Source organism: Massilia sp. X63 (assembly GCF_041023745.1).
In the GTDB taxonomy this organism is placed as follows: domain Bacteria; phylum Pseudomonadota; class Gammaproteobacteria; order Burkholderiales; family Burkholderiaceae_D; genus Telluria.
This window is the reverse complement of record NZ_JBFTEF010000001.1, coordinates 343,329-455,544: the sequence shown is the minus strand read 5'-3', so window position 1 is coordinate 455,544 and position 112,216 is coordinate 343,329. Positions and strand designations below refer to the sequence as shown.

General features: G+C 67.4%; 104 protein-coding genes, 2 tRNA genes and 1 pseudogene (2 of these 107 only partly in view). 45 read left to right on the top strand and 62 right to left on the bottom strand.

Annotated elements, in window-relative coordinates; all coding sequences use genetic code 11:
* Positions 1–801 carry the 5' portion of a M15 family metallopeptidase gene (locus AB3347_RS02035; protein ID WP_369090098.1) on the bottom strand. The gene continues 42 nt to the left of window position 1, outside the view, so 801 of the gene's 843 nt are visible here — the first part of the coding sequence; the start codon lies at positions 799–801; the stop codon falls past the left edge of the window.
* Positions 802–893: 92 nt separating this feature from the next.
* On the opposite strand from AB3347_RS02035, the gene AB3347_RS02030 reads away from it, so the two are divergent.
* The 3 genes from AB3347_RS02030 to AB3347_RS02020 all read left to right on the top strand — a co-directional run bounded on the left by AB3347_RS02030 (position 894) and on the right by AB3347_RS02020 (position 5,746).
* On the top strand, positions 894–1,700 hold the full coding sequence (locus AB3347_RS02030; RefSeq protein ID WP_369090097.1) for a hypothetical protein: 807 nt from the start codon (positions 894–896) through the stop codon (positions 1,698–1,700).
* Positions 1,701–1,802: 102 nt separating this feature from the next.
* Entirely contained in the window at positions 1,803–3,449 is a 1,647-nt protein-coding gene (locus AB3347_RS02025) for a VRR-NUC domain-containing protein (protein WP_369090096.1), read from the top strand.
* A 2-nt stretch (positions 3,450–3,451) separates the two neighbouring features.
* Positions 3,452–5,746 carry an ATP-dependent DNA helicase gene (locus AB3347_RS02020; protein WP_369090514.1) on the top strand — a complete coding sequence of 765 codons (2,295 nt, stop codon included), beginning with the start codon at positions 3,452–3,454 and terminating at the stop codon, positions 5,744–5,746.
* Here the strand turns inward: AB3347_RS02020 and AB3347_RS02015 are convergent.
* The 7 genes from AB3347_RS02015 to AB3347_RS01985 all read right to left on the bottom strand — a co-directional run bounded on the left by AB3347_RS02015 (position 5,743) and on the right by AB3347_RS01985 (position 12,572).
* Positions 5,743–6,492 (bottom strand): LytR/AlgR family response regulator transcription factor, encoded by a 750-nt coding sequence (locus AB3347_RS02015; protein WP_369090095.1) that lies wholly within the window; start codon positions 6,490–6,492, stop codon positions 5,743–5,745. The genes AB3347_RS02020 and AB3347_RS02015 overlap by 4 nt on opposite strands.
* A 17-nt stretch (positions 6,493–6,509) precedes the next feature.
* Positions 6,510–7,580 carry a sensor histidine kinase gene (locus tag AB3347_RS02010; RefSeq protein ID WP_369090094.1) on the bottom strand — a complete coding sequence of 357 codons (1,071 nt, stop codon included), beginning with the start codon at positions 7,578–7,580 and terminating at the stop codon, positions 6,510–6,512.
* 25 nt (positions 7,581–7,605) lie between these two features.
* Positions 7,606–8,355, bottom strand: coding sequence for a DUF5668 domain-containing protein (locus tag AB3347_RS02005; RefSeq protein WP_369090093.1), 750 nt, complete (start codon positions 8,353–8,355; stop codon positions 7,606–7,608).
* On the bottom strand, positions 8,345–8,734 hold the full coding sequence (locus tag AB3347_RS02000; RefSeq protein ID WP_369090092.1) for a DUF5668 domain-containing protein: 390 nt from the start codon (positions 8,732–8,734) through the stop codon (positions 8,345–8,347). The genes AB3347_RS02005 and AB3347_RS02000 overlap by 11 nt, the downstream gene beginning before the upstream one ends.
* A 186-nt stretch (positions 8,735–8,920) precedes the next feature.
* Positions 8,921–9,094 (bottom strand): hypothetical protein, encoded by a 174-nt coding sequence (locus AB3347_RS01995; protein ID WP_369090091.1) that lies wholly within the window; start codon positions 9,092–9,094, stop codon positions 8,921–8,923.
* A 61-nt stretch (positions 9,095–9,155) separates the two neighbouring features.
* Positions 9,156–9,317 carry a hypothetical protein gene (locus AB3347_RS01990; protein ID WP_369090090.1) on the bottom strand — a complete coding sequence of 54 codons (162 nt, stop codon included), beginning with the start codon at positions 9,315–9,317 and terminating at the stop codon, positions 9,156–9,158.
* Positions 9,318–9,608: 291 nt separating this feature from the next.
* Positions 9,609–12,572 (bottom strand): TonB-dependent receptor, encoded by a 2,964-nt coding sequence (locus tag AB3347_RS01985; protein ID WP_369090089.1) that lies wholly within the window; start codon positions 12,570–12,572, stop codon positions 9,609–9,611.
* A 210-nt stretch (positions 12,573–12,782) separates the two neighbouring features.
* Between AB3347_RS01985 and AB3347_RS01980 the strand changes: the two genes are divergently transcribed.
* The 16 genes from AB3347_RS01980 (at position 12,783) to AB3347_RS01905 (ending at position 30,499) form a co-directional block, all read left to right on the top strand.
* A complete protein-coding gene (locus tag AB3347_RS01980) occupies positions 12,783–13,778 on the top strand; it encodes an N-acetylmuramoyl-L-alanine amidase-like domain-containing protein (RefSeq protein ID WP_369090088.1) in 996 nt (331 codons plus the stop codon).
* Positions 13,779–14,247: 469 nt separating this feature from the next.
* Positions 14,248–16,158 (top strand): polysaccharide biosynthesis protein, encoded by a 1,911-nt coding sequence (locus AB3347_RS01975; protein ID WP_369090087.1) that lies wholly within the window; start codon positions 14,248–14,250, stop codon positions 16,156–16,158.
* Between the two features lie 52 nt (positions 16,159–16,210).
* The gene (locus tag AB3347_RS01970) at positions 16,211–17,539 is read left to right on the top strand and encodes a nucleotide sugar dehydrogenase (protein WP_369090086.1); all 1,329 of its coding nucleotides are present in this window, start codon (positions 16,211–16,213) and stop codon (positions 17,537–17,539) included.
* Positions 17,540–17,604: 65 nt separating this feature from the next.
* Entirely contained in the window at positions 17,605–18,666 is a 1,062-nt protein-coding gene (locus tag AB3347_RS01965) for a Gfo/Idh/MocA family protein (RefSeq protein WP_369090085.1), read from the top strand.
* Positions 18,667–18,668: 2 nt separating this feature from the next.
* Positions 18,669–19,277 carry an acyltransferase gene (locus AB3347_RS01960; RefSeq protein ID WP_369090084.1) on the top strand — a complete coding sequence of 203 codons (609 nt, stop codon included), beginning with the start codon at positions 18,669–18,671 and terminating at the stop codon, positions 19,275–19,277.
* Positions 19,278–19,293: 16 nt separating this feature from the next.
* Positions 19,294–20,424 (top strand): DegT/DnrJ/EryC1/StrS family aminotransferase, encoded by a 1,131-nt coding sequence (locus AB3347_RS01955; protein ID WP_369090083.1) that lies wholly within the window; start codon positions 19,294–19,296, stop codon positions 20,422–20,424.
* A gap of 10 nt (positions 20,425–20,434) precedes the next feature.
* Complete coding sequence (locus tag AB3347_RS01950) at positions 20,435–21,694, top strand: lipopolysaccharide biosynthesis protein (protein ID WP_369090082.1); 1,260 nt, start codon at positions 20,435–20,437, stop codon at positions 21,692–21,694.
* Positions 21,691–22,977, top strand: a complete 1,287-nt coding sequence (locus tag AB3347_RS01945; protein ID WP_369090081.1) for a hypothetical protein — start codon at positions 21,691–21,693, stop codon at positions 22,975–22,977. The genes AB3347_RS01950 and AB3347_RS01945 overlap by 4 nt, the downstream gene beginning before the upstream one ends.
* The gene (locus tag AB3347_RS01940) at positions 22,940–24,058 is read left to right on the top strand and encodes a glycosyltransferase family 4 protein (RefSeq protein ID WP_369090080.1); all 1,119 of its coding nucleotides are present in this window, start codon (positions 22,940–22,942) and stop codon (positions 24,056–24,058) included. The genes AB3347_RS01945 and AB3347_RS01940 overlap by 38 nt, the downstream gene beginning before the upstream one ends.
* An 87-nt stretch (positions 24,059–24,145) precedes the next feature.
* Entirely contained in the window at positions 24,146–24,832 is a 687-nt protein-coding gene (locus AB3347_RS01935; RefSeq protein ID WP_369090079.1) for a hypothetical protein, read from the top strand.
* Positions 24,833–24,837: 5 nt separating this feature from the next.
* Positions 24,838–25,614 (top strand): hypothetical protein, encoded by a 777-nt coding sequence (locus AB3347_RS01930; protein ID WP_369090078.1) that lies wholly within the window; start codon positions 24,838–24,840, stop codon positions 25,612–25,614.
* Positions 25,615–25,627: 13 nt separating this feature from the next.
* Positions 25,628–26,887 carry a glycosyltransferase family 4 protein gene (locus AB3347_RS01925; protein WP_369090077.1) on the top strand — a complete coding sequence of 420 codons (1,260 nt, stop codon included), beginning with the start codon at positions 25,628–25,630 and terminating at the stop codon, positions 26,885–26,887.
* Positions 26,880–28,088 carry a DegT/DnrJ/EryC1/StrS family aminotransferase gene (locus AB3347_RS01920; RefSeq protein ID WP_369090076.1) on the top strand — a complete coding sequence of 403 codons (1,209 nt, stop codon included), beginning with the start codon at positions 26,880–26,882 and terminating at the stop codon, positions 28,086–28,088. The genes AB3347_RS01925 and AB3347_RS01920 overlap by 8 nt, the downstream gene beginning before the upstream one ends.
* Complete coding sequence (locus AB3347_RS01915) at positions 28,085–28,675, top strand: sugar transferase (protein WP_369090075.1); 591 nt, start codon at positions 28,085–28,087, stop codon at positions 28,673–28,675. The genes AB3347_RS01920 and AB3347_RS01915 overlap by 4 nt, the downstream gene beginning before the upstream one ends.
* 14 nt (positions 28,676–28,689) lie before the next feature.
* On the top strand, positions 28,690–29,283 hold the full coding sequence (locus AB3347_RS01910) for a hypothetical protein (protein ID WP_369090074.1): 594 nt from the start codon (positions 28,690–28,692) through the stop codon (positions 29,281–29,283).
* Positions 29,284–29,308: 25 nt separating this feature from the next.
* The gene (locus tag AB3347_RS01905; protein ID WP_369090073.1) at positions 29,309–30,499 is read left to right on the top strand and encodes an acyltransferase family protein; all 1,191 of its coding nucleotides are present in this window, start codon (positions 29,309–29,311) and stop codon (positions 30,497–30,499) included.
* Positions 30,500–30,934: 435 nt separating this feature from the next.
* On the opposite strand, the gene AB3347_RS01900 is transcribed toward AB3347_RS01905, so the two are convergent.
* The 11 genes from AB3347_RS01900 to AB3347_RS01850 form a co-directional block, all read right to left on the bottom strand.
* Entirely contained in the window at positions 30,935–33,208 is a 2,274-nt protein-coding gene (locus AB3347_RS01900) for a polysaccharide biosynthesis tyrosine autokinase (RefSeq protein ID WP_369090072.1), read from the bottom strand.
* A 42-nt stretch (positions 33,209–33,250) separates the two neighbouring features.
* Entirely contained in the window at positions 33,251–34,357 is a 1,107-nt protein-coding gene (locus tag AB3347_RS01895) for a polysaccharide biosynthesis/export family protein (RefSeq protein WP_369090071.1), read from the bottom strand.
* Positions 34,358–34,488: 131 nt separating this feature from the next.
* Positions 34,489–36,261 (bottom strand): TonB family protein, encoded by a 1,773-nt coding sequence (locus AB3347_RS01890; protein WP_369090070.1) that lies wholly within the window; start codon positions 36,259–36,261, stop codon positions 34,489–34,491.
* Between the two features lie 122 nt (positions 36,262–36,383).
* Positions 36,384–37,364, bottom strand: a complete 981-nt coding sequence (locus AB3347_RS01885; RefSeq protein ID WP_369090069.1) for an MBL fold metallo-hydrolase — start codon at positions 37,362–37,364, stop codon at positions 36,384–36,386.
* A 115-nt stretch (positions 37,365–37,479) separates the two neighbouring features.
* Entirely contained in the window at positions 37,480–37,827 is a 348-nt protein-coding gene (locus tag AB3347_RS01880; RefSeq protein ID WP_369090068.1) for a DUF5710 domain-containing protein, read from the bottom strand.
* Positions 37,828–37,929: 102 nt separating this feature from the next.
* Positions 37,930–38,006, bottom strand: a tRNA-Arg gene (locus AB3347_RS01875).
* An 84-nt stretch (positions 38,007–38,090) separates the two neighbouring features.
* A tRNA-Pro gene (locus tag AB3347_RS01870) sits at positions 38,091–38,167 on the bottom strand.
* Positions 38,168–38,229: 62 nt separating this feature from the next.
* Entirely contained in the window at positions 38,230–39,570 is a 1,341-nt protein-coding gene (glmM, locus tag AB3347_RS01865; RefSeq protein WP_369090067.1) for a phosphoglucosamine mutase, read from the bottom strand.
* 67 nt (positions 39,571–39,637) lie between these two features.
* Positions 39,638–40,486: a dihydropteroate synthase gene (folP, locus tag AB3347_RS01860; protein ID WP_369090066.1), complete on the bottom strand. Its 849-nt coding sequence runs from the start codon at positions 40,484–40,486 to the stop codon at positions 39,638–39,640.
* A 95-nt stretch (positions 40,487–40,581) separates the two neighbouring features.
* Positions 40,582–42,468 carry an ATP-dependent zinc metalloprotease FtsH gene (ftsH, locus tag AB3347_RS01855; protein WP_369090065.1) on the bottom strand — a complete coding sequence of 629 codons (1,887 nt, stop codon included), beginning with the start codon at positions 42,466–42,468 and terminating at the stop codon, positions 40,582–40,584.
* A 218-nt stretch (positions 42,469–42,686) separates the two neighbouring features.
* Positions 42,687–43,334, bottom strand: coding sequence for an RlmE family RNA methyltransferase (locus AB3347_RS01850; protein WP_369090064.1), 648 nt, complete (start codon positions 43,332–43,334; stop codon positions 42,687–42,689).
* Positions 43,335–43,377: 43 nt separating this feature from the next.
* On the opposite strand from AB3347_RS01850, the gene yhbY reads away from it, so the two are divergent.
* Positions 43,378–43,848: a ribosome assembly RNA-binding protein YhbY gene (gene yhbY / locus AB3347_RS01845; RefSeq protein ID WP_369090063.1), complete on the top strand. Its 471-nt coding sequence runs from the start codon at positions 43,378–43,380 to the stop codon at positions 43,846–43,848.
* A 91-nt stretch (positions 43,849–43,939) separates the two neighbouring features.
* Here the strand turns inward: yhbY and AB3347_RS01840 are convergent, their stop codons facing one another.
* From AB3347_RS01840 to alr, 16 genes are all read right to left on the bottom strand, one after another.
* Positions 43,940–44,422: a DUF4149 domain-containing protein gene (locus AB3347_RS01840; RefSeq protein ID WP_369090062.1), complete on the bottom strand. Its 483-nt coding sequence runs from the start codon at positions 44,420–44,422 to the stop codon at positions 43,940–43,942.
* Complete coding sequence (gene greA, locus AB3347_RS01835; RefSeq protein ID WP_224945633.1) at positions 44,422–44,901, bottom strand: transcription elongation factor GreA; 480 nt, start codon at positions 44,899–44,901, stop codon at positions 44,422–44,424. Before greA ends, AB3347_RS01840 begins: the two co-directional genes overlap by 1 nt.
* Before the next feature lie 101 nt (positions 44,902–45,002).
* A complete protein-coding gene (gene carB / locus AB3347_RS01830) occupies positions 45,003–48,233 on the bottom strand; it encodes a carbamoyl-phosphate synthase large subunit (RefSeq protein WP_369090061.1) in 3,231 nt (1,076 codons plus the stop codon).
* Entirely contained in the window at positions 48,226–49,416 is a 1,191-nt protein-coding gene (carA, locus tag AB3347_RS01825; RefSeq protein ID WP_369090060.1) for a glutamine-hydrolyzing carbamoyl-phosphate synthase small subunit, read from the bottom strand. Before carA ends, carB begins: the two co-directional genes overlap by 8 nt.
* A 340-nt stretch (positions 49,417–49,756) precedes the next feature.
* Entirely contained in the window at positions 49,757–50,167 is a 411-nt protein-coding gene (locus tag AB3347_RS01820) for a heme-binding protein (RefSeq protein ID WP_369090059.1), read from the bottom strand.
* A 9-nt stretch (positions 50,168–50,176) separates the two neighbouring features.
* Complete coding sequence (locus tag AB3347_RS01815) at positions 50,177–51,091, bottom strand: patatin-like phospholipase family protein (RefSeq protein WP_369090058.1); 915 nt, start codon at positions 51,089–51,091, stop codon at positions 50,177–50,179.
* 64 nt (positions 51,092–51,155) lie between these two features.
* Positions 51,156–52,448, bottom strand: a complete 1,293-nt coding sequence (gene phoR / locus AB3347_RS01810) for a phosphate regulon sensor histidine kinase PhoR (RefSeq protein ID WP_369090513.1) — start codon at positions 52,446–52,448, stop codon at positions 51,156–51,158.
* Positions 52,449–52,479: 31 nt separating this feature from the next.
* On the bottom strand, positions 52,480–53,166 hold the full coding sequence (locus AB3347_RS01805; RefSeq protein ID WP_369090057.1) for a response regulator: 687 nt from the start codon (positions 53,164–53,166) through the stop codon (positions 52,480–52,482).
* Between the two features lie 2 nt (positions 53,167–53,168).
* Complete coding sequence (gene phoU, locus AB3347_RS01800; protein ID WP_369090056.1) at positions 53,169–53,870, bottom strand: phosphate signaling complex protein PhoU; 702 nt, start codon at positions 53,868–53,870, stop codon at positions 53,169–53,171.
* A 33-nt stretch (positions 53,871–53,903) separates the two neighbouring features.
* On the bottom strand, positions 53,904–54,698 hold the full coding sequence (gene pstB, locus AB3347_RS01795; protein WP_369090512.1) for a phosphate ABC transporter ATP-binding protein PstB: 795 nt from the start codon (positions 54,696–54,698) through the stop codon (positions 53,904–53,906).
* Between the two features lie 37 nt (positions 54,699–54,735).
* Entirely contained in the window at positions 54,736–55,596 is an 861-nt protein-coding gene (gene pstA / locus AB3347_RS01790; RefSeq protein ID WP_369090055.1) for a phosphate ABC transporter permease PstA, read from the bottom strand.
* On the bottom strand, positions 55,596–56,528 hold the full coding sequence (gene pstC / locus AB3347_RS01785) for a phosphate ABC transporter permease subunit PstC (RefSeq protein ID WP_369090511.1): 933 nt from the start codon (positions 56,526–56,528) through the stop codon (positions 55,596–55,598). Before pstC ends, pstA begins: the two co-directional genes overlap by 1 nt.
* A 175-nt stretch (positions 56,529–56,703) precedes the next feature.
* On the bottom strand, positions 56,704–57,741 hold the full coding sequence (gene pstS, locus AB3347_RS01780; RefSeq protein WP_369090054.1) for a phosphate ABC transporter substrate-binding protein PstS: 1,038 nt from the start codon (positions 57,739–57,741) through the stop codon (positions 56,704–56,706).
* A gap of 533 nt (positions 57,742–58,274) precedes the next feature.
* The gene (locus tag AB3347_RS01775) at positions 58,275–58,595 is read right to left on the bottom strand and encodes a PilZ domain-containing protein (RefSeq protein ID WP_369090053.1); all 321 of its coding nucleotides are present in this window, start codon (positions 58,593–58,595) and stop codon (positions 58,275–58,277) included.
* Between the two features lie 66 nt (positions 58,596–58,661).
* The gene (gene radA, locus AB3347_RS01770; RefSeq protein WP_369090052.1) at positions 58,662–60,038 is read right to left on the bottom strand and encodes a DNA repair protein RadA; all 1,377 of its coding nucleotides are present in this window, start codon (positions 60,036–60,038) and stop codon (positions 58,662–58,664) included.
* A 17-nt stretch (positions 60,039–60,055) separates the two neighbouring features.
* Positions 60,056–61,147, bottom strand: a complete 1,092-nt coding sequence (gene alr / locus AB3347_RS01765) for an alanine racemase (protein WP_369090051.1) — start codon at positions 61,145–61,147, stop codon at positions 60,056–60,058.
* Positions 61,148–61,284: 137 nt separating this feature from the next.
* On the opposite strand from alr, the gene lplT reads away from it, so the two are divergent.
* Positions 61,285–62,535: a lysophospholipid transporter LplT gene (lplT, locus tag AB3347_RS01760; RefSeq protein ID WP_369090050.1), complete on the top strand. Its 1,251-nt coding sequence runs from the start codon at positions 61,285–61,287 to the stop codon at positions 62,533–62,535.
* Between the two features lie 52 nt (positions 62,536–62,587).
* Here the strand turns inward: lplT and AB3347_RS01755 are convergent, their stop codons facing one another.
* The 4 genes from AB3347_RS01755 to tsaB are packed head-to-tail and all read right to left on the bottom strand — an operon-like array spanning position 62,588 to position 65,613.
* Positions 62,588–63,571 (bottom strand): DUF1853 family protein, encoded by a 984-nt coding sequence (locus AB3347_RS01755; RefSeq protein ID WP_369090049.1) that lies wholly within the window; start codon positions 63,569–63,571, stop codon positions 62,588–62,590.
* Positions 63,555–64,433: a uracil-DNA glycosylase family protein gene (locus tag AB3347_RS01750; RefSeq protein ID WP_369090048.1), complete on the bottom strand. Its 879-nt coding sequence runs from the start codon at positions 64,431–64,433 to the stop codon at positions 63,555–63,557. The genes AB3347_RS01755 and AB3347_RS01750 overlap by 17 nt, the downstream gene beginning before the upstream one ends.
* On the bottom strand, positions 64,430–64,900 hold the full coding sequence (rimI, locus tag AB3347_RS01745) for a ribosomal protein S18-alanine N-acetyltransferase (RefSeq protein ID WP_369090047.1): 471 nt from the start codon (positions 64,898–64,900) through the stop codon (positions 64,430–64,432). The genes AB3347_RS01750 and rimI overlap by 4 nt, the downstream gene beginning before the upstream one ends.
* Complete coding sequence (gene tsaB, locus AB3347_RS01740) at positions 64,897–65,613, bottom strand: tRNA (adenosine(37)-N6)-threonylcarbamoyltransferase complex dimerization subunit type 1 TsaB (RefSeq protein WP_369090046.1); 717 nt, start codon at positions 65,611–65,613, stop codon at positions 64,897–64,899. Before tsaB ends, rimI begins: the two co-directional genes overlap by 4 nt.
* Positions 65,614–65,721: 108 nt before the next feature.
* On the opposite strand from tsaB, the gene AB3347_RS01735 reads away from it, so the two are divergent.
* The gene (locus tag AB3347_RS01735) at positions 65,722–66,141 is read left to right on the top strand and encodes a thioredoxin family protein (RefSeq protein WP_369090045.1); all 420 of its coding nucleotides are present in this window, start codon (positions 65,722–65,724) and stop codon (positions 66,139–66,141) included.
* Between the two features lie 139 nt (positions 66,142–66,280).
* On the opposite strand, the gene AB3347_RS01730 is transcribed toward AB3347_RS01735, so the two are convergent.
* The gene (locus tag AB3347_RS01730; protein ID WP_369090510.1) at positions 66,281–68,614 is read right to left on the bottom strand and encodes a molybdopterin cofactor-binding domain-containing protein; all 2,334 of its coding nucleotides are present in this window, start codon (positions 68,612–68,614) and stop codon (positions 66,281–66,283) included.
* The gene (locus AB3347_RS01725) at positions 68,571–71,765 is read right to left on the bottom strand and encodes an EAL domain-containing protein (RefSeq protein ID WP_369090044.1); all 3,195 of its coding nucleotides are present in this window, start codon (positions 71,763–71,765) and stop codon (positions 68,571–68,573) included. The genes AB3347_RS01730 and AB3347_RS01725 overlap by 44 nt, the downstream gene beginning before the upstream one ends.
* A 178-nt stretch (positions 71,766–71,943) precedes the next feature.
* Here AB3347_RS01725 and AB3347_RS01720 point away from each other — a divergent pair, with 178 nt between their 5' ends.
* Positions 71,944–72,450 (top strand): DUF1993 family protein, encoded by a 507-nt coding sequence (locus tag AB3347_RS01720; protein ID WP_369090043.1) that lies wholly within the window; start codon positions 71,944–71,946, stop codon positions 72,448–72,450.
* A 40-nt stretch (positions 72,451–72,490) separates the two neighbouring features.
* Here the strand turns inward: AB3347_RS01720 and AB3347_RS01715 are convergent, their stop codons facing one another.
* Both AB3347_RS01715 and AB3347_RS01710 read right to left on the bottom strand, forming a co-directional pair.
* Entirely contained in the window at positions 72,491–72,709 is a 219-nt protein-coding gene (locus tag AB3347_RS01715; protein ID WP_369090042.1) for a DUF1289 domain-containing protein, read from the bottom strand.
* Positions 72,690–73,259, bottom strand: coding sequence for a DUF1415 domain-containing protein (locus AB3347_RS01710; protein ID WP_369090041.1), 570 nt, complete (start codon positions 73,257–73,259; stop codon positions 72,690–72,692). The genes AB3347_RS01715 and AB3347_RS01710 overlap by 20 nt, the downstream gene beginning before the upstream one ends.
* Before the next feature lie 331 nt (positions 73,260–73,590).
* Between AB3347_RS01710 and AB3347_RS01705 the strand changes: the two genes are divergently transcribed.
* The 5 genes from AB3347_RS01705 to selD all read left to right on the top strand — a co-directional run bounded on the left by AB3347_RS01705 (position 73,591) and on the right by selD (position 80,280).
* Positions 73,591–74,922, top strand: coding sequence for a transglycosylase SLT domain-containing protein (locus AB3347_RS01705; RefSeq protein ID WP_369090040.1), 1,332 nt, complete (start codon positions 73,591–73,593; stop codon positions 74,920–74,922).
* A gap of 384 nt (positions 74,923–75,306) precedes the next feature.
* On the top strand, positions 75,307–76,995 hold the full coding sequence (locus AB3347_RS01700; protein WP_369090039.1) for a DEAD/DEAH box helicase: 1,689 nt from the start codon (positions 75,307–75,309) through the stop codon (positions 76,993–76,995).
* A gap of 154 nt (positions 76,996–77,149) precedes the next feature.
* Positions 77,150–78,124 carry an IS1595 family transposase gene (locus tag AB3347_RS01695; protein ID WP_369090038.1) on the top strand — a complete coding sequence of 325 codons (975 nt, stop codon included), beginning with the start codon at positions 77,150–77,152 and terminating at the stop codon, positions 78,122–78,124.
* Between the two features lie 99 nt (positions 78,125–78,223).
* Positions 78,224–79,228, top strand: coding sequence for a selenoneine biosynthesis selenosugar synthase SenB (gene senB / locus AB3347_RS01690; protein WP_369090037.1), 1,005 nt, complete (start codon positions 78,224–78,226; stop codon positions 79,226–79,228).
* Positions 79,225–80,280, top strand: a complete 1,056-nt coding sequence (selD, locus tag AB3347_RS01685; protein WP_369090036.1) for a selenide, water dikinase SelD — start codon at positions 79,225–79,227, stop codon at positions 80,278–80,280. Before senB ends, selD begins: the two co-directional genes overlap by 4 nt.
* Positions 80,281–80,315: 35 nt before the next feature.
* Here the strand turns inward: selD and AB3347_RS01680 are convergent, their stop codons facing one another.
* The 6 genes and pseudogenes from AB3347_RS01680 to egtD form a co-directional block, all read right to left on the bottom strand.
* Positions 80,316–80,849, bottom strand: coding sequence for a glycoside hydrolase domain-containing protein (locus AB3347_RS01680; protein ID WP_369090035.1), 534 nt, complete (start codon positions 80,847–80,849; stop codon positions 80,316–80,318).
* Positions 80,801–81,001: pseudogene (locus tag AB3347_RS01675) on the bottom strand (DUF2589 domain-containing protein); the annotation flags it as partial. The pseudogene AB3347_RS01675 and the gene AB3347_RS01680, both read right to left, overlap by 49 nt.
* 18 nt (positions 81,002–81,019) lie before the next feature.
* The gene (locus AB3347_RS01670; RefSeq protein WP_369090034.1) at positions 81,020–81,277 is read right to left on the bottom strand and encodes a hypothetical protein; all 258 of its coding nucleotides are present in this window, start codon (positions 81,275–81,277) and stop codon (positions 81,020–81,022) included.
* Positions 81,278–81,416: 139 nt separating this feature from the next.
* Positions 81,417–82,352, bottom strand: a complete 936-nt coding sequence (locus tag AB3347_RS01665; RefSeq protein WP_369090033.1) for a YihY/virulence factor BrkB family protein — start codon at positions 82,350–82,352, stop codon at positions 81,417–81,419.
* Positions 82,349–83,599: an ergothioneine biosynthesis protein EgtB gene (gene egtB / locus AB3347_RS01660; protein WP_369090032.1), complete on the bottom strand. Its 1,251-nt coding sequence runs from the start codon at positions 83,597–83,599 to the stop codon at positions 82,349–82,351. The genes AB3347_RS01665 and egtB overlap by 4 nt, the downstream gene beginning before the upstream one ends.
* Entirely contained in the window at positions 83,599–84,570 is a 972-nt protein-coding gene (gene egtD, locus AB3347_RS01655; protein WP_369090031.1) for an L-histidine N(alpha)-methyltransferase, read from the bottom strand. The genes egtB and egtD overlap by 1 nt, the downstream gene beginning before the upstream one ends.
* Positions 84,571–84,770: 200 nt before the next feature.
* Between egtD and AB3347_RS01650 the strand changes: the two genes are divergently transcribed.
* The 6 genes from AB3347_RS01650 (at position 84,771) to AB3347_RS01625 (ending at position 89,249) form a co-directional block, all read left to right on the top strand.
* The gene (locus AB3347_RS01650; RefSeq protein ID WP_369090509.1) at positions 84,771–85,658 is read left to right on the top strand and encodes a putative selenate ABC transporter substrate-binding protein; all 888 of its coding nucleotides are present in this window, start codon (positions 84,771–84,773) and stop codon (positions 85,656–85,658) included.
* 20 nt (positions 85,659–85,678) lie between these two features.
* Complete coding sequence (locus AB3347_RS01645; protein ID WP_369090030.1) at positions 85,679–86,497, top strand: phosphonate ABC transporter ATP-binding protein; 819 nt, start codon at positions 85,679–85,681, stop codon at positions 86,495–86,497.
* Positions 86,497–87,321 carry a PhnE/PtxC family ABC transporter permease gene (locus tag AB3347_RS01640; protein WP_369090029.1) on the top strand — a complete coding sequence of 275 codons (825 nt, stop codon included), beginning with the start codon at positions 86,497–86,499 and terminating at the stop codon, positions 87,319–87,321. Before AB3347_RS01645 ends, AB3347_RS01640 begins: the two co-directional genes overlap by 1 nt.
* The gene (gene phnE, locus AB3347_RS01635) at positions 87,318–88,106 is read left to right on the top strand and encodes a phosphonate ABC transporter, permease protein PhnE (protein WP_369090028.1); all 789 of its coding nucleotides are present in this window, start codon (positions 87,318–87,320) and stop codon (positions 88,104–88,106) included. The genes AB3347_RS01640 and phnE overlap by 4 nt, the downstream gene beginning before the upstream one ends.
* 33 nt (positions 88,107–88,139) lie before the next feature.
* Positions 88,140–88,784: an ABC transporter ATP-binding protein gene (locus tag AB3347_RS01630; protein WP_369090027.1), complete on the top strand. Its 645-nt coding sequence runs from the start codon at positions 88,140–88,142 to the stop codon at positions 88,782–88,784.
* Between the two features lie 177 nt (positions 88,785–88,961).
* Positions 88,962–89,249 carry a hypothetical protein gene (locus tag AB3347_RS01625; RefSeq protein ID WP_036211798.1) on the top strand — a complete coding sequence of 96 codons (288 nt, stop codon included), beginning with the start codon at positions 88,962–88,964 and terminating at the stop codon, positions 89,247–89,249.
* Between the two features lie 56 nt (positions 89,250–89,305).
* Here the strand turns inward: AB3347_RS01625 and AB3347_RS01620 are convergent, their stop codons facing one another.
* The 5 genes from AB3347_RS01620 to AB3347_RS01600 form a co-directional block, all read right to left on the bottom strand.
* Positions 89,306–89,677: a hypothetical protein gene (locus AB3347_RS01620; protein ID WP_369090026.1), complete on the bottom strand. Its 372-nt coding sequence runs from the start codon at positions 89,675–89,677 to the stop codon at positions 89,306–89,308.
* A 281-nt stretch (positions 89,678–89,958) separates the two neighbouring features.
* Positions 89,959–91,128, bottom strand: coding sequence for a two-component system response regulator (locus AB3347_RS01615; RefSeq protein WP_369090025.1), 1,170 nt, complete (start codon positions 91,126–91,128; stop codon positions 89,959–89,961).
* The gene (locus tag AB3347_RS01610) at positions 91,125–94,241 is read right to left on the bottom strand and encodes a response regulator (RefSeq protein WP_369090024.1); all 3,117 of its coding nucleotides are present in this window, start codon (positions 94,239–94,241) and stop codon (positions 91,125–91,127) included. The genes AB3347_RS01615 and AB3347_RS01610 overlap by 4 nt, the downstream gene beginning before the upstream one ends.
* Entirely contained in the window at positions 94,225–95,103 is an 879-nt protein-coding gene (locus AB3347_RS01605) for a transporter substrate-binding domain-containing protein (RefSeq protein WP_369090023.1), read from the bottom strand. Before AB3347_RS01605 ends, AB3347_RS01610 begins: the two co-directional genes overlap by 17 nt.
* A gap of 151 nt (positions 95,104–95,254) precedes the next feature.
* Positions 95,255–96,193, bottom strand: coding sequence for a hypothetical protein (locus tag AB3347_RS01600; protein WP_369090022.1), 939 nt, complete (start codon positions 96,191–96,193; stop codon positions 95,255–95,257).
* 160 nt (positions 96,194–96,353) lie between these two features.
* Between AB3347_RS01600 and AB3347_RS01595 the strand changes: the two genes are divergently transcribed.
* The 4 genes from AB3347_RS01595 (at position 96,354) to AB3347_RS01580 (ending at position 99,982) form a co-directional block, all read left to right on the top strand.
* Positions 96,354–96,917 (top strand): hypothetical protein, encoded by a 564-nt coding sequence (locus tag AB3347_RS01595; RefSeq protein WP_369090021.1) that lies wholly within the window; start codon positions 96,354–96,356, stop codon positions 96,915–96,917.
* A gap of 282 nt (positions 96,918–97,199) precedes the next feature.
* Positions 97,200–97,952 carry a glutathione S-transferase family protein gene (locus AB3347_RS01590; protein WP_369090020.1) on the top strand — a complete coding sequence of 251 codons (753 nt, stop codon included), beginning with the start codon at positions 97,200–97,202 and terminating at the stop codon, positions 97,950–97,952.
* A gap of 15 nt (positions 97,953–97,967) precedes the next feature.
* Positions 97,968–98,885, top strand: coding sequence for an alpha/beta hydrolase (locus AB3347_RS01585; RefSeq protein ID WP_369090019.1), 918 nt, complete (start codon positions 97,968–97,970; stop codon positions 98,883–98,885).
* Positions 98,886–99,094: 209 nt separating this feature from the next.
* Positions 99,095–99,982: an alpha/beta hydrolase gene (locus AB3347_RS01580; RefSeq protein ID WP_369090018.1), complete on the top strand. Its 888-nt coding sequence runs from the start codon at positions 99,095–99,097 to the stop codon at positions 99,980–99,982.
* Between the two features lie 116 nt (positions 99,983–100,098).
* Here the strand turns inward: AB3347_RS01580 and AB3347_RS01575 are convergent, their stop codons facing one another.
* Positions 100,099–101,271 (bottom strand): diguanylate cyclase, encoded by a 1,173-nt coding sequence (locus AB3347_RS01575; protein ID WP_369090017.1) that lies wholly within the window; start codon positions 101,269–101,271, stop codon positions 100,099–100,101.
* A 15-nt stretch (positions 101,272–101,286) separates the two neighbouring features.
* Positions 101,287–101,562, bottom strand: a complete 276-nt coding sequence (locus tag AB3347_RS01570) for a hypothetical protein (RefSeq protein WP_369090016.1) — start codon at positions 101,560–101,562, stop codon at positions 101,287–101,289.
* 115 nt (positions 101,563–101,677) lie between these two features.
* Between AB3347_RS01570 and AB3347_RS01565 the strand changes: the two genes are divergently transcribed.
* The 3 genes from AB3347_RS01565 to AB3347_RS01555 all read left to right on the top strand — a co-directional run bounded on the left by AB3347_RS01565 (position 101,678) and on the right by AB3347_RS01555 (position 105,844).
* Positions 101,678–102,460, top strand: coding sequence for a fused MFS/spermidine synthase (locus AB3347_RS01565; RefSeq protein WP_369090015.1), 783 nt, complete (start codon positions 101,678–101,680; stop codon positions 102,458–102,460).
* Between the two features lie 136 nt (positions 102,461–102,596).
* Positions 102,597–105,485 carry an EAL domain-containing protein gene (locus tag AB3347_RS01560; RefSeq protein ID WP_369090014.1) on the top strand — a complete coding sequence of 963 codons (2,889 nt, stop codon included), beginning with the start codon at positions 102,597–102,599 and terminating at the stop codon, positions 105,483–105,485.
* 128 nt (positions 105,486–105,613) lie between these two features.
* Positions 105,614–105,844: a hypothetical protein gene (locus AB3347_RS01555; RefSeq protein ID WP_369090013.1), complete on the top strand. Its 231-nt coding sequence runs from the start codon at positions 105,614–105,616 to the stop codon at positions 105,842–105,844.
* A 46-nt stretch (positions 105,845–105,890) separates the two neighbouring features.
* Here AB3347_RS01555 and AB3347_RS01550 read toward each other — a convergent pair whose 3' ends face one another.
* From AB3347_RS01550 to AB3347_RS01540, 3 genes are all read right to left on the bottom strand, one after another.
* Entirely contained in the window at positions 105,891–106,268 is a 378-nt protein-coding gene (locus tag AB3347_RS01550; RefSeq protein ID WP_369090012.1) for a hypothetical protein, read from the bottom strand.
* Positions 106,269–106,328: 60 nt separating this feature from the next.
* Positions 106,329–106,460, bottom strand: coding sequence for a hypothetical protein (locus AB3347_RS01545; protein ID WP_369090011.1), 132 nt, complete (start codon positions 106,458–106,460; stop codon positions 106,329–106,331).
* 75 nt (positions 106,461–106,535) lie between these two features.
* Entirely contained in the window at positions 106,536–108,311 is a 1,776-nt protein-coding gene (locus AB3347_RS01540) for a polysaccharide deacetylase family protein (RefSeq protein ID WP_369090010.1), read from the bottom strand.
* 235 nt (positions 108,312–108,546) lie between these two features.
* On the opposite strand from AB3347_RS01540, the gene AB3347_RS01535 reads away from it, so the two are divergent.
* Entirely contained in the window at positions 108,547–108,747 is a 201-nt protein-coding gene (locus tag AB3347_RS01535; protein ID WP_369090009.1) for a hypothetical protein, read from the top strand.
* Between the two features lie 67 nt (positions 108,748–108,814).
* Here AB3347_RS01535 and AB3347_RS01530 read toward each other — a convergent pair whose 3' ends face one another.
* A complete protein-coding gene (locus AB3347_RS01530; RefSeq protein WP_369090008.1) occupies positions 108,815–109,009 on the bottom strand; it encodes a hypothetical protein in 195 nt (64 codons plus the stop codon).
* A 69-nt stretch (positions 109,010–109,078) separates the two neighbouring features.
* Positions 109,079–109,264: a hypothetical protein gene (locus tag AB3347_RS01525; RefSeq protein WP_369090007.1), complete on the bottom strand. Its 186-nt coding sequence runs from the start codon at positions 109,262–109,264 to the stop codon at positions 109,079–109,081.
* 152 nt (positions 109,265–109,416) lie between these two features.
* On the opposite strand from AB3347_RS01525, the gene AB3347_RS01520 reads away from it, so the two are divergent.
* Positions 109,417–110,340, top strand: coding sequence for an alpha/beta hydrolase (locus AB3347_RS01520; RefSeq protein ID WP_369090006.1), 924 nt, complete (start codon positions 109,417–109,419; stop codon positions 110,338–110,340).
* Here AB3347_RS01520 and AB3347_RS01515 read toward each other — a convergent pair.
* Positions 110,337–110,639: a 2Fe-2S iron-sulfur cluster-binding protein gene (locus tag AB3347_RS01515; RefSeq protein WP_369090005.1), complete on the bottom strand. Its 303-nt coding sequence runs from the start codon at positions 110,637–110,639 to the stop codon at positions 110,337–110,339. The genes AB3347_RS01520 and AB3347_RS01515 overlap by 4 nt on opposite strands.
* Positions 110,640–110,765: 126 nt before the next feature.
* On the opposite strand from AB3347_RS01515, the gene AB3347_RS01510 reads away from it, so the two are divergent.
* Positions 110,766–111,755, top strand: coding sequence for a L,D-transpeptidase family protein (locus AB3347_RS01510; RefSeq protein ID WP_369090004.1), 990 nt, complete (start codon positions 110,766–110,768; stop codon positions 111,753–111,755).
* 30 nt (positions 111,756–111,785) lie between these two features.
* On the top strand, positions 111,786–112,216 hold the 5' portion of the coding sequence (locus tag AB3347_RS01505) for a M23 family metallopeptidase (protein ID WP_369090003.1). It continues 307 nt past the right edge of the window; only the first 431 of its 738 coding nucleotides appear in the window; the start codon lies at positions 111,786–111,788; its stop codon lies off the right edge, out of view.

Genomic DNA, 112,216 nt, shown 5'->3' with positions numbered 1-112,216 from the left:
GAAATTCATCATCTTCCAGCGTCCGCCCCAGGTCAGCCCCAGCGACTCGGCCACCTCGCCATACAGCTGGTAGCCGCGCATCGCCCACGGGTCCTTTTCCGAGATCACCAGCTTGCCGTCGCGCCAGAAGGCGCAATCGGCGGCCAGGCCGTACTGGTGCCAGCTCTGGAAGGCGCGTGCATTGGTGACGTGGCTGCCGGCCATGGCCAGTTCGTCCTGGCGCGCCGGGCTGCGGTAGCCTTCCAGCAGCGCCATTTCGTAGCCATGCTTTTCCTTCATGATCTTGAAGGCCAGCAGCAGGCGCTGGCTGAAGTCCGGATGCAGCAGGCCCCAGTTGCGGCTGGCGTTGACCAGCATCGGCCGCACCAGCTCGACTTCCGCGGTGGTGAAGGCCATCGGCGGCAGCGCCACCGGCGGCACCAGGCGCTCGCCCTGCAGCAGGGCCGCGACCTGGGCGTCGGGGGTGATGTTCTCGCCTTCGTAGACCGGCAGCATGGCCGGGCTGCTCAGGGCCAGCGCCAGCAGCGAGGGAATCAGGACGGCCGGCACCCCGATCGCGCAGGCAATGCGGTGGCGCTGCACGAAGCGCAGGAGACTGCCGCGGAGATCGCGCGGCATCTCGCCACGCACCGCGCTCGAATAACGGCTGCCGGCAATCTGCCAGCCGACCGCGCGCTGGGACAGGCGCCGGCGCAGGGTGAACAGCCCGCGCACCACGAATGCCCTGCCCGACGGAAACAAAGCCAGCCAGATCGCCGCGGTCGCCAGACAAAAGTACAGAAGGGCGAGAAAAATCAGCATCGCTTCCCCCAAGATTGTTTCTAATCAGAACTGCGAGAACCAATCTTAGGAGTAATGCCGTGCGGCCTACAGACGAAAATCAACCCACGTCCATGCGTCCGAACCTGATGTCGCCGCGGCGCGTCAGCACCAGCGGCGAGGACAGCATTCTGGCGCTGCTCGAGCGCGAGCCCGCGCGCAAGCGCGGCAGCAACGCATCCGCCGCCCGGCGTGCGTGGTACGGCGTTGGCGCCGGCCTGGCGGTGGCGCTGACCGGAACGCTGGTCTGGCTGGCGGCCGGCAACGACGGCGTGCGGCGCCCCCCGCCGGACGCCGTGCTGGCCGAAGCGGCGAGCGCCGAGCGCGTGCCGACTGCGGCCCCCGGCGCCGGCGCGGCGCTGCGCCAGGTCGCCATGGCGCCCGCCGCGCCGGACGTCCGGCCCGGCAGCGCCGCCCTCATCGTGGACGCAGCGCCCGCCGAGGCCGTGCCGGCGCTGCGCCTGCTCAAACCGGCGCCGGGCAAGGCGACCGAAAGACCGGTAGCCGCGGCGCGCGCGCCCGTGCCCGTGCCTGCGCCGGCGCCAGCCGCGACGGCGCCTGCACGGCCGCTGGCCAAGGCCACGCCTGCGCCTCGCCAGGCTGCGGCCGCCCAGGCCGAGGCGAAACCGGCTGCGCGGCCCGCTGCTACGCCGGCCAGGCCCAGGCCGGCGCTGGTGGCACAGAATGCCGCCCGCCCCGCTCCGCCGAAGACCGCAAGCGGCGCCGGCCCGGCCAGGAATGCGGACGGCCCGGTGGATGCCGACGTGGCCCTCATCTCCGCCGTGATCGTGCACGCCAATGGACACGCACCCGAGGGGGCGCAGATGACCGAGCTGCTGTGCCCGAACGATTCCTGCAAGGCCAAGCCGGCGCGCCAGTAACGTGGCGAAAAGCCCGCAATACCGGCGAAAAAACCGCTTACTGCTGGGCTATTGCCGCTAACTAGGGTTATACTGTACATAAGCACAGTATGACCCTACGACATGATCAAGGTTCTGGAAAACGAGTTTTATTATCTGGACAATTTCCAGCGCGTCCTTGACTGGATTAGCGAGCGCTACCGCGACCTGCTGGTCGACGAGGAGCTCGCCTTCCTGGCCGCCTTTCCCGCGCTGCCGCGGAATGCACGCGCCCTGTTCGTGCGCATGGTCATGCGCAAGGGGGCGCTGTTCCGCGCCAGCAAGCTGAGCTATGCGGAAATCGGCTGTCCGCGCGAGGCCTGCGCCCACCTGCTGGCCACCGGCTGGGTCGAAGCCGACCCGGTGCTCTCGCTGGACGAGCTGTTCGACCTGCTGTCCAAGCCCGAGATCGCCGCCGCCTTCGGCGCGCTGCTACCCCACAAGAACGCGCGCAAGGCCGAGCAGCTGGAAGCGCTGCGCGCGGCATGCGCCGACGACCGTCCGTATTCAAGCTGGCACCCCGACTGCACCGACCTCGCCCTGCGCATCCTGGTCAAGCCGCTGTGCGACCGCCTGCGCCTGATCTTCTTCGGCAACCTGCACCAGGACTGGACCGAATTCGTGCTGTCCGACCTCGGCATGTTCCGTTTCGAGCCGGTCGAAATCTCGCAGGCCTCGCGCGGCTTTCGCTCGCGCGCGGACGTCGACCACTACCTCCGGCTGCACGATTGCAAGGAACGCTTCTACGCGGGCGAATCGCTCGACGAGGTGCTGCGCGACCTGCCCTCGCACGTGTTCGACAACGACTGGCTGGTCGGCCGGCGCGAAAAGCTGTTGTTCCAGATCGGCCAGGGCTACGAGAAACTCAAGGACTGGGACAATGCCCACGCCGTCTACGCGCGCTGCCGCTTTCCCGGGGCGCGCGGGCGCGCCATCCGGGTGCTGGAAAAGCACGAGCGCTTCGACGAAGCCCATGCGCTCCTGCGGCTGGCTCAGGCCGCCCCGGAAAGCGAGGCCGAACGCCAGCACCTGATGCGCATCGCACCGCGCCTGGCGCGCCGCCTCGGCCACGCCCGCCTGCCGGCTCAGCGCGCCGCGCCGGTCGAGCGGCTCGACCTGTGCCTGCCGATGCCGGCGGGCGACTGGTGGGTCGAAGGCGTGGTGCGCGAACACCTGGCCTGCGAAGCCGCGCCGGTGTTCTACGTCGAGAACGCGCTGGCCAATTCCCTGTTCGGCCTGCTGTGCTGGCGCGCCGTGTTCGCGGCCATTCCGGGCGCCTTCTTCCACCCCTTCCACCGCGGCCCCGCCGATTTGAACAGCCCGGACTTCCACCAGCGGCGCCAGGCCGAGTTCGCGGCCTGCCTGGCGCAACTGGAGGACGGCAGCTACCGCGACACCATCCGCGCGAATTATCGCGACAAGGCGGGCATCGCCTCGCCTTTCGTGTACTGGGGCGCCCTGAGCGATGAACTGCTGGAACTGGCCCTGGCCTGCATTCCACCGGCCCACCTGCGCAAGTGGTGCGAGCGCATCCTGGCCGACGTCAAGGCCAACCACACCGGCTTTCCCGACCTGATCCAGTTCTGGCCGCTCGAGGGCCGCTACACCATGATCGAAGTGAAGGGCCCGGGCGACCGCCTGCAGGACAACCAGCTGCGCTGGATCGACTATTGCGCCGCGCACGGCATGCCGGTGTCGGTGTGCTACCTGCAGTGGGAACAGGCCGCTTGAGCGTGGGCCCGACCTACACCGTCGCGGTGCGCGCGCTGTGCGAGTTCACCGCCAAGCAGGGCGACCTCGACCTGCGCTTCACGCCCTCGCCCAGCGCCCAGGAGGGCATCGCCGGCCACGCGGTCGTCACCAGCCGGCGCGGCGCCAGCTACCGCACCGAGCTGGCACTGGAGGGCAGCTGGGGCGCGCTGCAGGTGCGCGGGCGCGCCGACGGCTACGACCCCGACCAAAACCTGATCGAAGAGATCAAGACCCACCGCGGCAAGTTTTCCGCGATCCCCGACAACCATCGCCACCTGCACTGGGCCCAGGTCCGCGTCTACGGTCACCTGTTGTGCCTCCAGCTCGGGCTCGAGCAAGTCAACCTGGCGCTGGTCTACTACGACATCGGCAGCGGCCAGGAAACCGTGCTGCGCGAGACCCGCGCTGCGGCGGACTTGTCCCAGCTGTTCGCCGACCTGTGCGAGCGTTTTTCGGCCTGGGCCGCGAGCGAAGCGGCGCACCGCGCGGCGCGCGATGCGGCGCTGGCGGCCTTGCGCTTCCCGCACCCGGACTTCCGCCCGGGACAGCGCCAGCTGGCGGAAAACGTCTACCGCGCCAACACCAGCGGGCGCTGCCTGCTGGCGCAGGCCCCGACCGGCATCGGCAAGACGGTGGGCAGCCTGTTCCCCGTGCTGCGCGCGCTGCCCCAGGAGAAGCTCGACAAGCTGTTCTTCCTGGCGGCCAAGACGCCGGGCCGGCGCCTGGCGCTCGATGCCGCCGCCAGCCTGGGCGCCGGCAAGACCATCCCGCTGCGCGTGCTCGAACTGACCGCGCGCGACAAGGCCTGCGAACACCCGGACAAGGCCTGCCACGGCGACGCCTGTCCGCTCGCGAAAGGCTTCTACGATCGGTTGCCCACCGCGCGCGCCGCCGCCGCGGCAGCGGCGGAATCGGCCCTGCTGGACCGCGAGACCCTGCGCGAGGTCGGCCTGGCCCACGACGTCTGCCCCTACTACCTCGGCAGCGAGATGGCGCGCTGGGCCGACATGGTGGTGGGCGACTACAACTATTATTTCGACGGCGGCGCCATGCTGTACGCGCTGGCGCTGGAACGGGGCTGGAAGGCCAGCGTGCTGGTCGACGAGGCCCATAACATGGTCTCGCGGGCGCGCTCGATGTACAGCGCGCAGCTGGCGCGTGCCGACCTGCGCGTGGCGCGCGCCAACGCGCCGGAAGTAGTGAAGAAGGCGCTGGAACGGGTCGGCCGGGCCTGGACCGGGGTCGACAAGGACGCGCCCGCGCCCTACCAGCTGCTGGCCGAGGTGCCGGGCAAGCTGCTCGACGCCCTGCAGAACGCCACCAGCACCGTCAACGACTTCCTGGCCGAGTTCCCCGGCCCGCTCGACCCGGACCTGCAGCGTTTCCATTTCGACGCCCTGGCATTCCTGCGCCTGGCCGAATCCTTCGGCGAGCATTCCCTGTGCGACCTGGGCCGGTCGGGGCTGCGCGACTCGACCATCAGCATCCGCAACGTGGTGCCGGCGCCCTTCCTGGCGCCGCGTTTCGCGCTGGCGCGCTCGGTGACGCTGTTCTCGGCCACGCTCAGTCCCTGGCATTACTTCTGCGACCTGCTCGGCATGCCGGCGGACACCGCCTGGGCCGACGTGGCCTCGCCGTTCAGCGCCAGCCAGCTCGCGGTCCACGTCGCGGGCGGCATTTCGACGCGCTACCAGCAGCGCGCGGCTTCCCTGGGACCGATCGCCGACCTGGTTGCGCGCCAGTACCTGGAACGTCCCGGCAACTACCTGGCCTTCTTCAGCAGCTTCGATTACCTGGAGCAGGTGCTGGCGCAGCTCGAACAGCGCCACCCGGAGGTCCCGGCCTGGCGCCAGGAGCGCCGCATGAGCGAGCCGGAGCGCGCCGCCTTCCTGGAGCGCTTCGTGCCCGGCGGCCAGGGCGTGGGCTTCGCGGTGCTGGGCGGCTCCTTCGGCGAAGGCATCGACCTGCCGGGCGAGCGCCTGATCGGCGCCTTCGTCGCCACGCTCGGCCTGCCGCAGGTGAATCCGGTGAACGAACAGCTGCGCGAGCGCATGGGAGCGATGTTCGGGGCCGGCTACGACTACACCTACCTGTATCCCGGCATGCAGAAAGTGGTGCAGGCCGCCGGCCGCGTGATCCGGACCGAAACCGACCGCGGCGTGGTCTGGCTGATCGACGACCGCTTCGCGCGGCCCGAAGTGCGCGCCCTGCTGCCGGCCTGGTGGGAGGTGGACCAGCAGGTGGTCCGGAAAGCGGACCAAGCCGCCACCGGCTAGCGCATCAGCTCGCGCACCTTCTGGTAGCCGCTGCGGCTGATCGGCAGCCGCGTGCCGTCCTTCAGCACGGCGCAGTAATTGTCCTTGCTGCTGGGTTCGATGCGCGCGATCGCGCCGACATTCACGATGTAGGAGCGGTGAATGCGGATGAACACCTGCGGGTCGAGCTGGGCCTCGAGCTCGGACAGGCGCTGGTGCTTGAGCCAGGCCTTGCCGCCTGCCGTTACCTGCACGTAATCGTCCTGGGCTTCGATGTAATCGATGCCGCCGCTCGCCACCACGTGGACGCGGGCGCCGTCCTTGATCAAGACCCGCTCGAGGTAGCCGCGCCGTTGCGCGGCGTCGCTGACCACGGCGGCCAGCTGCGCCGCCTGGGCGTCCGCCGGGCGCCGGCTGCGCGCATGCTCGAGCGCCTGCGCCAGCCGCTCGCGGCTGAAGGGCTTGAGCAGGTAGTCGATCGCATGCACCTCGAAGGCCTTGAGCGCGAACTGGTCGTAGGCGGTGGCGAAGATGTAATGCGGCGCCGTCGGCGCGCCGGCGCCGGCCAGCTCGACCACCTCGAAGCCGTCCAGCTTGGGCATCTGGATGTCGAGGAAGACCAGCTCGGGCGCGAGCTCGCCGATGGCCTTGACGGCCTCGAAGCCGTTCGCGCATTCGCCCACCACCTCGACGTCGGGGTGGCCGGACAGGTACTCGCGCAGCAGCGCGCGCGCCAGGTGTTCGTCGTCGACGATCAATACCCGCATTGGACTGCTCCCATGGACTATTCCTCTTCCGTCTCCGCGGGCAGCACCAGCTCCACCCGGAATGTATTGTCTTCGCGTGCCCAGTGCACGCTGCCTTCCCTGCCGTACGCGGCCGCCAGGCGCTGGCGCACGTTCACCAGGCCGATGCCCTTGCCGGCGCGCGGCGCCGCGCCGTCCGGGTCGGCATCGTTCTCGACCCGGATGCGCAACAGCGAGCCGGCGCGTTCGGCGGCAAGCGTAATGCTACCGCCTTCCAGCAGGCCGCCGATCCCGTGCTTGACCGCGTTCTCCACCAGCGGCTGCAGGATCATCGGCGGCAGCAGGCAGTCGGCGGCGTCCGCGCCCACGCTGTGGCGGAAGGCCAGGCGCGGACCGAAGCGCACCTGCTCGATCGCCAGGAAGCGCTCGACCAGCGCCACTTCGTCCTGCAGCCGCACCTTGCGGTGCGCTTCCAGTCCGAGCGTGTGGCGGAAGAAGCCAGCCAGCTGCAGGCTCATGTCGCGCGCGCGGCCGGGATCGATGGCGGTCAGCGCGCTGATCGAGTTCAGGCTGTTGAACAGGAAGTGCGGATCGACCTGGGTGCGCAGCATGCGCAGCTCGGCGTCCCGGGCCAGCAGGCGCGACTCCAGTTCGCGGGTCTCGGCGCGCCGCGCCCGCTCGAATTCGAGCGCCAGGTAATGCGCCACCGCGGTCATCCAGTACAGCAGCACCCCGATCCCGAACATCACCGCCACGAAGGGGCGCGTCACCGCCAGGGCGTCGCCTTGCGCCAGCAACAGACCGCACAGGGCCGCCCAGGCGCTGGCGGCCGCGCACCACAGCAGCGCCGCGCTCGCGCCGCTGAAGGCGAACACCGCCAGCACCGCGCCCAGGCCTTGTTCCCCCAGCGGATAGGCGCGGCACAGGTAATAGGCGGAGAAGCCGCAGGCGCTGGCGTAGAACAGCGTCAGCGGCAGCGCGAACAACAGGCTGGCGCCGGGTCCGGCGCCGGTGGTGGCCACGATCAGCCCCGCCAGCAGCAGGCCCAGCATCAGCCAGGCGAGCAGGTAGAGCGCGACGCCGTGCCGGGTCTGGATGCCGCCGCTCATCGCGCCGCTGCCATCGCCCGGGCCATCAGTTGCGCACCTCGACGCCACCCATGATCGCGTAGCCGCGCACGATCAGGCGCTTGCTGTTGTCCGGCGGCGCGATGGTCTTTTCCTCGAAGCCGCCCATGATCGGCGTGCCGTTCAGGACCACGGTCCAGTCGGGCGGCACCTTCAGGGTGACCCCGCCCCAGAAGGCGAACACGCTGACCACCGCCTCGCCCTGGATCGAGGAGTTGCGCAGGTCGAGGCTGCAGCCTCCCATTACCGCCGTGATCTCGCCGCCGCGGAAGTTCGGGGTGAACACGCGGCGCTCGAAGCCGCCCAGGATCGCGGTGATGTCCACCACGCCCTCGCCGCCCAGGTCGTTCTCGCCCTTGACGCCGTCGACCGCGATCATGCGGCGCCCGGTGCGCGCCTTGTACAGCGTGTAGACGCCGAAACCGATGAAGAACAGCGGCCACAGGGTGCGCCAGTTGAAGTCGATGATGTCGAGGCGGTCCAGCGTCATCAGGACGCCGATGCCGACGAACACCGCGCCGACGATCTGGCCGCCGCGGGTCTGGGTGTCGCACAGCTTGACCACGCCGACGACGATGAAGACCATCGGCCAGAAGGCCAGCACGCGACGGGTCTCGATGATGTCGAGGTTATCGAGCAGGAACAGCAGGCCCATCAGGATCACGAGCAGGCCGAGCACGACCTGGCTGCTGACGGCCCTGGCCTGCACCTGCCCCTTCGGATGGACGGCGTCCTTGGACGGGAATTCATTGTTCATGCTTGTTCTCCGGCTGGGTGAGTACGGGCTGCTGGCCGAGGCGGCGGGCGATCAGGGGCTGGCAGACCAGCTTGACGCCCCAGGCCAGGATGAACAGCGGCCAGCTGTTGCGGAAGGTCAGTCCGAACACGTTCTCGAAACAGGCGAACAGCCACAGGCCGATGAAGACGGTCCACAGGCCGTTGCCGAATTCGCGCGGGCTCGGGTAGCCGATGGTCTGGTTGATGCCGACCACGACCAGCAGCAGCGGCCAGTAATGCCAGTAGGCGCCGGCGTCGAGGTAGTCGAGGCGATCCAGGAGGATGATCGTGCCGACCACGATCAGCATCAGGCCCCAGACCACCTGTTTGCGCCAGCGGTAAGCTTCTTCGGTATGCATTTGCGTGACTCCATATGAGTGGTATATGGACGCACGATACCGAAGCCCGGGCTGCGGCGAAAGCGTCTTTCGGCGAACGGCGGGGCGCAGGCGGTGAATGGCGAAGATTTCGGCGGATGGCGGACGAAAAAAAGCCCGCCGTGGAGGCGGGCCGGATGGGCAGCGTTACCTGGATCGAATCGATGCTCAGGCCGAAGCCAACAGGTCCATCGGCGGACGGCCCTTGACCTGGTTGCGGTACTTGGCGCGGGCCTCGGCCATCTTGACCGCTTCGCGCGCGATGTTGGTGCGGCGGATCTCGAGTCGTTCCTTCTTGCCGCGGTGTTGTGCCTCGTGTTTGTTGCCGATACTCTTGGTCATGAACGTCTCCTGGGTGGACACCGTATGCACGGTGGGGACCGCGCCTTCCTGGCGCAGCGCGTTAGGAACGGTTGGTGGCCATCTTGAGATCGGACGGCATCAGCATGCCCCAGCCGAGCTGGCGGCGAATCTCCTCCGGCGTCGGCGGCGGCGCGCTTTCCCGCGCGCGGCGCTCGAGGTATTCGCGTACCAGGTGCTTGGGTGGCTGCTTGATCTCGGACATGGCGACCTCCACTTCCGTTGGGGCCGTCGCGCAGTGCGCCGGCCCGAATTGGTGCCGGTCCTCGAGGCGACCGGCTAACCTGTTGAGCTGTTGGTGCCGTGCGTTTGTCGCGCAGCTCCCTCACTCAGACGGTTCCCATGATAACGATGGGCTCCCCAGGTCACCGTTAGGTGCCGCACATTTTTCGATAGGCGGTCTCCTACAAGGCCACGGGCGGCGCTGGAAGCGGCTGAGTCCGGGCACGAAAAAAGGGGAGCCGAAGCTCCCCTTGTTGACCAGCTTACGTGAAGATCAGAACTTGTATTTCAGGTTCACGTAGTACTGGCGGCCACCGACGTCCAGCTTCTGCTGCTCTTCTTCGCTGTAGCGATAGTAGGCGCGCTTGACGTTGGTCAGGTTGGTCGCGTCGAACGACAGCACCAGGGTCGGCGTCAGGTTGTAGCTGGCGTTGAAGGCCAGCGTGGTGACCGGCGCGGCGAAGGTCGGCGCCACCGGCATCAGGATGCCGTTGACGGTCGACAGGCCCTGGCTGTTGGCGGTCGGCGCCGGAGCGGTCGAGGTATTCACGTACTCGCTGCGGTAGTTGGCCACCAGGCGTGCCGACAGCTTGTCGTCCTCGTAGTAAGTGCCCAGGTTGGCGGAGTACTCCGAAGCGCCGACCATCGGACGACCGTCGTCGACCTTGGTCTTGGCCTTGCTGACGTTCGAAGTGAAGCCGAAGCCGGTGTTGCCGAACGGCTGCTCGTACATCAGCTCGATGCCGGCGATGCGCGCACCCTGCTGCGAAGCGGTGTTCACGGCGAAGGTCTTGATCTGCGAATCACGCGGATCGAGCAGCTCGACCGTGGTCCTGCCGGCGGTACCGGTCTTCGGATAGCCATTGATATCCGAGTAGTACAGGTTCACGCCCACCATCGAGCGGCGTGCGAAGTACCAGGCCCAGGACAGGTCCAGGTTCTTGGCGATCAGCGGTTCCATTTCCGGATTCGGGCCAGTGACCTGACACACGCCGTCGGTACATGCCGGCGAGCCGTAACCGGCGCCCAGGATGTTGTAGTTCTGGCGCGAGATGGTCTTGCTGGCGCCGAAGCGCAGGATCTGGTCCTTGCTCAGCTCGTAGCGCAGGTTCAGGCTCGGCAGCAGGTTGTTGAAGGTGGTTTCACGTTCCTTCTTGTAGTACATCACGCCGGCCAGCGGGTTGAACGGCACGCCGTCGTAGTACTGGACGCCGTCGCTGGCGGTGGTGATCGCGCCCGGCACGGCGGCGCAGGTGGTGGCCGGCTTGCCCGGCTCGGTGCGCGCGCAGGTACCGACCGGCAGCGGGACCGGGATCATCGCATTGACCTGGGTGCGGACGAAGCGCAGGCCGAAGTTGCCCGACCAGCGTTCCGCTTCCAGGTTACCCTGGATATAGGCCGCGCTCTGGCGTTCGCGCATGTCGAGTTCGGTCGACACGCGACGCTCCCACTCCGCGGTGGTCGGCTTGTAGTTGGCCGCGAAGTAAGCCTTGAGCGCCTCCGGGGTCAGGGTCCAGCTGGTATTGTCCCAGCCGGCCGGGCCGTCCAGGCCGCTGCCGAAGTCGGCCGGAATCGGCTGGAAGTTGAACGCGCCGGTCGGTGCGTTGTCGTTCAGGTTGCCGGTGCGCAGTTGCGGGAAGCGGCGCGCGCTGTCGCGGCGGTGGTCGGCATGGCGCACGCCGAAATCGACCGAGCGCAGCGCGCCCAGCTCGGTGCGGTACTCGGCATCCAGGTTGAGGCTGTTTTCGCGGTCGTTGGTGGTGACGCCGGAAGCGGCGCGGCCGGTCAGCACGTAGCCGCTGCCGTCCGGGTTCATGCCCGGGACGTTCGGGCCGGTGCCGTAGTACTTGACGAAGGGAGCGTCGTACAGGCTGCCCAGCTTGTAGGACACGCCGGTGCCGTAGCGGGTGTAGGTCAGGCCCTGGTCGAGCGCGGTCTCGCCGACGCCCTTGGTGGACGACAGCAGCGCCTTGACGGTCAGGTCCGGGGTGACGCGGTACTTGACGTCCAGGTCGAGGAAGGCGCTGGTGGCGCGCGCGCCGTCGCGGTAGGCGCCCTCGGTCTCGCCGATGTACTGCGGGGTGGTGCCGGCCGGGTAGACGATGTCGGCGGCCTTCAGCACCTTCAGCTCGTGGCCGTAGACGGTACGCTCGGTGGTGATGATCGGGTTCTTGATCTGGGCGTATACGCGCTGACCCTTCGAGTCGGTCGGCGTGGCGGCGCCCTGCGCGCCGCCCAGGCCCTTCAGCATGCTGAACATCGCGCCGGCGTTCAGGCGGCCGAAGTTGTTCGCCTTCATCTCCGAATGGAAGCCGGTCAGGGTCATGTCCAGGTCCTGGTTCGGCTTGAACTGCATCGAGAACATGCCGCCCTTGCGGTCACGCACGCTTTCGACGTATTCCGTGCTCATCGAGCCCGGCAGGCGCACGCCGTTCAGGTCCGAGGCCTTGTAGCCGGTGCCGGCCAGCGATTCGTCGGTGATGCCCAGCATGGTCTTGGTGTCGATCACGTCCCAGCCGCTGCCGCCGACGTAGGCGAAGCGCGAGGCCGAGTCGCGGCGCACGTGGCGCTTCTGGGCGAAGCCCTGGACGATGAAGCCGAAGGTGTTCGATTCGTTCTTCCAGTTGAGCGAGGCGTTGGTGTCGTGCGCGGCCTTGCTCGGCAGGTCCGCGTACACGGCGCCCAGGTTGACGATGCCGCTCAGGCGCTCCTTCTGCTGCAGCGGCTTGCGGGTGCTGACGTTGATGGTGCCTGCCATGCCGCCGTCGACCAGCTTGGCCTCGGATGTCTTGTACACCACGGCCTGGTTCAGGACCGAGGACGGCATCAGCGACAGGCTGGTCGAGCGGCTGCTCGAGAGCTGGTCGCCGAAATACCAGTCGCCGCCCGAGACGGTGTGGCCGTTGAACAGGATCAGGGTGTGGTCGGGGTTGGTGCCGCGCATCGCGACTTTTTCGGCTTCGTCGTAGTCGGTACGCACGGCCACGCCGGACAGGCGCTGCAGCGAGTCGGCCAGGTTACGGTCCGGCATCTTGCCGACGTCTTCGGCGGTGATCACCTCGACGTTGGCGCTGGCGTTCTTCTTGACGGCCAGCGACTGCGCCATCGAGGCACGGATACCGGTCACCTCGACGGTCTGGATCGGGCCTGCGGGGGCGTCCTGCGCCATGGCCGACATGCTGGCCAGGCTCCACACCGCCATCGAAACGGCCGCTGCGAGCGGCTTCTGCTTGAACATAACAGTCTCTCCTGAGTTTTCTAGCTATTGGTATGCAATTGGTAGGCACCATTACTGCCATGGGCGGAGTATTGATGATGTCAAGCTTGCTGAATAATCACTTGTTTTCGACGCTATATAACTTTGAGGAATGTACATATGGGGACATTGCAAAAGTTATACCAAATAAACAAATTTTCATTACCCGTTTGCGCGCGCGCAGGAGTAGCGTTGGCCTACCCTCCACAGCCCGTTCTTGCCATGATCCCTGCCCTGCGCCTCAGCTGCCTGCTGTTCGCCGGCGCCGCCCTCGCCGGCTGCGCCAGCGCTCCTCCACAGAACCAGAACCCGGCCGCGCCGGCTGCGGAGATCCCGCTGGCCGCGCTGCTGCAGAAGCCGCTCTACCAGATGACGCCGCAGGAAGCGGGCCGCTACATCGCCCACATCCATACGGCCGAACCCGACCTGCGCAAGCGCATCGCCGCGATCGGCCGCAAGAACCTGGGCCAGCCCTATTCGCTGCACCTGCTGGGCGAATTTCCGTATGAAATCCACGACAACCTGCCGCTGTTCAGCCTGAAGGAAAGCGATTGCGTCGTGTTCGCGGAACATACCTATGCGATGGCGCTGTCGCAGTCCTGGGAAGAATTCTTCTGGATGCTGCAGCGGATCCGCTACCGCGACGGCGTGATCGGCGTGGCCACCCGCAACCACTACACCGAGATGGACTGGAACGTGGCCAACCGCTGGCTGGTGACCGATGTCAGCGCCGAACTGGCCGGCCCGGCCGGGCCCGCGTATGCGATGACGGTGGACCGCGCGCGCTTCCTGCGCACCCGCCACCACACGGCGCGCGACATTCCGGTGGAGAGCAGCCGCCAGGCCTACGTGCCGAAGGAGCAGGTCGCGGCCATCGCCGGGCGGCTGCAGGAAGGCGACTTCGTGAACGTGATCTCGACCCGCGACGGCGAGTACTGGGCCTCGCACGTCGGCTTGGTGGTGCTCGGCCCGGACGGCGAACGGCGCCTGCTGCACTCGCAGGCGCCGCAGGTGCGCGAAGAAAGCTTCGACTCCTTCATCGCGCGCGCGCTCGAACGCGAGGCGCGCAATGCAAGCGCCGGCAAGCCGGGGCAGGTGCTGGCCGGCTTCAAGTTCCTGCGCCTGAACGAGCAGATCACGGTGCCGCCGATGGCGCCGCAACCGCGCCCGGGCCGCCCGGCCGCCTGAGCACCCGCGCCGCCCCAGCGGCGGCGCCGCATCCCCTCCCCGCGCGCCGCGCTGCCGGCGCGCTCTTCCCTCCCCCGTCCCAGGCATCCCCGGCCGATGCACCCGCACGCGCCGGCCGCGACTGCTCATCCGTTCCGCTCATCAATTAAATAATCAATGGAAATTAAATCATCGATTTATTTCCTAATTTCATTTCCTATTCCTATTTTTTTCGCCTTTCGAATTAATTCACTTGCTGCCGTTGAGTGAGGTCAAACTCCGTTAGTAGTGGTCGCCAGATAATAATTTTACAAAACCACTTCCTTCATTTACCTAATAACGACAAGCCATTTCCAAGTATTCCTTCTTATGCATTACCGCGCTCGCATTTGCCATCAAGGCTTCCTCACCCATTCCTAACCAGCAGCGGATTGCCATGCCCAAATTCAGCTCCAGTCTTTTCAGCCAGCTTTGCGCACGAATGGTGTCGATGAGCCGCACCAGCAAGATCGCCCTGATGGTCGGGACCGACCTGCTGGCATTACCGGCCTGTTTTCTCATCGCGATGATATTGCGCGGCGGCGATCTGCAGCTCGCAAGGAATTTCGGCCCCGCTTCCTACGCCCTGGTGGCGGTCGTCACGATCGCGGCATTTTCCATCTCTGATTTATACCGCGCGGTTATCCGCTTTATCGACCAGCGCCTATTGAGTTTCACCGGCGCGGCACTCGCATTCGCCATATTATGCGTCTATGTCGTATTAATCATCATGAACGAGCCGCGTTTCCCGCGCAGCGCGCTCGCCATTTACTGGTTCGTGGTGTTTTCGTATGTCGTCATTTCCCGCATCGGCCTGCGCAACCTGCTGCGCGCCCATGGCGGGCGGCGCGCGGGGAGTTCCGATGCAGTCGCCGTCTACGGCGCCGGCGAGGCCGGGGCGCGCCTGGTACAGGCCATGCGCCACAGCGATGAATACCGCCCGGTCTGCTTTTTCGACGACAAGCGCATTCTCAACGAGCGCACCATCGCCGGCCTGCGCGTGTTCAATACCACCCGCCTGGCCGAACTGGTGGCGGCCCAGGGCATCCGCACCATCGTGATCGCCCTGCCCTCGGTCTCCCCGGAGCGCCTGCGCGACATCATGCAGCGCCTGGGCCAGGCCGGCGTGCCGGTCAAGCTCCTGAGCCGCCTGGTCGACCTGGCCGACGACCGGCCGCCGGCGCGCGACTCGATCCGCGAACTCAAGTTCGAAGACCTGCTGGGCCGCCCGCCGGTGCCGCCGCGGCTCGACCTGTTCGCCCGTTGCGTGCGCGGCAAGAGCGTGCTGGTCACCGGCGCCGGCGGCTCGATCGGCAGCGAACTGTGCCGCCAGATCGTCACCCTCACGCCGACCGAACTGCACCTGCTCGACCACTCCGAATACGCGCTCTATACGGTGCGCCAGGAACTGATGGCGCGCTTCCCCGGGCTGGCCATCCACGCCCACCTGGGCTCGGTCTGCAACAACGACCTGGTCGACCGCATCCTGCGCGAAGGCAAGGTCGGCACCATCTACCACGCCGCCGCCTACAAGCACGTGCCGCTGGTCGAGGCCAACATCGTCGAAGGGCTGCGCAACAACGTGCTGGGCGCCCAGGTGATGGCCAGCGCCGCCGCCCGCCACCAGGTCGAGACCTGCGTGCTGATCTCGAGCGACAAGGCGGTGCGCCCGACCAACATCATGGGCGCCAGCAAGCGCATCGCCGAGCTGATCTTCCAGGCCGCGGCGGTGCGCCACGGCGCCCACACGACCTTCTGCATGGTCCGCTTCGGCAACGTGCTGGGCTCCTCGGGCTCGGTGATCCCCCTGTTCCAGCGCCAGATCGCGCGCGGCGGCCCGCTGACCATCACCCATCCCGAAGTGTCGCGCTACTTCATGCTGATCGCCGAAGCCGCGCAGCTGGTGATCCAGGCCGGCGCCATGGCCAAGGGCGGCGATGTGTTCGTGCTCGACATGGGCGAGCCGGTCAAGATCGTCGACCTGGCGCGCACCATGATCGCCATGTCGGGCCTGACCGAACGCACGCCGCAGAATCCGCGCGGCGACATCGAGATCCAGTTCGTCGGCCTGTTCCCCGGCGAAAAGCTGCACGAGGAACTGCTGACCGAAGGCACCGTCTTCCCCAGCGAGCATCCGCGCATCATGCGCATGAAGGAAAGCGCGCTGCGCCCCAGCGTGCTGGAGACCTGCATCACCTGCCTGATGATGGCCTGCGAGACACACGAACGCGGCACCATCGAATCGATGGTCAAGGCCATCGTCGCCGAGTACGTGCCGACCTCGCCGGTGGCGCCGCCGCCCCTGGTAGCCGACATCCAGACCCCGAGCCTGATCAAGAAGTTCGTGCCGTTCCGGATCTAGACCCCTGTATGTAGAACGCATATTCAATAGCCACTGACCGACGAGGAAACACATGCGCGACGAGAACACCTCCCCACACCTGGAGCAGCTGCTGGCCAAGCTGCAGGACCGCACCGCCGTCATCGGCATTGTCGGCCTCGGCTACGTCGGCCTGCCGCTGACGCTCTGCTATGCGGCACAGGGCTTCAAGGTGCTCGGCATCGACATCGATACCGACAAGGTCGAGCGCCTGAACCGCGGGGAAAGCTACATCAGGCACATCGACGCGCAAGCCATCGGCTCGGCGCGCGAACTCGGCTTCGAGGCCACCGCCGACTTCACCCGCGCCGGCGAAGCGGACGCCCTGATCATCTGCGTGCCGACCCCGCTGAACGCCTTCCGCGAGCCGGACCTGTCCTATGTGCTGGGCACCGTCGGCGCCCTGCTCCCCTATGTGCGCGAAGGCCAGGTGGTGTCGCTGGAAAGCACCACCTACCCCGGCACCACCGAGGAAGAACTGCGCCCGCGGCTGGAGTCGCGCGGCTTCAGCGTCGGACGCGACCTGTTCCTGGTGTTCTCGCCGGAGCGCGAAGACCCGGGCAATCCCCACTTCCAGACCCGCACCATTCCCAAGGTCTGCGGCGGCACCACCCCCGCCTGCCTCGAGGCCGGCCTGGCCCTGTACCGTGCCGCGGTGGACCGCGTGGTGCCGGTCAGCTCCACCCGCGCCGCCGAGCTCACCAAGCTGCTCGAAAACATCCACCGCGCGGTCAACATCGGCCTGGTCAACGAAATGAAGATCATCGCCGACAAGATGGGCATCGACATCCACGAGGTGATCCGTGCGGCCGCCACCAAGCCCTTCGGTTTCACGCCCTACTACCCGGGGCCGGGCCTGGGCGGCCACTGCATCCCGATCGATCCCTTCTACCTCACCTGGAAGGCGCGCGAGTACGGGGTGCACACTCGCTTCATCGAACTGGCCGGCGAAATCAACAGCGACATGCCGCACTGGGTGATCAGCAAGGTGGCCGACGCGCTGAACGAACGGGGACGGTCGATCATGGGCAGCCGGGTGCTGGTGCTCGGCATCGCCTACAAGAAAGACGTCGAGGACATGCGCGAATCGCCTTCGGTGGCGCTGATGGAGATCCTGCGCCGCAAGGGCGCCACGGTCGACTACGCCGACCCGCACGTGCCGGTCTTCCCGCGCATGCGCGAGCATCGCTTCGAGCTGTCCAGCGTGCCGCTGACCCCGAACGCGATCGCGTCCTATGACGTGGTCCTGCTGGCCACCGCCCACAGCGCCTTCGACTACGAGCTGGTGCGCCAGTACGCCAACCTGATCGTCGACACCCGCGGCGTGTATATCGAACGCCTGCCGAACGTCGTCAAGGCCTGACGAAAACCAGCCGCAGCAGCCCGCCATCACAACGCCATAACAGTCCGAACCCACCGGAGAACACGATGCGTTCCTACCCCCCTGCCATCACCGACCGCAAGATCCGCTTCGCACTGGTCGGCTGCGGCCGTATTGCAAAGAACCACATGAATGCCATCCGCGAGCACCGCGACCGTTGCGAGCTGGTCGGGGTCTGCGACATCGACCCGCGCGCGCTCGACGCCGCCGCCGGCGCCACCGGCGCCCGCACCTGGCGCAGCCTCGACCGCATGCTGGCCGAATGCGAGGCCGACGCCCTCGTGCTGTGCACCCCGTCCGGCCTGCACCCGCAGCAGGCGATCCAGGTGGCGCGCGCCGGCCGCCACGTGATCACCGAGAAGCCGATGGCCACCCGCTGGGAAGACGGCAAGGCCATGGTGGCGGCCGCCGACGCGGCCGGGGTGCGCCTGTTCGTGGTCAAGCAGAACCGCCGCAACGCCACCCTGCAGCTGCTCAAGAGCGCGGTCGAGAAGAAACGCTTCGGACGCATCTACATGGTCAACCTCAACGTGTTCTGGACCAGGCCAAGCGAGTACTACAACAGCGCCAAATGGCGCGGCACCTGGGAATTCGACGGCGGCGCCTTCATGAACCAGGCCAGCCACTACGTCGACCTGATCGACTGGATCGTCGGCCCGGTCGAAAGCCTGCAGGCCTACACCGCCACCCTGGCGCGCGACATCGAGGTCGAAGATACCGGCGTCATCAGCCTGCGCTGGCGCAACGGCGCGCTCGGCTCGATGAACGTCACCATGCTGACCTACCCGCGCAACATGGAAGGCTCGATCACCATCCTGGGCGAGCACGGCACCGCACGCATCGGCGGCGTCGCCGTCAACGAAGTGCAGCAGTGGGAATTCGCCACGCCGGATCCGGACGACGAGCGCATCAAGGACGCCAGCTACCAGACCACCTCGGTCTACGGCTTCGGCCACCCGCTCTACTACGACAACGTCATCAAGGTGCTGCGCGGCGAGGCCGAGCCGGAAACCGACGGGCGCGAAGGCCTGAAGTCGCTCGAGGTGCTGGTCGCCGCCTACCGCTCGGCGCGCGACGGCAAGCGCATCGCCCTGCCGCTGGAGTATTGAACATGGCCATCGTCATCCACTCCAGCGCCATCGTCGACCACGGCGCCGCTCTCGGCGACGGCACCCGGGTCTGGCACTTCGCCCACGTCTGCGCCGGCGCCCGCATCGGCAACGACTGCTCGCTGGGCCAGAACGTGTATGTCGGCAACGACGTCGTGCTGGGCAAACAGGTGAAGGTCCAGAACAATGTCTCGATCTACGACGCCGTCACCCTCGAGGACGAGGTGTTCTGCGGGCCGAGCATGGTGTTCACCAACGTCTACAACCCGCGCGCGGCGGTCACCCGCAAGCACGAGTACCGGCGCACGCTGGTGCGGCGCGGCGCCACCATCGGCGCCAACGCCACCATCGTGTGCGGCGTGACGGTCGGCGAATTTGCCTTTGTCGCGGCCGGCGCCGTGGTCAATCGCGACGTGCCCGCCTTTGCCCTGGTGGCCGGCGTGCCGGCGCGCCAGATCGGCTGGATGAGCCGGTTCGGCGAGCGCCTCGACCTTCCCCTGCCCGCCGCGAACAGCGAGGGCAATGCCCAGGGAGAAGCCCGCTGCCCGCATACCGGCGACCTGTACGTGCTGCACGAGGGCGTTTGCCGCCTCGAGCGCGCCGCCACCTAACCTGACGAGGATCTCCATGGATTTCATCGACCTCAAGTCGCAGTACCTCGCTTCCCGTGAACTGATCAACGCACGCATCCAGACGGTCCTCGATCATGGCCAGTACATCATGGGGCCGGAAGTTGCCGAACTCGAAGGCAGGCTGGCTGCCTACACCGGTGCACGCCACTGCGTCACGGTGTCTTCCGGCACCGAGGCGCTGGTGATCGCGCTGATGGCGCTCGGCGTCAAGCCCGGCGACGAAGTCATCACCACGCCCTTTTCCTTCATCGCCACCGCCGAAGCCATCGTGCTGCTGGGCGCCACCCCGGTCTTCGTCGACGTCGAGGCCGGCACCTGCAACCTCGACCATCGCCTGATCGAGGCCCGGATCACCCCGCGCACCCGCGCCATCATCCCGGTGTCGCTGTACGGCCAGCCGGCCGACATGGACGAGATCAACGCCGTCGCCGAACGCCACGGCCTGGCCGTGATCGAAGATGCCGCCCAGAGCTTCGGCGCCACCTATCGCGGACGCAAGAGCTGCAACCTGTCGACCGTCGGCTGCACCAGCTTCTTCCCGAGCAAGCCGCTCGGCTGCTACGGCGACGGCGGCGCGCTCTTCACCAGCGACGACGCCCTGGCCAGTGCGATGCGCGAGATCCGCGTGCACGGCCAGTCGCGCCGCTACGTGCATACCCGTATCGGTGTCGGCGGCCGCATGGACACCCTGCAATGCGCAGTCGTGCTGGCCAAGCTCGAGCGCTTCGAGTGGGAAGTCGAGCAGCGCCAGCGCGCCGCCGCCTGCTACCACGACCTGCTCGGCGGCACGCTCGCCGATCTGGTGGAGCCGGTCGGCTGCCGCCCCGACCGCACCAGCGTCTACGCCCAGTACACGGTCCGCGTGCCGCAGCGCGAGCGGCTGCAGGAAGCCCTGCGTGTGGCAGGCATCCCGACCGCAGTCCACTATCCGGTCCCGATCGACCAGCAGCCGGCCTACCGGCAATGGGCCGACCCGGCAGGCTGCCCGGTGGCCGCCAGTCTCGCCCACGAAGTGCTGAGCCTGCCGATGGGGCCTTACCTCGACCGCCCCAGTACGCACCGCGTGGCACAGGCCCTGGCCCAGGCGCTGCAGGGCGCGGGGCTGGCCGGGGACAAGGCGGCATGAGGCTGGCCGCATGAGGCTGCGTTCGATGCCGGTGGCGCCGTATTGGCGCAACGTGGCCACGGTGCTGGGCGGCGCCATGGGCGCCCAGGCCCTGCCGCTGCTGGCGGCGCCGCTGCTCACCCGCATGTGCAGTCCCGGCGAGCTGGGCGCCTACAGCGTCTGGCTCGGCATCGTCGCGGTCGCGGCGATCGGCTCCACCCTGCGCATGGAAGCGGCGATGATCCTCGACCACGAAGCGGAACGCCAGCGCGCCTGCTTTCGCCTGGTGTTCTACAGCACCACCGTCACCGCCCTCGCGCTGACGCTGCTGGCGGCCGGAGCACGGCTGGCCGGCATCGAGGCCGCCGCCAGGCTGTCCTGGACCGCACTGCTCACCCTCGGCGTCGGCACCTGGCTGACCGGCTGCATGCAGACCACGCTGGCCTTCGCCACCTCGCACAATGCATTTGGCAAGGCGGCGCGCGCCAAGGTCACCACCGCCGCCATCATCGTCGCTTCGCAGCTGGCCCTGCTGTATGCGGGGCTGGGCGGGATCGGCCTGGTGCTGGGCCACCTGATCGGCACCGCCGCCGGCTTCGCCACCGCGCGCCTGCTGTTGCATCCGCCCAGGGCACCGATCGGCTGGCGCCTCGACGCCGAGCAGCGCGAACACCTGTGGCGGCACCAGAAATTCTGGCGCTACTCGCTGCCGTCGAACCTGCTCAACGGCGCCGTCAGCCAGCTGCCGCTGTTCCTGATCGGCATGCGCCACGGCGCACTGGCGGCGGGCCTGTTCGCGCTCACCCAGCGTGTCCTGTCGGCCCCGATATCGCTGATCGCCGCCTCCGTGCTGGAAGTGTTCAAGCGCGAATCCGTGCGCGAGTTCCTGGAGCACGGCAACTGCACCCGCGCCTACCGCCACACCTTCAAGGCCCTGGCGCTGCTCGGCGTTGGTCCGGCCCTGGTCCTGCTGCTGTTCGCGCCGCAGCTGTTCGCCCTCGTGTTCGGCGCGCACTGGCGCAACGCCGGCGAGCTCGCGCAGCTGATGGCGCCGCTGTTCCTGCTGAATTTCATCGCCAGCCCGCTCAGCTATGTGTTCTTCGTGGCCGGGCGCCAGCAGGCCGACCTGTGGTGGCAGGTCGCGCTGTTCACGATGACGCTCGGGGCCTTCCTGGCGCCGGGCAGCGTGGCCCAGAACGTGCTGTGGTACGTGATCGGGTATTCCTGCCTGTACCTGGTCTACCTGCACATGTCCTGGCAGTGTTCGCGCAACGTGCTGGCGGCCGCATGAACAGATCGCGCACCAACGACAGGGGGGAACGTGGCTGGGAGCGGCGCGACCAGATGGTGCTGGTCGCCTGCTTCTTCATGCTCTTTCCCGGCTTCTTCTTCTACCACACGCTGCTCGGCACCGGCACCACCGGCGCCTTCCTGGGCGGCTATTTTGCGCCGGTGGCGCTGGCCTTTGCCGCTCCGATGTGCCTGATCTACCTGTCGCGCATGCGGCGCGACCCGCGGCGCCTGACGATGGTCGACCTCCATTACGGCCTGTTCTTCGCCTATTTCCTGACCGTGGTGGTGGTCAACGGCGCGGCCGGCGCCAACCGCGTCATCGTGAGCAACCACATCCTCGGCGTGCTGTTCATGGTGCTGGTCTTCATCCAGTTCAGCTTCATCGATTTCGAGAGCCGCCGCTTCCGCGTCGTCGGGCTGCTCAGCCTGGCCGCGATGTCCGCGATCGCCTTCTCGAATTCGGTCGACGGCGTGTTCTACCTGGGCGCGCTGGGCATTGCCAAGGACGCCGATGCGCTCGCCACCTACCAGGGATTTTCGCGTTCCTACCTGTTCACCTACCTGGCGGTGGTCGCGTTCACCCGCTCGTTGCCGCTGCGCCTGGTCCTGCATGCGCTGGGGGCCGCCACCCTGTTCGTCAACACCGCCCGCAGCGAGTTCGCCGCCCTGCTGTTCGCCATCCCGCTGATCGAGTTCTACTACTCGCGCCACAAGCTGTACTTCCTGCTGGCCGCCGCCATGCTTGCGGTGCTGTTGGGCATGTACTTCGACCAGATCCTGGCGGCCCTGCCCTCCAACCGCATCCTCGAGCTGCTCGACCTGTCGCACTCGACCTCGGCCAACAAGCGCCACCAGCTGACCGTGCATGCGTGGCAAACCGTCGTAGCCTACCCGCTGTTCGGCGACTACGCCAGCTACAAGCCGGGCTACTACTCGCACAACGTGCTGTCCGCCTGGGTCGACCTCGGCCTGTTCGGCATGGCCTACCTGGCGGCGCTGGCGGTGCTGCCGATCACGCCGATGTTCTTTCACGAGTACTTCGCCGCCCGCGAGCGCGGACTATTCATGTGCGCCTTCGCCTTTGCCTGCGTCACCATCCTGCTGCTGCTGACGTCCCACTATTTCACCGACATGCTGCTCAGCGCCACCCTCGGCGCCTGCGCACGTTATTCGTACGAGAGGAAACATGGCCCGCATCGTGCATCTGAGCTCGGCACATCCGCGATTCGATACGCGGATTTTCGTGAAGCAGTGCCGCAGCCTCGCCGGCCACGGACATGAAGTGGCCCTGGTGGTGGCCGACGGCCTCGGCGACGCCTGCCGCGACGGCATCCGGATTGTCGACGTCGGCCGTCCGGCCGGCCGGCGCGAACGCATGCTGCACAGCACGCGCCGGGTCGTCCGCGCCGCCCTGGCGCTGGGCGCCGACGTCTACCAGTTGCACGACCCCGAGCTGATTCCCCTGGGGCTGCGGCTCGCGCTCGCCGGGCACAGGGTGGTATTCGACGCCCACGAGGACGTCCCGTCCCAGTTGCTCGACAAACCCTACCTGATGCCGCGCAGCGCCCGCCTGCTGTCGCGCGCCTACGCACGTTTCGAGCGGGCCGCCCTGCGCCGCCTCGACGGCGTGCTGGCGGCCACGCCCCTGATCCGCAACCGGCTGGCCGACTACAATCCCCTGAGCGTGGACGTCAACAATTATCCGCGCGCCGAGGAGTTCGACGCTGCCCCGTCCACGACGGAGGCGCGCACCAGCTTCTGTTACGTCGGCAGCATCTCGGCGATCCGCGGGGTGCGCGAACTGGTCGAGGCCTGCGCGCTGCTGCGCACACCGGCACGGCTGGCGCTGGCAGGCAGCTTCGCCGAGGCGGAACTCGAGGCCGAGGTGAGCCGGCAACACGGCTGGGGCCGCGTCGACGCGCTCGGCCACCTCGACCGCGGCGGCGTCGCCGAGGTGATGGCGCGCGCCTTCGCCGGCCTGGTGACCCTGTTGCCGACCGCCAGCTACCGCGAGGCGCTGCCGGTCAAGATGTTCGAATACATGGCCGCCGGCATTCCAGTGATCGCCTCGAACTTCCCGCTCTGGCGCGACATCGTCGAAGGCAGCCGCTGCGGGCTGTGCGTCGACCCGTGCGACCCGGCGGCGATCGCCGCCGCCATCGACCACCTGGCCACCCATCCGCGCCTGGCGCACGAGATGGGCGCCAACGGCCGCCGCGCCGTGATGGAACGCTACAACTGGGAAAACGAAGCGGACAAGCTGATTGCGTTCTATGCCGACCTGCTGGCAGCGCGGCCGCATCGGAACCGGATCGCGGGCACACGCGGATTGGCGACGCCTTCAATAAGGTCAATTGATTGAATTCGCAGGCGCGCATTTACGTTAGTTCAAAAAGCGCCGATCCCATCGGCCGTATTGTCTAGTTATTAAAGAAATACGAGACCAATCATGTTCTTGCAACACTACAATACGTTTCTGGAAGTAATCAAATTGCCGCGTGCCCAGCTGACTTTCTCTCAGCAAATCGATCCGGACGATATCAGGGCAACCTATCGCATCTACACCAAACCGCATCCCCGTTACAAGATCATCCGCCATAAAACCATTGGCGCCGCCCTGATCGACCTGTCGGCGTTCCCGGACCGCGCAGCCTATCTCGAACATGTCAAGGGAAAGAACCAGGGCGCCTATCACGCCAGGCGGGCCCGCAATCGCGGATATGTGGTGCGCGATATCGACCGGAACGATTACGTCGACGATATCCACGACATTCATACCAGCCTCGACGTCCGCCAGGGCCGCAGGATGGACCAGAAATACCTGGAAAGGCAGGACCGTTTCGATAACCGGAAACATTTTCGTTATTGGGGCGTATGCAGTCCACAAGGCAAACTCGTCGCTTATGCCACGCTGGGCATTTATGGAAATTTTGCTTCCTTTTCCCAAATGATGGGAATCCGCAATAACGACGGCATCATGCATCTGCTGCTGAGCGAGGCGGTCTGCCATCTGATCGACGAGGGCCGGGTCCGCTACGTCATGTACGACACCTTTTTCGGCGCCCAACCGGGGCTTCGCAACTTCAAGACCATTCTGGGCTTCCGCCCGTATCGCGCCAGCTATACGCTGCAATGAACGCCATGCTCAACCGTGTATATGCCGATTACCTGATGCCGAGCCGGCTCGGTGAATACGAAGCCCTGGTACGCAAGGCGGCGGCGGCCGGCTACGCCCAGCTGTCGGTACGCGATTTCTTCCGCCAGGTGCACGGCGGCGATCCGCCCCCCGGCAAGACCTTCGTGCACCGGCACGATATCGACAGCGACCTGCGCACCGCCAGGAAGATGTTCGACATCGAGTCGCGCCACGGGGTCCGCGCCAGCTATTACTTCCGGCTTTGCACGCTCGATTTCGGCTTCATGCGCGAGATCGAAGCCGCCGGCAGCGAAGCCAGCTACCACTACGAAGAAGTGGCCGATTTCGCCAAGCGCCACCGCCTGCGCAGCGCCGACGCGGTACGCCAGCGCTTCCCCGAGATCCGCGAACTGTTTGCCCGTAACGTGAGCCGAATCGTCGAAGGCCTCGGACTGCCGCTCACGACGGTGGCCAGCCACGGCGATTTCGCCAACCGACGGCTGAAGGTGATCAACCACGAACTGCTGCGCGACGATGCCCTGCGCCGGCGCTGCGGCATCGAATGCGAATCCTACGATGCGGAGCTGCTGCGCTGCTTCGACATCTACATCAGCGACCGCAAGCACCCGGTCTACTACTATCCGCTGTCCCCTTTCGACGCGCTCGGCGCCTACCGGCACATCTGCCTGCTGACCCATCCGGTGCAGTGGGAAACCAACTGGGTCGAGAGCACGCGCTGCAATGTGCGGCGCCTGGTCGAAGAAATGGCATGGCGTACATGAGGCGCCGACCCCGATGAACATCCTCCTGATCAATCACTACGCCGGCTCGGTCCATCACGGCATGGAATACCGGCCCTACTACCTCGCTCGCGAATGGGTGCGGCTCGGGCACCGGGTCCGCATCGTCGCCGCCAGCGAGGCGCATGTGCGCGCCCGTGCGCCCGACATGGCCGGACGCAGCCGCCGCGACGAGACCATCGACGGCATCGAGTACACGTGGTATGCCACGCCGCCCTACCGCGGCAACGGATTGGCGCGGGTGCGCAATATGGCTGCCTTCGTGCTGCGCCTGTGGCGCGAAGCGCGTACCCTGGTGCGCGAAGTCGCGCCGCAGGTGGTTATCGCCTCCAGCACCTACCCGCTCGACATCTGGCCGGCGCACCGGATCGCGCGCCTGGCGGGCGCCCGCCTGCTGCACGAAGTACACGACCTGTGGCCCTTGTCGCCGATGGAGCTGGGGGGCTTCTCGCGCCACCACCCGTTCATCCGGCTGCTGCAGGCGGGCGAGGACTATGCCTGTCGCCATGCCGACACCATCGTGTCGATCCTGCCCAAGGTGCGCGAACACCTCGAGGCGCGCGGCATGGCGCCGCACAAGCTGCACTTGATCCCGAACGGCACCGATCCGGCCGAATGGCTGGTGGCGCCGCCGATGCTGCCCGAATCGCTCGACACCCTGCTGGCGGGCTTGCGCGCCCAGGGCCTCGCGGTGGTCGGCTATGCCGGCAGCCACGGCCTGGCGAATGCGCTCGACACCCTGCTCGACGCCGCCAATCTCATGAAAGGCAAGCCGGTGGCCTTCGTGCTGGTCGGGGACGGTCCCGAGAAGGCCCGCCTCGAGCGGCGCGCGCGCTTGCTCGGGCTCGATCGCGGCCTCGCGCAGGTGTACTTCGCGCCGCCGATCCCGAAGGCGCAGATCCCGGCCCTGATGGCGCGGCTCGACATCGCCTACCTTGGCTGGCAGCGCCAGCCCCTTTACCGTTTCGGCATCTCGCCCAACAAGCTGCTCGACTACATGATGGGCGGCTGCCCGGTGCTGCACGCGGTGGAAGCCGGCAACGACCCGGTACTGGAAGCCGGCTGCGGCCTGACCGTGGCGCCGGAAGATCCCGCCGCCATCGCGCGCGGCCTCGACACCTTGCTGGCCATGTCCAGGAGCGAGCGACGCGTGCTGGGCGAGCGTGGACGCGCCCATGCCCTGGCCAACCTGACCTATCCCGTCCTGGGACAACGATTCCTGACCACTTTCGCACACGAGGTTTCCCATGGCTGAACAGGCACAGACCGGCGCGCCCTTGCACACTGATCCGCTGGACAATATTCCGCGGACATTCCTGCCCTTCGCACTGCCCGACATCGGCGACGAAGAGATTCGCGCCGTCGAGACCTGCCTGCGTTCGGGCTGGGTGACCACCGGGCCGACCACCCGCCGATTCGAACAGGAATTCCGCGCCTACCTGGGCGACGACGTCGAGGCGATCTCGGTCAACTCGGCCACCGCCGGCCTGCACCTGGCGCTGGAAAGCGTGGGCGTCGGTCCCGGCGACGAAGTGATCGTCCCGACCCTGACCTTCACCGCCACCGCCGAGGTGGTGCGCTACCTCGGCGCACGGCCGGTGTTCGTCGACGTCGACCCCGTCACGCTCAACCTCTCGCCCGCGGCCATCGCGGCGGCAATCACGCCGCGCACCCGCGCCGTGATGCCGGTGCACTACGCCGGCCTGGCCTGCGACATGGACGCCATCCTGGCCCTGGCGGCGCGCCACGGCCTGCGCGTCATCGAAGACGCCGCGCACGCCTTCCCCACCCGGCTCGACGGCAAGCTGGTCGGCACGCTCGGCAGCGACATCACCGTGTTCAGCTTCTACGCGAACAAGACCATGACCACCGGCGAAGGCGGGATGATCGTCACGCGCGACGCCGCGCTGGCGGCGCGGATGCGCTGCATGCGCCTGCACGGCATCAGCCGCGATGCCTTCGACCGCTATACCTCGCGCGTGCCGGCCTGGTTCTACGAAGTGGTCGCGGCCGGCTTCAAGTACAACCTGACCGACATCGCCTCGGCCATCGGCATCGAGCAGCTGCGCAAGATCGACCGCTTCCAGCAGCGCCGTTGCTGGCTGGCCCAGCGCTACGACGAGGGCCTGGCCGGGCTGCCGCTGCAGCTGCCGGCGCATCCCGCATTCGGCAGCACCCATGCCTGGCACCTGTACGTGGTGCGCCTGCACGACGGCGCGCTGATCGGCCGCGACGAGCTGATCAACGCGCTGGCGGAACGCGGCATCGGCACCAGCGTGCACTTCATTCCGCTGCATCGCCAGCCCTACTGGCGCGAAAGCTGTGGCCTCGACCCCGATGCCTTCCCGGTGGCAGAGGCGAGCTTCGCGACCATGCTGTCGCTGCCGCTGTACACCCGTATGCTCGACGCCGACCAGGACCGCGTGATCACGGCGCTGCACGAGCTGCTGTCATGAGCAAGCGCGCCTTCGACCTGCTGGGTGGCGTTGCGGGGCTGGTCGTGCTGGCGCCGGTCCTTCTGCTGATCGCGCTCTGGATCCGGCTCGACTCGGCGGGGCCGGTGCTGTATCGCCAGCAGCGGGTCGGGCGCGGCGGCCGATTGTTCACGATCTACAAGTTCCGCACCATGCAGCTGCGGCAAGTAGATGGCCCCCAGCTGACCGTCGGCGCCGATCCGCGCGTGACCCGCGCCGGGCGCTTCCTGCGCCACTACAAGCTCGACGAGTTGCCGCAGCTGTGGAACGTCGTGCAAGGCAGCATGAGCCTGGTCGGCCCGCGCCCCGAGGTGCCGCGCTACGTCGACTGCTATCCGCCCGAGCAGCGGCGCGTGGTGCTGTCGGTCGCGCCCGGCATTACCGATTGGGCCGCGATCCGCTACAAGGACGAGAACGCCATCCTGGCCCGCGCGGCCGACCCGGAGCGGGCCTACGTCGAAGCCGTGCTGCCGGTCAAGCTCGACTACTACGTACGCTACGTCAAGGAACGCAGTTTCTGGGGCGACCTGCGCATCCTGGCGCACACGCTCGCCGCCATCGTACGTTGACGGGCGAGCATGCGATGCAGTTGGTGCACCTTGGCGACCTCGAGCTGACCCTGCCCCTGGCGGCCGCCGCGGGCGCCTGGCTGCTGGCGGCGCGCGCCTGGCGCGCGGCAAGCGCCTGGGCGCTCTTGTACGCCGGCACCATTGCGCTGGTGGGAGGCAGCAAGATCGCCCATCTCGGCTGGGGCACCGACATCGGGCCGCTCGACTTCAAGGCCTTCAGCGGCCATGCGGCCGGCGTCACGGCGGTGTACCCGGTACTCGGCTACCTGCTGTGCCGGCCGATCGGGCGCGGGTGGGCCCTGGCGACCACGGGCGCCGGCCTGGCGCTCGGGCTCCTGATGGCCGTCGTGCTGGTCGGCGAAGGCGAGCATGCGGTGGCGGAAGCGGCCACCGGCTGGCTGCTCGGCGCCTGTGCCAGCCTCGGCACCCTGTACCATGCCGAGCCGCGCGGCATCGCGCCGGGTCCGGCATCCGCTGCCTGCGCAGTAGCGGTGTTCCTCGCATCGGCCTCATTGATGCAGTCCGCGCATGTGGGTTACTGGATGGTCAGGCTGGCGCTGGCGCTATCCGGCAACGCGCATCCCTATTCCTGGGACACATGCCGCTAGCGATTTTCTATCAATGGAGAGACACATGGTTTCCTTCCCCTCGATACATTGGCAAGCACGAGCGCCCCTGGACGAGAACGCGGTGCAGTCGCTGTTGATCTCTGCGCTGCGCGGCCTGGCGGCCCTGCAGGTGGCGGCATCGCACCTGCGCGCCGAAATCTACCCCGGCCTGCGCACGCTCGAGGAGCCGAGCCTGGCCTACCTGGGCCTGGCCTTCTTCACCGGCTTCGCGCACCAGGCGGTGGTCGTGTTCTTCCTGATCAGCGGCTGGCTGGTGGGCGGCAGCCTGATGAACCGCTTCGGCAAGCCGCAGGCGCTGGCCCATTATGCGATCGACCGTTTCACCAGGCTGTGGACGGTGCTGGTCCCGACCCTGCTGCTGACCCTGGCCGTCGGCCTGATCGTCGGCGCCGTAGCAGGCGGGCCGATGGACTTCGATCCGGCCAACGAGTTCTCGGCGGCGTCCTTCGTCGGCAACCTGTTCGGCCTGCAGACGGTCACCGTGCCCGACTTCGGCGGCAACTATCCGCTGTGGAGCCTGGCGCACGAAACCTGGTACTACATCCAGTTTCCCCTGCTCCTGCTGGTGATCGCCGGCGGCGGGCTGCTGCGCCGCGCCGCCGCTGCCGCTGCGCTGATCCTGCTGCTGTCGACGCTGCGCGACATGATCTCGCTGTATTTCATCATCTGGCTGCTCGGCGCCGCCTTTTCGCGGATCCGCATCGATTGCGGCAACATCGTCCGCAGCCTGCTGCTGCTCCTCAGCCTGGCGCTGTTCGTCTACTGCCGCCTGCGCGGCAACAACGACGACCTCGTCCCCGGATCCTTTGTGCAGGACATCATCTGCAGCATCCCCTTCCTGTTCCTGCTGGCCTCGCTCCAGCAACAGGCCGACCCGAAGGCGCCGGGCTATGCGCGGGCCAACCGGGTCGCCGTGTTCTTCTCCGAGTTCTCGTTCTCGCTCTACGTGCTGCACATCCCCGTCATCGAGTTCATGCGCTACCTGGGCCGCCAGTTCCTAGGCCGCGACCGCCTCGACCCGAATGTGGCCACGGACTTCCTGTGGTATTTCACGGTGCTCGCCAGCATCGTGGCGCTTGCGTATGTCTTCTACCTGCTGTTCGAGCGCCACACCGTCCGGATCAGGAATGCGCTGAAGGGATGGCTGCTGACGCCGCGTGCCAAGCCGGTACGGGTTGCCCTGTCGCCGGACTGACGCGACCAGTGAACGACTGCCTGCCTGCGGACCGGGGGCGGCTCATTCGAGAGCCGCTGCCGGTCCGCGTTGTTTTGTGCTCGCAATCCGCAGCAACGCGCCGGCAAGCTCGTCCCAGGCATTTCCTCGACGGCTGCCGCAGGAACGCCGGTCTCTTGCCGGCTGCAGTGCCGGCAAGGGCTGCCCCTGGAGCCTCGCGCAAGGACTTGCCGCGCTGCCGGCGATGGCGCCACACGCTTCCCGGGTGCCTGCCGGGGCGCGCAGCTAATGAAGCAGGTGGGGCGCACGATCGCCAGCCTGTCAGCGGGGACTTCCTTCGTCCCAGCACCTGAGGCAAGCCGTCGCTTCGTCGTCCACCGAGCGCTGAGGAGCAGGCCTGGACCCAAGCTTGGACTCAAGCCCGGGCCAGTGCTCAGGCCTGGCCCCGGCCCCGGTTCAGGCCACGTAGGCCAGTTGCGGCCCGCCGCCGTATTGCGACCGGTAGTCGCCCAGCCGCAGGGCCATGTCGTTGAACAATACCCCACGCGGCGCGATGCCGGCGTGGTTCAGGCGCTTGATCGACTCATTGATCTGGCCTTCGGTGGTGATCGCGGAGCGGGTCACCAGGAACACGGCGCCCGCGTGGGCACCGATGATCAGGGCGTCGGCCACCGCCAGCAACGGCGGCGGATCGATCAGCACGAGGTCGTAGAGCGGACTGACGGTCTCGAGCAGGGTGCCGAAGTTCAGGTGCAGGAGGAATTCGGCACGGTTAGTCGGCAATTCGCCGGTCGGGATGAAGTCGAGCCGCTCCAGCACGTTGCGATGGATGACTTCGTCGATGGCGGCGCCGCCGGCGATCGCGCGCGACAAGCCCTTGCCCCGGTCCACGCCGAAGTAGCGGTGCAGGTGTCCGTTGCGCATGTCGGCGTCGATCAGCAGCACGCGCTTGCCGCTGGCCGCCATGACGGCCGCGAAATTGGCGGCGATGAAGGACTTGCCGAGGTCGCGGGTGGGCCCAGCCATCATGACCACGTTGTTCTTGAAATGCGGCATCGAGAACTGCAAGGCGGCGCGGAAGCTGCGTAGGCTCTCGACGGCCGGATCTTCCGGCAGGATCTGGGCCAGCAGCGGCAGCACGCCGTCGGGCTTGGATTTGCGCATCAGCTTGTCCTGGTTGCTGCTGTGCGGGATGGACGCGTACACGACCCGGGCGCGCAGCATGCGTTCGATCTTCTGCGGATCGTCGATCCCGCCGCGCATGGCCTTGCGGGTAAAGGCGATCAGCGTGCCGAGGAACAGGCCGGTGACGACCGCCATCGCTACGATCAGCGGCCGGTTCGGCTTGATCGGTTTTTCCGGCGCGATCGGCGCATCGACCAGACGCACGTTGCTGACCCGCCCGACGGAGATCAGGCGCAGCTGCTGCGCGGTGTTCGACAGCGCCGTATACAGGTCGGTATTCACCTTGATGTCGCGCGTCAGGCGCGCCTCGTCCTGCTCCATCACCGGCAGCGTCCGGATGCGGCTGGCGATCGCTTCGATTTCCTCGTCGACCTCCTTGCGCTGGCGGTTGATGGCCACGACTACCGGATGGTCTTCGGTGAAACGGGCCAGCAGCTCGGTCTTTTTCTGGATCAGCTCCATGCGGCGGGTGCGCGCCGCCGCGGCCTGCGCCAGGCTCATGCGCGCTTCCTCGCGCAGGTCGACGGTGCCGTGGGCATTGCGGAACTGGTTGTAGCGGTCTTCGGACTGCTCCAGCTGGCGCTTGAGGATCGGCAGCTGCTGGTTCAGGAAGGCCAGCGACTTCTCGGCTTCCTCGGTCTTGCGCGCCAGGTTCTGGCGCATGTACTCGCGTCCGATCTCGCTCAGCAGGCTGTTGATGCGCGCCGAGCTCTCGCCCTGCAGCTTGACCTCGATGACGCCCGACTGCTTGCCCTGCTCGGTGATCACCATCGAGCTCTGGATGGCCTGGATGGTGCCCAGGCGCGACTTGCGCTTGATGCGGAAGCGCGCGCCCGGATTCGCATACAGGCGGTCGACCTTGATCTCGAGCAGGCCGTCCGGCAGCGGCACCCGGTAGCGCTGGCCGACGGTGCCGTCGAAGGCCAGGCGCTGGCCGCCGCCGGAGAAGCGGTAGCGGTTGCCGGCACGCGCGGTCAGGACGAACTCGCGGTTGAGCCAGGATTCGGGCACCTCGAACACCGACACGTCGGCCTTTTCGCCGCCCCATACATAACCGCCGTAACCGAACAGGCCGGGATTCGACAGGTTGCCGGCGTTCTGGGTGGCGAACCAGAAGCCCGCCACCGGAAAGTATTTCGGCTGCACTTCGATGTAGAGCTGCAGGTTGTCGACCGCGCGCGAGACCACCATGCGCGAACGCAGCAGCTCCATCTCGGCGATGGCCGCCTTCTTGGTTTCGAACAGCGAGGAGGCTTCGCTTAGGATGTTCTTGGACGCATTCGGGCTCTCCTCTTCGACGTGGATCATGAGGTTGGCCTCGTACACCGGCTTGGCCACCAGCGCGTACAGCACCGCGACCACGGTGATGAAGGCGGTGATGCTGCCGATCAGCCAGCGGCTGTCGTACAGCGTGTTGAAGTAGCTTTTCAGGTCGACGGTGGGCTCTTCGGGCAGCGGCTCGGGCGGCCGCGGGTCGAAGGGCACGGATAGCACGGGTGGACTATGCGAAACATGGGTCAGCGGATGGTCGGCTGGGTTGCTCATGGTGGCGGACCTCGTCGTGGGAGGGATGCTCGGGACAGGTGTTCAGGGACGGGTGGTGACGCCGACCGCGGACGTCAGCGCGCCCGGGAACAGCAGGCTCAGCTGGCGGTTCCAGTTGGCCAGCGGCGAAGCGGCGACGTACACCACGTCCTTCGGCCGCAGCTCGAAGGATTCGGCCATCGCCAGCGCACCGCTGACGCGCGCGTCGAGCTGGAACACGCGGGTGCGTTCGGGCGTCTTGCGCACCACGTAGATCTGGCGCGCATCGCCACTCAGCGGGCTGACGCCGCCGCTCTCGCCCAGCGCCTCGTTCAGGGTGAGACGGCCGTTGTGCATGGTGAGGGCGCGCGGGGTGACCACCTCGCCGGACACGAACACCTTGCTTTCGTCGCGCGAATGCACGCGCACCACGTCGCCGTGCTTCAGCATCACGCTGCCCGGGTTGACGCCCTTCTGCACCAGCTCGCGCAGGTTGATCATGTAGCGGCCCGGGCCCCGTTCGATCACGATGCGGCTCTGGTCCGCGCTGGGCAGCATGCCGCCGGCGCGGTTCAGCGCCTCGACCAGGGTCATGGGAATGTCGTTGATGGCCTGCAGGCCGGGCGCCTTGACTTCGCCGTCGATGTAGACCCGCTTGCTGCGGTAGGACTGGACCCGCAGCGTGAGGCTGGGCTGTGCGATGTAGCGCGCCAGCTTCTTGGTGAGCAGCGCCCTGGCCTGCTCTTCGGTCTGGCCCTCGACCTGCAGCAGGCCGATCAGCGGGAACTGGATGCGCCCCAGGTGGTCGACGGCAAAGCCCGGCTGGACCGCGTTCGGCGGCGCCGTGCCGCTGTCGAGGGCGGCGGTGGCCATGCCGCTGCCGGCCAGCTCGGGATGGTCCCAGACGACGATCGACAGCACGTCGCCCTGGCCGATGGTGTAGGGGGCGGGATTGGCGACGATGAGCGGCGACAGGTCTTGCCGGGACTGCTCGGCCAGCACGCGCCGTTCGGCCTCGATCAGCTGCTCGGTGATGATCTCGGTAGGCGGGGCGTCGCCGTCGTCCTTGCCGCCGCCGGCGAACTGGATGCCGCTGGCACAGCCTGCCAGCAGCCCCGACAGGGAAAGAGAGAGGGACAAGGCCAGCAGGAGCGGCCGGCAAACAGACATTGCAACTGAACAAAACCAAGCCATGATTGTTGCCTATCAAAAATAGACGTCTTAGTGGAACGGTTCAGTCCAGCGTAAGGCGTCCATCAGGCTTGGCTTTGCAGCTGATCAAACAGCGGCTCTGGTACTGCTCAGCGCATTTCCTCCAGTAACTTCAGGCCGTCGGCAAAGCGCCACACGCGGCGGATTTCGATGACGTCGAAGCGTGCCGCGACGTTCGGCGGGAACGCGGCGTAGCGGGCATTGAGCCGGATGAAGCGGCGCACCGCATCGTCCATCTCGGCGCGCCCGCTCGATCGCACGATGGTCACGTCGTCGACGCTGCCGTCGCTCCGAAGCGACAGGCTGACCAGGGGATCGATGCGCACGTCGCGCAAGCTGAACTGGGCGCCGCCCAGCACGGCCGTGCGTTCCAGCTTCTGGCGCACGCTGTCGACGTACAGGCGCAGCGGCACGTCGCGCTCGGCGCCGTCGGACAGCGCCCGGCGCCCGCCGGCGGCCTGGTCGGCCGGGCGCGCCGGCGGCGGCGCCACGCTCGGGATCGTGATCCCGCGCAATAGTTCGCGCGCCCGGGACGCCATGGCGCCGCCCGGGACGTTGCCGCCCGCCCGGGCGCCGTCGCCGCTGCCGCTGCCGCTGCCCGATGCACCGGTTCCGGGTCCGCCCGCGGCCGGTCCGCCGGCTCCCGGAGTGCCGCTTCCCGCCAAGGCCCGGGCCTGCAGGCGCTCGGCCGCGGCGTGGCGTCCCGCCTCTTCCGCGCGCTCCTGGGCCAGGCGGCGCGCCTGCTCCCCGGCGGCCTGGCGCTGCGCCAGCTCCTCGGCCCGCTGGCGAGCCACAGTCTCTGCCTGTGCCTGCGCCCGGCGGCGCTCGTCCTGGTCGGCGGCCAGGCGCTCGGCGGCACGCAGCTGCTCCGCCTGGCGCGCCTGGGCTTCTTCGCTGTCGCGCAGGCGCGCCAGGCGCTGCTGCTCGGCGTCGATCCGGCGCTGTTCCAGCCGTTGCTGGGCGATCCGCGCCTGCTCGGCCGCCAGTTGCTCGGCCAGGCGCTGTTCGGCCGCGCGCTGCTCTTCTTGCTGGCGCTCGCGCTCGACCAGCTGCTGCTGCGCGAGCTGGCGTGCCGCCAGCTCCTGTTCGGCAAATTTCTGCTCCGCCTGCTGGCGTTCGAGGCGCTGCTGCTCTTCCGCCTGCAAGGCGGCCTCGCGCTGGGCGAGCGCTTCGCGCTCACGTCGCATCACGAGTTCCTGTTCCTCGCGCAACAGGCGCGCGGTCTCGGCTTCGCGGCGCTGCTGCGCTTCGGCAGCGGCAATCCGGTCGGCTTCTTCGCGGCGCTGGCGCTCGGCCTCCATGGCCTGCTCGTCGGCACGCGCGGCGATCGCGGCCTCGTCCGGTCTGGGCTCGCTGTCGGCGTCGCTGACGACCGCGCTGGGAACGATGTCGGGTTCGATCTCGGCCGGCGGCGGCGCGACCGCGAACGGCGCATCGGACTGGGCGATCGAGGCGATGACGGGGGCCGCCGGTAGCGGGCGCCGCTTCGGTTTCGGACGGCGCACCGGCCTGGCCGCGGGCTTCGGCTGCACCGCCTGCGCCAGCTCGATCTGCTGCGGGCGCGGATCGACCAGCCGCAAGCCGCGCGCGGGCGCCGCGGACGGCGCCGGCACTGGGAGGGGCGGCAAGGGCAAGGCGGGCGCGTCCACCGGAGACGGCTGGGCTACCGGAGCGGGAATCGGTGCCGGCGGGGCCAGCCTGAACTGGATCGGCCCGCCCTGCCCTGCATCGACGCCCGGAATCCCGAACTGCAGCGACAACAACAGGCCATGCAGCAGTGCCGATACCGCGATGCCGGCCACGAGACGCCGGTCGCGCTGGACCAGGGTATCGGTCGGACTGGGGTGGTGCGCTCGGGACATGCCTTGGGCCTGGAAGCAATTATTGTCAGGCTGGCATCATAGCGTTTACTCGGCAGTATTGCGAGTGCGCACGATTGAGCCAGCCGCGCAGGTCGCCCGCGTCGGCGCGCCGCCTTGTCCCGTCAGCGCTGTATCCGGCTAAACGAATAGGTCTCGCCGTGCGCAAGATAGACCACGTCCTTCTCGAGTCCGGCCGCCTTGACCTCGCGCGCGAAATCCTCGAGCGGCGACTTGAACACGTCGTAGTCGTTGTAGTGGATCGGTACGGTTTTCTTCGGCCGCACGATCTGCATCATGCGCACGCCGTCCTTGCCGTCCATGGTCACCTTGAGCACGCCCAGGATGCGGGTGCCGCCGAGGTGCAGTAGCGCCAGGTCGATGTCGGGGAAGCGCTGCGGGATGGCGCGGATGTCGTCGTACACCAGCGTGTCGCCACTGATGTACATGCGGTAGTCGGGCGCGGCCGGATCGGTGCCGAAATCGAGCACCGAGCCCATCACCGTGGGCAGCAGCACCGCCACCCCGGCCGGGCCATGCCGGCCCGGGGCGGCCGTCAGGCGCAGGCGCGACGCGCCCTTGCTGACCTCGAGCCGATCCCAGCTGCTCAGGCCGATGGTGCGGGTGAATCCAAAACGCTTGAGGCGCTCGCTGGCCTCCTTGGTGGTGACGATCGGCGTGGCGCGGTTGAGCTTTTCCTGCACCAGCTGGTCGAAATGGTCGCCATGGTAGTGCGAGAGCACCACCAGGTCGATCGGCGGCAACTGGTCGAAGTCGATCGCCGGATTGGTCTTGCGTTCGGCCGTTAGCCCATAGCCCAGGTGGACGTGCTCGCCCTTGTGCAGGAAATTCGGGTCGGTCAGGATGGTGAAACCCTGGAAGCGGATGATCACCGTGGCCGTACCGATGAACTGCACGGTGCCGCTATCCGCATCCGCGGCCTGGGCGCCCTGCGCGGCATCGCCCGCCAGTTGCAGCGTGAAAGTCTCGCCCGGCGCCGGCGCGGCGGGCGCGTCGGCGGCACCGGCACCGGGCACCAGGGCGCACAGCAGCGCGGCCAGGCAGGCGAGACGGATACAGGGCTGGAACAGGCGTGCGACATGCATGGGCGGTCTCCGAAAGCGCGCCTCCGGGGACGGTGCGCGGTGCCGGAACGTTAACACAGCAACGCCACCCACGCCGTTCGCTTGCCTGAGCGAACCTGAGCGAACCTGAGCCGGCTTACAACCTCGACACGATCCCCGCCAGGTGCTGGCGCGCCTTTTGCCATTCGGTACCGGCCAGGGCCGCGCCGCATGCCGGGCAAGGCTCGAAGGGGTTGCAGTCATGGCCGAGCGCCAGGTAGTTGGCGCCCGTCACCGTCTTGCCCTGGTAGCTGTCGACGCGGCCGCCGGCAGCCGCCGGTGCGGCGGCGCCGCCCCCGGCATCGGCGCCCTGCCCGGCCCATTTGGCGAAGGCGGCGGTGGCGACGCCGTCCGGCACGTACCAGCGGCGTTTGGTGGGATTCCAGCGGGCGCCGAGCGCCTTCGCTTCGTCCTTCTCGGCGTAGGGAACTGTCAGGAAAAGCATGGGGTCCGAAAGTGTTGGTCAGGGACGGCCGCGGCGGGCCGGTCCGGGAACGTGATCTTACTGCAGCGGACGGCAAACGCGAAACTGCGACGATGCCAGGGATGGCCTGCCCAGCTGGGTTCGAACCAGCGACCCTCAGCTTAGAAGGCTGATGCTCTATCCAACTGAGCTATGGGCAGATGAAGATGGCGCGCGCAAGAACCGGATTGCCGGGCCACCAGAAATGAAACGGGCTGTCGATCGACAGCCCGCGGAGGAAGCGGTGGTCGGAGTACAAGGATTCGAACCTTGGACCCCCTGGTCCCAAACCAGGTGCGCTACCGGGCTGCGCCACACTCCGATATGGGGCCGATCATACTCCCGCAACGGGTGCGCGTCAAATCACGCACCCTTGCCGCCAGGTCAGGCGGCCAGCTTGTCCGCAATGCGGCGCGCCATGCTTTCGGCCAGCTCCGCTTCCTTGGCCTCGACCATGACCCGGATCAGGGGCTCGGTGCCCGAGGCGCGGATCAGGACGCGGCCCGAATCGCCCAGCTCGCGCTCGACCGCTTCCTTCTCGGCCACCAGGGCCTGGTGGCTGGTCCAGTCGAAGCCCGGGGTGACCCGCTTGTTGATCAGGGTCTGCGGATAGAGCTTGAGTTCGCTGCAGCATTCGGCCAGCGACTTGTTGCTGCGCTTGAGCGCCGACAGCACCTGCAGGGCCGAGACGATGCCGTCGCCGGTGCTGTGCTTGTCCAGCGCCAGCAGGTGGCCGGAGCTCTCGCCGCCGAACAGCCAGCCGCGCTCCTGCATCACTTCGAGCACGTAGCGGTCGCCGACCTTGGCGCGCGCGAAACCCACGCCCATCTGCTTGAACGCCACTTCCAGCGCCATGTTGGTCATCAGGGTGCCGACCGCGCCGGCGACCGGGCCGGTGGCCATGCGGTCGCGCACCATCAGGTACAGCAGTTCGTCGCCGTTGTAGACGCGGCCGCTGGCGTCGACCATGATCAGGCGGTCGGCATCGCCGTCCAGCGCGATGCCGAGGTCGGCCTTGTTGGCCACCACGGCTTCCGACAGCGCCTTCGGCGCGGTCGCGCCGACGCCGGCGTTGATGTTGAAACCGTCCGGCGATGCGCCGATCGAGACCACTTCGGCGCCGAGCTCGTGGAACACGTGCGGCGCGATGTTGTAGGCGGCGCCGTGGGCGCTGTCGACCACGATCTTCAGGCCACGCAGGTCCAGTTCGTTCGGGAAGGTGCTCTTGCAGAATTCAATGTAGCGGCCCTGGGCGTCGCGCAGGCGGGTCGCGCGGCCCAGCTTGTCCGACGGCACGCAGCCCATCGGCTGGTCGATCGCATCTTCGATTTCCTGTTCCACCGCGTCCGGCAGCTTGGTGCCGTGTTCGGAGAAGAACTTGATGCCGTTGTCCTGGAAGGGATTGTGCGAGGCCGAGATCACCACGCCGGCCTGCAGGCGTAGCGCCCGGGTCAGGTAGGCGATGGCGGGGGTCGGCATCGGACCGGCCAGCATCACGTCCACGCCGGCGGCGGAGAAGCCCGCTTCCAGCGCGGCTTCGAGCATATAGCCGGAGATACGGGTGTCCTTGCCGATCAGGACGACCGGACGGCCGCTGCTCGACTTCCCGCCCTTGGCCAGCACCGTGCCGGCGGCATAGCCGAGGCGCATGACGAAGTCAGGCGTAATCGGTGCTTCCCCGACCAGGCCACGAACACCATCTGTACCAAAATATTTGCGTGCCATTGTTGTTCTCTTTTCTATCCGTGATTAAACGCCGTGCGTATTTTATCTGAGTAATTATTTCACGCCGTCACGATTCATGCGCCGCGTGCCAGACCTTGAGGGCGTCGGCGGTCTCCGCCACATCGTGCACGCGCACGATTCTAGCGCCATGCGCTACCGCAGCCAATGCGCCGGCAATGCTGCCGGCCACGCGCTGCTCCACCGGACGCCCGGTCACGGCGCCGATCATCGACTTGCGCGACAGCCCGGCCAGCAGCGGCAGGCCGACTTCGTCGCGGATGCGCGCCAGGTGACGCAGCAGCGCGTAGTTGTGCTCGACCGTCTTGCCGAAGCCGAAGCCCGGGTCGATGCAGATGCGTTCGCGCTCGATGCCGGCGCGCACCAGGAAGTCCACGCGCTCGTTCAGGAAGTCGATCACCTCGCGCACCACGTCGGCGTATACGGGCTCCTGCTGCATGGTCTGGGGCGTGGCCTGCATGTGCATCACGCACAGCCCGCAATCGCTGTCGCGCACCGCCTCCACGGCGCCCGGGGCCCGGAAGCCGTTGATGTCGTTGATCATGTCGGCGCCGGCGATAAGCGCCTCGCGCATGACCTCAGGCTTGCAGGTGTCGACCGACAGCGCGCAGTCGAGGGTGCGCAGCGCGTACAGGGTCGGGATCACGCGCGCCAGTTCTTCCGCCACCGGCACGCTGGGCGAGCCCGGCCGGGTCGACTCGCCGCCGATGTCGATCATGGTGGCGCCGTCGCGGATCATTTCCTCGGCGTGCGACAGGGCGAACTCGAGCCCTTGGTAGCGGCCGCCGTCGGAGAAGGAATCCGGCGTGACGTTCAGGATGCCCATCACGACCGGATGGGTGGAGGCCGGGCCTTCCAGCGCGAAGCTGTACTGGCCGCATTGCAGTTGCTTGGTCATGGTATGAAAACGGATGGCGATGGGATTGCGTAAACGAGCAAAAGGCATCCGGTGGATGCCTTTTTGCGTGCGTGGACAGGCGCTCAGGCCGCGAATCAGGCAGGTGCGGTGGCGTTCGGCGCCACCCCGCCCGAGCCGCCGTCGCCCGGCGGGGTGCGCTTGGTCAGCAGACCGGCCTTGGGCTGGCGCGGCTCGCGGCCCGCCATGATGTCGTTGATCTGCTCGGCGTCGATGGTTTCCCAGTCGAGCAGCGCCTTGGTCATCATCTCGACCTTGTCGCGGTTCTCCTCCAACAGGCGGCGCGCCAGGGCGTACTGCGTGTCGAGGATCGTGCGGATCTCGGCATCGACCTTCTGTTGGGTCGCTTCCGAGATGGTCTTGGTGGCGCCGCCGAAGAAGCCCTCGTTCTCGCTGTCTTCGTAGACCATGACGCCCATGCTCTCGGACATGCCGAAGCGGGTGACCATCGAACGGGCCAGCTTGGTCGCGCGGGCGAAGTCGTTCGAGGCGCCGGTGGACATCTGGCCGACGAAGATCTCTTCGGCAATACGGCCGCCGAACAGGATCGAGATTTCTTCCAGCATCTTGTCTTTGTAGCCCGACAGGTTGTCGTGCTCCGGCAGCTGCCAGGTCAGGCCGAGGGCGTAGCCGCGCGGCATGATCGTGACCTTGTGCACCGGGTCGGCCTTCGGCAGCAGCTTGGCGACCACCGCGTGGCCCGACTCGTGGTAGGCCGTGTTGCGGCGCTCTTCCTCGCGGATGATCATCGACTTGCGCTCAGGACCCATGTAGATCTTGTCCTTGGCGTCTTCGAAGTCGATCATCTCGACCAGGCGTTTGCTGCGCCGCGCCGCGAACAGCGCGGCCTCGTTGACCAGGTTGGCCAGGTCGGCGCCCGAGAAGCCCGGGGTGCCGCGCGCCAGGATGTCGGCCTTGACGTCGGTGCCGATCGGCACTTTACGCATGTGCACGTTCAGGATCTGCTCGCGGCCGCGGATGTCCGGCAGGCCCACCATCACCTGGCGGTCGAAACGGCCCGGGCGCAGCAGCGCCTTGTCGAGCACGTCGGCGCGGTTGGTCGCGGCGATGACGATGACGCCCGAGGAGGCTTCGAAGCCGTCCATCTCGACCAGCAACTGGTTCAGGGTCTGTTCGCGCTCGTCGTTGCCGCCGCCCATGCCGGCGCCGCGGTGGCGGCCGACGGCGTCGATCTCGTCGATGAAGATGATGCAGGGCGAATGCTTCTTGGCGTTCTCGAACATGTCGCGCACTCGCGACGCACCCACGCCGACGAACATCTCGACGAAGTCCGAACCGGAGATCGAGAAGAACGGCACCTTGGCTTCGCCGGCGATGGCGCGTGCCAGCAGGGTTTTACCGGTACCCGGAGGACCGACCATCAGCACGCCGCGCGGGATACGGCCGCCCAGCTTCTGGAACTTGGTCGGGTCTTTCAGGAAGTCGACGATTTCCGAGACTTCTTCCTTCGCTTCGTCGCAGCCGGCGACGTCGGCGAAGGTAACCGTGTTGTTGGTTTCATCGAGCATGCGCGCCTTCGACTTGCCGAAGGAGAACGCACCGCCCTTGCCGCCGCCCTGCATCTGGCGCATGAAGAATACCCACACGCCGATCAGCAGCAGCATCGGGAACCAGGAGATGAAGACCTGCTGCAGGAACGACGGTTCCTCGGGCGGCTTGACATCGAAACGCACGCCGTTTTCGCGCAGGTCGCCGATCAGGCCGCGGTCGAGGATGGTCGCGGTGGCGCGGACCTTGGTGTCGTCGCTCTTGGTCGCGGTAATGTTCGAGCCTTCGATCACGACGTCCTTGATGCGACGCGCTTTCACCTCATCGAGAAGCTCGGAATAAGCGATGGTCTTGCTGCCGCCGGCGACGCTGTGGTTGTCGAACTGCTTGAACAGCATGAACAACAGCAGCGCAACGACCACCCAGATGGCGGATTTGGAAAACATATTATTCACGAAAACTCCTCCGATGCGGATTGCATCTCTACCGATTTCAGTATGACGATTTTAACCGCAATAAGCCGACGCCGCCACGCAACGTACGACAATAGTGCCAAAATGACATTTTTACACGCCTGGCGGCGTGGCAATCGTTTGCACAGCCAGGCTTACGCTGGCTGATGTGCGGTTGCTGCGCCGAATATCAAGGGCAAAAGTGCTTCCGGACGCGGTTTTCACGCTACCGGATTCTTCAGACCCCGTCCAAGCAGGAAAATTTCCGAGGATTTGTCCCGGCTTGCCTTGGGTTTGACCTGCTTGACGGTCTTGAATTCGGTACGAAACTTTTCCAGTATCTGAGTAAATCCCATATCTTTAAAGCACTTCACCAGCAATGCCCCGCTCGGTTTCATGTGATTTTGAGAAAACTCAATGGCCAGGTCGATCAAGTGTTCCATTCGCGCAGCATCCGCGGTGGGAATACCCGACAGATTCGGCGCCATATCGGACAGCACCAGGTCGACCTTGCGTCCCTGCAGCAAGGCGTCGAGCTGGTCCAGCACTTCTTCTTCGCGAAAATCACCCAGGATGGTCTGGACGTCGGCGATCGGTTCCATCGGCAACATGTCGAGACCGATGATGGTGCCGTGGATGCCGCCGCCGTCGGCGCCGGCCAGCTTGCGCCGGGTGTACTGGGCCCAGCTGCCGGGCGTACAGCCGAGGTCGACGATGACCTGGCCCGGCTTGATCAGCTTTTCGCTTTCGTCGATTTCCTTGAGCTTGTAGGCCGCGCGGGCGCGGTAGCCCTCTTTCTGGGCCAGTTTGACGTAGGGGTCGTTAATATGGTCGTGTAACCAGTTTTTGTTTAATTTGTTCTTGGCCATTCGCGTAGAATACTGCTTTTAAAGGTACATCCAAAAAATTATTATGCTTAAACTCACTCCGGCCGAGCGCAGCGCACTGCGCGCCGAAGCCCACGGACTCAACCCAGTCGTCATGATCGGCGAATCCGGCCTGACCGAATCGGTCATGAAGGAAATCGCTTCCAGCCTCGACGCGCACGGCCTGATCAAGGTCCGTGTGTTCGGCGACGACCGCGAAGCCCGGGTTGCCATGTACGAACAGATCTGCGCGGAACTCGACGCGGCGCCTGTCCAGCACATCGGCAAGCTGCTGGTGCTCTACCGCCCGAAGAAGGAAGCCGTCAAGGAACGCAGCGGCAAGGCCGGCAAGGGCATGCGCGAAGTTACCATCGTCAAGGCCAGCGCCAGCGGCACCAAGAAGCCGAGCGTCACCAAGGTCATGTTGAAGGGGAACGAACGCGTGACCGCGGGAGGCAACATCAAGCGCGCCAAACCGCGTCAGACTTCGACCAAGAAAAATGCACTGAACAAGTGATTCGGCTCGTGCACGAGAAAACCGGGGCGACCCGGTTTTTTTTCGCCTGCCTGGCGAACCTGGCATCAGCCTTCCAAGCTGAGGGTCCGCCCTAGCGGCTCTTGAGAACCAGCATCGCTGCCAGCACGCTCTCGATCACGTGAAACAGCTGCGACACCCCATGCATCGCGGCGAACTGTGTCCAGTACGGCGACGCCCTCACCCCGGCCGGGCCGGCCAGCTCGCGCATCTGCGCCATGGCCGGCTGCAGGCCGGCCCACATCACCAGCGCGCAGGCCAGCATCGCCAGCACCAGCAGGTTCAGCGAGCGCCGGCGCCCCGCATCGAGATCGGGCGAGAGGCGCACCAGCAGCAGCATCAGGACCGCGCAGCCGAGCGACACCCAGCCCAGCCGGTTCAGGAAGACGGCGACGACGCCGCCGGCCGCCGTGCTGGGCAGCGCCGAAAACACCGCCGGCGCGGCGACGTAGCCGAGCACCCACAGCGCCCCGGCCCACAGCACCGCTACCAGCAGCCGGGCGGCGGCCAGGCGCGAGGCACTGCGGGAAGCCGGGCGCGCAGCGGCTTGCGTCATCAGACGTAGCGGACTTCGAGGATTTCGTATTCGCGCGGACCCGACGGGGCCTGCACTTCGACCACGTCGCCGGCGTACTTGCCGATCAGGGCGCGGGCGATCGGCGAGGTCACCGATACCTTGTTCAGCTTGATGTCGGCTTCGTCGATGCCGACGATCTGGTAGCTCACCTTCTGGCCGCTTTCCAGGTCTTCCAGGTCGACGGTCGAGGCGAAGACGACGCGGCCTTCCGCATCCAGCGTGGCCGGGTCGATGATCTGCGCGGCGCTCAGCTTGCCCTCGAGTTCCGCGATGCGGCCTTCGACAAATGCCTGGCGCTCTTTCGCGGCATCGTATTCGGCATTTTCGGACAGGTCGCCGTGCGAGCGCGCTTCGGCGATCGCGTCGATCACGTTACGGCGTTCCTTGGTCTTGAGCTGGTGCAGCTCTTCCTTCAGGAGTTCGGCGCCGTATTTGGTCAGTGGTACGCTAGTGTTCATGTCGCTCTAGGTTATTTCGTGATTGGACGCACCAAGTGAAAACCACAGAGGCGCGCGGCGCAAGCCGCGCGAGCTCTGTGGTCCCTGGTACTACTTGCTGCTTAGTTTAAGGTTTTATGGAGACCTTGTAAATCATAGACGCGCAGCTCGTCCAGGTGGCGCATACCCTCGATCGCGGCTTCCGCGCCGGCGATGGTCGTGTAGGTGACCACGCGCGACTGCAGGGCCGAGGTACGGATGGTGGCGGAATCCTTGATCGCCGAACGCTTCTCTTCCACGGTGTTGACCACCATGACGATCTCGCGGTTCTTGATCATGTCGACCACGTGCGGACGGCCTTCCAGCACCTTGTTCACCTGGCGCACCGGGATGCCGGCCGCTTCGATGACGGCCGCGGTGCCCTTGGTGGCCACCAGCGAGAAGCCCAGCGCCACCAGCTCGCGCGCCACGCCAACGGCGCGCGGCTTGTCCGTGCCCTTCACCGATAGGAACACGGTGCCCTTGGTCGGCAGGATGATGCCGGCCGCCAGCTGCGACTTCACGAAGGCTTCGCCGAAGGTTTCGCCCACGCCCATCACCTCGCCGGTCGACTTCATTTCCGGTCCGAGGATGGTGTCGACGCCCGGGAACTTCACGAACGGGAACACGACTTCCTTGACGCTGTAGAACGGCGGCGTCACCTCTTTCGTGATGCCCTGCTGGGCCAGGGTCTGTCCCACCATGCAGCGCGCTGCGATCTTGGCCAGCTGCAGCCCCGTCGCCTTCGACACGAAGGGCACGGTTCGCGAGGCGCGCGGGTTCACTTCGAGAACGAACACGGTATCGACCGTCTTGCCGTCGACTTCCGTTTGTTGAATGGCGAACTGCACGTTCATCAGGCCGACCACGTTCAGGGCCTTGGCCATCAGCGCGGTCTGGTGCTTCAGCTCGGCGATGGTCTGCGGCGACAGCGAGTACGGCGGCAGCGAGCAGGCCGAGTCGCCCGAGTGCACGCCGGCCTGTTCGATGTGCTCCATCACGCCGCCGATGAAGGTGGCTTCGCCGTCCGAGATGCAGTCGACGTCGACTTCGATGGCGTCGTTCAGGAAGCGGTCCAGCAGCACCGGCGAATCGTGCGAGACCTTGACCGCTTCGCGCATGTAGCGCTCCAGGTCGCGCTGTTCGTGGACGATCTCCATCGCGCGGCCGCCCAGTACGTAGGACGGACGCACCACCAGCGGGTAGCCGATCTCGTCGGCCAGCGCCAGCGCGTCGGCTTCGGTGCGCGCGGTGCGGTTCGGCGGCTGGCGCAGGCCGAGCTTCTGCAGCAGCTGCTGGAAGCGCTCGCGGTCTTCGGCCGCATCGATCATGTCCGGCGAAGTGCCGATGATCGGCACGCCGTTGGCTTCCAGATCCAGCGCCAGCTTCAGCGGAGTCTGGCCGCCGTACTGCACGATCACGCCTTCCGGTTTTTCCAGCTCGACGATTTCCAGCACGTCTTCCAGGGTCAGCGATTCGAAGTACAGGCGGTCCGAGGTATCGTAGTCGGTCGACACGGTCTCCGGGTTGCAGTTGACCATGATGGTCTCGTAGCCGTCTTCGCGCATGGCGAGGGCCGCGTGCACGCAGCAGTAGTCGAACTCGATGCCCTGGCCGATGCGGTTCGGGCCACCGCCCAGCACCATGATCTTCTTCTTGTCGGTCGGGTTGGACTCGCACTCCTCGTCGTAGGTCGAGTACATGTAGGCGGTGTTGGTCGCGAACTCGGCGGCGCAGGTGTCGACGCGCTTGTACACCGGACGGATGCCCAGTTCGTGACGTCGCGCGCGTACGGCCTGCGGCGTGGTCTGCATCAGGAAGGCCAGGCGACGGTCCGAGAAGCCCTTCTGCTTGAGCTTGTACAGGGTCGGCTTGTCCAGGCTGTCGAGCTTCTGGTGATCCAGCCACAGCTCGATGTCGACGATCTCCTTGATCTGCACCAGGAACCACGGGTCGATCTTGGTGAGGTTATGCACTTCTTCCAGGGTGAAGCCCTGGGCAAAGGCGTCGCCCACGTACCAGATGCGCTCCGGTCCCGGCTCGCCGAGTTCTTCTTCGATCTTCTCGCGGTCGCGGGTCTTCTCGTTCAGGCCGTCGACGCCGACTTCCAGGCCGCGCAGGGCCTTCTGGAAGGATTCCTGGAAGGTGCGGCCCATGGCCATCACCTCGCCCACCGACTTCATCTGGGTGGTCAGGTGCTTGTCCGCGGTCGGGAATTTCTCGAAGGTGAAGCGCGGGATCTTGGTGACGACGTAGTCGATCGACGGCTCGAACGAGGCCGGGGTCGCGCCGCCGGTGATCTCGTTGCGCAGCTCATCAAGCGTAAAACCAACGGCCAGCTTGGCCGCCACTTTCGCGATCGGGAAGCCGGTGGCCTTCGAGGCCAGCGCCGAGGAACGCGACACGCGCGGGTTCATCTCGATGACGATCATGCGGCCGTCCTTCGGGTTGATCGCGAACTGCACGTTCGAACCGCCGGTATCGACGCCGATCTCGCGCAGCACGTTGATCGACGCGTTGCGCATGATCTGGTATTCCTTGTCGGTCAGCGTCTGCGCCGGCGCGACGGTGATCGAATCGCCGGTGTGGACACCCATCGGATCCAGGTTTTCGATCGAGCAGATGATGATGCAGTTGTCCTTCTTGTCGCGGACCACTTCCATCTCGTACTCTTTCCAGCCGAGGAGGGACTCTTCGATCAACAGCTCGTTGGTCGGCGAGGCTTCCAGGCCGCGCTTGCAGATCTGCTCGAACTCTTCCTCGTTGTAGGCGATGCCGCCGCCGCTGCCGCCCATGGTGAAGGACGGACGGATGATGGTCGGGAAGCCCAGCTCGCGCTGCACGGCCCAGGCCTCGTCCATCGAGTGCGCCACGCCCGAGCGCGCCGAACCGAGGCCGATCTTGGTCATCGCGTCCTTGAACTTGGCGCGGTCTTCGGCCTTGTCGATCGCTTCCGGGGTCGCGCCGATCAGCTCGACATTGTATTTCTCCAGCACGCCGTTGTGGTGCAGGTCGAGCGCGCAGTTCAGCGCGGTCTGGCCGCCCATGGTCGGCAGGATCGCGTCCGGACGCTCCTTGTCGATGATGCGCTCGACGACCTTCCAGGTGATCGGCTCGATGTAGGTGACGTCCGCCGTTTCCGGGTCGGTCATGATGGTCGCCGGGTTCGAGTTCACCAGGATGACCTTGTAGCCTTCCTCGCGCAGGGCCTTGCAGGCCTGGGCGCCCGAGTAATCGAATTCGACCGCCTGGCCGATGACGATCGGACCCGCGCCGATGATCAGGATGCTTTTGATATCACTACGCTTAGGCATTTACTTCTTCTCCTGCAGTATTTTTTCCAGCTTTCGCATCCATCAGCTTGATGAAGCGGTCGAACAGGTAGGCGACGTCGGTCGGGCCGGGCGAGGCTTCCGGGTGGCCCTGGAAGCAGAAGGCCGGCTTGTCGGTACGCTCGAAGCCCTGCAGCGAATCGTCGAACAGCGACACGTGGGTGACGCGGCAGTTGGCCGGCAAGCTGTCCGGGTCGACCGCGAAGCCGTGATTCTGCGACGTGATCAATACTTTCTTCGAATCGAGGTCCTGCACCGGGTGGTTGGCGCCGTGGTGACCGAACTTCATCTTCATGGTCCTGGCGCCGGACGCCAACGCCATGATCTGGTGGCCGAGGCAGATGCCGAAGGTCGGGATGCCCTTCTCGATGAGCTCCTTGCTGGCCTTGATGGCGTAGTCGCAGGGTTCCGGGTCGCCCGGGCCGTTGGCCAGGAAGATGCCGTCCGGGTTCAGCGCCAGCGCGTCGGCCGCGGTCGCTTGCGCCGGCAGCACGGTCACCTTGCAGCCGCGCTCGGCCAGCATGCGCAGGATGTTGCGCTTGACGCCATAGTCGAAGGCGACCACATGGTACTTGGGATTGTCCTGCTGGCCGAAACCTTCGCCCAGTTTCCACTCGGTTTCGGTGAACACATACGGTTCTTTCACCGACACGACCTTGGCCAGGTCCATGCCTGCCAGGCCCGGGAAGGAGCGCGCCAGTTCCAGCGCCTGGGCTTCCGACGGCTCCTTGCCCTGGATGCCGGTCACGATGGCGCCGCTTTGTGCGCCCTTCTCGCGCAGGATGCGGGTCAGCTTGCGGGTGTCGATGCCGGCGATGGCGACCACGTTCTCTTGCTTCAGGTAATCCGACAGCGACTGGGTGGAGCGGAAATTCGATGCCAGCAGCGGCAGGTCACGAATGATCAGGCCGGCGGCGTGGACCTTGGAGGCCTCGACGTCGGCCGGGTTGACGCCGTAGTTGCCGATGTGCGGGTACGTCAGGGTAACGATCTGACGCGAATAGCTGGGGTCGGTAAGGATTTCCTGGTAGCCAGTAATCGCGGTGTTGAACACCACTTCGCCGGTCGTGTGACCGGTGGCACCAATGGAAACTCCTTTGAAAATCGTTCCGTCAGCGAGGGCCAGGATGGCTGGGACGGCTGGGCCAGAAAAAAATGGCGGCAAGGGTAACTCCCAATAAAGTTACCGTAGCTGCGCCACGTCAGACCGACATCCAACAAACCCGGGCGGAGACCTGCCTGCCGGTAGCTGGACATCTAGTTGAATGAGGGATGGTGGGTAGGCGCTACGGCAAATGTGTGAATGGTTAAACTTCCGAATTATAGCGCGGAATGCCCCTATTCGGCAATGCACCAATTCTACAAAAGTGGCGCTGATTTTGCCCAAACGTGTGCGAAAGTGGCGCGCAAACCGGCCTGCGTTCGATGAATTGCTGCCCGTGCGAAATAAAAACAAAAGGCACCCGCAGGTGCCTTCCGTGACATCGGGGTGACAAGCTCGGCTGTTATGCAGCGCCCAGGGCAGCGATGCCGGCCTTGGCGATCTGCGCATCTTCGTTCGACTTCACGCCCGACACGCCGACCGCGCCGATGACGTGGCCGCCCGCGATCACCGGCACGCCGCCTTCCAGCATGCCTTCGAGCTCCGGCGCCGACAGGAAGGACATGCGGCCGTTGTTGATCACGTCTTCATAGAGCTTCGACTCGCGGCGGCCCAGCGCCGCGGTCCTGGCCTTGGCCGGCGCGATGTGGGACGAGGCCGGCGCGGCGCCGTCCAGGCGCTGGAACCACAGCAGGTGACCGCCGTCGTCGACGATGGCGAAGGACACCGCCCAGTTGTTCTTCAGCGCTTCGGCTTCGGCGCCCGCGGCGATCTTCTTGACGTCCTCGAGGGTGAGGTAAGGCTTGGTGTGCATGAGCTTCCTTTATTGTCCTAATTGCTTGGCCTTGAGCTTGGCCTTGATCTGTGGCATCACAGCGGCGGCCGCCTGTTCGCCTGCAAGGATCGCCAGGTTGCGGTTGCTGAAGTCGGCGCTGCCCATGTTGCCGAGGTTGGGCGTGATGACGATGTCTGCTTCCTTCAGCTCGAAGTGGTTCAGGCGCTGGCCCATGATACTGAAAGTCTGCATCAGCACGTCGAGCGAACTGGCCGTGGCCGCGCCTTCGGTCGCACTGGAAATGTTCACCGCGATAATGAAGTCGGCGCCCATGTCCCTGGTGAACTTCACCGGCACCGGCGCCACCAGGCCGCCGTCCACGTAGGTGTTGGCGCCGATCTTCACCGGCTGGAACACGCTCGGCACCGCCGAGGAGGCGCGCACGGCCATGCCGGTGTTGCCCTTGTTGAACAGGATCGGCTTGCCGGTCTTGAGGTCGGTGGCGACCGCGCCGAAGCGCAGCTTCAGGCGCTCCATCGGCAGCCCGCCGACCGCCTTGTTCACGTAATTCTGCAGGGCTTCGCCTTTCAGCACGCCGGTCGACTTGCCGAACAGCGGCAAGGCCCAGTCCGAAATCGTGGCCTCGTCCATGCCGAGCGCGGTCTTCTGCAGGGTGAAGCCGTCCATGCCGGAGGCGTACAGCGAGCCGACCACCGAGCCGGCGCTGGTGCCGACCACGATCTCGGGCACGATGCCCTGGGCTTCCAGCGCCTTGATGACGCCGATGTGGGCGAAGCCGCGCGCGGCGCCGCCGCCGAGGGCAAGGCCGATCTTGATCTTGCGCGGGGCGGGCGGCGTGGCCTGCTGGGCGACGGGCGTTGCGGGAGGCTTAGTGGGGGTGCTGCCGCAGCCGGCCAGGAGCAGCGCGGCGCAGGCGATCAGGGAACGACGACGAGAGAACATAAAAGCTGCCGAAAAGAACGAGCTACGATTGTAACCCGAGCGGCGGCCGGCCAGAACATTGGGCTCAGCCCGGCAGCGAGGTATTCGGCAACACCGCCGTAAACGTACTCCCCTGCCCCGGCACCGACGCGATCACCAGCCGTCCGCCATGGCGCAGCAGCACGTGCTTGACGATCGCCAGCCCGAGTCCGGTGCCCTGGGTCTCGCGCGAGCGGCTCTTGTCGACCCGGTAGAAGCGCTCGGTCAGGCGCGCGATGTGGATCGGCTCGATGCCGATGCCGGCGTCCTGCACCGAGAAGCGCAGGTCGTCCGGGCCGCGCGTCCAGGACAGCTTGACGGTGCCGCCGTCGGGCGAATAGCGCACCGCGTTCGAGGCCAGGTTGGCAAACGCGCTGCGCAGCTCTTCCAGGCTGCCCATCACGTCCGGGCCCTCGACCGCGACCTCGATCTGGTGCCGGCCGCCCGACAGGGCGCGCGCCTCCAGGGCCACCGATTCGATCATGGCCTTCATGTCCACGCGCTCGCGCTTGAGCGGGAATTCGTCGGACTCCAGGCGCGACAGGGTCAGCATGTCGCCGATCAGGCGTTGCATGCGCTGCGCCTGTTCGGTCATCAGGCTCAGGTGGGCGGTGCGGGTGGCCACGTCCAGGCCCGGGTCGGACATCGCGATCTCGAGGAAGCCGACGATCACCGTCAGCGGGGTGCGCAGCTCGTGCGACGCGTTGGCGATGAAGTCGCGCCGCATCGCCTCGATCCGCTCGGTGTCGGTGGCGTCGTGGGTGACCAGGATCTGGCGGCGGTTTTCGAACGGGATGATGCGGCATTCGAGCTTGCGGCCGCGGAAGGACAGGGTGAGCGGCTGCTCGTAGCGTCCCAGGATCACGTAGTCGATGAATTCGGGGTGGCGCACCAGGTTGGTCACGCGCAGGCCCTTGTCGCGCGCCATGGTCAGGCCGAGGTGGCGCTCGGCCGCCTCGTTGCACCATTCGAGGAACAGCACGTCGTCCATGATCGCCACGCCTTCCGGCAGCAGCTGCATCGCCTCGCGGAAGCGCGCCAGCCACTCGGCCATCTCGGCCTGGTGGCGCTCGTCCTCGCGCCGCAGGCGGTACAGGCGCGCGAACACGTCGGTCCAGGCGCCCCACCCGTCCGGCAGGCGGCTGCTGTGCGGGTCGTGCAGCCATTCGCCCAGCTCGTGCAGGTAGCGCAGCTGGACGAACAGCGCGATCACGGTGGCCGCCAGCGCGAACACCAGGGCCTCGACCAGGCCCGACATCCACCAGACCATGCCGGCGGCCGCGAACATCAGCACCAGGCGCAGGATCGCCGGCACCCAGAACAGCACCTTCGGGCTCATCGAGCGTACCGGATCGTCCCTCACGCGGCGCTCACTTCTCGGACAGCATGTAGCCGACGCTGCGCACCGTGCGGATCAGCCCATCGGCGCTTCTGAGCGCCTTGCGCAGGCGCAGCACGTGCACGTCCACCGTGCGTTCCTCGATCACGGCATGGTCGCCCCACACCTTGTCGAGCAACTGGGCGCGCGAGAACACGCGCTCGCGGTGCGCCATCAGGAACTTGAGCAGCTTGTACTCGGCATTGCCGATCTCGATCTGCTGGTTCTCGACCGTCACGGTGCAGCTGTTCGGGTCGAGCACCACGCTGCCGGCGCGCAGCGGCGCCTCGGCCAGGTGCGGGCTTTTGCGGCGCAGCAGCGCGCGCGCGCGGGCCAGCAGTTCGCGCGGCGAGAACGGCTTGGTGACGTAGTCGTCGGCGCCCGTGTTCAGGCCGGCGATCTTGTCCTCTTCCATGCTCTTGGCGGTCAGCATGATGACCGGGATTTCCTGGAAATCGCGGTCGCCGCGCAGGCGCGACAGCAGGCGCAGCCCGCTCTGGTCGGGCAGCATCCAGTCCAGCAGCACCAGGTCGGGCTTGGCGCGGGTGATGCTGTCCCAGGCCCCACCGACGCTGTCGGCGGTGCGGATGTCCCAGCCGGCTTCGCGCAGCGAATACTTCACCAGTTCGACGATCGCGGGTTCGTCCTCGACCACCAAGACGCTCGTGTTGTCCGCCATGCCTAGACGCCCGCCTGCTCGGGGGCCACCGGCTTGCTGTGGCGGATGTCGCGGCCTTCGACCACGTAGATCACGTATTCGGCGATGTTCTTGGCGTGGTCGCCGATGCGCTCGATCGCCTTGGCCACCCACAGCGTGTCCAGCGCCGACGAGATCGTGCGCGGGTCTTCCATCATGAAGGTGATCAGGTTGCGCAGGATGCTGCGGAATTCGTGGTCCACCACCTCGTCGGCGGCGATCAGTTCCAGCGCCTGCCTGCCGTCGAGGCGGGCGAAGGCGTCCAGCGAATCGTGCAGCAGGTCGGACGTGGCGCGCGCGATGGTGCGCACCATGTCGTAGTGGGCGAACGGCGTGCTGCCGCGCTCGTGCAGGCTCTTGGCGGTGCGCGCGATCTTCGAGGCTTCGTCGCCGATGCGCTCCAGGTCGGTGATGACCTTGATCGTGGCCATCACGGTGCGCAGGTCGTTCGCGGTCGGCTGGCGGCGCACGATCAGGTGGCTGCAGGCGTCGTCGAGCTGCACTTCGAGCTGGTTGACGGCCTGGTCGTCGGCCATCACGCGGTCGGCGCGCGCGACGTCGCCCGCACGGAAGCACTCCATCGCCTCGTCGAACGCGGTTTCCACCATGCCGCCCATCAGCAGGACCTTGGACCGAATCGCTTCCAGCTCCTGGTCATACTGTTTGGATGAATGCTCGCCCGTCATACTGCTCTCCAATTCAGGTTTCGTATTATTCGATCAGCCGAAGCGGCCGGTGATGTAGTCTTGCGTTTCCTTGCGCGCCGGATTCATGAAGATCTGGTCGGTTTCGCCGAATTCGACCAGCTCGCCAAGGTACATGTAGGCAGTGTAGTCGGAACAGCGCGCCGCCTGCTGCATGTTGTGGGTGACGATGGTGATCGTGTAATCCTGTTTCAGCTCGCTGATCAGCTCCTCGATCTTGGCGGTCGAGATCGGGTCCAGCGCCGAGGTCGGCTCGTCCAGCAAGAGCACGTCGGGCTTGACCGCCACGCCGCGCGCGATGCACAGGCGCTGCTGCTGGCCGCCGGACAGCGACAGGCCGCTTTTGTTCAGCTTGTCCTTGGCCTCTTCCCACAGGGCCGCCTTCTTCAGCGCCCACTCCACGCGCTCGTCCATCTCTCCTTTCGAGAGGTTCTCGTACAGGCGCACGCCGAAGGCGATATTGTCGTAGATCGACATCGGGAACGGGGTCGGCTTCTGGAACACCATGCCGACCTTGGCGCGCAGCATGTTGACGTCCACGCCCGGCTCGAGGATATTCCGGCCGCGGTACATGATCGAGCCCTCGGCGCGCTGGCCCGGATACAGATCGTACATGCGGTTCAGGGTGCGCAGCAGGGTCGACTTGCCGCAGCCCGAGGGGCCGATGAAGGCCGTCACCTGCTTGTCGTGGATGTCGAGCGACACGTTCTTCAGGCTCTGCGTCTTACCGTAGAAGAAGTTCAGGCCGGAGATCTCGATCGTCTTGCCGGTTTTCTTGCTGTCGGCAACGCTCGGCACCTGGGTTTGCATAGCTTGGGTCATCACTTGTTCTCTGAAATTAGATGGTTCAACGCGGCGTCTTCTGGCTGAACAGGGTCCGCGACAGGATGTTCAGCAGCAGCACGGTAAAGGTCACCAGCAGGGCGCCGCCCCAGGCCAGCGCGCGCCAGTCGTCGTAGGGGCTCATGGCGAACTGGTAGATCACCACCGGCAGGTTGGCCATCGGCGCGTTCATGTCGGCGCTGAAGAACTGGTTGTTCAGCGCGGTGAACAGCAGCGGCGCGGTCTCGCCGGACACGCGCGCCACCGCCAGCAGCACGCCGGTGACGACGCCGGCCTTGACGGCGCGCAGGCGCACCGTCATCGCCACTTTCCAGTGCGGCGCGCCGAGGGCGTAGGCCGCTTCCAGCAGGCTGTTGGGCACCAGGCGCAGCATGTTGTCGGTGGTGCGCACCACCACCGGCACCGCGATCAGGGACAGCGCGATGGAACCGGCATAGCCCGAGAAGTGCTGCACCTTGGCGACGTAGATCGCATACACGAACAGGCCGATCACGATCGACGGGGCCGACAGCATGATGTCGGTCACGAAGCGCGTCACCTGCGCGAACTTGTTGTTCTCGCCGTACTCGGCCAGGTAGATGCCGGCCAGGATGCCGATCGGGGTGCTGACCAGGGTCGACAGGCCGACCATCATCAGGCTGCCGAAGATGGCGTTGCGCAGGCCCCCGCCTTCGCTGCCCGGGGCCGGGGTGTCGGCCGAGAACAGCGCGCCGGAGATGGCGCCCAGGCCGTTGATCAGGAGGGTCGCCAGGATCCAGGCCAAAAAGGCCAGGCCGACGCCCATGGCCAGCACCGACAGCACGATGCCGACGCGGTGCGCCAGCAGGCGCTTGCGGTACACAGGGTTCTTCGCAGCGGCTTGCATTATTTGCTTCCTTCCTTGCGGGACATCCCGACCAGCATCAGTTTGGCTGCCGACAGCACGATGAAGGTGATGGCGAACAGGATCAGGGCCAGCGCGAACAGCGAGGACACGTGCAGCGGCGAGGCGGCTTCGGCGAATTCGTTGGCCAGGGTCGAGGAAATCGAGTTACCGGCCGAGAACAGCGACCAGGACAGGTCGTGCGCGTTGCCGATCACGAAGGTCACGGCCATGGTCTCGCCCAGCGCCCGGCCCAGGCCGAGCATCACGCCGCCGACCACGCCGTTGCGGGTGTAGGGGAGCACCACCTTGCGCACCACTTCCCACTTGGTGCAGCCCAGGCCGTACGCGGATTCCTTCAGCACGGTGGGGACGATCTCGAACACGTCGCGCATCACCGAGGCGATGAAGGGGATGATCATGATGGCCAGGATCAGGCCGGCGGTCAGGATGCCGATGCCCATGGTCGGGCCCTGGAACAGCTGGCCGATCACCGGCAGCTGGCCGATGCTGGCCTTCAGCAGCGGCTGTACGTGGTCGGCGAACAGCGGCGCGAACACGAACAGGCCCCACATGCCGTAGATGATCGACGGCACGCCGGCCAGCAGCTCGACCGCGGTGCCCATCGGGCGGCGCAGCCATGCCGGGCAGATCTCGGTGAGGAAGAGCGCGATCCCGAAGCTGATCGGGAAGGCCACCGCCAGCGCGATAATCGAGGTGGCGAGCGTGCCCCAGATCGCGATCAGGGCGCCGAACTGGTCGCCCACCGGATCCCATTCCACGCGCGTGATGAAGCCGGCGCCGAATTCCCTGAAGGCCGGCGCGGCCCCGATGATGAGCGAGACGATGATACCGACCAGCACCAGCAGCACCGAGGCGGCGAACAGCAGCGTGATCTTGTGGAAGAAAAAGTCCTGGATGCGCTGCTTGCGCATGGTCTTGCGCAAGGCTGCGGACTGGTGGGCGGCGTCGACCGCTGCCGGATCAGCCAGGTCCCGCAGCGCGACGGATGGTTGTACGCTCATAGAGTTTTTTGTCGATTTTTCTGGCAAACGGAAGGGCCGCCCCGGCTGAAGCGCGACCGGCCCTCCCCTGGCGCCGAGCGGGAAGTTACCAGATTGCCTTGCCCGACGCGTCCTTCAGGTTGGCGCGCCAGGCATCCTGCACCAGCTTGGTGACGCTGTCCGGCATCGGCACGTAGTCCAGCTCGGCGGCAGCCGGGGCGCCGTTCTTGTAGGCCCAGTCGAAGAACTTCAGCACTTCCTTGCCGGCAGCGCCATTGGCCTGGGTCTTGTGCATCAGGATGTAGCTGGCGCCGGTGATCGGCCAGCTGGCCTTGCCCGGCTGGTTGGTCAGCACCACCGCGAAGCCCGGGGTGCCGGCCCAGTTGGCGCCGGCGGCGGCGGCCTTGAAGGCGGCGTCGTCCGGCTGCAGGAAGGCGCCTTCGCGGTTTTGCAGCTGGGTGTGCTGCATGCGGTTCTTCTTGGCATAGGCCCACTCGACGTAGCCGATCGAACCCTTGATGCGCTGCACGTTGGCGGCCACGCCTTCGTTGCCCTTGCCGCCCACGCCCACCGCCCACTTCACCGCGGTGCCGGCGCCGATCTTGGTCTTCCACTCGGGGCTGACCTGCGACAGGTAGTCGGTGAACAGGAAGGAAGTGCCCGAGCTGTCGGCGCGGCGCACCACGGTGATGTCATCAAGCGGCAGCTTCACGCCCGGGTTCAGCGCGGCAATCTGCGGCGCATTCCACTTGGTGATCTTACCCAGGTAGATGTCGGCCAGCACGGCGCCCGAGAGGCGCACCTGGCCCGGGGTCACGCCCGGCAGGTTGATGACCGGCACCACGCCGCCCATGATGGCCGGAAACTGGAACAGGCCGGCGGCGTTCAGCTCGGCGGCCGGCAGCGGCATGTCGGAGGCGCCGAAGTTCACGGTCTTGGCCTTGATCTGCTTGATACCCGCGCCCGAGCCCACCGATTGGTAGTTCAGACCGATGCCCGACGCCTTCTGGTACAGCTCGGCCCATTTCGCGTAGACCGGGTACGGGAAGGTGGCGCCGGCGCCGGTGATATTGGCGGCCTGGGCGCTGGCGACCAGGCTGGTGGCGGCGATGGCGACGGAGACGAACAGGTGCTTCATGCGCATGATGGATCCTTTAGAGAGGTCCGGGACAGGTCCCGTTTCATTGACGCTGCGAAGTCTACTGGCCGATTATGACAAGTTGATGACAGATGTAATAATCGGCGAAAAGCGCCGGCGAAGCGCGGGGCGCACAAGCCATTTTTCCGGCCAGCGGGCGGCACCGCGCCATGCGGATTGTCGCATTTCCCGGCCGGGCCCGAACAGCCCCATCCGATATAAAAATATTCACCCTCGAGGCCGCCGACGGCCTTGTAAAGACGCCTCTTTCTGCTAAGCTGGAAGTGTCGTTTTCATAGGGAGGGGATGCTGAAAGGCGTTTGTTTGTATGTTCAGTGTAATGGTGTTTGGCATACTCAGCGGCCTGGCCGGACTCGTTGCTTTCGAGATCTGGCAGGAAGTTCGGGGTAGCAAAGACGGCTTGTACGATCACTATCACGAATAGTGCCGGCCCGATTACCGGGCCATGTCATAAAGCGAAAAAGCGGCGAGGCCCATTGGGCGCTCGCCGCTTTGCTTGGTGACGCCGGGACGGGCGTTCAGCGCAGGAAGCGCGCCACCGCCGTCATCGCCGCCAGCTCCAGGTGCATGAACTGGAAGCCGACCTTGAATTCGCCATTGCTGAAAATGCAATACAGCGCCTTGGCGCGGGCGCTGATCGGCACGATGTTGCCGTCCACCAGCAGGTCGAAGCTGAGCTGGCCGGTCTGCCCGACCTGCAGCGGGTCAGGCAGGCTGATGCTGACGCCGTTGGCGCCGAGGTCGCTGGTACGGCCGCCGAGCGGCGCCGCCCCTTCCATGTGGACGCGGGCGCGCGTGCGCAACACCTTGCGTTCGGATTTTCTTTGTTCTGCAAACACCTTAGACCACGCTATTAACTGATGAGCCAGCCAGCATTATAAGAGCTCGGACGCGCAACGCGGGGCCTAGTCGAGCTCGCGCAACTTGGTGAAGGCCTGGTCGATGCGTTCGACGGCCACGATGGTCATGCCCTCGATTTTCTGCTTCGGCACATTTCCCTTCGGGATCACGGCGATCGAGAAACCCAGCTTGGCCGCTTCGCGCAGGCGTTCCTGCCCACGCGGGGCCGGGCGGATTTCGCCGGCCAGGCCGACTTCGCCGAACACCACCAGGCCGCGCGGCAGCGGCTTGTTGCGCATCGACGAGTTAATCGCCAGCAGGACCGCCAGGTCGGCCGCCGGTTCGGTGATCTTGACGCCGCCCACTGCATTGATGAACACGTCCTGGTCGAAAGCCGCGATGCCGGCGTGGCGGTGCAGCACGGCCAGCAGCATGGCCAGGCGGTTTTGTTCCAGGCCGACCGACAGCCGGCGCGCATTCGGCAGGTGGCTGGCGTCGACCAGGGCCTGGATCTCGACCAGCAGCGGGCGCGTGCCTTCCTGGGTTACCATCACGCAGGAACCCGGCACCTGGCTGTCGTGCTGCGACAGGAACAGGGCCGAGGGGTTGGACACGCCCTTCAGGCCCTTTTCGGTCATCGCGAACACGCCCAGCTCGTTGACCGCGCCGAAGCGGTTCTTGATCGCGCGCACCAGGCGGAAGCTGCTCTGGGTGTCGCCTTCAAAATAAAGCACGGTGTCGACGATGTGCTCGAGCACGCGCGGGCCGGCCAGCGCGCCCTCTTTCGTGACGTGGCCGACCAGGATGATGGTCACGCCGGTCTGCTTGGCCACGCGGGTGAGCTGGGCCGCGCATTCGCGCACCTGGGCCACCGAGCCCGGGGCCGAGGTCAGCGCGTCCGAATACAGGGTCTGGATCGAATCGATCACCGCCACTTCGGGCTTCAGGTCCGCCAGGGTGCCGAGGATTTTCTCGAGCTGGATCTCGGCCTGCAGTTTCAGTTCGGCCGAATCGACCGACAGGCGGCGCGCGCGCAGCGCGATCTGGGCCCCGGATTCCTCGCCACTCACATACAAGGTGTTGCGGGTGGCGGCCAGGTTGGCCAGCGCCTGCAGCAGCAGGGTCGACTTGCCGATGCCGGGGTCGCCGCCGATCAGCACCACCCCGCCCGCCACCAGGCCGCCGCCCAGCACGCGGTCGAATTCCTCGATGCCGGTGCCGAAGCGCGGCACGTCGAGCGCCTCGATATCCTTCAGCGACAGCACCGGCGCGGTCTGGGCCAGGGCCTTGTGCGCGGTCTGCGACATGCGGTTCATGCCCGGCGCATCCTGCACGGTCTCGACCATGGTGTTCCAGGCCTTGCAATCCGGGCACTGGCCGGACCAGCGGGCGGCGGTGGCGCCGCACTCGCTGCAGACAAAAGAGGTTCGTGACTTGGCCATCGCTTCCCGTTCTTCCCTTATTTTACTTCCTGCACACGCACCCGCTGCGCGAGCGCGCACATCAGTTCATAGCCGATCGTGCCGGCCGCCTGGGCTACCTCGTCGATCGGCAGACCGTCGCCCCACAGCAGCACCTTGCTGCCGATCCGGGCGTTCGCCACCGGCGTCAGGTCGACCGTCATCATGTCCATCGAGACCCGTCCGACCAGGGTGGTCGCAACGCCGTCGACCAGCACCGGGGTGCCGTGCGGCGCGTGGCGCGGGTAGCCGTCGGCATAGCCGCAGGCCACCACGCCGATCGTCATCGGCCCGGTCGCCTCGAAGCGGCTGCCGTAGCCCACCGTGTCGCCGGCCTCGATCTGCTGGATGCCGATGATCTCGGAGCGCAGGGTCATGGTCGGGCGCAGGCCATAATCGAGCGCGGAGCGCGCGCCCGGGGTGCCGCCGTAGAGCATGATGCCGGGCCGGACCCAGTCGTTCCTGAGCGCCTCGCCCAGCTGGCTCTGGTGCAGCACCCCGCCGGAATTCGACAGGCTGCGCTCGCCCGGCAATTCGCCCGCGCCGAACTGGAAGCGGCGCACCTGCTCGGCCATGGTCAGGTGCGGGTGTTCCAGCTCGTCGGCATTGGCGAAGTGGGTCATGTGGGTGATGTGGCGCACGTCGGGAATCGCGCGCAGGCGCCGGTAGGCCGCTTCGTACTCGCCGGGCGTGAAGCCGAGGCGGTTCATCCCGGTGTTCATCTTCAGGTGCACGTCGATCGGGCGGTAGTGCCGGGTGTATTCCAGCATCTTGATCTGCTCGATGTTGTGGACCGCGCTATTGATATTATGCTCGGCCAGCATCGGCACGTCCTGGGCATCGAAGATCCCCTCGAGCAGCAGGATCGGCTTGGTCCAGCCCAGCTCGCGCAGGCGCAGGGCGTTTTCGGTCTCGACCAGGGCCAGGCCGTCGGCCTGGGCGAAGCCGCGCATGCCGCGCTCCAGGCCGTGCCCGTAGGCGTTGGCCTTGACCACGGCCCAGATCCTGGCGTGCGGCGCCTCGGCGCGCGCGCGCAGCAGGTTGTGCTGCATGGCGTCGAGGTGGATGGTGGCGGAAAGCGGGCGCGGCATGGCAAAAACCGGTGTTACAGGAAAGGGGCTATTCTACCGGACCGGGCCCGGCAACGCTTTTGACAGGGCGTGTTTTCTTTTGGCCGGGCTGGCATTCATGGTATAAAGCAACTCGGACCAGTTTTTACTCTTTTCGAATGAACCGTGGTTTTTATACCATCATGGCGGCGCAGTTCTTCTCGTCGCTGGCAGACAATGCGCTTCTCTTTGTTGCGATCAGTCTGCTGACGTCGATGAACGCCCCGGCTTCGCTGACACCCCTGCTGAAGCTGTCATTCGTGCTCTTCTATGTGCTGCTGGCCGCCTTCGTCGGCGCCTTTGCCGATTCGCTGCCCAAGGGCCGCGTGATGTTCATCGCGAACCTGATCAAGATCGCCGGCTGCGCCCTGATGTTCCTGACCGTGCATCCGCTGCTGGCCTATGCCGTGGTCGGCTTCGGCGCGGCCGTGTATTCGCCGGCCAAGTACGGCATCCTGACCGAACTGCTGCCGCCCGAGAAGCTCGTGCCGGCCAACGGCTGGATCGAGGGCCTGACCGTGATGTCGATCATCCTCGGCACCGTCGCCGGCGGCGCCCTGGTGAGCGAGCGCGGTTCGAGCTTCCTGCTCGGCTTCGGCATCCCCGGCATCGACACCGGCGCCCATGCCGCGATGGCGGTGGTGGTGGTGGTGTACATCCTGGCCGCCCTGTTCAACCTGCGCATTCCCGACACCGGCGCGCGCTACGAGCACCAGGAACGCAATCCGGCCAAGCTGATCGCCGATTTCGCCAACTGCTCGGCCACCCTGTGGCGCGACAAGCTGGGCCAGATCTCGCTGGCCGTGACCACCCTGTTCTGGGGCGCCGGCGCCACCTTGCAGTTCATCGTGCTGAAATGGGCCGAGCGCTCGCTGCACATGCCGCTCGACAAAGCCACCAACCTGATCGGCATCGTGGCGATCGGCGTGGCGCTGGGCGCGGTCATGGCGGCGCGCATGATCCCGCTGCGCAAATCGCTCACCGTGATCCCGCTCGGGATCATCATGGGCCTGGTCGTGTGCAGCATGATCTTCGTGACCTCGGTGAACCTGGCCTACCCGCTGCTGGCCCTGATCGGCTTCCTGTCGGGCTTCTTCGTGGTGCCGATGAACGCGCTGCTGCAGCACCGCGGCCACGTGTTGATGAGCGCCGGCCACTCGATCGCGGTGCAGAACTTCAACGAGAACCTGTCGATCCTGACCATGCTGGCGCTGTACGCGATCATGATCACGCTGAACCTGGACCTCGACATCATCATCGTCATGTTCGGGCTGTCGGTGGCGGGCATCATGTACTTCATCGGCCGCCGCCACGCCGCCAACCAGCGCGAGCACGATTCGCTGGCGCTGATCGGCGAAGAAAAACACTGATTCCCTGCGCATATCACAGGCGACGATAGCTCGCCTGCTGCGTATCACTGAATCAGGATGCCGCCTTCAGCACCCGCCGCGCCGCGGCGCGCTCGCGCCAGTCGTTCGGCACGATGAAGCCGCGCTCGACTTCCTCGATCAGCTCCGCAGTGTGGCGCACCACCGCCACCAGCACCGGCGCCGGCACGGTCTCGAACTGCGCCGACAGCTCCGCATGCAGCTGGGCGCGGTTCAGCATCCAGGTGGCCGAGGCGGCGCGGAACGGCGCCAGCCATTGCAGGCGCGGCAGCATCAGGAATTCTTCCCCGGCCAGGCTGTCGATCTCGTCCAGCGCGCACCAGAAGCCGCGGCAGTGGCCGGCGGCGATGCCGCGCATCGCCGGCCAGCTGCCGGCGGGATAGAACAGCCATCCCTTCACCAGGGCGCGCGCCCGGGCTACCGGGCGCGGCAGCAGCGCCTGCGCGGCCGGGTGCCCACCCAGGTTCAACTGGCGCTCGAAGACCTTGCGCATCTTGCGGCCCAGGCTGTCGGCCAGGTTGGGGCCGACCAGGGCGTTCAGCTGCCAGTCCTGCGCCGCACCATCGCCCTGCCCTCCGCCATCGCCGTCGAGTAGATAGAACTTGGTGGCGAACTCGATGTGCTCGAGCCCGTCCGGCCCGTCGTCCAGCAGGAAGTCGAATTCGCCGATGGTGTCGTTGGCGCTGGCGCGCACCTGCAGGCTGTGCGCGACCAGGCGGCCGTGCTGGGCGAAATAGAAGGCCATCAGCTTTTCGGCATACAGGCCCAGGCGCGTGTGCACCTTGGCGCCGAGCGCTTCATCGAGCGCTGTAGGGTCGCGGTCCAGGCGCGCGAGCCAGTCGGCGAGCTCCGGCGTTACCGGATCGAGGGTGGCGATGCGGCCGGCCCACAGCGGGTCGTGCGCGTCGAGCAGGTCGGGCGCATCGAGCAGCCAGGCCAGGGCCCGCACCCGGGCGCGCCGCAGGTGGCCCCAGCGGCGGTGGAAGCCTTGCTGGTAGCTCTCAGCCGGCGCGTCCATGCTCGCCGCTCGCGGCCCTGGCGCGGCACAGGTCGGCCCAGGCCAGCGCCTTGTCGGCGCCGCGCCGCAGCAGTTCGCCCGGATGCAGGGTGGCCACCATCGGCACGCTGCCCAGGCGGTGCACGGCGCCGCGTGCGCCGGCCAGCGGCTCGGACAGCGGCTTGCCCAGCAGGCCGTCGGCCGCCACCTGGCCCAGCGTCAGCACCAGGCGCGCGCCGGACAGTTCGCGCTCGCGTTCCAGGAAGGGGCGGCAGGCCGCCGCTTCCTCCGCGGTCGGGGCGCGGTCGCCGCCGTTGGCGTTGGCCGGACGGCATTTGACCAGGGTGGTCACATAGACATCGGCCGCGCGCGACATGCCGACCGCCGCCAGCATGTTGTCGAGCAGCTTGCCCGGCTCGCCGGTGAGCGGCTGGCCGGCGGCTTCGTCCGCCGCGCTGGCGGTGCCGGCTGCAACCAGCCAGCGCGCCTCGCGCGCGCCGGCCCCGGGGACCGGCTTGCGGCCTTCGCTGCAGGCGCTGCAGTGTTTGCAGGTGGCGATGGCCTGGCGCAGGGCGTCCCAGTCCATGCCGGAAACGTCCAGGCGGGCGCGTTCGGCCTCGGCCGCGGCTTCGCGGGCGCGCTCCTCGTCGACCGGCGGGGTCCAGGCCTGCCGCACGGCGGGCTCCGCGACCTGGCGCGGCATCGGCGGCGGGGCCAGCGCTTGCACTGGCGCCGGTGCTGGTGCCGGTGCTTGCGGCGCCGCTTCTGCAGCCACTTCCGCTGCCGCTTCCGGCACGGCGCGCAAACTCCACAAGGGGCCGATGCCCATCTCGGCCAGGAAGGCGGCGTCGCGCTCGCCGATACGCTTCACTGCAGGGTTCACAGGTCGATCCTCATCACGATGGCATCCTCGCGCTGGCCGCCGTGGGCCGGATAGTAGGCCTTGCGGCGGCCGATTTCGCGGTAGCCGTAGCGGCGGTAGACCTCCAGCGCACGCTCGTTGGACGGGCGCACTTCGAGCAGCACCGAGGCCATGCCCTGCTCGCGGGCGCGCGCGCCGATGCGGTCCAGCAGGTAACGCCCCAGACCCTGGCGCTGGCGGCCGGCGGCCACCGCCACGTCGAGCAGGTGGGCCTCGTCGACCGCATACATCAGCAGGTAATAGCCGGCCAGCGTTCCCCCCGCGTCGCGCGCGGTCCAGGCGTCGTAGCCGCTGGCCAGCGACTCGGTGAAATTGGCGCGGCTCCAGGGGTGCGGGAACACGCTGCATTCGAGCGCATGGACCTCGTCCACGTCGCCCGGCTGCATCGGCGCGAACACCAGGCCGGAAACGGCTTGCGCGACCGTCATGGCTGCGCCTTCGCGGCATTGATGGCCTGGCGTTCGGCGCTGGTATACGCCACCTTGTTGCGCAGGTAGAGCGGCTGGGCCTGGGCGGCCGGCACCGCCAGCCCGGCCGCCAGCGCCGGGGCGCCCAGCAGCGCCAGTTCGCGCGCGTGCGGCAGGATGTCGTCCAGCGCCGCGGCGGCGAAGGCCTTGCCGGCAAAGGCTTCCGGGTAGGCCGAAAAACCGTTGCCGCAGGCGGCCAGCCCCTCGGCCGGCACGGGTTGCAGGTCTTGCGGCGCGCACAGCGCGGGCGCGGCGACCTCGATCCAGGCCTGGCGGCCGGCGTCGTGGCGGTACTGGGCCCAATACACTTCGCCCATGCGCGCGTCCAGCACGGCCAGCACCTCGCCGGCGCCGGTGCGCGCGCGGCAGGCTTCGGCCATCGCCTCGAGCGTCACCAGCGGCAGCACCGGCAGGCCGGCGCCGAAGGCCAGGCCCTGGGCCACGCCGCAGGCGGTGCGCACGCCGGTAAACGAGCCGGGGCCGGCGCCGAAGGCGATGGCGTCGCAGTCGGCCAGGGAAATGCCGGCTTCGCGCAGCAGTTCCTGCACCATCGGCAGGACCGATTGCGAATGGGTGCGCACGCCGGAGGTGGAACGGGCGATGACGTGGTCCCCGTCGAGCAGCGCGCAGGAGGCGAGTTCGGACGAGGTTTCAATGGCGAGAATCTTGGACATGCCCATATTTTACCTGCTCGGCCGTCCCCAGGCCACGCCAGGCCGGCCGCCGGGCCTGCGGGCTCCCGGGACTGCGAAAAACCGGGCCGACAAGGTACAATCCGGCTCATGCAAAGCCTGACCCTGGATTCCGACAACCGCGCGGCCATCGCCGCCGCCGTCAACGGCGACGCCATGACGGTCGCCTGCTTGTGCGCCGCCTGGTGCGGCACCTGCTCGACCTACCGCGCCACCTTCGAGGAACTGGCCCTGCGCCACCCCGACAAGACCTTCGTCTGGATCGACATCGAAGACCAGGCCGACGTCGTCGGCGACCTCGACGTCGACAACTTCCCTACCCTGCTGGTGCAGCGCGGCGACACCGTGGCCTTCTTCGGCACCATGCTGCCCGACGGCGCCGTGGCCGACCGCCTGGTGCAGGCCCAGGCCGCCGCCACGCCCGAGGAACTGGCGCGCCTGGCCGCCTCCAGCGAAGAGCGGCGCGGCTGGCAGCGCGACTGCAACCTGCGGGTCCTTCTAGCTGCGTAGGGTGGGCGGCTCCACCCTGTAGGCCGTGTAGAAGGTTGCCCATGCGCCGCCCGCGCGTTCAGCTCCCGGTCGCGTCGTGATACTGCAAGAGATGGTTGAACGCGCGGTCGGCAGAGCCGACCACCCTACCTGGGCCAGCTCAGGCCAGCTTCAGCGGCAGGCTGCGCAGCCGCTGCCCGGTGAGCTTGAACACCGCCGCCGCCACCGCCGGCGCAACCGGCGGCACCGCCGGTTCGCCCACGCCTTCCGGATGGGCGCTGCTCGGCATGACGATGGTCTCCACCAGCGGCGCCTCGCTCATGCGCAGCACCGGATAGTCGCCGAAGTTCGACTGCTGCACCCGCCCATCCTTGATCGTGATCTCGCCGTGCAGCGCCGCCGACAGGCCGAACAGCACGCCGGACTCGACCTGCTGCGCCACGATGTTCGGATTCACCACCAGCCCGCAATCGATCGCGCACACCACGCGGTGCACGCGGATCTGCGTGCCCTCCACCGACACTTCGGCCACCTGGGCCACGGTGCTGCCGAAGGAGCGGTGCAGCGCCACGCCGTGGGCGCGCCCCGCCTGGGGCTGGCCGGCGCGCGCCACCGCGGCGTCCAGCACCGCCAGCGCGCGCGGATGCCCGCCCAGCAGCGCACGGCGGAACTCCACGCCGTCGCGTTTCGCGGCATGGGCCAGCTCGTCGACGAAGCTCTCCTTGAAGAAGGCATTGTGCGAATGCCCCACCGAGCGCCAGTAGCCGAGCGGCACGGCGCTGTCGACGATCACGTGGGCGATGCGCTGGTTGGCGATCGCATACTGCATGTCGTATTCGCCCTCGGCGGTGGTCTTGTCCGGTCCCACGCCCGGCAGGCCGAGGTTGCGCGGAAAGTACTGGTGGCCGATGGCGCCGCTGGCCGACTTGTTGTCCCAGGCCAGGATCTTCCCTTGCGCGTCCAGGTGGGCGCGAAAGCGCGCCAGCGCGGCCGGGCGGTAGACGTCGTGGGTGGTGTCGTCCTCGCGGGTCCAGATCAGCTGCACCGGCTTGCCTCCCGCGGCCAGCGCCACCGTCGCCGCCTGCGCCACCATGTCGGTTTCGAGGCGCCGGCCGAAGCCGCCGCCCAGCAGCATGACCTCGATCGCCACGTCCGCGCGGTCGATCCCGGCCACGCGCGCCGCCACGTCCACGGCCACGCTCGGCACCTGGGTCGAGGCCCACAGGCGCAGCTTGCCGTCCGCGTACTGGGCGGTGCAGTTGACCGGTTCCATCGCCGCATGCGCCAGGTAGGGCGCGCGGTACTCGGCCGTGACCGTGACGGCGGCGCCGCGCACGTCCTGGCTGCCCGCCTCGTGGTACACGTAGCCGCTGTCCTCGTCGAGGGCGCGCGCGAATTCCTCGAACACCGCCTCGCTGGACAGCTGCGCCTCCGCGCCGATCTCCCACTTGACCGTCAGCGCCTCCAGGGCCTGGCGCGCCTGCCACCAGCTGGCGGCCAGCACGGCGGCGCCGGCGCCGAAGCCATCGCCGGCGCCCGGCATGCCCGCGATCGGCACCACCTGCAGCACGCCCGGCATCGCCATCGCATCCTTGGCGTCGATAGCGCTCATCCGGGCGCCGAACACGGGCGCCATCTTGACCGCGGCGTAGACCATGCCGGGCACGCGCGCGTCGATCCCGAAGCGCGCGCTGCCGTCCACCTTGGCCCGGCTGTCCAGGCGCGCCAGGGGTTTGCCGATCAGGCGGAACTCGCGCGGCTCCTTCAGGCGCACGTCGCCGGCTCCGATGCCGGCGCCGACGCGGGCCGCGCGCGCCGCCAGCGCGCCATAGGCCGCGCGGCGGCCGTCCGGGTGCAGCACGAAGCCGTCCTCGGTGCGCAGGCGCGCCACCGGCGTGTTCCACTCCTCGGACGCGGCCTTGACCAGCATGGCACGCGCCACCGCGCCGGCCTCGCGCATCGGCGTCCAGGCATCCTTGACGCTGGTGGAGCCGCCGGTAAACATGATGCCCAGCTCGCGCCCGAGCTTGGCCATCAGCCACTGGGCGCCCTGGCGCGCGCTGCCGGTGTCGTCCGGGTGGAAGGGCAGGTTCTCGCGCAGCACGGTGAGGTTGGCGAAGATCTTGTCGATCGGGGCCTGGGCGATGCGCACCGCGCTCATCGGCGCGTCGAGCTCCTCGGCCACCAGCATCGGCAGGGCGGTGTGCACGCCCTGCCCCATCTCGCTGCGCGGCACCACCACCGACACCGCGCCGTCGGGCGCGATCGCGATCCAGCCGTTCAGGGCCACCGTGTCGCCGCCCAGCGCCAGCGGACTGGACGTATGCAGGCGCTGGCGCGGCGGCTGCACGCCCCATCCGACCAGCAGGGCGCCGCCGGCCAGCACGCCGCCCAGCAGGAAGCCGCGCCGGCTCAGGCCGCGCCTGGCGCCGGCCGGCGCCAGGCTTGGCTCAGGTTTCGCTTGTTTGGGATGCACCAGCTGCATTCGCTTCATCATGACCTTGTTGTGGATTCTGCTTCCAGCGCGCCAGTATATCGTCGGGCGCCACCGGACGGCTGTAGAGGTAGCCCTGGGCCAGGCGGCAGCCGTGGCGCAGCAGGAAGGCGGCCTGCTCGGCGTTCTCCACGCCTTCGGCCACCACCGACAGGTTCAGGCTCTTGCCAAGCTGGATGATGGCCACGGCGATCGCCTCGTCGTTGCGATCGCGCGCGATGTCCTGGATGAAGCTGCGGTCGATCTTCAGGGTCTGGACCGGCAGCTGGCTCAGGTAGGCCAGCGAGGAATAGCCGGTGCCGAAGTCGTCGATCGCCAGCCCGACCCCGATCGCGCGCAGGTCGTTGATGTAGTCGAGCGCGTCGCCGGTGTTCATGATCACCGATTCGGTCACCTCCAGCTGCAGGCGCGCGGCCTGCAGCCCGCTGTCGCGCAGCACCGCGGCCACCAGCGGCGCCACGCTGCCGCGCTCGAACTGGCGCACCGACAGGTTGACCGCCATCTTCGGCACTTGCAGGCCGGCCTGGTCCCAGCGCCGCATCTGGGCGCAAGCCTCGGCCAGCACCCACTGGCCCAGCTGGCCGATGAAGCCCATGTCCTCGGCCACCGGGATGAAGCGCACCGGCGGCACGATGCCCAGTTCCGGGCTGTTCCAGCGCACCAGCGCCTCGACCCCGACCAGGCGGCCGCTGTCGATCTCGACCTGCGGCTGGTACTCGAGGAAGATCTCGCGTTTCTCGATCGCGCGGCGCAGCAGCGCTTCCAGGCGCAGGCGCGCGACGCCCTCGCCGCTCATCGAGGGCGCGTAGAACTGGTAGCCGTTGCGGCCGCGCGCCTTGGCCTGGTACATGGCGACGTCGGCATTCCGTACCAGCATGTTCAGGTCCTGGGCGTCCTGGGGGAACAGGCTGATGCCGACGCTGCCCGTGACGAACAGCTCGTGGCCGGATACGGTGAACGAGCGGTCGAACAGCAGCATCAGCTTCTCGGCCACCTGGATCGCGCCGAAGGCGCCCTTGACGTCTTCCAGCAGCACGATGAACTCATCGCCGCCCAGGCGGGCCAGCGTGTCGCCTTCGCGCAGGCAGCGCGCCAGCGCGCCGGCCACCTGCTTGAGCAGCTCGTCGCCCACGTGGTGGCCGAGGGTGTCGTTGACGTTCTTGAAGCGGTCCAGGTCGATGAACAGCACCGCCAGCTGTTCGCCCTCGCGCGCGGCGCGCACCATGGCGTGCTGCAGGCGGTCGTGGAACAGCAGCCGGTTCGGCAGCGCGGTGAGCGGATCGTGGTGGGCCAGGTGGTCGAGCTTGTCCTGCGCCTCCTTGACCTTGGTGATGTCGCTGAACACGCAGACGTAGTGGGTCACCCGGTCGCTGTCGTCGTGCACGCTCGATACCGTGAGCGACTCGAGGTAGACCTCGCCGTTCTTGCGGGTCTCCCACAGCTCGCCGCGCCAGAAGCCGGCATCCAGCAGGTCGCGCCACAGCTGCTGGTAAATCGGATCCTCGTGCTGGCCGGCGCGCATCAGGTTCGACGGCTGGCCGAGCGCTTCGCGTTCGGTGTAGCCGGTGATCTGGGTAAAGGCCGGATTGGTGGCGACCACCCGGCCGGCCACGTCGAGCACCATCACGCCGTCCGCGATGTGTTCGAGCACCGTGGCCGACAGGCGCAGCTTTTCCTCGGCCAGCTTGCGCTCGGTAATGTCGGCGAACACCCAGATGCTGCCCTCGTCCGGGCGGGCGGGGTCGAGCGCGCAGCCGCTCACCAGCAGCCAGAACATGCTGCCGTCGCGGCGCCGGAACTGGATTTCCTTGCCGTTGTCGGGGCCAATGCCGGCCTTCGGATCGCGCTCGAGCCACAGGCGCTCGCCGTCGGCGCACCCGGGGAACAGGATCTCGGTCGAGCCGCCCGTCATGGCCCCTTCGGCATAGCCGAACAGGGTTTCCGCGCGGCGGTTGGCCGAGACGATGCGGCGCGCGCGCACGAACAGCACCCCGAACATGACGTTGTCCAGGATCGCGCCCTGTTCGGTGAGCAGGGCCTCGATGCGCATCTCGTCGTGCTTGCGCTCGCTGATGTCGTAGATGATGCCGTCCACCCGGAACTCGGGACTGCCCCACACGCCCTGCGGCTGGCCGCTCTCCAGCACCCAGCGCTCGATGCCCCCGGCGTCGACGATGCGGTACTCGATCTCGTAGGAGCTGCCGGCCGCAAGCGCGTCCATGGCCAGGCGGCGGTGCATGCGCCGGTCTTCCGGATGGATGATGTCGGCCCAGTCGTCGGTGGTGGCCAGCATGAAGCGCTCGGACGGGTAGCCGGAAATGCCCGCGATGGCCTCGCTGACGAAGTCGACCTGGCCGCCCGGGCGGGCGCGGAACACCGCGCCCGGCACCTGGGAGACGATGGTGCGGAACTGCTCCTCGCGCCGGCCGATGTCGGCGAACAGCTGGCCGATCGCCATGCGCATGCGCTCCATCTGGCGCCCCAGGCGTCCCAGTTCGTCGTTCGCGGGCAACGCCAGCGGGGTATCGAAGTCGCCGCGCGCCAGGCGGTCGGAGAAGCCGGTGAGCGTGCGCAGCGGCCACAACAGGCGGCGCCTGATCAGCAGCGCGATCAGCAGCAGCGACACCGCCAGCTGGACCGCCAGCACCAGGGCATAGTCGCGCTGCTTCGAACGCAGCACGTCCTGGTATTGGTGGTCGCTCATCTCGACCATCACCTGGCCGACCTTCTGGCCGCGCACCGTGATTTCGCGCTCGGCGCGATACAGGTGCGCCCCGGGCGGCGCCGGAACGTGCCGGCTGATGAAGTCGGCCTGGGCCAGGTCGCGCACCTCGACACGCACGATGCCGGGGTCGCGCACGAAGGAATCGACCAGCGCGCGTGCCGCTTCGGTATTCATGTCCCATAATGATTCCTGCACGCCGAGGGCCAGGATATCGGCGTTGCGCTGCAGCGCGTCCTTGACGGTCTGCACGGAAGCCTGCTGTTCCTTCACGACGATCAGGAAATAGCCGCCGACAATGGCGGGCACCGCGAGCCCGGCGAACACCACCAGCAGCAGTGCACCGTAGATGCTGCGGCCGTAGAGCTTGCGCAGCCAGGCGGCAAGGCGGTCGAGCGGCGCTCGGAGGGGAAAGCGTGGCTGGTGCATGAGGTTCGGCGGCCCTGCTCCGCTGCAGGGGAATTTACTTATGGCAATGTAATGACTGGATTATGCATCCTCGATGACAGCCAGTCATCAAATTGCGTGCGGCGCCGGGCGCTTGCCGTCGGAGTGTCGGCGGCAAGCGACAAGACTTGTTATGATTGAATCTTTCAAAGGAGAAACTATGAGCCTGTCCATGTATTCCGCGTCGGTTCCGGTATTCCAGAAAATGCTGCGCGCGCTGGGCGCGGTGCTGGAAAAAGCCGAAGCGCACGCCCAGCAGCACAAGATCGAGCCGGCCGCCCTGCTGCAGGCGCGCCTGTACCCGGACATGTTTCCGCTGGTCGGCCAGGTGCTGATCGCCACCGATTTCGCCAAGGGCGCTAGCGCACGCCTGGCCGGCAAGGACGTGCCGCGCTACGACGACAACGAGCAGAGCTTCGCCGAACTGCAGCAGCGCATCACCAAGACCCTGGGCTACATCGAATCGCTGCCGCGCGAGGCCTTCGACGCGGCCGGCGAACGCGCCATCACCCACGGCGCCGGCGAGCGCGCCCGCCACTTCGAGCGCGGCGAGGACTACCTCACCAGCTTCGTGCTGCCCAACTTCTTCTTCCACGTGACGACCGCATACGCGATCCTGCGGCACAACGGCGTGCCGATCGGGAAGCGCGACTTCCTGGGGCTCTGATCCCAGCCGGGGCGGCCGGCCCTGTCGCCCGCCCTCGAGGCTAGGTATTCCGGCGCGGGTAGCCCTGCGCCAGGATGCGCACCCACACGCGCTCCTTTTCCTCCGCGCTCATCGAGACCCAGTGCGCCACCTCGGCCACGGTGCGCCCGCAGCCGCGGCAGACCTCGTCGAAGGTGGTCGAGCACACGGCGACACAGGGCGTGTCCGGGCGTTCCGGCGCGCCGGCCCCGTCGGCCCCGTTAGCGGGCCGGGCCGACATCGAGCTTGTCCCAGCCGTCGTGGCCGAGCTTTTCCATGGTATCGATATTCTTCTCGAAGATCTCGGCGGCTTCCGGGAAAGCCTCGACCGCGCGGTCGATGCTGTCCTCGCGCAGCAGGTGCAGGATCGGATATGGCGCCCGGTTGGTATAGTTCGCGATGTCGTTCGGGTCGGTGTCCGCGAACTGGTAGTCGGGGTGGAAGCTGGCCACCTGCAGTTCGCCGTCGAGCTGCATGTCCTCGACCGCGGCATCGGCCACGTCCAGGAATTCGTTGTAGTCCTCGAAATCGTTCAGCACGAAGGGATGGATCAGCAGGGTCGTGTCGACCTGCTCACTGGTCGTGTCCGACAGGTGCTGCAACTCGTCCATGAGCTGCTCGAGCAGGGCCTCGGGCGTGGTGGCGCTCGACACGACGTAGCGCACCTGCTCCTTCACGTAGACGGACTTGGCGAAGGGACAGAGGTTGAGGCCGATGACGGCCCGTTCCAGCCAGCGGCGGGTGGCGGCGACGATTGCATCGTCGTCGGCGTTCGGATTAGCAATACTCATGGGTGAGGCTTCAAAAAAGTGCAGTAGGCGGATGCCGGATTGTACGCACACTTTGCGTGCCCTCATAGATTGACACCCTCAGCGAGCTAGGCTACGAAGGAAACGGACGAGCAAGGCCCGAGCCTGCCGGCGGCCGCTTTTGCACAAGCAACTGCAGCGAACCGGCTGCTAATTCACGGCAATGTCCGTTTTCATGATGTCAATTTACACAAATGAAGGGTGGAAAGAAATTTGTAACGAGCTGGACATAATTCTTGACTGACTGAAGCGTGACTACGTACACTGCCCCCTTGACCAGTACATCCGTTCCCGGATGCAACATTGGAAAGCGATGCACGACATGATCCGCAAGACTGTAGCGACTGCCGCGCTGGCACTGCTGGCCACCTCACCGCTCACCCACGCGATGGACAACGCGTCCCTCGCCGCCGTATCGGCCACGACCGCCGCCGCGCCGAATGCCCGCGTTGCCGCACCCCTGGCGCCCGGCCTGCTGAAGGCCGACGAGTACAAGGAAACCGACGTATGGGGCCGGATCCGCAGCGGCTATGCAATCCCCGACATCGACAACAGCCTGGTCAAGCGCCATACCCAGGCCTACAGCGCCCGTCCCGACAGCCTCAAGCGCATCTCGGGCCGCGCCTCGCCTTACCTCTACCACATCGTCCAGGAACTCGAAAAGCGCGGCATGCCGACCGAACTGGCCCTGCTGCCGGTCATCGAATCGGCCTTCAACCCGCAGGCCCTGTCCACCGCCGACGCCGCCGGCCTGTGGCAGTTCGTGCCGGGCACCGGCAAGGACTTCGACCTGAAGCAGAACATGTTCAAGGACGAGCGCCGCGGCGTGCTGGCGTCGACCGACGCGGCGCTGACCTACCTGCAGCGCCTGTACACCATGTTCGGCGACTGGCACCTGGCCCTGGCGGCCTATAACTGGGGCGAGGGCAATGTTCAGCGCGCCATCAAGAAGAACCAGGCACTGGGCAAGGGCACCGACTTCGAAAGCCTGGCCGACCTGATGCCGCTTGAAACCCGCAACTACGTACCGAAGCTGCAGGCCGTCAAGAACATCGTCGCCAGCCCGGCCCAGTACAACGTCGCCCTGCCGGCGATCGACAACCAGCCCTACTTCACCGCCATCGACAAGACCAGCGACATCGACCTCGCCGTCGCCGCCCAGCTGGCCGAAATGTCGCTCGACGAATTCAAGGCGCTCAATCCGCAGTTCAAGAAGCCGGTGATCACCGGCGGCGAAAAAACCAAGATCCTGCTGCCGAAGGCAAACGCCGAGAAATTCGAGCTGAACCTGGCCCAATGGGGCCGCGAACTGTCGACCTGGACCACCCACAAGATCACCAGCGCCCGCACCAGCATCGCCGCGCTGGCATCGAAGTTCGGCACCACGCCGGAAGTCATCCGCCAGGCCAACAACATCCCGGCGAAGTCGACCATCAAGGCCGGCTCGACCATCCTGGTGCCGAAGGCGTCCGCCTCGAATGCCGGCGACATTGCCGAAAACATCATCGACAACGCGGTGGTCGCCTTCGAAGCCGAACGCAGCCCGCGCGTGAAGGCATCAAGCTCGCGCTACAAGGCCAAGGCCGGCGGCTCCAACAAAAAACGCGTTTCCCGCAATACGTCTTCAAAGCGCAAGCAACGTTGATGCACATCAAGGCCGGCGCTTAGGCCAGCCTTAAGCGCCCTCCCACGCGACCGCACGACCGTGCGGCCGCGTGCAGACTTTTCCATTCTGATGTATAGTGTCGTTTGTGCGCTGCAATAGCACGTCCAAAACAGACAGCACGCAGCAGTTCACCGCAGTAATACAAGCAGCATCGCAAGCCTTGGCGACAAACGATCGCCCTTCTTAAAAGCCCTCCCGCCCTGCGTGTCAGCATCCAGACACCGTCCCGGCGCAAAGCTTTTGTGCCGAAATTTCTTTCATTTCTGAGTCATTTCGTAGTGTTGGTTCGCGTTGCTATTCTGCGCTCGTCGTTTTAGACACGACACGCGCGATCATGATTTAATTCCGAAAGTAAAAGTACACATGAGTTTTGAAGCACTAGGTTTACACGCGTCGATCGTCAAGGCAGTAGCGGCCGCCGGCTATACCAAGCCGACCCCGGTGCAGGAGCAGGCCATCCCTGCCGGCATCGCCGGCCGCGACCTGCTGGTGTCGTCGCAGACCGGCTCGGGCAAGACCGCGGCATTCATGCTGCCGGCCCTGCACAAGCTCGCCAACATGGAACCGGCGCCCCAGGCCCGCACCCCGGCGCAGAGCGCACAGTCGGCGCGCGCCCGTGGCGAACGCGTGCGTTTCACCCCGGCCCAGCCGAAGATGCTGGTCCTGACCCCGACCCGCGAACTGGCACTGCAGGTGACCACCGCGACCGAACAATACACCTCCGACATGCGCCGCATCCGCGCCGTGTCGATCCTGGGCGGCATGCCCTATCCGAAGCAGATGCAGTTGCTGTCGAAGAACCCGGAAATCCTGGTGGCGACCCCGGGCCGCCTGATCGACCACATGGAGTCGGGCAAGATCGACTTCTCGCAGCTCGAGATCCTGGTGCTGGACGAAGCCGACCGCATGCTCGACATGGGCTTCATCGACGACATCGAGAAGATCGTCGCCGCGACCCCGGCTACCCGCCAGACCATGCTGTTCTCGGCCACGCTGGACGGCGTGGTGGGCAACATGGCGCGCCGCATCACCAAGGATCCGCAGACGATCCAGATCATGAGCGCGGCCAACCGCCACGAGAACATTGTGCAGAAGGTGCACTTTGTCGACGACCTGTCGCACAAGAACCGCCTGCTCGACCACCTGCTGCGTGACGAGTCGATGGACCAGGCAGTGGTGTTCACCGCGACCAAGCGCGACGCCGACATGATCGCCGACCGCCTGAACATCGCCGGCTTCGCGGCCGCCGCCCTGCACGGCGACATGCACCAGGGCGCGCGCAACCGCACCCTGGACAGCATGCGCCGCGGCCAGGTGCGCGTGCTGGTGGCCACCGACGTCGCCGCCCGCGGCATCGACGTGCCCACCATCACCCACGTGGTGAACTACGACCTGCCGAAGTTCCCGGAAGACTACGTACACCGCATCGGCCGTACCGGCCGTGCCGGCCGCAACGGTCTCGCGATCTCGCTGGTGAACCACGCCGAGAACATGAACGTGCGCCGCATCGAGCGCTTCACCAAGCAGACCATCCCGGTCGACGTGGTGGAAGGCTTCGAGCCGAAGCGCGCCGCCCCGACCCGTTCGGCCAGCCGTCCGGGCTGGAAGCCGGGCGATGGCCGCAACAGCGGTCACAAGCCGGGCCAGCGCAGCTTCGCCAAGCCGGGTTACGGCGACCGTGCGCCGCGCGAAGGCGGGTTCAGCGGCGGCTATGCCGATCGCGCCCCGCGCGAAGGCGGCTATGCCCGCCCGGCGGCCGACCGTGGCCCGCGTGAAGGTTTCGGCGCGCCGCGCGAAGGCGGCTTCCGCCGCGACGCCGGACCGCGCGAAGGCGGCTTCGGCGACCGTCCGCAGCGTGAAGGCGGCTACAGCCGCCCGACCGACAGCCGTTACGCCGACCGCGGTCCGCGCGAAGCTGCACCGTCCGGCGCACCCCGCGAAGGCGGCTACCGCGGCAACCGCCCGGAAGGCGCACGCCGTGAAGGCGGCTACGCCAAGCCGGCGCACCCGCGCTCGGCCGACGGTACCCGTCGCAGCTTCGGCGAGTATTGATCGCTGCACCATAGGTGGCTGACCCAGGCCACCGATACGAACGGCTGCCTCGGCAGCCGTTTTTTTTGGCGCTGTCATCCTTTGCTATGGATGAGGTTTGAACTGCTGAGCTGTTTCATGGTCGAACACCGGTCTCCACCACCGGGAAACGAGCATGCGTACGCCTCAGTTCAAGAAGTGGTTTGCCAGACTGTCGGCCCTGAACCTGCCGCAGCGCCTGCACACGCTGGCCGCCCTGCAGCCGGCAGCCGGCCTGGCGCAGGTGGTGGCGCTGATCAGCCAGCTTGGCGCGGCGCAGCGGCGCTGTCCCGCTTGCGCCTGCGAACGGTACCACCGGCACGGCCAGGCCAATGGCCTGCCACGCTACCGCTGCCGCGCATGCAGGCGCACCTATAGCGACCTGAGCGGCACACCGCTGGCACGCCTGCGGCGGAGAGACAAGTGGCTGGATTACCTGGGCACGGTCCTGACTTCGACCTCGGTGCGGTCGGCGGCCGCCCAAGTCGGCGTGCACCGCAACACGGCCTTTCGCTGGCGCCACCGCTTTCTCGAGCGCGCCAAGCATGACCGCCCGCAACTGCTCAATGGCATTGCCGAGGCCGACGAGATGTTCCTGCTGGAGTCGCAAAAGGGGGCAAAAAAGCTCGACCGCCCGGCGCGCAAGCGCGGCGGCCGTGCCGGCAAGCGCGGGATCTCCCGCGAGCTCGACTGCATCCTGGTGGCGCGCGACCGTGGCGGGCAGACCATCGATGCCGTGGTCGGACGCGGCGCGCTGACGGCGGCGCACCTGGCGCGCCACCTGCTGCCCAGGCTCGACCGGCAAGTGCTTCTGGTCAGCGACGGGCATGCCGCTTACCGGGCCTTCGCCCGCCAGCACGGCATTGCGCACCAGGCGGTCGACTTGCGCGCAGGGATACGCCTACGCCGGAGCGCCGCCGGCGCGATCCACGTCCAGAATGTGAACGCCTACCACAGCCGCTTTCGCCAGTGGTTGAGCCGCTTTCGCGGCGTGGCCTCGCGCTATTTGCCCAACTACCTGGGCTGGCGCTGGGCGCTCGACGGCAACCGGATCACCTCTGCCGAACAATTGCTACGCATCGCGATCGGGGTCATCCATAGTCAACGATGACAGCGCTTTTTTTTCGTCCGCGCCCACACCCTGCCGCCCTCGGCGCAGTGCCGGGCGCCCGGCGTATAATCGCGATCCCGTCTTCTGGAGAACCCGGCAGTGCGCAAGCACATCCTCATCGTCAGCCCGGCATCGGCACGCGAGAACAACGGCAACTGGCAGACCGCCAGCCGCTGGGCGCGCTTCCTGCGCGCTGCGCACCGGGTGCGGATCGCCGGCGCCTGGTCGGCAAGCGATCCGGCGCCGGACCTGATGGTGGCCCTGCATGCGCGCCGTTCGGCGGCGGCGTTGGCCACGTTCGGCAAGGCGCATCCGGAGCGTCCCTCGGTGCTGGTCCTGACCGGGACCGATCTGTACCGCGATATCGCGCACGACCCGGCGGCGCGCGCCTCGCTCGACCATGCCGCTGCCCTGGTGCTGCTGCAGCCTGCCGGCCTGGCGCTGCTCCCCGACGAACTGCGCGCCAAGGCGCGGGTCATCTACCAGTCCGCCCCGAGTCTGCGCCCTTATCGACGCAGTGCCGCGCCGCGCTTCGCCGACATCGTCATGATCGGCCACCTGCGCGCCGAAAAAGACCCGCTCACCTTCATCCGCGCCGCCGCGCTGGTGCGCCATCCGGCCGCGCGCCTGCTGCACATCGGCGGCGCGCTCGATCCGGCGCTGGGCCAGGCCGCCCAGGCCGCGCAAGAATGCAACCCGCGCTACCGCTGGCTCGGCGCCCTGCCCCACGCGGCCGCGCGCCAGCGCCTCAAGCGCTGCCACGCGATGGCGATCGCATCCAGCATGGAGGGCGGGGCCAACGTCATCATCGAAGCCGTCACCAGCGGGGTGCCGGTGCTGGCCTCAGACATCAGCGGCAACCGCGGCATGCTGGGCGAGGACTATGCCGGCTACTTCCCGCTGGGCGACGCGGCCGCGCTGGCGCGCCTGGTCGACCGTTCGCTCGACGACCCGGCATTCGATGCCCTGCTGCGGCGCCAGTGCGCCGCGCGCGCCGCCCTGTTCGCACCAAGCGCCGAGCAAGCGGCCGTGCGCGACTTGGTGGATAATCTTTTACTTGCCGCGCCCGGCGCGACCCACACATCAACTGGAAGACATCGATGAGCACGACGACCGAACAACCCATCAAACTGACTTCGTTCTCGCACGGCGGCGGCTGCGGCTGCAAGATCGCGCCGGGCGTGCTGTCCGAGATTCTGAGCAAATCCACCGGCTTCCCGGTGCCGAAAGAGCTGATGGTCGGCATCGAGACCGCCGACGACGCCGCCGTCTACAAGCTGAACGACGAGCAGGCCCTGATCGCCACCACCGACTTCTTCATGCCGATCGTCGACGATCCCTTCGACTTCGGCCGCATCGCCGCAACCAATGCGATCTCGGACGTCTACGCGATGGGCGGCACGCCGATCATGGCGCTGGCCCTGGTCGGCATGCCGGTCAACAAGCTGCCGCTCGAGACCATCGGCCAGATCATCCGCGGCGGCGAGTCGGTGTGCGCCGATGCCGGCATCCCGATCGCCGGCGGCCACACCATCGACTCGGTCGAGCCGATCTACGGCCTGGTGGTGATGGGCCTGGTGCATCCCTCCAAGGTCAAGCGCAATGCCGACGCCCGTGCCGGCGACGTGCTGGTGCTCGGCAAGCCGCTCGGCGTGGGGGTGCTGTCGGCCGCGCTGAAGAAGGACGCGCTGGGCGAGGAAGGCTATGCCGCGATGATCGCCAACACCACCAAGCTGAACAAGCCGGGCCGCCTGCTGGCCGACATGCCGGGCGTGCACGCGCTCACCGACGTCACCGGTTTCGGCCTGCTCGGCCACCTGCTCGAACTGGCGCGCGGCGCGCAGCTCTCGGCCACCCTCGACATGGCCCGGGTGCCGCTGCTGCCGGGCGTGCTGCAGCTGGCCCAGGACGGCTTCTTTACCGGCGCCTCCGGGCGCAACTGGGATGCCTATGGCAAGGATGTGGAACTCGGCGCCGCCGTCACCCCGGCCCAGCGCGCGCTGCTGACCGACCCGCAGACCTCGGGCGGCCTGCTGGTCGCCTGCGACCCGGCCAGCGTGGACGAGGTGCTGGCGCTGTTCGCGCGCGAAGGCTTCGCCGACGCGGCGGTGATCGGCCGCATGGAAGCGGGCGCGCCGCGCGTGCAAGTCGACTGAGCCGCTCGCAGGGCGGCGCCTCCACCTGAGCCCGCTCAGCCGGGCTGGAACAGCCCGGCGTCGCCGGACGGATTGGTGCTGTCCGGATCGATGTCCAGCACGCCGCCGTCCACCGCGATGGTCTTCGGCAGCGCCTGGATCAGGTCGTAGCGCCGGGCCTGGGCGAAGGCTTTCGAGCCGGCGAAGCCGGTCGACTGCGACAGCCAGCTGCAGTCGGCCTGTCCGTGGTCGAGGAGGAAGCCGCAGCACATGCCCGAACCATAGACGCCGAGGCGGTAGCCGCTGCCCAGCGTGGAGGTGACGCCGGCGAAGTAGTCGGCCACCGGCCCTTCGAGGTCGGCCTGCGTCGGATCGTAGTCGACCGCGAAATAGATGCTCAAACCAAGCGGCTGCCCGACCGCGCGCGCCAGCGCCAGCGCGCCGGCGCCGTCCGGTTGTCCCTGGTTGCGGCTGAAGTAGCCGGCGTGGGTGCCGGCGCTTTCCCATGCACCGCGCGCCGCTCGATCGAGACCTTGCCGTTGCGGCTGGCCTTGTGCGGCACCTGCATGGTGACGCTGCGCGCCTCCCATTGACCGTCGGGGAATTGCAGCTCGGCCTTCTGGCCGGACGCGGGCACGAAGTACTGCGCCGGTTCTTCCATGTGCTGCTCGGCGACGCTGCGCTGCGCCTCCACGACTGCGCGCTTGACGCCGGCCAGCAGGCGGCCCAGCTTGATCGACATGAGCCGGTCCCTTCGCGATCAGCGCACGCGGCGCTGGGGGCCGGCAAGCTCGCCCAGGCCGTCGATGCGCAGGTGGCCGAGGCGGAAACCGTCGCCCTCGCCGCTGCCGTCATAACCGGATTCGCCGGATTCGCCGGACTCGCCGGCCGGCAGCCGGAGCGGCGCCGGCTTGCGCAGCGACAGCGCGACCGCGCTCAAGACCAGCAGCACGAGCAGCATGACCACCAGCGCAAGCGCGACCGGCGGGGGAAGAACGAAGGCGACAGTTTGGCTCATGGCATCTCCCGATAAGGTTGATCTCGCGCCCGATTGAGCTAGCCCAAGGTCGGCGCAAGGCCATACTGTGCCACTGCCTTACTGAAAGAAATTGATTAAACGCAAGTACGAACTCGTACCAGCATTTTCCTACCGGAACTCAAGCCGGCGGCTCGGTCTGCAAGGGTTCGGCCGGCCGGTCGGTCAGGCCATGGCCGACGCGCTCGTATTCGGCGATCACCTGGGCGCCCAGCAGCAGCAAGGTGGCGGCGATCTCGAGGCTGAACATCACCACGATGGCGGTCGTCATCGAGCCGTACACGACGTTCACCTGCGACAGGGTCGAGAAGTACCAGACCAGCACGTGGCGCGCCAGCTCCCACAGCAGCGCCGCGCTTATGCCGCCGACCAGCGCATGCCAAAGCGACAGCCGGCCGACCGGCATCACCAGGTAGATCGAGGTCAGCACCAGGATTTCGCCGAACAGCCCGAGCAGGTAGAGCAGCACGCCCGAGACCCCGCCCAGCGACCAGCGGTAGCCGAACAGCCAGACGCTTTCCTTGCCCAGCACTTCGAGCGTGCCCGCCACCAGGGTGACGATCATGACGCCGAAGCCCAGCGCCAGGATGTAGCAATACGGCAGCACGGCCGAGACCAGGAAGTGACGGCGCCGCACCGCCACCCGGTGGATGAAGATCACGCTCATCGCGTTTTCCAGCACCGTGAAGGCCAGCGAGCTGAAAAACAGCATGGTCGCCCCCAGCACCCAGGTGATCAGCTCGCGGTTCTCGAGGAAGTGCGCGACCTCGGCCACGATCGGCTTGGTCTGTCCCGGCACCAGCAGGCCGAGGTAGCGCTGCAGGGTGTCGAGCAGCTCGGCCTGGTCGATGAAGTGCGACAGCGCCACCACCACCAGCATCAGGAAGGGCACGATCGACAGTAGCGCGTAGTAGGCGACGGCGCCGGCCAGCAGCAGGCCCTGGTTGGCGCGAAACCCCCGGATCACCTGCAGGGCGAAGCCCAGCGGATGGGCCAGGATCCAGGCATTCGCGCGCTGGTCCAGCATGCGCTCGCGCCAGCTGCGGCGCCGGCTCATCGGGCCAGCCTGATCCCGGTGAACTGCCAGCGCGCCCCGGCCGGGAAGAAGTTGCGGTAACTGGCGCGGGCATGGCCTTCGGGGGTGGCGCAGGAGGAACCGCGCAGCACGTACTGGTTGACCATGAACTTGCCGTTGTACTCGCCGATGGCGCCCGCGGCCGGCGCATAGCCGGGGTAAGCCGCATAGCTGCTGCTGGTCCATTGCCAGCAAGCCCCGAACATCTGCAGCAGGCCTTCGCCGTCGGCCGGCGCCGGGTGCAGGGCGCCGTCGGCCAGCGCCGCCTGGCGCGCGGCGAATTCCCACTCGGATTCGGTCGGCAGGCGCAGGCCGGGCTCGCGGATCGCGCGCCAGCGCGCATACGCATCGGCCTCGTACAGCGAGACGTGGGTGACCGGGCGCGCCAGGTCGAGCGCCTGCACGCCGTGCAGCGTGAATTCGCTCCAGGCGCCGTCGGCGCCGGCGATCCAGTACAGCGGGTGCGGGATCTCGCCGCTGCACACCCGGTCCCAGCCCTCGGCCAGCCACAGGGAGGGGTCGCGGTAGCCGCCGGCCTCGACGAAGGCCAGGTACTCGCCGTTGGTGACCAGGCGCGAGGCCAGCTCGAAAGGCGCGACATAGGTGCAGTGGCGCGGCAGCTCGTTGTCGAAGCAGAAACCGCTGCCGCCGTAGCCGATCTCGGCCAGGCCACCGTCGAAGCCGATCCAGGCGGTCGGCTCGGGCGCCACGCCCGCTTCCATCGCTTGCGGCGTATAGGCCGGGTACAGGGGATTCTGGGCCAGCAGGTGCTTGAAGTCGGTGAGCATCAGTTCCTGGTGCTGCTGCTCGTGCTGCAGGCCCAGCTCGAGCAGGCCGGCAACGGCGGAATCGGCTGGGCCGGGACCGGAGGCCAGCAGGCGCGCGATGCGGCGGTCGACATCGTTGCGGTAGGCGCGCACTTCGTCCAGCGAGGGCCGGGTGAGCAGGCCGCGCTGCGGGCGCGGGTGCTTGGCGCCGATGCCGTTGTAGTAGGAGTTGAACAGTACCCGGAAAGCCGGATGGAAAGGCGCGAAATGGCGCTCATGGGATTCGAGGATGAAGGTCTCGAAGAACCAGGTGGTGTGCGCCAGGTGCCACTTGACCGGACTGGCGTCCGGCATCGACTGGGCGCAGCAATCTTCGCTCGACAGCGGCGCGGCGATCTCGAGCGAGCGCCGGCGGATCCGTTCGAACGCGTGCAGGAGGTCTTCGCGCTGCCCGATGCCCATTACTGAACCGCCTGTGCGTGGATCACCGCGAACCAGCGCTGCGGGTCGGTCCACACGCGGGTGGCCTCGAACCCGGAGCGCTCCAGCAGCGCGATGGCGTCGGCCTGCTGGTACTTGTAGCTGTTCTCGGTGTGGATGCGGTCGCCCGGCTCGAAGACGCGCGAACAGGCCTGTCCGCCGCAGCACCAGTGCACCTCCTGCCGCCGCACCGCTTCCAGGTGCATCTCGACCCGCCCGCGCGCGGGCTTGTAGAAGCCGTGGTGGCGCCAGGCGCGGATGTCGAAATCGGCGTCGACCAGGCGGTTCACGTGGCGCAGCAGGTTCAGGTTGAAGGCGGCGGTGACGCCGAGCGCGTCGTCGTAGGCGGCATCGAGCGTGGCCTGGTCCTTGGCCAGGTCGACGCCGAGCAGCACGCCGCCATCCGGGCCGCACTGGGCGCGCAGGCGCACCAGGAAGGCCTGCGCCTCGTCCGGCGTGAAGTTGCCGATCGAGGAACCCGGATAGAAGAACAGGCGGCGTTCGGGCCGCACCTGGAGGGGCAGCTCGAAGCGGCTGGAAAAGTCCATGCCCAGCGCTTCCATGTCGATGTGCGGGAAACGCAGGCGCAGGCGCTCGAGCGCCTCGCACAGGAATTCGGTCGAGATGTCGACCGCCACGTACTGGGCGGGCGCGAGCAGAGGGAACAGCGCGGCCGCCTTGGCGCAATTGCCGGCGCCCAGGTCGACCAGGGTGGCCCCGGTGCCGGCCACGCGCGCGATCTCGGCGCCGTGGCGCGCGAAGATGGCCGCCTCGGTGCGGGTGGGGTAGTACTCGGGCAGCTCGCAGATGGCCTCGAACAGCCGGGAGCCGAGCGCGTCGTACAGGAACTTCGGCGAGATCCATGCCTCCGGCGCCTGGAGGCCGGCATGCAGCTCGTCCGCCACATGGGCATTGGCGGCGCGCGGGCGGTCTTGCGTGCAGGAGATGTGCATAAGCGTTATCATTCGTGCCGCCACACCGCCGGATGCGCCATGGCATAGGGTTCGATCAGGTTTCGTTAGACAGCGGACCCGCACGGCGAGTTGCTGTTTTTGCCATAATACCGGATTCCTGATTTTCGCCGCACCCGGAAGCCGTGCTGCCGTGACGTCCCCGGTTCACTATTTTCCATTACTCAATAAGAATGCCAACCATGACCTCGTTCTCGTCCTTGCGTGTCTTGAAAACCATGTTCGCTGCCGCTACGGCGGGCCTGATGTTCGCCGTTGCCGGCGGCGCCGCTGCCCAGAACACGCCCGGCGTGCTGCGCGTCTCGGCGATTCCCGACGAAGCCCCGACCGAACTGCAGCGCAAGTTCAAGCCGCTGGGCGACTACCTGGCCAAGGCCACCGGCCTGAAGGTCGAGTTCACCCCGGTGACCGACTACGCCGCCTCGGTCGAAGGCCTGATCAACCGCAAGATCGACATGGTCTGGTTCGGCGGCTTCACCTTCGTGCAGGCCAACGTGCGCAGCAAGGGCCAGGTGACGCCGCTGGTGCAGCGCGCCGAAGACGAGAAATTCCGCTCGGTCTTCATCACCACCAACCCGTCCATCAACAAGCTGGAAGACCTGAAGGGCAAGACCCTGTCCTTCGGTTCGGAATCCTCGACCTCGGGCCACCTGATGCCGCGTTCCTACCTGCTGGCGGCCAAGATCAACCCGGACACCGACCTGAAGCGCGTCGCCTTCTCGGGCGCGCACGACGCCACCGTGGCGGCGGTCGCGGGCGGCAAGGTCGATGCCGGCGCGCTCAACATCTCGGTGTGGGACAAGCTGGTCGAAACCAAGAAGGTCGACCCGAAAGTGGTGCGCGTGTTCTACACCACCCCGGGCTACTACGACTACAACTGGACCGTGCGCAGCGACATGAACCCGGCCCTGCAGAAGAAGATCCTTGAGGCCTTCCTGGCGCTGGACGCCTCGACCCCGGAAGGCAAGCAGATCCTGGAACTGCAGCGCGCCACGAAGTTCGTCCCGACCAAGGCCTCGAATTACCAGGCGATCGAAGCGGCGGCGCGCAATGCGGGCCTGCTGAAGTAAGCGGGAGTACGGTACTAGCGATGACTTTCCAGCTCGAGAAACTCACGGTACGGCACCTGGCGGCGGCGCGCGACACGGCGCCCGCCCTCTCCGCCCTCGACCTGGTCGTCGCGCCCGGCGAGCAGCTGGCCCTGATCGGCCCTTCCGGGGCCGGCAAGACCACCCTGCTTGCCACCCTCGCCTGCGCCCACCGGCCCGCGCACGGCGGCTTTGCCGTGTTCGGGCAAGACCCCTGGGCCTTGTCCCAGGCGGCGCGCCACCGCCTGCGCGCGCGCCTGTTCCTGGCGCCGCAGACGCCGCCGCTGCCGCCGCGCCAGCGCGTGGTGACCGCGGTGCTGGCGGCGCGCCTGCCCCACATGAGCCTGTGGCAGGCCTTTGCCTCGCTGGTGCGCCCAAGCGACCCGGACGCCGCGCACGCCGCCCTGGCGCGCTTCGGCCTGGGCGACAAGCTGTATGCACGGGTCGACCGCCTGTCCGGCGGCGAGCGCCAGCGCTGCGGACTGGCGCGCCTGCTGCTCTCCAGCGCCGAAGCCCTGCTGGTGGACGAGCCGATCTCCGCGCTCGACCCGGCGCTGGCGCGCCATACCCTGGCCACCCTGCAGCAGGAAGCCGCCGGCCGCCGTGCCGCGCTGGTCTGCAGCCTGCACCAGGTCGAGATGGCGCGCGCCCATTTCCCGCGCCTGGTCGGCCTGCGCGCCGGCCGCATCGTGTTCGACGCCCCCACCGCGCAGGTCAGCGATGCCATGATCGCGGCGCTGTACGAGAACGAGAACGTCCAGCCCCAGCCCGTGCATCCGCACGATTCGCCCGACCGGATCGCCGTCGGCGCCTGTTTCTGATGACCGCCGTGCTGCATCCGGACCCGGCCTGGCGCGGCCGCGTCACCGCTACCTTCGTGTGCCTGCTGCTGCTGTGGCCGATGCTCACGGCAAGCGAGTTCAAGCCCTGGATCCTGTTCGACCCGCAGAGCCTGGCCGCGGCCGGGCACTTCCTGTCCGACTTCCTGCACCCGGCCCACGGGAGCGAATTCCTGGCGCTGGTGCTGCGCGAGACCTGGCAGACCGTGGCCATCGCCACAGCCGGCCTGAGCCTGGCGCTGCTGGGCGCGGTCCCGGCCACCATGGTGATTACGGAGCGCCTGTCGATTTCGCGCCTCGGCACCGGGCGCATGCGCCCAGGTGCACGCCTGCTGCGCCAGCTGCTGCGCTGGCTGCTGGTGCTGCTGCGCAGCGTGCCGGAACTGGTATGGGCGCTGCTGTTCGTGCGCATCGTCGGCCTCGGGCCGACCGCCGGCGTGCTGGCCATCGCCCTCACCTATTGCGGCATGCTGGCCAAGGTGCATGCCGAGATCCTCGAATCGTCCGACGCCCACGCCACCGACGTCCTGCTGGCCAACGGCAGCGGGCGCCTGCCGGCCCTGCTGTACGGGGCCCTGCCCGCATCCAGCGCCGAACTGGTGTCCTACACCGTCTACCGCTGGGAGTGCGCGATCCGCGGTTCGGCGGTGATGGGTTTCGTGGGCGCCGGCGGCCTGGGACAGCGCATGGAGGAGTCGACCAAGATGATGGCGGGCGGCGAAGTGTCTACCATGCTGATCATGTTCGTGCTGCTGGTCGCCCTGGCCGACCTGGTGTCGAAACTGCTGCGCCGGAGGCTGGCATGAAGGCCGCGCTCCCGCCGCCGCGGCGCCCGCTCGGCACCCTGGTGCTGCTGGCCTGCCTGCTCATCCTGGTGGTCGCCAGCTTCGCCTCGCTGCCGCTGCAGTGGTCCGCCTTCTTCACGCCGGAGGCCGTCACCTCGGCCAGGGAATTCCTGGCCGGCTTCGCACCGCCCGAGACCGGCCACGCCTTCCTGGTCAAGACCGCCGGCGCCTTGTGGGAGACCCTGGCCATGTCGCTGGTGGGCACCCTGCTGGCCGTCGGCGGCGGCATGCTGCTGGCCCTGCCCGCGGCCGGCCGCCTGGGCCAGGCCTTGCGCGCAGCCACCCGGGTCCTGCTGAACGTGCTGCGCTCGATCCCGGAACTGGTCTGGGCCGCGCTGCTGCTGGTCGCGGCCGGGCTCGGGCCCTTCGCCGGCACCCTGGCCCTGGCGGCGCACACCAGCGGCGTGCTGGGACGCCTGTTCGCCGACGCCCTGGAGAACGTCGAGCCGCTGCCGGAGGCGAGCCTGCGCAACAACGGCGCCGCGCCGCTGGCGGCCTTCCTGTACGCTACCCTGCCGCAGGCGCTGCCGCAAATGCTGTCCTATACCCTGTACCGCTGGGAGAACAACATCCGCGCCGCCGCGGTGCTGGGCGTGGTCGGCGCCGGCGGGCTGGGCCAGATGCTGAAATACCACCTGTCGCTGTTCCAGATGCAGAACGCGGCGACGGTCGTGATCGCGATGCTGCTGCTGGTGGCGGCGGTGGACGCCCTGAGTTTCGCGCTGCGCCGCGCACTGACGCGCTGACGCTTCGATTCGCCGACCATCCCCGGGAGAAGCATGCTCGTCCTCGACAACCTGACCAAGTCCTATGGCGGCCGCAGCGTGCTGTCCGGCCTCTCGCACAGCTTCCGCGCCGGCGAGTTCGTCGCCATCATGGGCGAGTCCGGGGTCGGCAAGTCGACCTTGCTGAACATCATCGCTGGCCTGGACGCCCCCGACGCCGGCCAGGTGATCGTCGACGGCACCCCGATGTCAGCGCTCGACGACGACGCCGCGACGCGCCTGCGCCGCACCAGCATGGGCTTCATCTTCCAGGCTTTCCACGTGCTGCCGCACCTGACGCTGCGCCAGAACGTGGCGCTGCCGCTACTGCTCAACCACGCACCCGACGCGCGCGCCGACGAGATGCTGGACGCCGTCGGCCTCGGCGGACGCGGCGCCGACTTCCCGCGCCAGCTGTCCGGCGGCGAACTGCAGCGGGTGGCGATCGCGCGCGCGCTGGTGCACCGCCCCGCCCTGCTGCTGGCCGACGAGCCGACCGGCAACCTCGACCCCGAGACCGCCGAGGGCATCCTGGCCCTGCTGCGCCGCGAAACCCGCGCCAGCGGCGCCGGCGCCATCATGGTCACCCACTCGCACGCCGCGGCCGCCATGGCCGACCAGGTACTGCTGCTGACACGTTCCGGATTGAAATTAGCGTAAATTCCGCGAAGAAAGACGCATGTTGCAGAACGTTACGCTCAACTTGTGAATCGTGCGTGGCGCAATCGTAGTAATATCACAACGACCCGCCAACAAATCCTGATCACAACAGGCAGGACTTATTTCCAGAACAGTCGATCTGTCCCGAATCCATGTTTACATATTCGGAGAAGCAACATGAGCGTACGACAGAAAAAACAGGAAATGCTCGCCGCGATGCACCGGGCGCGCGCCCTGGAACCGTCGAGCTTCGTGCCCAATAAACTGCTCGACACCCTGATCGAGCGGATGCAGCTGAAGAACGATGCCGAACTGTGCCGCGTGCTGGAGGTGCAGCCGCCGATCATCAGCAAGATCCGCCACCGCAAGCTCAACGTCGGCGCCACGATACTGCTGCGCATGCACGAAAAATCGAACATCCCGATCCGCGAGCTCAAGGAACTGACCAGCGCTTCCATTCATTAGCGCACGTGCACGGCGCACTCCCGCGCCCACCAGCGGACCGTGGGCGCAGGAAGCCGCTACGCTGCGGCCGGAGGACGCCCGGTCTTGAGCTGGGGCAGCGCCGCCAGCACCGAGCGCAGCGTGGCGATGTCGACCTGGCCCAGCAGGGCCACGCCGATGCGCAGCAGTTCGCTCTTCTTGACGTCGATGCCGGCGCGCAGGCAGGCCTGCTTGACGTCGGCCAGCACGGCGTACTCCTGCTCGGGCATGGTGAAGCTGTCGCGCACCAGCGCCGGACGCGCCGGTGTCGCATCGCGCACCGCGGCCTCGACGGCCGGCGCCTTGCGCGCGGCGCGCTTGGGCGCGGGGGCCGCCAGCGACTTGGCGGCGGCCTTCACGGCGGCCTTGACGGCCGGCCTGGCGGCGGGTTTGGCCGCGGGTTTGGTCACGGGATTGGCTGCGGGTTTGCCTGATTTTGCGGGTGCGGCCTTGACGGGCACGGCCTTCACAGCCGGCATTCTTACCGCCTTCGCCGCTGCTTTTGGCGCTGCCTTGGGCGGCACTTTGGCCGCCTTGGCCACTGCTTTTGCAGCCGGCCTGGCGGCCTTGGCTGCCGGCGTCACGGCAGCTGACTTCCTGGGCATTACTGACTCCATCGTTCAACAAGCTAAACAATATAGTCGATTTGCCCCGCGACTGCCAACACGCTGGTCAATGCTCCGGGCCGGCGCTAGCCGCCATCCTGCTGCGCCAGCTCGTCCTCGTCGGCGTATTCCTGCGCGATACGCCTGAATTCGGCTTCCAGTGCAAAGAAGGCATCCAGCACGTCCGGATCGAAATGGGTGCCGCGTCCCTGCGCCATGATCTCGAGCGACTGCGCATGGGTGAAGGGCGGCTTGTACACGCGGCGCGAAATCAGCGCGTCGTAGACGTCGGCCACCGCCATCAGGCGCGCCGACACGGGAATCGCCTCGCCACGCAGGCTTTCCGGATAGCCGCTGCCATCCCATTTCTCCTGGTGCGAATGGGCGATCTCGCGCGCGAACATCAGGAAGCTGTTGGTGCCGCCCAGGTGCTTCTCGGCCAGCATGATGGTGTCGTGGCCGTAGGCCGCGTGCAGCTTCATCACCTCGAATTCCTCGGGGTCGAGCTTGCCCCGCTTCTGCAGGATGTGGTCGGGGATCGCCACCTTGCCGATGTCGTGCAGCGGCGCCGACTTGGTCATCAGCTCGATGTTCTCGTCGCTCAGGCTGGCGGCGAAGCGCGGGTGGCTGCGCAGCCTGGTGGCCAGCGCGCGCATGTAATGCTGGGTGCGGCGGATGTGGTTGGTCCCGCCGCCGTCCGGGCCCTGGCCGTCGCGGGTCTCGGCCATCGCCCCCATCGCCAGGATCAAGGCCTCCTGCACCAGCAGCAGCTGCGCGGTGCGCTGCTGCACCATCCGCTCCAGGTTCTGGTTGTGCTCCTCCAGCTGCCTGCGCGCCGCGCGCAGAGTCAGGTGGGTCGAGACGCGCGCGAACAGGATCGGCGGGCTGATCGGCTTGCCGAGGTAGTCCACCGCGCCCACCGACAAGCCCATGGCCTCGTCCTCGATCTGGTTCTTCGCGGTCAGGAAGATCACCGGGATGTCGGCGGTGGCCGGATTGGCCTTCAGCTGGCGGCAGGTCTCGTAACCGTCCATACCGGGCATCATCACGTCGAGCAGGATCAGGTCCAGGTCCGGGGTGGCGCCGGCCACCTGCAGCGCGGTACTGCCGTTGGTGGCGACCTTGGTGTGGTATTTGTCTTTCAGCAGGCGCAACAGCAGCATGATGTTGTCGGGCGTGTCGTCGACGATCAGGATCGTCGGCCGGTAGGGCTGTGGCTGCGCTTGTGGCTGCAACTTGTCCTTCAGGGCATTCATATGTGTTCCGCAATGGAGGGGGAAGCGCCCCTGCCCTGGCTGAGCACCAGGCGGGCTTCTTCGAATTCGTAACGCGACAGGTGGGCCTCGAGGCGCGCCAGCGCACCGGGACCGAGCAGGCGGCCCAGCGGCGCGCGCACGGTGTCGAAATAATCGGTGGCTTCGCCCGAGAACTCGGCCAGCAGGCTTTCCAGCCGGGCCGCCGCCTGCATGGCCGCTTCGGCGTCGTTCGGGTCCGCCGTGGCGCCGGCCGGCGCGGCAGCCGGGACTTCGGGCGCGTTGGCGAAATAGCAGTCGAGCGAATCCATCAGGTCGGTGATGGCGCGCTCGAGGGCCGACACGCTGCGGTCGAGCGCGGCCAGGTCGGGCGCCGGCCTGCCGACGCCTTCCTCGATCTCCTGCGCGAGCGACTGCAGCTCGCGCGCGCCGATGTTGCCGGCCACGCCGCGCAGCGAATGCGCGCGGCTGGCCACCTCGCGCAGGCGTCCGCCGTCGAGGTCGCTGCGGATGCTGCAGCCGGCGTCGCGCTGCGAAGCGCGGAAGCGGTCCAGCAGCTCGACGTAGAGCGCGCTGTTGCCGCCCACGTTGCGCAGGCCGAAGCTGGAATCGATGCCGGCCAGCCCCGGCAGCGGCGCCAGGTCGGCGGCCGACAGGGCCGGCGAGGAAAACCGCGCCGGCATCGCCTTGCCGATCCAGCGCGCCAGCGTGGCAACCAGTTTTTCCGGGTCGACCGGCTTGGTGATGTAGTCCTGCATGCCCTCGCTCAGGCAGCGTTCACGGATCTCGGCCAAGGCATGCGCCGTCATCGCAATGACCGGCAGCTCGTCGAAGCGCGGGTCCTTGCGCAGTTCCACGGTCGCCGCATGGCCGTCGAGTTGGGGCATCTCGAGGTCCATCAGCACCAGCCGATAGCCGCCCGGCCCGGCCTGGTGCAGCTTTTCCAGCGCCTGGTGGCCGGTCGAGGCGACGTCGACGTCCACGCCCTGGGCCTCGAGCAATTCGCGCGCGATCTGCTGGTTGACCAGGTTGTCCTCCACCACCAGCACGCGCGCGCCGTGCTGGTGGCTGCGCGCCACCCCGCCCCCGGCCACGCCGGTCCGGGCGGCGCTGTACAGGCCGGACAAGGTGTCCATCAGCGCCGACTGCACGAAGGGCTTGAACAGGAAGCCGTCCACGCCCGCCTCCTCGGCCCGGGCCTGCACGTCCTCGCGCCCGAAGGCGGTCACCAGCACGGTGAGCGGCGGCGCGCGCAAGGCCTGGTTGGCGCGGACGCGGCGCACCAGTTCGATGCCGTCCATGCGCGGCATGCTGCAGTCGGTGAGCACCAGGCGGTACGGCATGCCGGCGGCGTCGGCGGCCACGATCGCGCCCTCGGCGTGGCGCGCATCCGAGGCGCATTCCACCCGCAGCGGCAGCGCCGCCAGGGCTTCGCGCAGGATGGCGCGCGCCAGCGCGCTGTCGTCCACCACCAGCACCCGCGCGCCGCTCAGTTCGGGCGGCGCGGCCATGGCCGGTTCCGGTTCGCCCGACAGCGCGAAGTCGAGGTCGAAGTGGAAGGTCGAGCCGGCGCCGGGCGCGCTGTCGACCGCGATGCGCCCGCCCATCAGGCCCACCAGCTGCTGCGAGATCGACAGCCCGAGGCCGGTGCCGCCGTATTCGCGGGTGGTCGAGCCGTTGGCCTGGCTGAAGGCGCGAAACAGCTTGGCCTGCTGTTCTTCGCCGATGCCGATGCCGGTGTCGCGCACCGCGAAGCGCAGCTTGACGCGGCCGGGCTCGCCCCCTTTCAGCGGGATGCAGGACAGCTGCAGCTCGCCGGCGGGCGTGAACTTGACGGCGTTGTTGACCAGGTTGATCAAGACCTGTCCCAGGCGCAGCGGGTCGCCCACCAGCTTGCGCGGCACCGCGTGCGGCACGTGGAACAGGTATTCGAGGCGCTTGTCGGCGGCGCGCTGGCTGGTCACGCTGGCCACGTTGCCGAGCACTTCGTCGAGGCAGAACGGGACCTGCTCGACGTCCAGCTTGCCGGCCTCGATCTTGGAAAAATCGAGGATGTCGTTGATGATCCCGAGCAGCGACAGCGCGGCGCGGTGGATCTTGCCGACGTAGTCCTGCTGCTTGGGATTCAGGTCGGTGCGCAGCGCCAGGTAGGCCATGCCGATGATCGCGCTCATCGGCGTGCGGATCTCGTGGCTCATGTTGGCCAGGAATTCGGACTTGGCGACGTTGGCGGCTTCCGCGCGCAGGTTCGACTGCGTCAGCTCCTCGGTGCGGGCGGCGATCTTCTGCTCCAGGTCTTCGTTCAGCTCGCGCAGCTGCTGCTCGATGCGGCTCTTCTCGCGCAGCAGGCCGGAAGTCGCCTGCTCGGCCTGGCGCAGCCGGTTCAGGGTGTCCCGAAAGCTGCGCACCGCCGACGACAGGCGCCCGACCTGGTCGCGCCGGCCGATCCCGGACAGGCGGATGTCGGTTGCGCCGCGCGCCAGCTTCTCGAGCGCGTCCTGGATGTCGGCGAAAGGCTGCGACATGCGGCGCCCCACCACGAACACGCAGCCGACGATGGCCAGCGTCAGCAGGATGTTGGCGGCGGCCGTGTGGATAATCTGCTGGCGCAGGTCCTGGTCGATCTGCTCGCGCGAGAAGGCCAGCTCGATCACGCCGACCGAATAGGTGCGGGTGCCGTCGTTGTAGCTGATGCGGCGGCGCACGCGCAGCGCTTTACCTCCGTCCTCCTGCGCGCCGTCCTCGTGTGCACCGGTATTCCCGAGCGCGGCCTGCAGGGTGCCGTCGGGCGAAAGCACGCGCAGGGTCTGCACCTCGGGCGTGGCGCCGAGCGCATCGACCACCGAGGACACGGCGGCGCTGTTGATGTCGAACAGCGGACGCGCCAGCGCGTGCGACAGCACCGTGGCCTGGCGCTCCATGCGCTCCTGCAGGCGCGCATCGGCTTCCAGGCGCAGGGTATGCAGGGTGTAGGTGGTGTAGACGCCGGTCGACAGCGCGACCGCGAGCACGATCCCGGCGCCGAGCCGGAACACGATGTTCTGGCGCCAGTTCTCGACCAGCCGGCGCGGCACGGCGCGCAGGCCCCTGCCGTGGCGCTTAATGGCTGCCTCCATGCTCACGCTCCATGATTGCCGCGCTGCTTGCGGCGCGGCCGCGGCCCTCGCCGCTCGCGCGGCTGCCAAACTGGCGTCCGCCGAGCTCCTGCTGCTCGCGCTTGCGGTAGGCCGGGCTGGTGCGCACCTCCTCGACCGCGTCCCACAAGCGCGCGGCCAGCTGCGGCTGGGCCGCGGCCAGGGCATTCGAGAGCACCAGGAAATAGGGTTTCTCGATCAGCGGCACCGGCAGCAGCTCGAGCCGCTTGCCGTAGGGCCCGCGCATCAGGCGCGCGGCGTCGCCGCCGCCCAGCGCCGCACCGGCCAGGCGGCCCGCGATCAGCTTCTGCGCCAGCTCGTCCGAGCGCTGGCTGCCTTCGTCAGTCTGCGCGCCCTGCGCGCGCAGGAAGTCGCCCACCGAATAGCCGAGCTGGAAGCCGATCCGTCCTTCCAGGTTGCGGAAGGCCTTGCCGTCCCAGTCGAGCCGGCTGCCGCGGCGGCGCACCAGCATGTAGGTATCGGTATGCATGCGCTTGGATGGATCGGCGCGCGGGTTCGGGGCGCCGGCGGCCACGCCCGGATAGGCGCCGAGCGCCATCCGTTCGCGATTGAAGCTGACCGCGAAGGCGCCGCCGACCTGGTTGGCCTTGAGCTGCGCGAGGCAGCGCTTCCAGGGCATGCTCTGGTAGTCGAAGGTGACGCCGGTGCGCCTGGCCACCTCGGCCAGCAGTTCGAAGTTCAGGCCGCCGCCGTCGAGCGTGCGCCAGGGACGCACTTCCTGGCGCTCGAAACACAGGGTGATGTGCTCGCCCGGCGCGCCGATGGCCCGGGCGTGCACCAGCAGACAGGAGACGGCCAACGCGGACAGGAAAAAGCGGAACATGGAAAAACGGTGGGAGCATGGTTGAACGGACAACAGAAGTATGCCACCAGAAGTTTCCAAAAACAGTAAAAAGAGGGAGCCGGTGCGGAAAACGACATTCGGGGTACCCGGCCAGGGACCTGAGCGGCGCCCGGGTCCCCGCCGGCCGCGCTCAGGCGGCGGCCGCGCCGGGGGCGGCCCGGCGGTGCAGGTCCCACAGCGCGCCCACCCGCAGGCCGGCGCGGACCGGCGCCACCTCGGCCAACCCGCATTCCTCCACCAGCGCGACCAGCAGCGCCAGCCCACCAGCCAGGTGCGGGACGCGCGCCGCCGCCGGCCAGGCCAGGCGCACCCGGGCCAGGTGGCCGGCCTCCAGGAAGCGCGCCCGCAGCGCGCGCAGGGTGTCCGGGGTCAGGCGCTGCGCGCCGGCGATCTCGCTGAGCGCCCGCACGGTCCCGCAGGCGCCGTAGGCCACTTCCCAGCGCCCCCCGGCCAGTGCGCTCTCGGCGAACCGGCTGCGTCCGGAGCGCACGGCGGCGTCGAAGCCGGCCGCATCGATGCGGCCGTCGCCGAAGAAGCTCAGGCTCTGGCGCACCGCCCCTACCCTGAACGATTCGACGCGCTCGACCACCGCCCCCCGGCCCAGCACCAGTTCGGTCGAGGCGGCGCCGATGTCGAGCACCAGGCGAGCGCACCCGCTTGGCGCGCCCGCGTCGTCCAGGGTGCTGGCTACGCCCAGGTAAACCAGGCGCCCGGTCTCGTCGCCGGCGACCAGTTCGATCGGGCGCCGCAAGGCCGTTTCGGCGGCGGGCAGGAACACGGCGGCGTTGCGGGCCATCCGGAGCGCGGCGGTGGCGACCACCCGCACCGCCTGCGGACGCCAGGCGTCGAGCGTCTGCGCAAAGTCGCGCAGGCAGGCCAGCGCGCGCCGCATCGCGGCTTCGCACAGGCTGCCGTCCTCTTCGAAGGAGGCGGCCAGCGCCACCCGCTCGCACAGGGACGCCTCCAGCACCAGTTCATCGCGCTCGATGCGCCCGACGTGCAGGCGAAAACTGTCGGAGCCGAGTTCGACGGCGGCGTAGCGGAAAGGAGGGAAGGATGGAGGATGCATGGGACGCTCCGGCAACGGCGATGCCGCAGGATAGGTCCGGGAGATGACCGGCGTGTGACGGGCCTGCAGGGTGCAACACCCGGCCAACGGTGACAGAGCGCGCATTTCCACAGCCGGCCAACTGCTAACATGCACCATTCGATTGACAGGAGGAGCCTCGATGATCACGCTGTTTTCGCGGTTTGGCCCGGCAAAGCCCGCTTATGCCATCCTGTTGCTCGGCATCCTGGCGAGCCCGGGAAGTCATGCCTGCTTTGCCCCTCCCATGGAACAGGTCGTCACGCCGGACGAGCAGATCGCACTGGCCAGCGATGTCGTCGTTGCCAGGGTGGTTCGCGCCACCCCGTTGGCGCCCTTGTTGTCGCATTCAAATGGTGGCGGCCGCCCGGCCGTGGAATACGAATTCGACGTCCAGGAGCGCCTGCTGGGTCCGGACGAACGACGCTTTGTCCTCATTGGCGCGCAAGGGGAAAACCGGCGCGCGTCACCATCGAACGACCACCGTGACGCCGCTTTCTGGCAGCGTGGCGGAGGGCGCTTGCATAACGATTCCGACTGTGTCCTGCGGCCGAATTTTGTCGTCGGCGAACACTATCTGATCTTCCGCGGCAAGCCTGCCACCTGGCGCAGCTTCGAACACATCGAGACCGTCCGCGGCAGGCCGGATCCGGACGACCGCTGGCTGGCTTACGTGAAGGAAAAGCTGACAGGCCGGCAGCCTTGACGTTCTTGCGGCGCGATCTCGCATCCTGCCGCGCAGGATTGGCGAGGTCGGTTTCTGGCCGGCAGCGGCGCTAACTCGGCCGTCTGTATTTCGACTGTGGATTCAACTGGGGAACGGAGAATCTCGACGAGCTAGCGGGACGGCTGAAACAGCCCCTGGGGAAATGCGTCCCCTCCCCGGCCCGGTCGTGTTCCTGCTTATGAATGTCGGATTGGATGGAGCAATCTGGAGTAAGCTACTACCGAGCGTGCTCATACGGTGCGTTCGAGCCGAGGAGGCCCTGTGATCATCGTCTACAAGTATGGTTACCCTGCTGGCACCGATACGCCTGACATCAGTCCATTCGTTATCAAGCTGGAAACGTGGCTGCGCATGTCAGGCATCCCTTACGAGACGCGCACCGGCACCCGGCGTGAAATGCCGAAAGCAAAACTCCCTTCGGCACGCGTGGATGGGCGCCTGATCGCCGACTCTTCCTTCATTATCGCTTACCTCCAGAAGCACGATCCACGCGCACTTGACGACACCCATCTCGACCCGGTGCAGCAAGCCCAGGCGGAGGCAATCCAGTGCATGGCCGAAAGCCAGTTATATTTTGCAGGCTTTTACTTTCGCTGGTGCGTTGACACGAACTTTGTCCGTTACCGGCCTTTGTTGCTCGACTACGCAAAGCGCAGTGTGGCTGGCTGGCAGCGCCCGTTGCTGCCGGTACTGGGACCGCTAGCCATTTCCCTGATCCGTCGCCAGAAAATGCGCCAGGTGTGGGCGCAGGGAATGGCCCGCCACTCCGCAGATGAGGTCGTAACCATCGGTCGCAGCGCATTACAGGCTTTAACCACACTGCTGGGCGAGCAAGCCTATCTTTTCGGCGCCACGCCGAGTACCGTCGACGCAAGCGTGTACGGCCAACTGCATGCGCTGGTCAAGCACCCGTTTCCCGGGCCCTTGCAAGACTTCGCCCTGGCCCGGCCAGAACTGTTGGCCTACCACGACCGCATCAAGCAGCGCTACTGGCCGGCGGCAGCACCGGGTTGAAGGATCGGCGGAGCGATGAAACAGCGCCTGGACGTCAAGTTCGCATCTGGCCAGCAGGGCGAGCATTGCCTGGCCTGGTTGTACGAGCCCGATGGAATCGGCCCGTTCCCTGTCATCGTCATGGCGCACGGATTGGGAGGCGTCAGGGAGATGCGCCTGGACGCGTTTGCCGAACGATTTTCGATGGCGGGTTATGCGTGCCTCGTATTCGACTACCGGCATTTCGGCGCCAGCGAGGGCCATCCGCGCCAGCTGCTCGTCATCGACCGCCAGCTCCAAGATTGGTCTTGTGCCATTGCCTTTGCACGGGAGCAAGAGCAGCTACGCCCTGCCCAGGTCGTCCTGTGGGGGACATCGTTCGGCGCGGGCCATGTGATCGTCAGCGCCGCGCGGGATCACCGGGTGGCAGCTGCAATTGCCCAGTGCCCTTTTACCGACGGGATTGCCTCAGCCCTGGCCATGAACTGGCAAAGCAGCCTCAAAGTGACGGCGATGGCGGTTTGCGATGTGCTTGGCTCCCTGCTGGGGCTGGCGCCGGTTTTCGTAGCCACCGCAGGCCCGGCCGGATCGGCAGCGCTCATGTCGGCCCCCGATGCGCAAGCCGGATTCCTGGCCCTGGTGCCGGAGGGCCTGGCCTTTCATAATCGGGTAGCCGCACGTGCGGCACTGGACATCCTGACTTACCGCCCGGGCCGCAAGGCGGCGAAAGTGGCCTGCCCTATCCTGTTCTGTATTTGCGACAGGGATTCGGTCGCGCCCGCGGCGCCGAGCCTGCGCTATGCAAAAGGCGCGCCGGCAGCCGAGGTGCGCCTCTATCCGGAACGACACTTCGATCTCTACGTGGGCGAGGCGTTCGAACGGGTCGTTGCCGACCAACTCGCGTTTCTCCGGCGCTGCGTTCCCACGCGCCTGGACGATCGATACACTGACTAACAGCGCCTGACACAACCCCAACAGCAAGGCGCAGCGTCGAAGCAGTACGCTAGTACGGCGAGACGATGCAACGCAGCGATTGGGGGAATTGTTAGGCGCTTCAAACCTGCGCGGCCTGGCCGCCGCGCTCACCGGAGCGAGACATGGGAGATACCGGCGTTACGGGATCGAGCGAAGTATCCTGGCATGCCAGGGTCGCTGCCGCGAGCATGCGCATCCTGTTCAAGCCCTTGCTGGCCCCCAGGGTACCGCTGCTGTGGCAGCGCCGTATCACGGCGGCGATGATGAGCCTGTTCCCGAAACCATCCGACGTGCATCGCCTCGCGCTCCTCCTCGATGGGATCGAAACGGAACAACTGCTCGCCGCGCGCCAGCCCGACACGGAACAAGGAAGCGCCGTCCTTTACTGGCATGGAGGTGGCTATGCAATGGGCTCGCCGGCGACGCATCGCAGTCTGACGATGCGCCTGGCTGCGCAAACTGGCCTGCCAGTGATCGTGCCGCGCTACCGGCTGGCGCCCGAGCATCCGTATCCGGCGCAACTCGATGATGCGCTACGCTGCCTGGATGCGCTGGAGCGAGATGGCTCGTATCCCGATGGGCTGTTTTTTGCGGGAGACTCGGCAGGCGGCAACTTGGCCCTGACACTGGCCCTGTATTGCAAGGACCACGGGCGCACCGCGCCCCGGGGCCTGGTGCTCATATCGCCGTGGGTCGATGTCCTTGCTACATATGATGACAGGAATCGTCAGGACGCGTTGCTCAGCGCGGCCTGGATCCATCAGTTGCAGGATGCATTCGTACCAAAGCCTTTGCGCGCGACTGCATTTGTCTCTGCTGCACAAGCGCCCCTGCGTGGCATGCCGCCAACACTGCTTCAGTTTGCATCGGATGAATTGCTCGCGCCGGAAATACGCGCGCTAGGGAACCGAATGCGCAGCGCGGGGGTAGCGGTGACGGTCGATGAAGCACCGGGCTTGTGGCACGACTATCAATTACACGCGGGCCTGGTGCCGGAGGCCAATCGGGCCATCGAGCGCATCGCCGCGTTTGTAAAGGGACTCGATGGCCCCGGCACAGCGCCGGCCGGCCCTTGATCGACGCAGTCCGCTTGCTGCTGTTTGCAGACCCACATGGCTGACGGCAGCGCACGCAAATTCCCAAAACGGGAGCCGGAAACACCAAGCCGGACCGGAAATGCTTCCTCCTTCCTTTACACCTCGACCGGCACCGCCACACCCTGGCTCACCCGGTTGCGCCCGGCCTCCTTGGCCGCGCGCAGGGCGTCGTCGGCGCGCTGGAACAGGGTCACGGTGCTGTCCTCGGGGCGGATCACGGTGACGCCGAAGCTGGCCGTCATGGCGATCATCGCGCGCTCGCTCTTGACCGGCGAGCTGGCGATCGCCGCCCGGATGCGCTCGGCCACCAGGATAGCTTCGTCGAGATTGGTGCGCGGCAGCAGGATCGCGAACTCGACGCCCACCAGGCGTCCCACCAGGTCGGAATCGCGCAGCTGGCGCTTGCACAGCTCGACCACGTGGCGCAGCACGGTGTCGCCGGCCGGGTGGCCATAGGCGTCGTTGACGCGCTTGAACTGGTCGAGGTCGAGCACCACCAAAGCGGTGGGCAGGCCGGGGCGGCGCGCCAGCGCCATCCAGGGCGCCAGGGCGTTGAAGAAGCCGCGCCGGTTGGGCACGTCGGTGAGCGGGTCCACCACCTCGAGGCGGGCCAGCTCGCGCGCGGCGCGCTCGCGGCCAAGCAGCAGCATGCCGAAGGCGTTGGCCAGCATCAGGAGGTAGAGCGCGGCGCTGGACAGCTGGCGCAGCAGCTCGCTCGAGAGCCAGCGCCAGCCGCCCGGCAGCAGCAGTACCGACAGGCCGCGCGCGGCCACCACCAGCGCCAGCGCAGCGGTGACCAGGGCCAGGAAGCGCTGCAGCAGGCTGGCCTGGCGCCAGCCGGCGGCCAGCGCCGCGGCGACGTTCAGGTACAGGGCGCCCAGCAGCAGCGAGGCGGCCAGGCTGCGCAGGCCCTGCTCGTCGATCAGGTAGCAGACGAAGAAGGCCAGCACCGCCAGCCCGCCGGCCAGCAGCGTGGGACGGCGCCAGCCGTCGCGGCCGGCTTCCTGCCAGGCGGCCCCGGCTTCGACAGCCACGCCGGCCAGCAGCAAGGCATAGCCGCCCGGCAGCGCCAGCGTTTCGGGCACCACGCCCGCCCCGCCCAGCGCCAGCAGGGTCCAGGCGCCGGCCTGCACCTGCTTCGACAGCGCCCAGGCGCCGAACGCGGCAGGCCGTGCCGGTCCGTGGTCGAAGAAGGTCAGCAGCGCGCACAGGGCCAGGTTGCCCAGGGCCAGCACCAGCACCATCGTGGTCGCGTCCAGGTTCGTCATGTGTCCGGTCCTGCCTCAGTATTCGTGTTCGACCATGGTGGTGCCGTCGCCGACCTTGCTGGCCCAGGCGCGGCTGAAATAATCCTGTTCCTCGGCGCTGGGCGGGGCGTGCCAGAGCACGATCAGGGTGCCCTTGTGGTCGTGCAGCTGGGTCAGCTTGTCGACGAAACCGGCATTGCCGGCGCTGTCGGCCAGGGCCATCGCATAGCCGTACACGCGCTGCAGGCGCTCGAGTCGGTCGGGCTCGGTCTGGGCGTTGGTGGCGGTGATCGAAGGATGGTCCAGGAACATGGGGGCTGTCCTATTGTTCGGATGGTCAGCTTATCAGAAAGCGATGCCGCAGAACAAGCCACGCAGGACTGGCCATGCTGCCACCCGGGGCCGGCGGCTCCACTATACTGGCGCCATGCCTGCGCCCGAGCTCCCGCCTACTTCTTCGACGCCGCCTGCGCCGATCGTCTCCACCCGGGGCGACCGCCGCACGCTCGAGTTCACCCCCGGCGACATCCAGAGCGAGATGCGGCTGTCGCGCCCGGGCGCGCTGGTGTTGTCCTATGCGCGCGCCATGATGTGCTTCGCCCTGCTGGCGCCGCGCCCGCGCCACATCGTCATGGTCGGCCTGGGCGGCGGTTCGCTGGCCAAGTTCTGCCACCGCTACTTTCCCCGGGCCCGCATCACCGTGCTGGAGGTGCGCGCCGACGTGATCGCACTGCGCGACCAGTTCCAGGTGCCGCCGGACGATGCCCGGCTGCGGGTGCTGCACTGCGATGCGGCGGCATGGCTGGCGCACACGGACGCTGCGGTGGCCGACGTGTTGCTGGTGGACGGCTTCGATGCCGCCGGACTGCCCCCTGCCCTGTCGAGCGCGGCATTCTATGCGCATTGCCGGCGCGCACTGCGGCCCGGGGGCGTGCTGGTCGCCAACATCTTCACCTACGATCCCGACTATGTGTCGGCGGTGCAACGCCTGCAGGCAGCCTTCGACGGCGCGGTCTGTTGGCTGGCCGGCATCGCCGGCAACAACCAGATCCTGTTCGCCCAGCGTGCGCCGCCCGCCGGCGCCGCCCCCGGCCACAGCCTGCGTTGCCTGCACTTCCTGCGCGATCGGCTGGGCAATCGCGGCCTCGGCGCGGCTTCGCTCAACCGCCTGCTGGCGCGCGTCGTGGTTGCCTGGCTGTCAAAACGCTAGCGCCAGCCGGTGTGCGCACGCGGCCCGGGCGGGGCGCCTGCGCGACATTTAATTTGCCGAATCGTCGCTGGATGTGACAAACTTGCCGTATTAATGCCTGCTGGCAAGTCTTGCTCACGAATATTCTGGAACTTCGATGCCGCTTCGCCTGCCCCTGTCGCTGACTCTCGCGGCGGCCCTCACGCTCGGGGGCGGCCTGGCCGCGTCCGGCGCCCTGTTCCTGGGGGTCAGCCACCTCGAGTACGACAACATGGCGCTCGAATTCGCCCAGCGCGCCGACGAGCGCGTGGCGGCGGTACGCCAGGGCATCGACCAGGCGGTCGAAGTGCTGACCGTGACCAACCAGCTGTTCGCGCGCGGCGAGCCGGTCGGCCGCGAGCAGTTCCACGATTTCACCGCGGCCCTGCTGGAGCGCCACCGCTACATCCAAGCCTTCAATTTCCATCGCAGCGTGCCGGGCGAGCAGCGCGCCGCGGTCGAACGCGAGCTGCAGCGCGTCCGCCCGGGCACGGTGTTCACCGAACTGACCCCGCAAGGCCTGGTGACGGCGCCGCAGCGCGCCCGCTACCACATCGTCGATTTCATCGAACCGATGGCCGGCAACGAACGCGCCTTCGGCCTGAACGCCTCCGAGAACGCCCAGGTGATGGGCGCCCTGTCGCTGGCCCGCGCCGACGGCCGCGCCGCCGCCACCGACCTGTTCCAGCTGGCCCAGGACGACGCCCGGCAGCCGAGCTTCGAACTGATCATGCCGGTGCTCGACCGCCAGGGCATGCTGGCCGGCGACACCGCAGTGGTGATCCGCGGCCCCGAGCTGGTGCGCGCCGCGTTGGCCAACACCGGCCTGCTCGATCCGCGCGACGTCCCGGCCGAGATCTTCGTCTCGGTCTACGCCGGCGACCGCGCCGGACACGAAAACCTGATGTTTTCCACCGGCGACACCGCCAAGCCCGCCGACAGCTGGCTGGCCGACTTCATGTCGCCCGGCCATACCGGCTACAGCAGCACGCTGCTGCGCATCGCCGGCAAGTCCTGGCGCGTCGAGGTGGCGAGCGCGCCGCGCCCCTTCCTGCAGGACCACATGGCCTCGAGCGCGCTGCTGGTGGGCGGCATCCTGATGACCCTGCTGGGCACCGCCTTCGTGCAGGCGTCGGGACAGCGTGCGCGCAAGGTACAGCAACTGGTGCGCCAACGCACCGCCGACCTGCGCCGCACCAACCGCCGGCTGGTCGAGGACATGGCTGCGCGCGAACGCGCCGAACGCGCCCTGCAGCAGAGCGAACAGCGCTTCCGCCAGCTGGTGTCGATGTCTTCGGACTGGTACTGGGAGCAGGACTGCGAGCTGCGCTTCACCATGGTCACCGGGGGCTTCACCGAGAAGGCCGGCGTCGCGGTGGAGACGGTGCTCGGCAAGACCCGCTGGGAATACGTGCCCGATTTACTCGAGACCGAGGCCGGGCGCGCCCACATCGCCCAGGTCAAGGCCCACGAACCTTTCGCCAACCTCGAATACAAGGTGCTTGACGAACACGGCGACACCCGCTGGTTCTGCGTCAACGGTCAGCCGGTGTTCGACGACCAGGGCGCGCTGCTGGGCTATCGCGGCACCGGCAGCGACATCACCGAGCGCAAGCTCACCGAGCAGCGCGTGCACCACGTGGCCCAGCACGACGTGCTGACCGGCCTGCCCAACCGCTCGCTGCTGCAGGACCGCCTCGGCCAGGCGATCGCCTACGCCAATCGCAGCGGCCACCCGATGTGGGTGATGCTGATCGACCTCGACCGCTTCAAGTTCGTCAACGACTCGATGGGCCACAAGGCCGGCGACGTGCTCCTGATGACTGTGGCAGCGCGCCTGACCGGCTCGCTGCGCGACACCGATACCGTGGCCCGCCTGTCGGGCGACGAATTCGTGGTGATCCTGTCCGAACACCACGACGAGTCCCTGCGTCCCGAGATCGTGCAGCGGGTGATGGATTCGGTGGCCCAGCCGGTCATGCTCGGCACCAAGGAGTTCTTCGTCACCTGCTCGATCGGGGTGGCGGTGTACCCGAGCGAGGGCACGCCGGCCGACAGCCTGATCGAGCACGCCGACATTGCGATGTACAGCGCCAAGAAGATGGGCCGCAACAACTTCCAGTTCTATACCCCGGCCATGAACGAGGAGTCGCTGGAACGCGTGCGCATCGAAGGCGCGCTGCGCAACGCCCTCGAGCGCAACGAATTCGTGCTGCACTACCAGCCGCAGGTGGACCTGAAGACCGGCCAGATCGTCGGCATGGAAGCCCTGCTGCGCTGGCGCCATCCGGAACTGGGCATGGTGCCGCCGGGACGCTTCATCGGCATCGCCGAAGAGACCGGCCTGATCGTCCAGATCGGCGCGTGGGTGATGCGCACCGCCTGCGCCCAGAACAAGGCCTGGCAGGATGCCGGCCTGGGCCGGCTGCGGGTGGCGGTCAACCTGTCGGCGCGCCAGTTCGGCGCGCCGGACCTGATCGCCGGCCTGGAATCGGTGCTGCGCGATACCATGCTCGACCCGGACTGCCTCGAGATCGAGCTGACCGAAAGCCTGTTCATGAGCGACGTGACGCCGGCGGTGGAGCTGCTGCACCGCATGAAGTCGCTGGGCGTGAACCTGTCGATCGACGACTTCGGCACCGGCTACTCGAGCCTGTCCTACCTGTCGCGCTTCCCGATCGACGTGCTGAAGATCGACCGCTCCTTCGTGGCCGACATCACCCACGACGCCAACGACGCCGCCATCGTCACCTCGATCATCGCCCTGGCGCACAATCTGAAGCTGGCGGTGATCGCGGAAGGCGTCGAGACGCTCGAGCAGCTCGACTACCTGCGCAGCCATGGCTGCGACGAAATGCAGGGCTATTTCTTCAGCAAGCCGCTGGCGGCCGAGGACTTCGAGCAGCTGCTGGTGCAGCGGCGCGCCTTGCCACCGGCACGCCATCACGGCAGCGAAACAGCGGCGGACACGGTGGTGGACGGAGTAGCGGAGACGGTTCCGGCTTGATCCTGCGCAAATTTCTAGCGCATCAACAGATAAAGTGCCGGGAAGCTATTTATTTGTGGCTTTTTCAACATTGTTAGCCTTAAAATAGCCGTGTCTCTTTTGCAACCCCGGACATACGGATATGGATGATGATGAACGATAGCGGTGAGCTGGCTACCCTGGCCGGCAGCGCCGGCGACGCCGGCAGCGTCCGGCGGCAGCGCAACGACATCCGCACGCGCGACCTGATCAACCAGGCGGTGGCGTCGATTCCCACGCTCGGACTGCAGCGCGCAGCGGAATTCCTGGCGACGATGAACGTGCCGGCGGAAGTCGCCGTGCGGGTGCTGGTGTACCCGAACCGCCGCCGCGCCAACTAGGGCCCGGCCCGGGCCGGGCGGCGGCGATCGCCTTCAAGGCAGCGCTTCAGCGGCGCTGCTGCTGTTGCTGGCGCGTGATGTCGTCCAGGGTCTCGCGGCCCTTGTCGGTCAGGGCATAGCCGCCCTCTTCGCGCGGCGCGATGTGCGACTTGAGGCTCAGGAAGCGGCCCACGTCGCTGTCGACCGGCGCCTGCGGGTCGTCCGCCAGCGCCGCCAGGGTTTTCACGCAGCGGCGCAGGAACAGCACCTGCTGCCCTTTTTCGGTCAGCACGATACGCCCGTCGCGGGTGGTTTCCATCATCTTGAGTCCCGAGAGACGCTTGGCATTGCGTCCCACGCAGGCACCCGCGGTGTCGCGCTTGACGCCGCGGCGTACCAGTTCGAGGGCGTCGTATTCGTCCGTCGTCAGTTGTTCGTTTTTCATTCCTACTTTCATTCAGCCAGGGCGCGCCATGGTACCCGGCGCGCCGGCCGACGGCAAGCCTCAGCGCAGCGCGCGCAGCGCCAGCCAGCCAAGACCGGCCGCCAGCCCGAGCGCCAGCGCCAGCTGGACCCGGCGCGCGAGATGGAGCGGGCCGCGGCCCAGCTGGATCGTGTCGTACAAGGTGTGGCCCATGTTTTCCTCCCGGTCAAGTGTCGGCTCTCATTATAGGTAAGCCAGCATGACGGCGGCATGACATGGATCGGGCCGCTACGGCATGGCGCGCGGAAGGTCGGCGCTGAACTGCTCGAGGGTCAGCACGTCGACCAGCCTGGCGTCGACCTTGGTCCGCAGGTAGGCGCAGAGCATCTCCAGCTTGCTCACGGTGTTGGGGCCGACCCCGTGGTGGTAGGAACAGCCGCAGGCGCCCAGGTGCAGGGTCGTGTCGACGTAATTCCTGATCTGTTCCGGCGACGGCGTCTCCCCGGCGTCGGTCTGGACGCTGTCGGGGTGGGCAAGCCAGCCGCCCGGCTGGTCGAGCACCTGGCTCAAGCCGCCTCCGGTCGGCCGTCCAAACGAGAACGTCTGGCCGTGGAAGGACGAGGCGCCACGGACCCACTTGATGCCCGAACGGATGCACGCCGACCGCACGTAGCGGTCGGCACTGCCTTGCGGGAGGGCGAAATAGTTCGCTCCGGTAGCGATCCCGATGCGCGCCAGGCCGGCGACGCCTGCCATGATGTCCGCATGGATGGCGCTGTCGTCGTTGGCCGATCCCGGATAGCGATAGTTGGCCAGGCCGTTCCAGCTGGCGGCGGCCGCTACCGTATTCGCCAGGCTTCCCTGGTCGGTGGCGAAACTGGCGCTGGTCTCGCTTGGGATATCTTGGCAGTAATACACGGCGCCGACCGAAAAACCCGGCGGGGCTGCGTCGGTGAAGCTGATCGGCATGTTGACCAGCAAGCGATGCGGGTTCTCGAATTCCAGGACTGCGCTCCCGCCGCTCGCGCGGGCCACGCGCCGCCGATGCCCGGCGCCGAGCTCCCAGAAGCGCACGTAGGCCGGCGGCAGCATGTCGACCGGGTTGCTGAGGAAATAGCCGTAGGGGCCGAGCAGGCGCAGGCCCGCATTGTCGCCGCTCGACGGATGGGTGTTCGAATGCGAACCGATGGTCCAGCCCTCGGCGCGCATCGCCAGCACATCGTCGACCGACAGGAAGCTGTTGCGGGTCTTGCCATACCCGTAGACGCCCGAGCTGCCGAGCCAGGACGGCACGATGAACAGCGTGCCCTTGAAGCCGTAGCGCTCGACGACCTGCTGTCCGCTCGGCACCGAGGCGGACGGCGGATGCCGCTGCGACGCCAGGCCGTCGTCGAAGGTGATCAGGAAGGACGGCCGGTAGGCCAGGTCGACGTATACCGGACCGAACAAGAGATAGTCGCCGGCCTGCCAGGGTCCTTCGGACATGTCGTCCTGCTGCGTGACCCGCACCGCGGCGGGCGCATCCACGCCGAACTGCCACCCCATCGGCAACTGCTGGGTCGGCGACATGGTCAGGAATGCCCAGTCGTCGGACGGGTCGACGGCGCAATGCCAGCGCAGCTCGTGCGCTCCCCCGGCGCTCGCGATGGCAAACGTGAAGTCGAGTGTGCGCCCTTGCGGGTTGCGCGCCCAGATGCCCACCGTGAACCCCGGGCTCGTGCCTTTCGGGATCATGCCGGCCACCTCGGCCAGGACCGCTTGCTGCGCGAGCGATCCGGGCACGCCCGGGGTCATCCGCAAGACCGAGGGCGAAGGCGACCGTTCGGCGGCGCCGGCCGCGACGACCCCGGCGCCGGTGGCGACCTGCGGCTGGGTCCACTCGAGGATTTTCGTTCCGTAGACGCGCGGGGCGGTGTCCGGCGGCGGAACGCCGGGCCCGGGCGGCACCGAGCCGGTGTCGGGGAGGCCGCGGCCGCCGCCATCGCCACTGCCTCCGCCACCGCCGCACGCCGGCAGGCAGGCCACGGCTGCGCCCAGGATCAGGACTTCTCTCCGTGTCACCATCGCTAACCCCTCGCTGAGCTCGCCCGCAGGTCCCTGAACCCTATGCCGGGCGTGTAGAGCACGCATGTGCAAATCGTCAGACAGCGGCGATGAGGATACACATCGAGCAGTCGCGGAGTTTGCGCGGGGCCAAAAGCGCAACCATCACAGGCAGCTAGCTGCCCGCTAGCGCGCGCCAATGCCGGAATCGCCCTGCTAGGATCATCCGACATCCACAACCGCATTGGAGTACAGCATGAACGACCCTACCCGCAAGGTCGACCCCGCAGCGAAAGGGGGCCACGCCTATCACGAAGCCGATATCGGCAGCGGCGAGAAATCGCCCGGCGAACTCGAAACCGAGGAAATGATCCGCGAGATTCCACCACTGCCGCCGTCGGGCGGCAAACCGGCAGGCGGCAAACCGGCGGACGATGCCGGCCAGTCGGGGGCTTGATTCGGCAGACGCCGGTTGAAGGCCTGCCCGGCTTGCCGGGCAGGCGTTGGAGAACGCCCCGCGCCGCTCAGGCGGCGCGGATCGGCGCTTGCGGGAAGCGCGGCTCCTCGACCGGCGCATTCGCCGGGTCCGGCACGTCGTCCGGCACTGGCGGGCGCGGATCTGGCGTCGGCTTCGGATCCGGCTGGTCCGGCTCCGGGGTACTGTGGGCGTGCACGGGCGGGGGACCGTGCAGCTTGTTCACTTCTGCGAGCATGGTCATGGTCGGCCTCTCGGGTGGGATGTGCTCCGGGAGCGTCGACACGGCGGGCAGGACCCGCCGTGCCCTGGTTCAGCGCTGATGTTTCTGCTTGGCGCCGCCACCGGCGCCCTCGCCCTTGCCGGCCTTGACGTCCGACATGTGATCGTGGCTGCTCTTCTGCGTATTCTGGCCGGCGCGCTGCTTGGCCAGGTCTTCCTCGGACAGGTGGTCCGACTGCTTGTTGGCCTGGCTACCGCCAGATTTCGATTGGGTCATACATTCCTCCTTGTTGACGTGGTTGCATGCAGGTGCAGCCTAGCATGGATGCCAAGGCCGGGATTTTCAATCGTGCGCGGCCGGCCGGCACAAGGCTGGCCGGGACCGGTCATCCTCGGTATAGTGACTGCTCAACTATTTCCTGGCCCACCATGAAGCGCATTTGCCCGCATCTTCGTCCACATTTCCGTCCGCTCCTGCTGGCCGCCCTGTTCGCAGGCGGCATCCACGCCGCATCCGCCGCCACGCCCATGAAGCTGGCCGACTACCTGGCCCTGGTCGGCCCGGCGCCGACCGCGCGCATTCCCTATGGCGAGGCGCCCTCGCAGTACGCGGAACTGTTCCTGCCGCCCGGCAGCGGTCCCTTCCCGGTGGCGGTGCTGGTGCATGGCGGCTGCTGGACCAGCAATTTCGGCGGCATCGCCCAGCTGCGCAACATGGCCGGGGCGCTGGCGGCGCGCGGGATCGCGGTCTGGAACGTGGAGTACCGGCGCACCGACGAAGCCGGCGGCGGCTATCCCGGCACCTACCAGGACATGCATGCGGCGCTCGATCTGCTGGCGGCCCAGGCCGGGCGCTACCCGCTCGACCTGGAACGCCTGGTCGCGGTCGGCCACTCGGCCGGCGGCCAGCTGGTGCAATGGATGGCCGGGCGCGCGCGCATCCCGGCCGCCAGTCCGCTGCATCGCGCGCAGACCCTGAAGGTGCCGGCAGTGGTGAGCCTGGGTGGCCTGGCCGACCTGCGCAATGAAGCGGCCCTGATCAAGTCGAGCTGCGGGCGCGACAGCGCCGAGCTGGCCGGCGTGCCGGGTCCGGGCCGGCCGGACGTGTTCGTGGATACCAATGCGGCCGAACTCCTGCCCAACGGCAGCCGCACCTGGCTCGTCACTGGCGAACTCGACACGATCTCGCCGCCGCGCGTGGCCCGGGACTACGCGGCGCGGGCGCGCAAGGCGGGCGACCATGCCGAGGTGGTGATCCTGCCGGGCGCCAGCCATTACGATGAAGTGGCCGCCAGCTCGCCTGCCTGGCCGCAGGTGCTGGCGACCATCGAGCGGGCGCTGGGCCGGCCCTAGTCTTCGCTCCAGGCGATGCGGCGCGCCAGCGGCGCCTCGATCTCGAGCGCGCCGCGCGCCACCGCCACGCAGGGCAGGATCCAGCCTTCGCGCTTTTCGTCGAAGGACAGGCCCGGCCACTCGATCAGGTGGGCCGCGGCGCCGCTGCGCACCCGACACATGCAGGTACGGCAGGTGCCGTTGCGGCAGGAACTGGGCAGCTCGATGCCGGCGGCCTCGGCGGCATGGAGGATGCTGGTGTCGCCGTCCGCCTCGAAGGCGAGGCCGGCGGGCTGGAGCACGATGGTATGGCGGGTCATGCGGGCGATTGTAACGCCCTTGCGGCATGGCGCCGGCCCAGGCGCTTGAGTTCGTTCTCGCACAGACCCGCGACCGCCCCAAGCCTACTCTGAGGTTTCCAAAAGCAAGCATTGCAGGAAACTAAAATGAGTAAATTGCACACCATCCCCCTCCTGGCCGCCCTGATCGGCGCCCTTCCCCTGGCCCAGGCGCAGCAGGCCGGCGCCCCCGAGGCCGCACACGCCCCCGCCCAAGCCGGCGCTCCGGTCGACCCGGCCACGGCCAGGAAGGCCCAGTTCGAACGCAACCTGCGCGCCCAGGTCCTGCTCGACCGCGCCAACCTCTCGCCCGGCGAAATCGACGGCGCCTACGGGTCCAACATGCGCCAGGCCCTGAGCACCTTCCAGACACTGCGCAAGCTGCCGGTGACCGGCAAGCTGGACGATGCCACCTGGAACGCCCTGAACGCCGACAACAGCCCGCACCTGGTCACCTATACCCTGGTCGAAGCCGACGTGGCCGGTCCGTTCCGCCCGGTGCCGAGCGACATGATGGACAAGGCCAAGCTCCCCGAGCTCGGCTACGAGAACGTGCTCGAAGGCCTGGGCGAGAAATTCCACGCCAAGCCGGCCATGCTGCAGGCCCTGAACCCGGGCAAGGACTTCGGCCGCGCGGGCGAGCAGGTCGTGGTCCCGAACGTGCACGGCAAGCAGCCGCTGCCGAAGGCGGCGAAAGTCGTGGTCAAGGAAGGCCCCAAGGTGCTGCAGCTGTTCGACGCCGGCGGGGCCCTGCTCGCCCAGTATCCGGTCTCGACCGGCAGCGCCAACGATCCGCTGCCGGTCGGCAGCTGGAAGATCGAAGGCGTGCACGCCAACCCGACCTACCACTACAACCCGAAGCTGTTCTGGGACGCCGAACCGGGCGACAAGAAGGCCAAGGTCGCGCCGGGCCCGAACAACCCGGTCGGCGTGGTCTGGATCGACCTGTCCAAGCCGCACTACGGCATCCACGGCACCCCGGTGCCGGGCCACGTCGGCAAGACCGAGTCGCACGGCTGCATCCGCCTGACCAACTGGAGCGCCGCCGAGGTGGCGGGCGCGGTCAGCGCCGGGCTCGAGGTCGTGCTGGAGAGCTGACAACCCAATTGAAACCCGGAGGAGGATGACATGAGATGGCTGATGAGCTTCGTGCTCGGCGTGCTGGTCGGCGCCGGCGGACTGTTCGTTCTGTTGCGCGCCGTGCCGGACGAGCCGGCGCCCGTGGTGGCCACGGCCCCGCCGCCGGCCACCGGAGTGCCGGCCACCGGAGTGCCGGCCACCCAGATCGATCCGCAGTTGCCGGGGCCGCCGGTCGTGCAGGCCGACCTGAGCGACGTCGACCTGCCGCTGCGTCCTTCCTCGGAGATGGCGGCCAGCAGTGCGCAGGCCCCGGCCGACGCCGTCGCGACCGCCGTCCACGGCAAGCTCATGGTGCCGGTGCAGGGCATGAAGCTCGCCAGCCTGAGCGACACCTATGACCAGCCGCGCGGCAAGCAGCGCCAGCACGAAGCGCTCGACATCATGGCGCCCAAGGGCACCCCGGTGCTGGCCGCGGCCGA

What these genes read in the sequence shown, in the direction of transcription:
- AB3347_RS02015 (WP_369090095.1), bottom strand. Translation starts at nt 6,492, where the DNA reads ATGCGGGTATTGATCGTCGACGACGAACACCTGGCGCGCGCGCTGCTG.
- AB3347_RS02030 (WP_369090097.1), top strand. Translation starts at nt 894, where the DNA reads ATGCGTCCGAACCTGATGTCGCCGCGGCGCGTCAGCACCAGCGGCGAG.
- AB3347_RS01715 (WP_369090042.1), bottom strand. Translation starts at nt 72,709, where the DNA reads ATGTCGGCCCGGCCCGCTAACGGGGCCGACGGGGCCGGCGCGCCGGAA.
- AB3347_RS01645 (WP_369090030.1), top strand. Translation starts at nt 85,679, where the DNA reads ATGACTTTCCAGCTCGAGAAACTCACGGTACGGCACCTGGCGGCGGCG.
- pstB (WP_369090512.1), bottom strand. Translation starts at nt 54,698, where the DNA reads ATGCAAACCCAGGTGCCGAGCGTTGCCGACAGCAAGAAAACCGGCAAG.
- AB3347_RS01755 (WP_369090049.1), bottom strand. Translation starts at nt 63,571, where the DNA reads ATGGACGCGCCGGCTGAGAGCTACCAGCAAGGCTTCCACCGCCGCTGG.
- AB3347_RS01995 (WP_369090091.1), bottom strand. Translation starts at nt 9,094, where the DNA reads ATGACCAAGAGTATCGGCAACAAACACGAGGCACAACACCGCGGCAAG.
- AB3347_RS01935 (WP_369090079.1), top strand. Translation starts at nt 24,146, where the DNA reads ATGTTCTTGCAACACTACAATACGTTTCTGGAAGTAATCAAATTGCCG.
- phnE (WP_369090028.1), top strand. Translation starts at nt 87,318, where the DNA reads ATGAAGGCCGCGCTCCCGCCGCCGCGGCGCCCGCTCGGCACCCTGGTG.
- AB3347_RS01915 (WP_369090075.1), top strand. Translation starts at nt 28,085, where the DNA reads ATGAGCAAGCGCGCCTTCGACCTGCTGGGTGGCGTTGCGGGGCTGGTC.
- AB3347_RS02010 (WP_369090094.1), bottom strand. Translation starts at nt 7,580, where the DNA reads ATGAGCGGCGGCATCCAGACCCGGCACGGCGTCGCGCTCTACCTGCTC.
- AB3347_RS01680 (WP_369090035.1), bottom strand. Translation starts at nt 80,849, where the DNA reads ATGGGAGGCGCGCAGCGTCACCATGCAGGTGCCGCACAAGGCCAGCCG.
- rimI (WP_369090047.1), bottom strand. Translation starts at nt 64,900, where the DNA reads ATGACGGTCGCGCAAGCCGTTTCCGGCCTGGTGTTCGCGCCGATGCAG.
- AB3347_RS01600 (WP_369090022.1), bottom strand. Translation starts at nt 96,193, where the DNA reads ATGCATCCTCCATCCTTCCCTCCTTTCCGCTACGCCGCCGTCGAACTC.
- AB3347_RS01965 (WP_369090085.1), top strand. Translation starts at nt 17,605, where the DNA reads ATGCGTTCCTACCCCCCTGCCATCACCGACCGCAAGATCCGCTTCGCA.
- AB3347_RS01960 (WP_369090084.1), top strand. Translation starts at nt 18,669, where the DNA reads ATGGCCATCGTCATCCACTCCAGCGCCATCGTCGACCACGGCGCCGCT.
- AB3347_RS01555 (WP_369090013.1), top strand. Translation starts at nt 105,614, where the DNA reads ATGATGAACGATAGCGGTGAGCTGGCTACCCTGGCCGGCAGCGCCGGC.
- AB3347_RS01725 (WP_369090044.1), bottom strand. Translation starts at nt 71,765, where the DNA reads ATGCACCAGCCACGCTTTCCCCTCCGAGCGCCGCTCGACCGCCTTGCC.
- AB3347_RS01650 (WP_369090509.1), top strand. Translation starts at nt 84,771, where the DNA reads ATGACCTCGTTCTCGTCCTTGCGTGTCTTGAAAACCATGTTCGCTGCC.
- AB3347_RS01890 (WP_369090070.1), bottom strand. Translation starts at nt 36,261, where the DNA reads ATGTCCCGAGCGCACCACCCCAGTCCGACCGATACCCTGGTCCAGCGC.
- AB3347_RS01945 (WP_369090081.1), top strand. Translation starts at nt 21,691, where the DNA reads ATGAACAGATCGCGCACCAACGACAGGGGGGAACGTGGCTGGGAGCGG.
- pstS (WP_369090054.1), bottom strand. Translation starts at nt 57,741, where the DNA reads ATGCGCATGAAGCACCTGTTCGTCTCCGTCGCCATCGCCGCCACCAGC.
- AB3347_RS01565 (WP_369090015.1), top strand. Translation starts at nt 101,678, where the DNA reads ATGCCTGCGCCCGAGCTCCCGCCTACTTCTTCGACGCCGCCTGCGCCG.
- AB3347_RS01630 (WP_369090027.1), top strand. Translation starts at nt 88,140, where the DNA reads ATGCTCGTCCTCGACAACCTGACCAAGTCCTATGGCGGCCGCAGCGTG.
- AB3347_RS01985 (WP_369090089.1), bottom strand. Translation starts at nt 12,572, where the DNA reads ATGTTCAAGCAGAAGCCGCTCGCAGCGGCCGTTTCGATGGCGGTGTGG.
- AB3347_RS01570 (WP_369090016.1), bottom strand. Translation starts at nt 101,562, where the DNA reads ATGTTCCTGGACCATCCTTCGATCACCGCCACCAACGCCCAGACCGAG.
- AB3347_RS01735 (WP_369090045.1), top strand. Translation starts at nt 65,722, where the DNA reads ATGCAAAGCCTGACCCTGGATTCCGACAACCGCGCGGCCATCGCCGCC.
- AB3347_RS01575 (WP_369090017.1), bottom strand. Translation starts at nt 101,271, where the DNA reads ATGACGAACCTGGACGCGACCACGATGGTGCTGGTGCTGGCCCTGGGC.
- AB3347_RS01815 (WP_369090058.1), bottom strand. Translation starts at nt 51,091, where the DNA reads ATGTTCTCTCGTCGTCGTTCCCTGATCGCCTGCGCCGCGCTGCTCCTG.
- AB3347_RS01510 (WP_369090004.1), top strand. Translation starts at nt 110,766, where the DNA reads ATGAGTAAATTGCACACCATCCCCCTCCTGGCCGCCCTGATCGGCGCC.
- AB3347_RS01900 (WP_369090072.1), bottom strand. Translation starts at nt 33,208, where the DNA reads ATGAGCAACCCAGCCGACCATCCGCTGACCCATGTTTCGCATAGTCCA.
- AB3347_RS01895 (WP_369090071.1), bottom strand. Translation starts at nt 34,357, where the DNA reads ATGTCTGTTTGCCGGCCGCTCCTGCTGGCCTTGTCCCTCTCTCTTTCC.
- phoU (WP_369090056.1), bottom strand. Translation starts at nt 53,870, where the DNA reads ATGACGGGCGAGCATTCATCCAAACAGTATGACCAGGAGCTGGAAGCG.
- AB3347_RS01710 (WP_369090041.1), bottom strand. Translation starts at nt 73,259, where the DNA reads ATGAGTATTGCTAATCCGAACGCCGACGACGATGCAATCGTCGCCGCC.
- AB3347_RS01970 (WP_369090086.1), top strand. Translation starts at nt 16,211, where the DNA reads ATGCGCGACGAGAACACCTCCCCACACCTGGAGCAGCTGCTGGCCAAG.
- phoR (WP_369090513.1), bottom strand. Translation starts at nt 52,448, where the DNA reads ATGAGCCCGAAGGTGCTGTTCTGGGTGCCGGCGATCCTGCGCCTGGTG.
- egtD (WP_369090031.1), bottom strand. Translation starts at nt 84,570, where the DNA reads ATGCACATCTCCTGCACGCAAGACCGCCCGCGCGCCGCCAATGCCCAT.
- AB3347_RS01640 (WP_369090029.1), top strand. Translation starts at nt 86,497, where the DNA reads ATGACCGCCGTGCTGCATCCGGACCCGGCCTGGCGCGGCCGCGTCACC.
- AB3347_RS01585 (WP_369090019.1), top strand. Translation starts at nt 97,968, where the DNA reads ATGAAACAGCGCCTGGACGTCAAGTTCGCATCTGGCCAGCAGGGCGAG.
- AB3347_RS01670 (WP_369090034.1), bottom strand. Translation starts at nt 81,277, where the DNA reads ATGAGCCAAACTGTCGCCTTCGTTCTTCCCCCGCCGGTCGCGCTTGCG.
- AB3347_RS01905 (WP_369090073.1), top strand. Translation starts at nt 29,309, where the DNA reads ATGGTTTCCTTCCCCTCGATACATTGGCAAGCACGAGCGCCCCTGGAC.
- AB3347_RS01695 (WP_369090038.1), top strand. Translation starts at nt 77,150, where the DNA reads ATGCGTACGCCTCAGTTCAAGAAGTGGTTTGCCAGACTGTCGGCCCTG.
- AB3347_RS01605 (WP_369090023.1), bottom strand. Translation starts at nt 95,103, where the DNA reads ATGTTCCGCTTTTTCCTGTCCGCGTTGGCCGTCTCCTGTCTGCTGGTG.
- AB3347_RS01525 (WP_369090007.1), bottom strand. Translation starts at nt 109,264, where the DNA reads ATGACCCAATCGAAATCTGGCGGTAGCCAGGCCAACAAGCAGTCGGAC.
- AB3347_RS01720 (WP_369090043.1), top strand. Translation starts at nt 71,944, where the DNA reads ATGAGCCTGTCCATGTATTCCGCGTCGGTTCCGGTATTCCAGAAAATG.
- AB3347_RS01730 (WP_369090510.1), bottom strand. Translation starts at nt 68,614, where the DNA reads ATGAAGCGAATGCAGCTGGTGCATCCCAAACAAGCGAAACCTGAGCCA.
- AB3347_RS01850 (WP_369090064.1), bottom strand. Translation starts at nt 43,334, where the DNA reads ATGGCCAAGAACAAATTAAACAAAAACTGGTTACACGACCATATTAAC.
- AB3347_RS01580 (WP_369090018.1), top strand. Translation starts at nt 99,095, where the DNA reads ATGCGCATCCTGTTCAAGCCCTTGCTGGCCCCCAGGGTACCGCTGCTG.
- AB3347_RS01840 (WP_369090062.1), bottom strand. Translation starts at nt 44,422, where the DNA reads ATGACGCAAGCCGCTGCGCGCCCGGCTTCCCGCAGTGCCTCGCGCCTG.
- AB3347_RS01530 (WP_369090008.1), bottom strand. Translation starts at nt 109,009, where the DNA reads ATGACCATGCTCGCAGAAGTGAACAAGCTGCACGGTCCCCCGCCCGTG.
- AB3347_RS01540 (WP_369090010.1), bottom strand. Translation starts at nt 108,311, where the DNA reads ATGGTGACACGGAGAGAAGTCCTGATCCTGGGCGCAGCCGTGGCCTGC.
- AB3347_RS01805 (WP_369090057.1), bottom strand. Translation starts at nt 53,166, where the DNA reads ATGGCGGACAACACGAGCGTCTTGGTGGTCGAGGACGAACCCGCGATC.
- AB3347_RS01820 (WP_369090059.1), bottom strand. Translation starts at nt 50,167, where the DNA reads ATGCACACCAAGCCTTACCTCACCCTCGAGGACGTCAAGAAGATCGCC.
- AB3347_RS02000 (WP_369090092.1), bottom strand. Translation starts at nt 8,734, where the DNA reads ATGCATACCGAAGAAGCTTACCGCTGGCGCAAACAGGTGGTCTGGGGC.
- AB3347_RS01545 (WP_369090011.1), bottom strand. Translation starts at nt 106,460, where the DNA reads ATGGGCCACACCTTGTACGACACGATCCAGCTGGGCCGCGGCCCGCTC.
- selD (WP_369090036.1), top strand. Translation starts at nt 79,225, where the DNA reads ATGAGCACGACGACCGAACAACCCATCAAACTGACTTCGTTCTCGCAC.
- AB3347_RS01610 (WP_369090024.1), bottom strand. Translation starts at nt 94,241, where the DNA reads ATGGAGGCAGCCATTAAGCGCCACGGCAGGGGCCTGCGCGCCGTGCCG.
- AB3347_RS01560 (WP_369090014.1), top strand. Translation starts at nt 102,597, where the DNA reads ATGCCGCTTCGCCTGCCCCTGTCGCTGACTCTCGCGGCGGCCCTCACG.
- greA (WP_224945633.1), bottom strand. Translation starts at nt 44,901, where the DNA reads ATGAACACTAGCGTACCACTGACCAAATACGGCGCCGAACTCCTGAAG.
- folP (WP_369090066.1), bottom strand. Translation starts at nt 40,486, where the DNA reads ATGACCAAGCAACTGCAATGCGGCCAGTACAGCTTCGCGCTGGAAGGC.
- AB3347_RS02025 (WP_369090096.1), top strand. Translation starts at nt 1,803, where the DNA reads ATGATCAAGGTTCTGGAAAACGAGTTTTATTATCTGGACAATTTCCAG.
- AB3347_RS01975 (WP_369090087.1), top strand. Translation starts at nt 14,248, where the DNA reads ATGAGCCGCACCAGCAAGATCGCCCTGATGGTCGGGACCGACCTGCTG.
- radA (WP_369090052.1), bottom strand. Translation starts at nt 60,038, where the DNA reads ATGGCCAAGTCACGAACCTCTTTTGTCTGCAGCGAGTGCGGCGCCACC.
- lplT (WP_369090050.1), top strand. Translation starts at nt 61,285, where the DNA reads ATGAACCGTGGTTTTTATACCATCATGGCGGCGCAGTTCTTCTCGTCG.
- AB3347_RS01920 (WP_369090076.1), top strand. Translation starts at nt 26,880, where the DNA reads ATGGCTGAACAGGCACAGACCGGCGCGCCCTTGCACACTGATCCGCTG.
- AB3347_RS01700 (WP_369090039.1), top strand. Translation starts at nt 75,307, where the DNA reads ATGAGTTTTGAAGCACTAGGTTTACACGCGTCGATCGTCAAGGCAGTA.
- AB3347_RS01880 (WP_369090068.1), bottom strand. Translation starts at nt 37,827, where the DNA reads ATGCTTTTCCTGACAGTTCCCTACGCCGAGAAGGACGAAGCGAAGGCG.
- AB3347_RS01950 (WP_369090082.1), top strand. Translation starts at nt 20,435, where the DNA reads ATGAGGCTGCGTTCGATGCCGGTGGCGCCGTATTGGCGCAACGTGGCC.
- AB3347_RS01595 (WP_369090021.1), top strand. Translation starts at nt 96,354, where the DNA reads ATGATCACGCTGTTTTCGCGGTTTGGCCCGGCAAAGCCCGCTTATGCC.
- yhbY (WP_369090063.1), top strand. Translation starts at nt 43,378, where the DNA reads ATGCTTAAACTCACTCCGGCCGAGCGCAGCGCACTGCGCGCCGAAGCC.
- AB3347_RS01550 (WP_369090012.1), bottom strand. Translation starts at nt 106,268, where the DNA reads ATGAAAAACGAACAACTGACGACGGACGAATACGACGCCCTCGAACTG.
- AB3347_RS01885 (WP_369090069.1), bottom strand. Translation starts at nt 37,364, where the DNA reads ATGCATGTCGCACGCCTGTTCCAGCCCTGTATCCGTCTCGCCTGCCTG.
- AB3347_RS01705 (WP_369090040.1), top strand. Translation starts at nt 73,591, where the DNA reads ATGCACGACATGATCCGCAAGACTGTAGCGACTGCCGCGCTGGCACTG.
- glmM (WP_369090067.1), bottom strand. Translation starts at nt 39,570, where the DNA reads ATGGCACGCAAATATTTTGGTACAGATGGTGTTCGTGGCCTGGTCGGG.
- carB (WP_369090061.1), bottom strand. Translation starts at nt 48,233, where the DNA reads ATGCCTAAGCGTAGTGATATCAAAAGCATCCTGATCATCGGCGCGGGT.
- AB3347_RS01910 (WP_369090074.1), top strand. Translation starts at nt 28,690, where the DNA reads ATGCAGTTGGTGCACCTTGGCGACCTCGAGCTGACCCTGCCCCTGGCG.
- AB3347_RS01990 (WP_369090090.1), bottom strand. Translation starts at nt 9,317, where the DNA reads ATGTCCGAGATCAAGCAGCCACCCAAGCACCTGGTACGCGAATACCTC.
- pstC (WP_369090511.1), bottom strand. Translation starts at nt 56,528, where the DNA reads ATGCGCAAGCAGCGCATCCAGGACTTTTTCTTCCACAAGATCACGCTG.
- AB3347_RS01615 (WP_369090025.1), bottom strand. Translation starts at nt 91,128, where the DNA reads ATGAATGCCCTGAAGGACAAGTTGCAGCCACAAGCGCAGCCACAGCCC.
- AB3347_RS01930 (WP_369090078.1), top strand. Translation starts at nt 24,838, where the DNA reads ATGCTCAACCGTGTATATGCCGATTACCTGATGCCGAGCCGGCTCGGT.
- AB3347_RS01535 (WP_369090009.1), top strand. Translation starts at nt 108,547, where the DNA reads ATGAACGACCCTACCCGCAAGGTCGACCCCGCAGCGAAAGGGGGCCAC.
- tsaB (WP_369090046.1), bottom strand. Translation starts at nt 65,613, where the DNA reads ATGTCCAAGATTCTCGCCATTGAAACCTCGTCCGAACTCGCCTCCTGC.
- AB3347_RS01955 (WP_369090083.1), top strand. Translation starts at nt 19,294, where the DNA reads ATGGATTTCATCGACCTCAAGTCGCAGTACCTCGCTTCCCGTGAACTG.
- AB3347_RS01665 (WP_369090033.1), bottom strand. Translation starts at nt 82,352, where the DNA reads ATGAGCCGGCGCCGCAGCTGGCGCGAGCGCATGCTGGACCAGCGCGCG.
- egtB (WP_369090032.1), bottom strand. Translation starts at nt 83,599, where the DNA reads ATGGGCATCGGGCAGCGCGAAGACCTCCTGCACGCGTTCGAACGGATC.
- AB3347_RS01625 (WP_036211798.1), top strand. Translation starts at nt 88,962, where the DNA reads ATGAGCGTACGACAGAAAAAACAGGAAATGCTCGCCGCGATGCACCGG.
- AB3347_RS01515 (WP_369090005.1), bottom strand. Translation starts at nt 110,639, where the DNA reads ATGACCCGCCATACCATCGTGCTCCAGCCCGCCGGCCTCGCCTTCGAG.
- AB3347_RS01925 (WP_369090077.1), top strand. Translation starts at nt 25,628, where the DNA reads ATGAACATCCTCCTGATCAATCACTACGCCGGCTCGGTCCATCACGGC.
- AB3347_RS01520 (WP_369090006.1), top strand. Translation starts at nt 109,417, where the DNA reads ATGAAGCGCATTTGCCCGCATCTTCGTCCACATTTCCGTCCGCTCCTG.
- alr (WP_369090051.1), bottom strand. Translation starts at nt 61,147, where the DNA reads ATGCCGCGCCCGCTTTCCGCCACCATCCACCTCGACGCCATGCAGCAC.
- pstA (WP_369090055.1), bottom strand. Translation starts at nt 55,596, where the DNA reads ATGCAAGCCGCTGCGAAGAACCCTGTGTACCGCAAGCGCCTGCTGGCG.
- AB3347_RS02005 (WP_369090093.1), bottom strand. Translation starts at nt 8,355, where the DNA reads ATGAACAATGAATTCCCGTCCAAGGACGCCGTCCATCCGAAGGGGCAG.